102 protein-coding genes, 2 pseudogenes and 1 other annotated feature (2 of these 105 only partly in view) are annotated in these 115,343 nt (G+C 39.4%); of the genes and pseudogenes, 33 read left to right on the forward strand and 71 right to left on the reverse strand.

Features of this window, described 5'->3' with window-relative positions; genetic code table 11:
• The 3 genes from HMPREF1195_RS02600 to HMPREF1195_RS02610 form a co-directional block, all read left to right on the forward strand.
• Positions 1-320, forward strand: the 3' portion of a protein-coding gene (locus HMPREF1195_RS02600) for a lysozyme family protein (protein WP_023918108.1). Its footprint begins 283 nt before the window's first position; the window shows 320 of its 603 coding nt (coding positions 284-603); the start codon falls outside the window, past its left edge; its stop codon occupies positions 318-320.
• Between the two features lie 239 nt (positions 321-559).
• On the forward strand, positions 560-1,570 hold the full coding sequence (locus tag HMPREF1195_RS02605) for a DUF1002 domain-containing protein (RefSeq protein ID WP_023918110.1): 1,011 nt from the start codon (positions 560-562) through the stop codon (positions 1,568-1,570).
• 154 nt (positions 1,571-1,724) lie between these two features.
• Complete coding sequence (locus HMPREF1195_RS02610) at positions 1,725-2,099, forward strand: DUF805 domain-containing protein (RefSeq protein ID WP_023918112.1); 375 nt, start codon at positions 1,725-1,727, stop codon at positions 2,097-2,099.
• A gap of 153 nt (positions 2,100-2,252) precedes the next feature.
• Here HMPREF1195_RS02610 and guaA read toward each other — a convergent pair whose 3' ends face one another.
• Complete coding sequence (guaA, locus tag HMPREF1195_RS02615; protein WP_023918114.1) at positions 2,253-3,818, reverse strand: glutamine-hydrolyzing GMP synthase; 1,566 nt, start codon at positions 3,816-3,818, stop codon at positions 2,253-2,255.
• A gap of 128 nt (positions 3,819-3,946) precedes the next feature.
• Here guaA and HMPREF1195_RS02620 point away from each other — a divergent pair, with 128 nt between their 5' ends.
• The 22 genes from HMPREF1195_RS02620 to msr(D) all read left to right on the forward strand — a co-directional run bounded on the left by HMPREF1195_RS02620 (position 3,947) and on the right by msr(D) (position 28,183).
• Positions 3,947-4,645, forward strand: a complete 699-nt coding sequence (locus HMPREF1195_RS02620; RefSeq protein WP_023918116.1) for a GntR family transcriptional regulator — start codon at positions 3,947-3,949, stop codon at positions 4,643-4,645.
• 228 nt (positions 4,646-4,873) lie between these two features.
• The gene (locus tag HMPREF1195_RS02625; RefSeq protein ID WP_023918118.1) at positions 4,874-6,151 is read left to right on the forward strand and encodes a glycosyltransferase; all 1,278 of its coding nucleotides are present in this window, start codon (positions 4,874-4,876) and stop codon (positions 6,149-6,151) included.
• Positions 6,148-7,125 carry an NAD-dependent epimerase/dehydratase family protein gene (locus HMPREF1195_RS02630; RefSeq protein WP_023918120.1) on the forward strand — a complete coding sequence of 326 codons (978 nt, stop codon included), beginning with the start codon at positions 6,148-6,150 and terminating at the stop codon, positions 7,123-7,125. The genes HMPREF1195_RS02625 and HMPREF1195_RS02630 overlap by 4 nt, the downstream gene beginning before the upstream one ends.
• Positions 7,100-7,927, forward strand: a complete 828-nt coding sequence (locus tag HMPREF1195_RS02635; RefSeq protein WP_023918122.1) for an MBL fold metallo-hydrolase — start codon at positions 7,100-7,102, stop codon at positions 7,925-7,927. The genes HMPREF1195_RS02630 and HMPREF1195_RS02635 overlap by 26 nt, the downstream gene beginning before the upstream one ends.
• On the forward strand, positions 7,893-9,158 hold the full coding sequence (locus tag HMPREF1195_RS02640) for a F390 synthetase-related protein (RefSeq protein ID WP_023918124.1): 1,266 nt from the start codon (positions 7,893-7,895) through the stop codon (positions 9,156-9,158). Before HMPREF1195_RS02635 ends, HMPREF1195_RS02640 begins: the two co-directional genes overlap by 35 nt.
• A 12-nt stretch (positions 9,159-9,170) precedes the next feature.
• Complete coding sequence (locus HMPREF1195_RS02645; protein WP_023918126.1) at positions 9,171-10,115, forward strand: 3-oxoacyl-ACP synthase; 945 nt, start codon at positions 9,171-9,173, stop codon at positions 10,113-10,115.
• 80 nt (positions 10,116-10,195) lie between these two features.
• Positions 10,196-10,528 carry a putative DNA-binding protein gene (locus HMPREF1195_RS02650; RefSeq protein ID WP_003016592.1) on the forward strand — a complete coding sequence of 111 codons (333 nt, stop codon included), beginning with the start codon at positions 10,196-10,198 and terminating at the stop codon, positions 10,526-10,528.
• A gap of 34 nt (positions 10,529-10,562) precedes the next feature.
• Positions 10,563-12,134, forward strand: coding sequence for a signal recognition particle protein (ffh, locus tag HMPREF1195_RS02655; protein WP_023918130.1), 1,572 nt, complete (start codon positions 10,563-10,565; stop codon positions 12,132-12,134).
• 66 nt (positions 12,135-12,200) lie between these two features.
• Positions 12,201-12,968 (forward strand): alpha/beta hydrolase, encoded by a 768-nt coding sequence (locus tag HMPREF1195_RS02660; protein WP_023918132.1) that lies wholly within the window; start codon positions 12,201-12,203, stop codon positions 12,966-12,968.
• Positions 12,969-13,073: 105 nt separating this feature from the next.
• Positions 13,074-14,057, forward strand: coding sequence for an acetylxylan esterase (locus HMPREF1195_RS02665; protein WP_023918134.1), 984 nt, complete (start codon positions 13,074-13,076; stop codon positions 14,055-14,057).
• 408 nt (positions 14,058-14,465) lie between these two features.
• On the forward strand, positions 14,466-15,488 hold the full coding sequence (locus HMPREF1195_RS02670) for a hypothetical protein (protein WP_023918135.1): 1,023 nt from the start codon (positions 14,466-14,468) through the stop codon (positions 15,486-15,488).
• Positions 15,475-16,956, forward strand: a complete 1,482-nt coding sequence (locus tag HMPREF1195_RS02675; RefSeq protein WP_023918136.1) for an LA2681 family HEPN domain-containing protein — start codon at positions 15,475-15,477, stop codon at positions 16,954-16,956. The genes HMPREF1195_RS02670 and HMPREF1195_RS02675 overlap by 14 nt, the downstream gene beginning before the upstream one ends.
• Positions 16,957-17,496: 540 nt before the next feature.
• Entirely contained in the window at positions 17,497-18,096 is a 600-nt protein-coding gene (locus HMPREF1195_RS02680) for a hypothetical protein (RefSeq protein ID WP_023918137.1), read from the forward strand.
• A 286-nt stretch (positions 18,097-18,382) separates the two neighbouring features.
• Positions 18,383-19,084 carry a lantibiotic protection ABC transporter ATP-binding protein PcfF gene (pcfF, locus tag HMPREF1195_RS02685; RefSeq protein ID WP_023918138.1) on the forward strand — a complete coding sequence of 234 codons (702 nt, stop codon included), beginning with the start codon at positions 18,383-18,385 and terminating at the stop codon, positions 19,082-19,084.
• A gap of 4 nt (positions 19,085-19,088) precedes the next feature.
• Positions 19,089-19,829: a lantibiotic immunity ABC transporter MutE/EpiE family permease subunit gene (locus tag HMPREF1195_RS02690; RefSeq protein WP_023918139.1), complete on the forward strand. Its 741-nt coding sequence runs from the start codon at positions 19,089-19,091 to the stop codon at positions 19,827-19,829.
• Complete coding sequence (pcfG, locus tag HMPREF1195_RS02695) at positions 19,829-20,569, forward strand: lantibiotic protection ABC transporter permease PcfG (RefSeq protein WP_023918141.1); 741 nt, start codon at positions 19,829-19,831, stop codon at positions 20,567-20,569. The genes HMPREF1195_RS02690 and pcfG overlap by 1 nt, the downstream gene beginning before the upstream one ends.
• A gap of 72 nt (positions 20,570-20,641) precedes the next feature.
• The gene (locus HMPREF1195_RS02700) at positions 20,642-21,301 is read left to right on the forward strand and encodes a response regulator transcription factor (protein ID WP_004252839.1); all 660 of its coding nucleotides are present in this window, start codon (positions 20,642-20,644) and stop codon (positions 21,299-21,301) included.
• Complete coding sequence (locus HMPREF1195_RS02705) at positions 21,292-22,659, forward strand: sensor histidine kinase (RefSeq protein ID WP_023918143.1); 1,368 nt, start codon at positions 21,292-21,294, stop codon at positions 22,657-22,659. Before HMPREF1195_RS02700 ends, HMPREF1195_RS02705 begins: the two co-directional genes overlap by 10 nt.
• Before the next feature lie 526 nt (positions 22,660-23,185).
• Complete coding sequence (locus tag HMPREF1195_RS02710) at positions 23,186-24,064, forward strand: aminoglycoside phosphotransferase family protein (RefSeq protein WP_004252845.1); 879 nt, start codon at positions 23,186-23,188, stop codon at positions 24,062-24,064.
• Positions 24,065-24,826: 762 nt separating this feature from the next.
• Complete coding sequence (locus HMPREF1195_RS02715; RefSeq protein ID WP_000873143.1) at positions 24,827-24,997, forward strand: hypothetical protein; 171 nt, start codon at positions 24,827-24,829, stop codon at positions 24,995-24,997.
• Between the two features lie 385 nt (positions 24,998-25,382).
• Positions 25,383-26,600, forward strand: a complete 1,218-nt coding sequence (gene mef(A), locus HMPREF1195_RS02720) for a macrolide efflux MFS transporter Mef(A) (protein ID WP_023918145.1) — start codon at positions 25,383-25,385, stop codon at positions 26,598-26,600.
• Positions 26,601-26,719: 119 nt separating this feature from the next.
• Positions 26,720-28,183: an ABC-F type ribosomal protection protein Msr(D) gene (gene msr(D), locus HMPREF1195_RS02725; RefSeq protein WP_000420313.1), complete on the forward strand. Its 1,464-nt coding sequence runs from the start codon at positions 26,720-26,722 to the stop codon at positions 28,181-28,183.
• Positions 28,184-28,300: 117 nt separating this feature from the next.
• Here msr(D) and HMPREF1195_RS02730 read toward each other — a convergent pair whose 3' ends face one another.
• The 4 genes from HMPREF1195_RS02730 to HMPREF1195_RS02745 are packed head-to-tail and all read right to left on the reverse strand — an operon-like array spanning position 28,301 to position 29,545.
• A complete protein-coding gene (locus HMPREF1195_RS02730; RefSeq protein WP_001072467.1) occupies positions 28,301-28,600 on the reverse strand; it encodes a DUF5960 family protein in 300 nt (99 codons plus the stop codon).
• A complete protein-coding gene (locus HMPREF1195_RS02735) occupies positions 28,587-28,955 on the reverse strand; it encodes a hypothetical protein (protein ID WP_000567222.1) in 369 nt (122 codons plus the stop codon). The genes HMPREF1195_RS02730 and HMPREF1195_RS02735 overlap by 14 nt, the downstream gene beginning before the upstream one ends.
• A 12-nt stretch (positions 28,956-28,967) precedes the next feature.
• Positions 28,968-29,303: a DinB/UmuC family translesion DNA polymerase gene (locus HMPREF1195_RS02740; protein ID WP_000806926.1), complete on the reverse strand. Its 336-nt coding sequence runs from the start codon at positions 29,301-29,303 to the stop codon at positions 28,968-28,970.
• Positions 29,300-29,545, reverse strand: a complete 246-nt coding sequence (locus HMPREF1195_RS02745) for a hypothetical protein (protein ID WP_001813542.1) — start codon at positions 29,543-29,545, stop codon at positions 29,300-29,302. The genes HMPREF1195_RS02740 and HMPREF1195_RS02745 overlap by 4 nt, the downstream gene beginning before the upstream one ends.
• A 917-nt stretch (positions 29,546-30,462) precedes the next feature.
• Here HMPREF1195_RS02745 and HMPREF1195_RS02755 point away from each other — a divergent pair.
• From HMPREF1195_RS02755 to xerS, 7 genes are all read left to right on the forward strand, one after another.
• Positions 30,463-31,665, forward strand: coding sequence for an Abi family protein (locus HMPREF1195_RS02755; RefSeq protein ID WP_003007328.1), 1,203 nt, complete (start codon positions 30,463-30,465; stop codon positions 31,663-31,665).
• A 1,111-nt stretch (positions 31,666-32,776) separates the two neighbouring features.
• Complete coding sequence (locus HMPREF1195_RS02760; RefSeq protein WP_003007331.1) at positions 32,777-34,036, forward strand: site-specific integrase; 1,260 nt, start codon at positions 32,777-32,779, stop codon at positions 34,034-34,036.
• A 12-nt stretch (positions 34,037-34,048) separates the two neighbouring features.
• Entirely contained in the window at positions 34,049-35,902 is a 1,854-nt protein-coding gene (locus tag HMPREF1195_RS02765; protein WP_004252851.1) for a hypothetical protein, read from the forward strand.
• A complete protein-coding gene (locus HMPREF1195_RS02770) occupies positions 35,899-37,560 on the forward strand; it encodes a hypothetical protein (RefSeq protein WP_023918147.1) in 1,662 nt (553 codons plus the stop codon). Before HMPREF1195_RS02765 ends, HMPREF1195_RS02770 begins: the two co-directional genes overlap by 4 nt.
• Positions 37,553-38,278, forward strand: coding sequence for an MreC domain-containing protein (locus HMPREF1195_RS02775; RefSeq protein ID WP_023918149.1), 726 nt, complete (start codon positions 37,553-37,555; stop codon positions 38,276-38,278). Before HMPREF1195_RS02770 ends, HMPREF1195_RS02775 begins: the two co-directional genes overlap by 8 nt.
• Positions 38,279-38,287: 9 nt before the next feature.
• Complete coding sequence (locus HMPREF1195_RS02780; RefSeq protein ID WP_023918151.1) at positions 38,288-40,564, forward strand: zinc-ribbon domain-containing protein; 2,277 nt, start codon at positions 38,288-38,290, stop codon at positions 40,562-40,564.
• Positions 40,565-40,883: 319 nt separating this feature from the next.
• Positions 40,884-41,954, forward strand: coding sequence for a tyrosine recombinase XerS (xerS, locus tag HMPREF1195_RS02785; RefSeq protein WP_023918153.1), 1,071 nt, complete (start codon positions 40,884-40,886; stop codon positions 41,952-41,954).
• 83 nt (positions 41,955-42,037) lie between these two features.
• On the opposite strand, the gene HMPREF1195_RS02790 is transcribed toward xerS, so the two are convergent.
• From HMPREF1195_RS02790 to HMPREF1195_RS03115, 66 genes and pseudogenes are all read right to left on the reverse strand, one after another.
• Positions 42,038-42,679 (reverse strand): hypothetical protein, encoded by a 642-nt coding sequence (locus tag HMPREF1195_RS02790; RefSeq protein ID WP_023918155.1) that lies wholly within the window; start codon positions 42,677-42,679, stop codon positions 42,038-42,040.
• Positions 42,680-42,794: 115 nt separating this feature from the next.
• The gene (locus tag HMPREF1195_RS02795) at positions 42,795-43,685 is read right to left on the reverse strand and encodes a C39 family peptidase (RefSeq protein ID WP_023918157.1); all 891 of its coding nucleotides are present in this window, start codon (positions 43,683-43,685) and stop codon (positions 42,795-42,797) included.
• Between the two features lie 170 nt (positions 43,686-43,855).
• Positions 43,856-44,845: a lipoate--protein ligase gene (locus tag HMPREF1195_RS02800; protein WP_003001407.1), complete on the reverse strand. Its 990-nt coding sequence runs from the start codon at positions 44,843-44,845 to the stop codon at positions 43,856-43,858.
• Between the two features lie 68 nt (positions 44,846-44,913).
• Complete coding sequence (gene lpdA, locus HMPREF1195_RS02805; protein WP_023918159.1) at positions 44,914-46,620, reverse strand: dihydrolipoyl dehydrogenase; 1,707 nt, start codon at positions 46,618-46,620, stop codon at positions 44,914-44,916.
• A 41-nt stretch (positions 46,621-46,661) separates the two neighbouring features.
• Entirely contained in the window at positions 46,662-47,705 is a 1,044-nt protein-coding gene (locus HMPREF1195_RS02810; protein WP_023918161.1) for a dihydrolipoamide acetyltransferase, read from the reverse strand.
• Positions 47,706-48,036: 331 nt separating this feature from the next.
• Positions 48,037-49,029 carry an alpha-ketoacid dehydrogenase subunit beta gene (locus tag HMPREF1195_RS02815; RefSeq protein ID WP_003011072.1) on the reverse strand — a complete coding sequence of 331 codons (993 nt, stop codon included), beginning with the start codon at positions 49,027-49,029 and terminating at the stop codon, positions 48,037-48,039.
• A 16-nt stretch (positions 49,030-49,045) separates the two neighbouring features.
• A complete protein-coding gene (locus tag HMPREF1195_RS02820) occupies positions 49,046-50,014 on the reverse strand; it encodes a thiamine pyrophosphate-dependent dehydrogenase E1 component subunit alpha (protein WP_023918163.1) in 969 nt (322 codons plus the stop codon).
• A gap of 219 nt (positions 50,015-50,233) precedes the next feature.
• Positions 50,234-51,400, reverse strand: coding sequence for an ATP-grasp domain-containing protein (locus tag HMPREF1195_RS02825; protein WP_023918164.1), 1,167 nt, complete (start codon positions 51,398-51,400; stop codon positions 50,234-50,236).
• 21 nt (positions 51,401-51,421) lie between these two features.
• Positions 51,422-52,162 carry an esterase family protein gene (locus HMPREF1195_RS02830; protein WP_023918165.1) on the reverse strand — a complete coding sequence of 247 codons (741 nt, stop codon included), beginning with the start codon at positions 52,160-52,162 and terminating at the stop codon, positions 51,422-51,424.
• A gap of 30 nt (positions 52,163-52,192) precedes the next feature.
• Entirely contained in the window at positions 52,193-53,020 is an 828-nt protein-coding gene (locus HMPREF1195_RS02835) for an alpha/beta hydrolase (RefSeq protein ID WP_023918166.1), read from the reverse strand.
• A gap of 93 nt (positions 53,021-53,113) precedes the next feature.
• Positions 53,114-54,448, reverse strand: a complete 1,335-nt coding sequence (trmFO, locus tag HMPREF1195_RS02840) for a methylenetetrahydrofolate--tRNA-(uracil(54)-C(5))-methyltransferase (FADH(2)-oxidizing) TrmFO (RefSeq protein ID WP_023918167.1) — start codon at positions 54,446-54,448, stop codon at positions 53,114-53,116.
• Positions 54,449-54,602: 154 nt separating this feature from the next.
• On the reverse strand, positions 54,603-55,307 hold the full coding sequence (locus HMPREF1195_RS02845; protein WP_023918168.1) for a DUF3307 domain-containing protein: 705 nt from the start codon (positions 55,305-55,307) through the stop codon (positions 54,603-54,605).
• On the reverse strand, positions 55,291-55,968 hold the full coding sequence (locus tag HMPREF1195_RS02850; RefSeq protein WP_023918169.1) for a SatD family protein: 678 nt from the start codon (positions 55,966-55,968) through the stop codon (positions 55,291-55,293). Before HMPREF1195_RS02850 ends, HMPREF1195_RS02845 begins: the two co-directional genes overlap by 17 nt.
• Positions 55,969-56,066: 98 nt before the next feature.
• Entirely contained in the window at positions 56,067-58,148 is a 2,082-nt protein-coding gene (topA, locus tag HMPREF1195_RS02855; protein ID WP_023918171.1) for a type I DNA topoisomerase, read from the reverse strand.
• 86 nt (positions 58,149-58,234) lie between these two features.
• On the reverse strand, positions 58,235-59,083 hold the full coding sequence (dprA, locus tag HMPREF1195_RS02860) for a DNA-processing protein DprA (protein WP_023918173.1): 849 nt from the start codon (positions 59,081-59,083) through the stop codon (positions 58,235-58,237).
• Positions 59,084-59,144: 61 nt separating this feature from the next.
• Complete coding sequence (locus HMPREF1195_RS02865; RefSeq protein WP_023918174.1) at positions 59,145-60,074, reverse strand: ROK family protein; 930 nt, start codon at positions 60,072-60,074, stop codon at positions 59,145-59,147.
• Positions 60,075-60,077: 3 nt separating this feature from the next.
• A complete protein-coding gene (locus HMPREF1195_RS02870; protein ID WP_023918176.1) occupies positions 60,078-60,845 on the reverse strand; it encodes a ribonuclease HII in 768 nt (255 codons plus the stop codon).
• On the reverse strand, positions 60,832-61,683 hold the full coding sequence (gene ylqF, locus HMPREF1195_RS02875; RefSeq protein ID WP_023918177.1) for a ribosome biogenesis GTPase YlqF: 852 nt from the start codon (positions 61,681-61,683) through the stop codon (positions 60,832-60,834). Before ylqF ends, HMPREF1195_RS02870 begins: the two co-directional genes overlap by 14 nt.
• 113 nt (positions 61,684-61,796) lie before the next feature.
• A complete protein-coding gene (locus tag HMPREF1195_RS02880; RefSeq protein ID WP_006597242.1) occupies positions 61,797-62,135 on the reverse strand; it encodes an ATP cone domain-containing protein in 339 nt (112 codons plus the stop codon).
• 71 nt (positions 62,136-62,206) lie between these two features.
• Entirely contained in the window at positions 62,207-63,142 is a 936-nt protein-coding gene (dapA, locus tag HMPREF1195_RS02885; protein WP_023918180.1) for a 4-hydroxy-tetrahydrodipicolinate synthase, read from the reverse strand.
• Positions 63,143-63,281: 139 nt separating this feature from the next.
• Positions 63,282-64,358 (reverse strand): aspartate-semialdehyde dehydrogenase, encoded by a 1,077-nt coding sequence (locus HMPREF1195_RS02890; RefSeq protein ID WP_023918182.1) that lies wholly within the window; start codon positions 64,356-64,358, stop codon positions 63,282-63,284.
• 145 nt (positions 64,359-64,503) lie between these two features.
• Entirely contained in the window at positions 64,504-65,055 is a 552-nt protein-coding gene (locus HMPREF1195_RS02895; protein ID WP_023918183.1) for a LemA family protein, read from the reverse strand.
• Positions 65,052-66,053, reverse strand: a complete 1,002-nt coding sequence (locus HMPREF1195_RS02900) for a DUF3137 domain-containing protein (protein ID WP_023918185.1) — start codon at positions 66,051-66,053, stop codon at positions 65,052-65,054. Before HMPREF1195_RS02900 ends, HMPREF1195_RS02895 begins: the two co-directional genes overlap by 4 nt.
• Positions 66,054-66,338: 285 nt before the next feature.
• Positions 66,339-66,998 (reverse strand): DNA alkylation repair protein, encoded by a 660-nt coding sequence (locus tag HMPREF1195_RS02905; RefSeq protein WP_023918187.1) that lies wholly within the window; start codon positions 66,996-66,998, stop codon positions 66,339-66,341.
• Between the two features lie 15 nt (positions 66,999-67,013).
• Complete coding sequence (gene cls, locus HMPREF1195_RS02910) at positions 67,014-68,588, reverse strand: cardiolipin synthase (protein WP_023918189.1); 1,575 nt, start codon at positions 68,586-68,588, stop codon at positions 67,014-67,016.
• A gap of 129 nt (positions 68,589-68,717) precedes the next feature.
• On the reverse strand, positions 68,718-69,224 hold the full coding sequence (locus HMPREF1195_RS02915) for a GNAT family N-acetyltransferase (RefSeq protein WP_023918191.1): 507 nt from the start codon (positions 69,222-69,224) through the stop codon (positions 68,718-68,720).
• 484 nt (positions 69,225-69,708) lie between these two features.
• Positions 69,709-71,265, reverse strand: a pseudogene (locus HMPREF1195_RS02920) (glycosyl hydrolase family 28-related protein); the annotation flags it as partial.
• Between the two features lie 21 nt (positions 71,266-71,286).
• Positions 71,287-71,367 (reverse strand): annotated as a pseudogene (locus HMPREF1195_RS11410) (YSIRK-type signal peptide-containing protein); the annotation flags it as partial.
• A gap of 189 nt (positions 71,368-71,556) precedes the next feature.
• Positions 71,557-73,335, reverse strand: a complete 1,779-nt coding sequence (locus HMPREF1195_RS02925) for an ABC transporter ATP-binding protein (protein ID WP_023918195.1) — start codon at positions 73,333-73,335, stop codon at positions 71,557-71,559.
• A gap of 13 nt (positions 73,336-73,348) precedes the next feature.
• Positions 73,349-75,085 (reverse strand): ABC transporter ATP-binding protein, encoded by a 1,737-nt coding sequence (locus HMPREF1195_RS02930; protein ID WP_023918197.1) that lies wholly within the window; start codon positions 75,083-75,085, stop codon positions 73,349-73,351.
• A gap of 177 nt (positions 75,086-75,262) precedes the next feature.
• Positions 75,263-75,712: a hypothetical protein gene (locus tag HMPREF1195_RS02935; protein WP_023918199.1), complete on the reverse strand. Its 450-nt coding sequence runs from the start codon at positions 75,710-75,712 to the stop codon at positions 75,263-75,265.
• A 108-nt stretch (positions 75,713-75,820) separates the two neighbouring features.
• A complete protein-coding gene (locus HMPREF1195_RS02940) occupies positions 75,821-76,273 on the reverse strand; it encodes a hypothetical protein (protein WP_003007432.1) in 453 nt (150 codons plus the stop codon).
• Between the two features lie 147 nt (positions 76,274-76,420).
• Positions 76,421-76,864: a hypothetical protein gene (locus HMPREF1195_RS02945; RefSeq protein ID WP_023918201.1), complete on the reverse strand. Its 444-nt coding sequence runs from the start codon at positions 76,862-76,864 to the stop codon at positions 76,421-76,423.
• Between the two features lie 238 nt (positions 76,865-77,102).
• The gene (rplL, locus tag HMPREF1195_RS02950; RefSeq protein WP_003001622.1) at positions 77,103-77,471 is read right to left on the reverse strand and encodes a 50S ribosomal protein L7/L12; all 369 of its coding nucleotides are present in this window, start codon (positions 77,469-77,471) and stop codon (positions 77,103-77,105) included.
• A 74-nt stretch (positions 77,472-77,545) separates the two neighbouring features.
• A complete protein-coding gene (rplJ, locus tag HMPREF1195_RS02955) occupies positions 77,546-78,046 on the reverse strand; it encodes a 50S ribosomal protein L10 (RefSeq protein WP_003001722.1) in 501 nt (166 codons plus the stop codon).
• 38 nt (positions 78,047-78,084) lie between these two features.
• Positions 78,085-78,219 (reverse strand) — a sequence feature (ribosomal protein L10 leader region).
• 61 nt (positions 78,220-78,280) lie between these two features.
• Positions 78,281-79,078: a formate/nitrite transporter family protein gene (locus tag HMPREF1195_RS02960; protein WP_023918203.1), complete on the reverse strand. Its 798-nt coding sequence runs from the start codon at positions 79,076-79,078 to the stop codon at positions 78,281-78,283.
• A gap of 167 nt (positions 79,079-79,245) precedes the next feature.
• Positions 79,246-79,950 carry a glucosaminidase domain-containing protein gene (locus HMPREF1195_RS02965; RefSeq protein ID WP_021153281.1) on the reverse strand — a complete coding sequence of 235 codons (705 nt, stop codon included), beginning with the start codon at positions 79,948-79,950 and terminating at the stop codon, positions 79,246-79,248.
• A gap of 149 nt (positions 79,951-80,099) precedes the next feature.
• Positions 80,100-80,702: a ribosome biogenesis GTP-binding protein YihA/YsxC gene (yihA, locus tag HMPREF1195_RS02970; protein ID WP_003016353.1), complete on the reverse strand. Its 603-nt coding sequence runs from the start codon at positions 80,700-80,702 to the stop codon at positions 80,100-80,102.
• A gap of 11 nt (positions 80,703-80,713) precedes the next feature.
• A complete protein-coding gene (clpX, locus tag HMPREF1195_RS02975; protein ID WP_003001797.1) occupies positions 80,714-81,946 on the reverse strand; it encodes an ATP-dependent Clp protease ATP-binding subunit ClpX in 1,233 nt (410 codons plus the stop codon).
• Positions 81,947-82,154: 208 nt separating this feature from the next.
• The gene (locus HMPREF1195_RS02985; RefSeq protein ID WP_021153282.1) at positions 82,155-82,664 is read right to left on the reverse strand and encodes a dihydrofolate reductase; all 510 of its coding nucleotides are present in this window, start codon (positions 82,662-82,664) and stop codon (positions 82,155-82,157) included.
• 146 nt (positions 82,665-82,810) lie between these two features.
• On the reverse strand, positions 82,811-91,084 hold the full coding sequence (locus HMPREF1195_RS02990; protein WP_023918205.1) for a CshA/CshB family fibrillar adhesin-related protein: 8,274 nt from the start codon (positions 91,082-91,084) through the stop codon (positions 82,811-82,813).
• Positions 91,085-91,289: 205 nt separating this feature from the next.
• A complete protein-coding gene (locus HMPREF1195_RS02995) occupies positions 91,290-92,129 on the reverse strand; it encodes a thymidylate synthase (RefSeq protein WP_023918207.1) in 840 nt (279 codons plus the stop codon).
• A 78-nt stretch (positions 92,130-92,207) separates the two neighbouring features.
• Positions 92,208-93,167, reverse strand: coding sequence for an ROK family glucokinase (locus HMPREF1195_RS03000; RefSeq protein ID WP_003001791.1), 960 nt, complete (start codon positions 93,165-93,167; stop codon positions 92,208-92,210).
• An 86-nt stretch (positions 93,168-93,253) separates the two neighbouring features.
• Positions 93,254-93,772: a hypothetical protein gene (locus HMPREF1195_RS03005; RefSeq protein ID WP_023918208.1), complete on the reverse strand. Its 519-nt coding sequence runs from the start codon at positions 93,770-93,772 to the stop codon at positions 93,254-93,256.
• Between the two features lie 9 nt (positions 93,773-93,781).
• The gene (locus HMPREF1195_RS03010) at positions 93,782-95,650 is read right to left on the reverse strand and encodes an ABC-F family ATP-binding cassette domain-containing protein (RefSeq protein WP_023918210.1); all 1,869 of its coding nucleotides are present in this window, start codon (positions 95,648-95,650) and stop codon (positions 93,782-93,784) included.
• Positions 95,647-96,858 (reverse strand): CCA tRNA nucleotidyltransferase, encoded by a 1,212-nt coding sequence (locus tag HMPREF1195_RS03015; RefSeq protein ID WP_023918212.1) that lies wholly within the window; start codon positions 96,856-96,858, stop codon positions 95,647-95,649. Before HMPREF1195_RS03015 ends, HMPREF1195_RS03010 begins: the two co-directional genes overlap by 4 nt.
• Positions 96,855-97,622 carry a 4-hydroxy-tetrahydrodipicolinate reductase gene (gene dapB / locus HMPREF1195_RS03020; protein WP_023918214.1) on the reverse strand — a complete coding sequence of 256 codons (768 nt, stop codon included), beginning with the start codon at positions 97,620-97,622 and terminating at the stop codon, positions 96,855-96,857. Before dapB ends, HMPREF1195_RS03015 begins: the two co-directional genes overlap by 4 nt.
• A gap of 10 nt (positions 97,623-97,632) precedes the next feature.
• Positions 97,633-98,481 (reverse strand): DegV family protein, encoded by an 849-nt coding sequence (locus HMPREF1195_RS03025; RefSeq protein ID WP_023918216.1) that lies wholly within the window; start codon positions 98,479-98,481, stop codon positions 97,633-97,635.
• A gap of 3 nt (positions 98,482-98,484) precedes the next feature.
• Positions 98,485-98,859, reverse strand: coding sequence for a DUF1149 family protein (locus tag HMPREF1195_RS03030; RefSeq protein WP_003001888.1), 375 nt, complete (start codon positions 98,857-98,859; stop codon positions 98,485-98,487).
• A 131-nt stretch (positions 98,860-98,990) separates the two neighbouring features.
• Entirely contained in the window at positions 98,991-100,958 is a 1,968-nt protein-coding gene (locus tag HMPREF1195_RS03035; RefSeq protein WP_023918218.1) for a PTS fructose transporter subunit IIABC, read from the reverse strand.
• Positions 100,955-101,866 (reverse strand): 1-phosphofructokinase, encoded by a 912-nt coding sequence (pfkB, locus tag HMPREF1195_RS03040; protein WP_014713405.1) that lies wholly within the window; start codon positions 101,864-101,866, stop codon positions 100,955-100,957. The genes HMPREF1195_RS03035 and pfkB overlap by 4 nt, the downstream gene beginning before the upstream one ends.
• Positions 101,863-102,606: a DeoR/GlpR family DNA-binding transcription regulator gene (locus HMPREF1195_RS03045; protein WP_003016359.1), complete on the reverse strand. Its 744-nt coding sequence runs from the start codon at positions 102,604-102,606 to the stop codon at positions 101,863-101,865. Before HMPREF1195_RS03045 ends, pfkB begins: the two co-directional genes overlap by 4 nt.
• A 237-nt stretch (positions 102,607-102,843) precedes the next feature.
• Positions 102,844-105,165: a CAP domain-containing protein gene (locus tag HMPREF1195_RS03050; RefSeq protein ID WP_023918221.1), complete on the reverse strand. Its 2,322-nt coding sequence runs from the start codon at positions 105,163-105,165 to the stop codon at positions 102,844-102,846.
• Positions 105,166-105,473: 308 nt separating this feature from the next.
• Complete coding sequence (trmD, locus tag HMPREF1195_RS03055; RefSeq protein ID WP_013903648.1) at positions 105,474-106,190, reverse strand: tRNA (guanosine(37)-N1)-methyltransferase TrmD; 717 nt, start codon at positions 106,188-106,190, stop codon at positions 105,474-105,476.
• Positions 106,180-106,698 carry a ribosome maturation factor RimM gene (gene rimM / locus HMPREF1195_RS03060; protein WP_023023341.1) on the reverse strand — a complete coding sequence of 173 codons (519 nt, stop codon included), beginning with the start codon at positions 106,696-106,698 and terminating at the stop codon, positions 106,180-106,182. The genes trmD and rimM overlap by 11 nt, the downstream gene beginning before the upstream one ends.
• A 36-nt stretch (positions 106,699-106,734) precedes the next feature.
• A complete protein-coding gene (locus tag HMPREF1195_RS03065; protein ID WP_003016334.1) occupies positions 106,735-107,517 on the reverse strand; it encodes an alpha/beta fold hydrolase in 783 nt (260 codons plus the stop codon).
• A gap of 75 nt (positions 107,518-107,592) precedes the next feature.
• The gene (locus tag HMPREF1195_RS03070; protein ID WP_013903651.1) at positions 107,593-107,925 is read right to left on the reverse strand and encodes a MazG nucleotide pyrophosphohydrolase domain-containing protein; all 333 of its coding nucleotides are present in this window, start codon (positions 107,923-107,925) and stop codon (positions 107,593-107,595) included.
• A 44-nt stretch (positions 107,926-107,969) separates the two neighbouring features.
• On the reverse strand, positions 107,970-108,209 hold the full coding sequence (gene kphA / locus HMPREF1195_RS03075) for an RNA-binding protein KphA (protein WP_003001620.1): 240 nt from the start codon (positions 108,207-108,209) through the stop codon (positions 107,970-107,972).
• A 19-nt stretch (positions 108,210-108,228) separates the two neighbouring features.
• Positions 108,229-108,501: a 30S ribosomal protein S16 gene (gene rpsP / locus HMPREF1195_RS03080; protein ID WP_006596292.1), complete on the reverse strand. Its 273-nt coding sequence runs from the start codon at positions 108,499-108,501 to the stop codon at positions 108,229-108,231.
• A gap of 123 nt (positions 108,502-108,624) precedes the next feature.
• Entirely contained in the window at positions 108,625-109,314 is a 690-nt protein-coding gene (gene pynA, locus HMPREF1195_RS03085; protein WP_023918223.1) for a pyrimidine 5'-nucleotidase PynA, read from the reverse strand.
• 80 nt (positions 109,315-109,394) lie between these two features.
• Positions 109,395-110,381 (reverse strand): hypothetical protein, encoded by a 987-nt coding sequence (locus HMPREF1195_RS03090; protein WP_023918225.1) that lies wholly within the window; start codon positions 110,379-110,381, stop codon positions 109,395-109,397.
• Between the two features lie 161 nt (positions 110,382-110,542).
• On the reverse strand, positions 110,543-111,037 hold the full coding sequence (locus tag HMPREF1195_RS03095) for a YkgJ family cysteine cluster protein (protein WP_003001664.1): 495 nt from the start codon (positions 111,035-111,037) through the stop codon (positions 110,543-110,545).
• A gap of 84 nt (positions 111,038-111,121) precedes the next feature.
• On the reverse strand, positions 111,122-111,766 hold the full coding sequence (locus HMPREF1195_RS03100; RefSeq protein WP_023918227.1) for a hypothetical protein: 645 nt from the start codon (positions 111,764-111,766) through the stop codon (positions 111,122-111,124).
• 113 nt (positions 111,767-111,879) lie between these two features.
• Complete coding sequence (locus HMPREF1195_RS03105; protein ID WP_023918229.1) at positions 111,880-112,524, reverse strand: hypothetical protein; 645 nt, start codon at positions 112,522-112,524, stop codon at positions 111,880-111,882.
• Between the two features lie 156 nt (positions 112,525-112,680).
• Entirely contained in the window at positions 112,681-114,507 is a 1,827-nt protein-coding gene (gene lepA, locus HMPREF1195_RS03110) for a translation elongation factor 4 (protein WP_009731117.1), read from the reverse strand.
• 66 nt (positions 114,508-114,573) lie between these two features.
• Positions 114,574-115,011 carry a GNAT family N-acetyltransferase gene (locus HMPREF1195_RS03115; protein WP_023918232.1) on the reverse strand — a complete coding sequence of 146 codons (438 nt, stop codon included), beginning with the start codon at positions 115,009-115,011 and terminating at the stop codon, positions 114,574-114,576.
• 195 nt (positions 115,012-115,206) lie between these two features.
• On the opposite strand from HMPREF1195_RS03115, the gene HMPREF1195_RS03120 reads away from it, so the two are divergent.
• Positions 115,207-115,343, forward strand: partial view of a LexA family transcriptional regulator gene (locus HMPREF1195_RS03120; RefSeq protein WP_023918234.1) — the start only. 619 nt of this gene lie beyond the right edge of the window; 137 of the gene's 756 nt are visible here — the first part of the coding sequence; it begins with the start codon at positions 115,207-115,209; its stop codon lies beyond the right edge, outside the window.

Below are 115,343 nucleotides of genomic sequence, written 5' to 3' on the forward strand. Positions count from 1 at the left end.
AAACTCTTTCAGATGAGTTAAAAGAAGCCAAGAAAAAAGGCGTTGATAGCTGGACTGCGGTTCAAGCCTATAATTTTGGGAAAGACTACATCGATTACGTCGCAAAACACGGTGGAACAAATTCCCTAGAGTTGGCCCGCGCTTATTCACGGGATGTAGTAGCGCCAAGTCTTGGCAATGTAACCGGTGAAACTTATCTTTACCTCCACCCTATCTCTCTTTTAAACGGGATGGAACTCTACATTAATGGGGGTAACATTTATTATTCTCGTTTAGTAGAAACCAATATGACGATTATGAAGTTATTTTCATGGTTTTAATCATTTTCCAGAGAGCCAATTGGCTCTTTTTTTAAGCTGATCAGTTCTGCCTCCAGTTTTTAGGGAAAATAAAAATGTCATGCATTCTTAAAAAAACTGTAAGCTAGTTTTAAGAAATCAACTGTATAATAAAAATCGAAGTGGGTAAACTCTTTATTTACTTCTTTTTTCATCTCTAGTGAGGTGAGAAAAGTAATAAGAGATGCCCAGAGTTGATTTGAGTTAGAAAGAAGAAAAAGATGAAATTAAAGAAGATTGCATTGTTTGTAACGACGACTTTAGCCTTGTTTACCGCTGTCCCTCGGGTTTCTGCAGATAACAATGTGCAGAAAGTCATCGACGAAACCTATGTCAAACCAGACTATGTTTTGGGCTATTCACTAGACCAAAGTCAAATCGAACAAACTTTGAGTCTCTTGAACTACGATAGTTCGAAAGATAAAGAAGAGTGGAAGACCATGACACCAGAGGTTTATTCTTCGATTATGAACGTTACCAACGATGATAGTTTGGAACTTTATTCCTCTGTTAAAATTCAAAAATTAGGCAAAAATAAGCCACTAGAAGTCAATATCGTGACGCCTCAAAACATCACCAAGGTCACTGCAGATATGTATCGTAATGCAGCCGTTACACTTGGATTGGAGCATGCTCAAATTACAGTAGCTTCACCTATCCAAGTGACTGGAGAAAGTGCTTTAGCTGGGATCTATTACTCGCTTGAGAAAAATGGTGCCAAAGTTTCTCAAGAAAGCAAAGATCTGGCTCAAGAAGAGTTAAAGACTCTATCCGGGATCAATGAAGAAAACGCGGGAAAGAAAAACTTCGATGCGGATAAGTTAAACGTAGCATTGACCGACATAAAAACGGCAGTAGCCAATGCCAAACAGAACAATCAGGATTTAAGCAAGGATGATATTCGAAAGATCGTCGAAGAAACCCTTAAAAATTATAAGCTGGATACAACTGTGACAGGTAATCAGATCAATTTGATCGTAAATTTCGCAGTCAACCTCTCAAAGAGTAGCGTCATCAGCAGCAAAAGCTTTACCAAAACCTTGTCGGATCTGAAAGATAGTATCGTAGACAAGGCAGGCGATACCTTTAACAATATCAATCTCAATTTTGATACCAATGCTATTCTAAAAGACAGTGGAAATTTCTTCACAAATGCGTGGAATGCCATTGCCGGCTTCTTCGGAGCCATCTGGAATGCCATTGTCAAATTCTTTAGTGGTTTAGTTGGCTAAAAATAGCAGGAAAGCACTCTTGACAAGAAGTCAGAGTGCTTTTTGTGTGTTTGCTAACTTGAAATGTATTGAAAATAGTTGCTGCATAGAAGAGAACAGTTGCAAAGAATTGAAAAACATAGTATACTTTGAAAAGCAAATTAAAGGAGGACTTATGTTAAAAGCTTATAAAAAATTTTGGGAAGGCTATGCAGATTTTACTGGTTACTCAACGGTATCTGAATACTGGTGGCCACACTTCATTCATTTGCTTATTACAATGCCATTGTTTTACGCTTTAATACAACTTCAAATCGATCCTAATGATGTGTCTGCTTATCAATTGATTTTTTCGTTACGCCCACTTTATTCTGTATTTGGACTCATTATTTTCCTACCTTCATTAACTCTTTCAGTTCGGCGTCTAAGAGATGCAGGATTGCACTGGTTATATCTTCTTGTTGCCCTTATTCCATACGTAGGTTGGCTTTTCATGCTTCTTTTTATGATCTTACCAACAAATCGAGATGAGGAAGTAGAACCTGATTAAGTTAATAAAAGATCTTGAAATCATAATCATTTCAAGATCTTTTATTGTATAAGTCTTTGCTATTTTTAAGCTCGTGAATCAAGGTCCACTGGACCTTAAAACTCGCTTTTCTATTTCTAAGCTCGTGAAAAAAAGGTCCACTGGACCTTTTTTTTATTCCCACTCTACAGTTGCAGGTGGTTTACTTGTGATATCATAGACGATGCGGTTGACGTGGTCAACTTCGTTTACGATACGGACTGAAATTTTTTGGAGTACTTCCCATGGAATCTTCGCAAAGTCTGCTGTCATTCCATCGATAGAAGTGATAGCGCGGATGGCGATTGTGTAGTCGTAAGTACGGCCATCTCCCATAACCCCTACTGAACGAACGCCAGTGTTGACTGTGAAGTATTGCCAGATATCACGGTCAAGACCAGCTTTGGCGATTTCTTCACGGAGGATAGCGTCTGATTCACGAACGGTTTCGAGTTTTTCTTCAGTGATTTCTCCCATAACACGGATGGCAAGACCTGGGCCTGGGAATGGTTGGCGCCATACGATGTGGTCTGGCATACCAAGCTCAGTACCAAGCGCACGAACTTCATCTTTATAAAGAGTGTTCAGTGGCTCGATCAGTTCAAACTGCATATCTTCTGGAAGTCCACCCACATTGTGGTGAGACTTGATGGTTTGAGCAGTATCCGTACCAGACTCGATCACGTCAGTGTAGAGAGTTCCTTGTGCCAAGAATTTCACATCTTTGAGCTTACTTGCTTCGTCATCAAAGACATAAACAAACTCGTTACCGATGATCTTCCGTTTTTTCTCAGGATCAGATACACCAGCTAACTTATCAAGGAAACGTTTTGCAGCATCTGCTTTAACGATGTTCAAACCAAACTTACCACCAAGCATATCCATCACTTGATCAGCTTCGCCTTTACGAAGAAGACCGTGGTCTACAAAGATACAGATCAATTGATCGCCGATGGCTTTTTGAAGGAGAACCCCAACAACGGAAGAGTCAACACCACCTGAAAGACCAAGAAGGACACGTTTGTCTCCGACGGTTTCACGGATTTTTTTGATCTGCATGTCAATGAAGTTGTCCATGGTCCAGTCACCTTTAGCCCCACAGATGTTCAAGGCAAAGTTACGCAAGATGTCATAACCGTGAACAGAGTGACGAACCTCAGGGTGGAATTGGATTCCGTAGATTTTCTTGTCTGGATTTTCAATCGATGCAAATGGACAGTCAGCAGAAGTACCAGTGCGGATAAAGTCAGCCGGAATTTCTGTAACAGCATCCCCGTGGCTCATCAAGACCAATTGTTTGTCTGGTGTGCCGGCAAAAAGAGCAGAAGATTCTGTCAAATTCAGTTCAGATTGACCATATTCGCGGTTACCAGCATCACCTGCAGGAACGACCTTCCCACCCAATTTATGGGTTAACAATTGCATCCCGTAACAGATTCCAAGGATTGGAATACCGAGTTCAAAAATTTCAGGATCGATATCAAAAGAACCTTCCTCGTATACAGAGTTTGGTCCACCTGAAAGAACGATCCCAACTGGATTGATTGCACGAACTTCATCAGCAGAAATCTTGTGGCTCTTCAACTCTGAGAAGACTCCAATTTCACGAATCCGACGTGAAATAAGCTGATTGTATTGGCTACCGTAGTCAAGCACGATGATTTTTTCAACATCATGCAAATCAGTTGATAGGTTTGTCATCTTATCCCCTTCTTAAAGAAATTTACTTTCCTCTATTCTAACACAAAAGCCTTGTCTTTACCAATCTCTGATTGAAGAATTAGGAATTTTACGCTACAATAGAGATAACACAGAGAAAGAGCAAGGTTATGATTCCAGCTTACATTCAAATTCATGATCAGATTAAGTCTGAGATTGATCAAAAAATACGGAAAATCGGGGAGCGTCTTCCCAGCGAACGCGATCTAGCTGAGAAATTTCAGGTGAGTCGGATGACGCTTAGGCAGGCTATTACCCTTCTGGTTGAAGAAGGAGTGCTTGAAAGACGAGTAGGAAGCGGCACCTTTATCACCAGCACGCGCGTCCAAGAAAAAATGCGGGGGACAACCAGTTTTACAGAAATTATGAAATCGCAAGGCAAGGAACCTTCTAGCCAAGTGATTTCATACCGGAAAACCATTCCTAGCCTCCAAGAAGTGGACAAATTGGGCATTGATAAGACTGAGACCATCATTCGGATGGAGCGGGTCCGGTATGCCGATGGGATCCCTGTTGTTTATGAAGTGGCCTCTATTCCAGAGAAATTTATTAAGAATTTCAATCGTGAAGAGGTTACCAGCCATTTCTTCCAAACCTTGGAGCGTCATGGCTATAAGATTGGAAAGTCGCACCAGACCATCTATGCGCGATTGGCCAAGGATAAGATTGCGGAGTACTTACAGATTTCAAAAGGGCAGGCTATTTTAGGTCTGACACAGGTTTCCTATTTTGAAGATGGGACGGCTTTTGAGTATGTAAAAAGTCAGTATGTCGGCGAGCGGTTCGAATTTTATTTAGAAAATAACTAAGCTCGCAATTCACAGTAATAAAAAACTCTTCAAATGTTTGGGAGACTTTCTCTCTTTGGCATTTGAGGGCTTTTTTTAGGTTGAAGTCATTCTTTCTAAATAGTGATAGTACGGTCAAAAATAAAAGATTTAAATAAATTTTATTTTTTCTTCAATTTTTGATTTTTTTTACGAATTAATAGATAGAAGCTAGTTTTAGATCTAAAAAAAGATATAAGGCAGGAAAAAATGAAAAAAATTAAAATCGATGTGGTAGCTGTTCCCTTGAGTGGGCATCTGTACCCAACTTTAAATCTCGTTAAACCCTTATTAGATGATCCAACTATGGAAATCCGAGTTTTCACGGGTCCTCAGAAAAAAGCCGTCGCAGAAAGTCTCGGCTTCACGGTCGTTCCGATTCTAGAGGACAAAGTAGAAGAATTTGAACGCGCGGCTAATAACGATAAAAAACACAATCTCTTTTCAGCTTATCGGCAATTGTCTAGGAGTCTTGATTTGATTAATCATGTATCGGATCAATTGCTAGAGGAGTGGCGTGTCAACCGTCCAGATATTGTCATTGCTGACTTTATCACTCTATCAGCAGGCTTTGTGGCAGAAGAGTTGGAAATTCCTTGGATTACCACAATGGCAACCCAATTTGCAATCGAAACTCCTTATGGTCCTCCTTGCTTCTTCGGAGGGATGGGAATCGCGCGCACGAAGAAGGAAGAGAAGATCCAAGCACTATGCCGTAAACTCACGCGCATTGGAAAATACTGTGGGGCTTTCCTCTTACGCAAACGCTTAAAACGTTACAATTTCAAGTTGTACAATCAAAATGGAGTGGAGACCATCTACTCTCCTTATGCCATCTTTGGAATTGGGATGATGGAGCTAGAGTTGAAGACACACTTCCCTCATCAATATGCGTGGCTTGGCCCTTTGGGAACTTCTCTTGAAAAAGCTGAAGATTATCCTTTAGATCTCAGTCCTTACGAGGACAAGACGAAGGTACTCGTGACATGTGGAACCCAGTTGCCTTGGGCGAAGGAGAATTTGCTAGAACAAACCAAGCAGTTGGCCAAAGAGCATCCAGAATGTCACTTTTTTGTCACTCTTGGAGATGGGGCAAAAGACTTCTCTGAAGAAGAAGTAGCGCCAAATGCGACGGTCGTCTCTTATCTGCCCTACAAAGAATATATTCCGCAGATGGACTATGTCATTCACCATGGAGGAGCTGGAATCTTTTATCAGTGTATCGAATTTAAAAAACCAGCCTTGATCTTGCCACATGATTATGACCAATTTGACTATGCGATTCGAGGAGTAGAAGCAGGAATTGCCTTTCAAGCTCATCGCAATCGCACCGAAGAGATTCAAGCAGGTTTTAATGCCCTATTAGAAAAAGAATCTTGGGAAAAGTTAGAAAGACTAAACAAACTTTCAAAAAACTACAAGCCGTTGGATACCTTGGAGTTTGAAATTCAACGATTATTAAGACGTGGAACGGATGGGAAACTATGAAAATACTTGTAACAGGTGCGACTGGCTTCCTTGGAAAATACGTGATCGATGAGTTGTTGGCTCACGATTATTCCATTGTAGCCTTTGGCCGAAATGAAAAAATTGGGAAGGCCCTGGAAAATGAGCGCGTCCAATTTGTGAAAGGGGATTTGAGCTCTATTGAGGAATTAAAACAAGCCTTTCAGTCTGTTGATGCTGTGGTTCACGCTGGAGCTTTATCCACTGCCTGGGGACCTTGGAAGGCCTTCTATCAGGCGAATGTAGTTGGTACTCAAAATGTCCTTGACTTGTGCCGTGAATATGCGGTAAAACGCTTGGTTTATGTTTCTTCTCCTAGTATTTACGCAGCTGGAAAAGATCAATTAAACATCAAGGAAAGTGATGCTCCAAAAGAAAATCACCTCAACAATTACATCCGAAGCAAATTGGCATCTGAAAAACTTTTTTCTGATTATCCAGATGTGCCAAGTATCATCTTGCGTCCTAGAGGATTATTTGGTGTGGGGGATACCAGCATTTTGCCTCGTGTCTTACGCCTCAGTCGAAAAATTGGAATTCCTTTGATTCGAGGGGGAGAGCAGCTCATGGATATGACCTGTGTGGAAAATGTCGCCCTAGCCATTCGCTTGGCTCTGGAAGCAAAAGAAGCTCACGGACAAGTATATAATATTACAAATGGGGAACCAAAGACCTTTAAGTATTTGATCGAAACCACACTAAAGGGATTGGGAGAGCCGATTCGCTATCGGAAAATTCCGGCAGGTCTTGTAGCAGGTGCGGCCTATAGCCTTGAAGGAGTGTATCGATTATTCCATCTGAAAACTGAACCTCCATTGACTCGCTATACCTATTATCTCCTTCGATATAGCCAAACCCTCGATATTCAAAAGGCCCAAACCGAACTTGGCTACTATCCAAAAATGACTATTGAAGAAGGGATTGACAACTATGTCCAACATGATCAAGCGCATTGATTATTTTCCAGCAGGCTATTGTAGCAGTCATTCTGGTCTCTTATTTAAAGGGATTCCGAATGAAAAAATGCAATTTCCAGCAGGTGTCTTTTTGATTCATCATCGTGAAAAAGGCTATATTTTGTATGATACCGGCTATCACTTCGAGATTAAGAAAAAAGCACGGTATTTCTGGTACCGTCTAGCCACCCCAATGCAGATGAAAAAAGAAGACCAGATCGATTATTTATTGCAAGAGCGTGGGATTGATCCAGCAGAAATTACTTATGTGATTCTTTCGCATCTGCACCCTGACCATCTCGGCGGAGCAGCACTTTTTCCAAATGCTCATTTCTTTGTTACCCGGGAAGTCTATGAGGTGTACCAAAAACCGAAATTTAAAGATCTGATTTTTAAAGAGTTTTTGCCAGCTGATTTCAAAGATCGGGTGACTTGTCTCAAAGCAGATCAAAGGCATCCTGCTTTCCCCTATCGCCCGACTGCGGATCTTTTTGGTGATGGGAGCATTCTTGTATCGTCTATTGATGGACATGCGAGAGGGCAAGGTTGTCTTTATCTGGATGAGCTCAAACTCTTCATCGGAGCAGATCTTTCTTGGGGAGTAGACCTCTTGCCTTTCACACGGCAAATGCGTCTCATTCCTTCCTTGGTTCAGGATGATAAGAAGGCTTATTTAAAAGGAGCTGATTTGCTGGAAACACTCTTGCAAGATGGCATTCAAGTTGTGGTCAGCCACGACCCGCAAGATCGGATTGAAAGGATTTTAAATGAAAAAAATAGTCTTTCTGAAAACCTTTATTGAAACCAGATGGTGCCATCGATTCCGTTCAAGGGAAGCCTTAGAAAGGTACCAAAAAAAGCAATTGGCACGCTACCATGCATTTATCACTTCTCAATCCCCCTATTTTCAAACCCATTCTCCCGAATCCTTTGGAACCATGGATAAAACCTTCATGATGACACATTTCAATGAACTCAATACCCTGGGAGTGGATCGAGATCAGGCTTTAGAGATGGCGATTCGCGGAGAACAGACGCGAGATTTTACTGAGATGAATAAAGAAGTAGCAGTAGGCTTGTCTTCTGGAACCTCCGGCCACCGAGGAGTTTTTGTCACCACAGAAAAAGAAAGAAGTATGTGGGCTGCAGCGATTCTAGCCAAGATGCTACCGAAAGGAAAACTCTTTGGTCATCGCATTGCCTTTTTCTTACGAGCGGACAATGAACTCTATCAAACCATTAATTCAGGCCTGATTCGCTTGGAATATTTTGATATTTTCAAGGATAGCAAGGAGCATTTAGAGCGTCTCAAAGACTATCAACCAACCATTGTGGTTGCACCAGCTTCAACCTTGATTGAGTTAGCTAACTATGTCAGCAATCAGCAACTTGCGATCCAACCCGTCAAGGTTGTCTCTGTCGCAGAAATCCTAGAAGATCGAGATGCTCAGATCATCGCCAAAGCTTTTCAACTAGACAAGGTTGATCAGGTCTACCAAGCGACAGAGGGTTTTTTAGCTTGTACCTGTTCAGAAGGCAACCTACATCTCAACGAAGATATTTTGTATGTTGAAAAAGAGTATCTAGATGATAGCCGCTTTTATCCGATTATTACGGATTTCAAACGAACCAGTCAACCCATCTATCGCTACCGCCTCAATGATATTTTGGTGGAAGAAAAGTCCCCTTGCCCTTGTGGTTCCGTCTTTACTCAAATTGCAAAGATCGAAGGACGATCGGACGATATTTTCTATTTCAAAAAAGAAGATGGCAGTAGCCAGATGATCTATCCGGATTTTATTCGACGGTGCATTCTCTTTGTCGAAAATATTCAGGACTATCAAGTGACTCAGTTGGCAGATGGATCCATTACCATTGCCTTGAGTCACCGGACAGAGTCTATGGAGCAAGCAATCTTTGCTCAATTTGAACTCTTAGCTCAGCAAAAACAATTCATTCTCCCAAGTATTCAATTTATCAATTACCAATGGGACCCAACACGTAAATTAAAACGTGTTCAACGACTTCAATAAAAGGAGAATCCTATGACTACTGTAAAAAGACATTTGCAAATTAAAGGCTATGGAACAGCGCTTCCAGCTCATACCGTAACTTTCAAAGACCAGACTCGTTACCGCGTGAAAGAAGGAGAAGAAACACAGATTGATCTTGCAGCGCGTGCGATTGAAGCTGCTTTAAACCATGCGGGACTTGAGATGACAGACATCGACTGCCTGGTTTCGGCTAGTGCTGTTGGTGTTCAGCCCATTCCTTGTACAGCTGCTTTGATCCATGAGCGCGTGGCCAAAGGACTGACGATTCCTGCCATGGATATCAATACTACCTGTACCAGTTTTGTATCAGCCTTAAGCACCATTTCTTATCTGATTGAAGGTGGAGAATACCAACGGGTGCTGATTGTATCCAGTGAAGTAGGAAGCCTAGGGCTTAATCCCAAACAAAAAGAAAGCTTTGAACTGTTTAGCGATGGAGCCGCAGCTTTTATTTTTGAAGCAACAAAAGAAGATAAAGGAATCATTGCCAGTATGCAACGTACCTGGTCAGAGGGAGCCCACGATACCGAAATTCGTGGTGGTTTGACAGCTTATCATCCGAAATTGTACTCTGAAGCAACCAAGACGGATTTCATGTTTGACATGAAAGGGAAGAAAATCCTTTTGCTTTCTGCCCGTGTTATTCCAGAAATGTTCCAAGAATTCGAAGAGAAATCAGGCGTTTCTAAAGATGCTGTAGACTATATTATTCCTCACCAAGCAAGTCGTGCCTTACCACTCGTCATGGACAAATTGGGCGTTGGCAAAGACAAGTACCTCAATATTGTCAGTGATTATGGAAATATGGTTTCGGTAGCCGTTCCTTTCGGCCTAGCCTATGCACTGGATCATGGCTATGTGAAGGAAGGAGATACCATCTTCTTGATGGGAACTGCAGCAGGGATGACGGTCAATATGTTGGCACTGAAACTCTGATGATGAATCCTCTCATTTCAAGCTCAAAAAGCTTCAAGTCCCGCTAGTCTTTAGCGGGCTTTTTTGATATAATGAAAGGTATGGAAATTGAGAAAACCAACCGAATGAATGCGCTCTTTGAGTTTTATGCAGCGCTCTTGACGGACAAGCAGATGAACTACATCGAGCTCTACTACGCAGATGACTACAGCTTGGCTGAGATTGCAGAAGAGTTTGGAGTGAGCCGTCAAGCGGTCTATGACAATATTAAACGTACAGAAAAGATTTTGGAAGACTACGAAATGAAACTCCATATGTATTCCGATTACATTGTTCGTAGTCAGATTTTGGATCAGATTTCTGAAAAATACCCTGAAGATCCTTTTTTACAGGAACAAATTTCTGTACTTTCCAGTATCGATAATCGAGACTAATGATTAAATACAAGACAGAACTAGGAGAAAGAGTATGGCATTTGAAAGTTTAACCGAACGTTTACAAAACGTCTTTAAAAATCTTCGTAAGAAAGGGAAAATCTCTGAAGCGGATGTCCAAGAGGCAACCAAAGAGATTCGTCTAGCCCTCTTAGAGGCCGACGTTGCCCTTCCTGTTGTAAAAGACTTCATCAAACGGGTCCGCGAGCGGGCTGTAGGTCATGAAGTCATCGAAACCTTGAACCCTGCCCAACAAATCGTGAAGATTGTCGATGAAGAATTGACTGCGATTTTGGGTTCAGAAACAGCAGAAATTATCAAATCTCCAAAGATTCCAACCATTATCATGATGGTCGGTCTTCAAGGGGCTGGTAAAACAACTTTTGCTGGGAAATTAGCTAATAAATTAGTCAAGGAAGAAAAAGCGCGTCCTTTGATGATTGCGGCCGATATTTATCGTCCAGCGGCCATCGACCAGTTGAAGACCCTTGGTCAACAGATCAATGTCCCTGTCTTCTCACTTGGTACAGAAGTCCCTGCAGTAGAGATCGTTCGTCAAGGTTTGGAGCAAGCAAGAGCCAACCACAATGACTATGTCTTGATCGATACGGCTGGTCGTCTGCAAATCGATGAAAAACTCATGGGCGAGTTGCGGGATGTCAAAGCCCTTGCCGAGCCAAATGAAATCCTCTTGGTTGTCGATGCTATGATTGGTCAAGAAGCAGCCAATGTGGCGCGTGAGTTCAATGAACAACTCGAAGTAACCGGGGTCATTTTGACCAAGATCGATGGGGATACCCGTGGTGGTGCAGCCCTTTCTGTCCGTCAGATTACTGGGAAACCAATCAAGTTCACTGGTACTGGTGAAAAAATCACTGATATCGAAACCTTCCACCCAGACCGTATGTCTGGTCGGATCCTCGGTATGGGGGATATGCTGACGCTGATCGAGAAGGCTTCTCAAGAATACGATGAGAAACGCTCTCTTGAACTCGCTGAGAAGATGCGGGAAAATACCTTTGACTTCAACGATTTCATCGATCAGTTAGACCAAGTTCAAAACATGGGACCAATGGAAGACCTGCTCAAGATGCTTCCAGGCATGGCAAATAACCCTGCCATGAAGAACCTCAAGGTCGATGAACGAGAAATTGCTCGCAAACGTGCAATTGTATCATCCATGACCCCAGCTGAACGCGAAAATCCAGATTTATTAAATCCAAGCCGTCGTCGTCGGATTGCTGCTGGATCAGGGAACACCTTTGTCGAAGTCAACAAATTCATCAAAGACTTTAACCAAGCCAAGCAGATGATGCAAGGCGTCCTCTCTGGCGATATGAACAAGATGATGAAACAAATGGGCCTCAATCCAAATAACATGCCGAAAAACATGCCTGGTGGAATGCCGGATATGTCTGCCCTCGAAGGCATGATGGGACAAGGTGGCATGCCTGACTTGTCCGCTCTTGGCGGAGGCGCTGGAATGCCTGATATGAGCCAAATGTTTGGTGGCGGTCTCAAAGGAAAAGCCGGTGAATTTATGATGAAACGGGCGATGAACAAAATGGCCAAACAAATGCGCAAAAATAAGAAAAAACGGAAATAATCCTTTCTAATAAAGGCCTGGAACACACTGTTCTGGGTTCTTTTAGAAACTACTACTAGAGGAAACATGTTAAAAAAACTATTTCAACAAGTCATTCGTTTCTTTGCAAGATTGTTTTCTTCGCACAGCAAGCCCTTTGAATTCCCAAAAGGGTCGAAGAAACCTCCGATCAGACCGATTATCTTTGTACCTGGGAGTTCAGCCAGTATCCAGCGATTCAATGGAACCATCCGCATGCTCCATCGATTTTCTAGAAAAAAGCAAAGTCTTTTAAAAATAAAAGTCAACAAAGATGAGTCTATAGAGATGGAAGGAAGACTGAATACGAAAGAGCCGAATCCGATGATTGTGATTGGCTTTGAGAACAATCGAGATGGCTACAGCAATATCAAGCAGCAAGTTGAATCCCTTAAGATAGCTCTAACCTACCTTCTTGATCACTATCATTTTTCAGAGTTCAAGGCAGTAGGGCATTCTAATGGTGGACTGGTTTTGACTGGTTTATTGGAAAGTGGCTTTTTAGAGAAAAAGAAGGTAAACGTCAGCAAGTTGGCTATTATTGGCAGTCCTTACCAATTCAATCAAGAAATGTTTGACGATTTTCAAAAATGGAAGCATCGCCTGGGAAAAGAAGTACAAGTCCTTAATTTTGTCGGTAGCTTTGCTGGAAAATCAGATGGCATCGTCCCTCTTTCTAGCGCACAAGCAGCACAATCTATTTTTGACAATCAGGCCTATACAGAAGTGAATTTAAACGGTCGTAAGGCTCATCATTCAGCTTTACCCACTAATCCAGATCTAGTGAAACAATTAAGTCTATTTTTGAATCTATAATTAAATTACATAATTTCGGTTATGTAATTTTTATTTGTCTCTTGCAATCCTTAAGTAAATATGGTACATTTTTGGTAGCGATTACACATACCTAAGGAGGATTTTATGAAGGATCCTAAATTACTAGAGACAATGAAAGTTTACAAGGGACGGGATGATGTTCCTGATGATTTTGATAGCTTTTGGGATCAAGCCCTAGCAAAGATGACTGAACTGCCTGAATACAAGCTCGAAGAACGAGATTTCAGCATTCCAAATGTTCAATGTTATGAATTAACCTTTAAAGGAACACGAGATGGGCTTGTTTATGCGCGGGTTGTTCTCCCCAAAACAGATCAAAAAGTTCCCGTTATTTTCCATTTTCATGGCTATATGGGCCGTTGTTGGGATTGGTCCGACATGCTGGCTTATACAGTAGCTGGCTATGGTGTTGTGTCTATGGACGTAAGAGGGCAGTCAGGCTATTCAACAGACGGAGATCGTTCACCACTTGGAAATACGGTAAAAGGACAGATTATACGCGGAGCCGTGGAAGGTCCGGATCAGCTCTTTTATAAGGATGTCTACTTAGATCTTTACCAGTTAATTGAAATTGTAGCCAGCCTTCCTCAAGTAGATGACAGCAAACTTGCCAGCTACGGAGCATCTCAAGGCGGTGCCCTTGCTCTGGTTGCTGCTGGATTGAATCCCCGAATCCAACGAACGGTAGCCATTTATCCATTCTTATCGGATTTCAGACGTGTATTAGAGATTGGGAACACCAGCGAAGCCTATGATGAGCTTTTCCGTTATTTCAAGTTCCACGATCCATTTCATGAAACGGAAGATCGTTTGATGCAGACATTGGCCTATATTGATGTGAAAAATTTTGCCCATCGCATCAAAGGACAGGTTCACATGATTACAGGGTTGGATGATGATGTCTGTTATCCTGAAACGCAGTTTGCCATTTATAATCGATTAGAATGTCCAAAAGAGCATTTATTCATGCCAGAATATGCCCACGAAGCTATGAATGTTCAAGTCAATGATCGAGTCTATAATTGGCTCTGTGGTAGCAAGATTCCATTTCGATATGTAGAAAAATAAGTTACAGAAGAAAACAATCAGTAAATCCATGAGATTTGCTGATTTTATTGTGTTTAAAAGGGATCTAGGATAGAAAGAAAAACTAAAAGTTTATGTACAATTGACTAAACAAGACTTAAACCATTGATACAACTGAATTAGAAGCATAAAGTACATTCTTTAAAAAGTGTACTTTATTTTTATTTTGTACATTATTCTGGGGTGGTATTTTGTATGTTTTCTAGTACATAACATCCTCAAATCTAAGAAATTGATTTGTACATTTTTTACTCAAGTAACAGTAGAAGGAGTGACGGTTCAATTGTACATTTTATTTAAAATATTTATGGCTATATTAATAGTATTTGAAGCATAGATAAAGTAGATACAGTGGTATAATAGTGTCAAAAGACTTTCAGGAGAAATGAGATGAGATCGCATACAGTTATTCTAGGCGCTGGTGCTACTATTGCAGCAATTCCAGATGGTGATAAAAATGGGAAAAGCTCTTCAGTTATGAATGGATTGCTAAAAAAACTTAATTTAGAAGAAATTCTTGCTGGTGTTGAATTACAGACAAAGAGCGAAAATTTGGAAGATATCTATTCAGAATTATTTGAGAGAGAAGAGTGCTCTGAAATAGTTAGAAAGCTAGAAGAAAGACTCTATGATTATTTTGCTTCGTTGGAGTTACCTGATGAACCAACAATTTATGATCTTTTAATATTAAGTTTAACTAATAAAGATTGCATAGCTACGTTTAATTGGGACCCTTTACTTATACAAGCATATGTTCGCTGTTCAAAAATTACTCGGAACCTGCCACAAATTCTTTGTTTACATGGGAATGTAGCTATCGGTTTTTGTGAAGAACATACTGAGTTTGGAACAGTAGATTACTATTGCCCAACATGTTATAAAAAATTAAATCCAACAAAATTATTGTATCCCGTAAAGAACAAAGACTATTCTTCCGATGGATACATAAATTGGTGTTGGAAAGCATTAGATTACTTTGTCGATCATTCATATATGTTAACTATTTTTGGATACAGTGCTCCTAAGAGCGATGTAGATGCTGTTAATTTAATGAAAAAAGCATGGGGAAATATTGAAGACCGACCACTTGAAGAAGTTTCCGTAATAGATATTGTAGACGAAGAGACTATGCTAAATACATGGAAAGACTTTATTCATAGCCATCATTATAGGTATTCAAATTCATTTTTTGATTCTTACTTAGCAAAATTTCCAAGAAGAACTTGTGAAACTGTATTTGCAACATTTTCATTAAATGTTCCTTCTGATGGTAGTAGAGGTTTTAAAGAGAATTTTAATTGGGAAATGATAAAAGAGTTTTTATCTGATATGTTAGTTGAAGAACAAGAAAATAAAGGAAAATCAAATTTAAAATCGAAATATTTAGTTTGGGATGAAGATGTTAACGAATAATCTAATTAACCATAGTGTACTTAAGTTGTCAATGGATTTCGACAATGCTTTTAAACATAAAGATATAGATGAGATTTATAGACTAATAGAAATTGGTAAAAATATGGAAAATACTATTGATGATATTTCCAAAATTCATTTACTTTATTCTATTGGGACAGCATATGGTGATATATTTGAACTAAGTGATAACCTAGTATTCAACATAGATACCGATTGTACAGTTCAACAAATTTATTACTTTAGAAAAGCTATCGAAATTTCAAATAATATTGATATAAATCCTGAGAACAATAGCTTTATTCACCCATTATTATGTTCACTATACACCAATTACGCAAATCTATTAGATGCTTGTGGTAGAAAACAGTTAGCTATTAAGATGTATTGTAAATGTATACAAATCAATCCAAGATTCACAATGGCTAGTGGTAACTTGGCTATTTGTCTACATCATTATCGTAATTTTTTGAATGATAACGAACATCTTCACTTTATTAAAAAAATTAAAAATTTAATAGAAACAAGTATAACTTTTTCAGATCCAAACAGAGTTAATAACGCAGAAAAGCAATTTATTAAACTTTACGAACAATATCTTGATTATAAAGATTTAGATGAATGCTCTTGTAAAAACATTGATTATAATCCTAATTCACAAAAGTATCGTGAATGGTGTTGGGACAACGGGCTGTATCTTAATCCACTTAATGACTTACAAGCTGACGATATAAATAGATATGATGATAATATTTTACTACCAAGTTTATTGTTTCAATCGGATAAAGATTTAAACAAATACATTTCTATGTTTAATCAAATTAAGCAAGAATATGTTTATGCCCGTTATCTCTGTTTTAATAGCATTGAGATTGATTCGGTTCATTATGCTGATGAGAATGTTGATCTTATTGATTGTCTAGAATACGTACAATATTCTATCCGAGTAGAAGGATTAAAAGCAGCTTTTAAAACACTATATTCATTATTAGATAAAGTAGGAATGTTTATAAATGAATATTATTCTTTAAAAATTAAGACTCGACAAGTAAATTTTCATTCAATTTGGAGAACAGATAGCAATTTAGGTAAGTTGTTGGATAAGAATATTGGTCTATCATCTATATTTTGGATATCGAAAGATTTTGATAATGGTAATAATTCTTTGACAGCAAATCCACACGCAAAGCTATTAAAAACTATTAGAAATTATTTAGAGCATAGGTTTACTAATATTACATTGAATTTTATTGATGGAAGTGAAGAAAATAATGAAACTAGACTGTATCTAACTGAATTTGAACTTCAAGAGTGTACATTAGATTTATTAAATCTTGTAAGAGAAGTTATTTTTTCACTCAAAAATGCCATTCAAATAAGTGAAAATGAAAAACAATCTACTCTAAGCAGTGAAGTTGCTTTAATTCCGATAAATTATGAAGAAGTAGATTTGGAAGATAAATTATAGCATTGAGCATACAATTTATAGTCGTTATAAAAAGCAATAGTCTAAATTCATTTAACTAATCGACTTAACTAGAGCTAAACCATTGATAAAACTGAATTAGAAGGATAAAGTACACTCATTAAGCAGTGTACTTTATTTTTGTTTTGTAGATAATTTGTTGATTGCTTAATCAATACTACATCTTTATCAGGCAATTCAGACTCCATTTAGTCCTCTAAAACCCACGTTGAGGCGGTATCACTGCTTGTAAAAGATTAGAAACCTTTGAACGAAAGGGAGAATGAAAAGCGTGAAGGTAGCTTCTCTAATCGAATAGAGGGTAAGAATCAGAGTAATAGTTCAAGTATGGCTTCTGGATACTATAGTCTGACATGCTATCAATCTATTTCAGAAGCTGGACAAATTGTAATAACTTTCCTTGAAGGAACTGAGGTAGATTTATAAGAGACTGTGACTGGGAAGTTGCAGTCTTTTTAGGGGTTTAATGGTATAATGAAATTATAAATGTGGATATTGTTTAAATTCTCTTGAGGACGCATAATGTTGAATTTAGTAAAAGGACACCAAGTTAGCTTGGTAGAAAACCTGTTTGAATCATTTACAAAGTTAACTGAACATCATTTGATGGCGAATGTACACGCAGAAAAAATATTAGAGGTTTTTCAACATTTTATTGCGATTCATGACGAGCCCTTGTTTTTTATTTTGGAATTGCCTGTCAGTATTGATAGAGAAAAAGTGATAGCAAAGAATATTATCAAGGAATCCCATAAGGATGTTTATTATATTGATGGTTGTTCAAGAGAGGAATGCCTAGCACTGTTGATTAGATACGGTGATTTGCTTATTAATGATGGACTTAGTCAGTTTGGATTTGGTGGTCATAAAAGTCATGATGAGATCATGCTTGATAGCTATAATATTGTGATAATTTATAGTAAAGAACTATCAAAATTTAATGACTTTTTTGAGCTTCATAATATTCAATTTGTTGAAGAACTAGTGACAGCTTGGAAAACTTTTTCTAAAACCTCCCCAGGAATCTCTGAAATCTATGAAAGTAATGGAAAAACTGTTTATGATTTGCCTGAAGAATTAGCTGAATGGGGAATATATTTAGCTAAAACTCGAACAGAATAGGTATAACTATAGATTAGAAAGAGAATATTTCAATTCCTTAAAATTTGATTTAGAGCAAAGGTGGATATTGAAGTTGTAAGATAAATAATGATTATTTATGGCAGAACTCTGGTTCTGCCTTTTTTATTTATGAAGTATATGAGATATGGCATAAAAGACTAAAGAAAAAATGCAAAACGTTTAATAAATTAGAATTTTCTTGCTACTTTTTGAAAAATATTTTTTCCTTACAGAATCCTTAAAAATATTTTTTATACTATTTACAAGATTAAAGGAGGAACAAAATATGAGCAAATATATTTTGGAAACAAATGAGCTAACAAAAGTTTTTGGAAAACAAAAAGCTGTAAATAATGTGTCATTAAAAATTGAGGAAAATTCAGTATATGGATTACTAGGACCTAATGGTGCAGGTAAATCTACGACATTAAAGATGATTACAGGTATGTTACACAAGACGTCAGGTGAAATTATGTTTGAAGGACATGAATGGAGTAGAAATGATTTATCAGATATTGGTGCTTTAATCGAGATGCCACCCTTATACGAAAATTTAAGTGCAAGAGAAAATCTAAAAGTTAGAACATTATTACTTGGATTACCTGATGCAAGAATTGATGAAGTTTTAGAAATTGTAGATTTAAAAAATACCGGAAAAAAGAAAAGCGGTCAATTTTCTTTGGGGATGAAACAAAGATTAGGTATTGCAATTGCTTTATTAAATAATCCTAAACTATTGATACTAGATGAACCGACAAACGGATTAGATCCATTAGGAATTCAAGAATTACGAGATTTAATACGAAGCTTTCCAAAAAAAGGAATAACAGTAATTCTGTCTAGTCATATTTTAGCAGAAGTGGAACAAACTGCTGATCATATAGGAATTATACATGATGGAGAATTAAAATATCAAAACACAATTAATCATAATGAAAATTTAGAAGAACTTTTTATGGATGTTGTAAAGAATGGAAAGAGGGTGTAGCTTAATGAAAAATTATATTTTTGCAGAAAATTTGAAACACAAACACAGTTTTTTGTTGAAGATATTATTTATTGCACCAATTATATCTTTACTTGTTGCGTTTGTATTAATGCCATTATATTTTAGTGTAAATGCATATAATTGGTGGTATGTGATGATTATGCCAGCAACTTTCGCTTTAATACCAGCAATGATGCATAGAAAAGAGGAAAGAAAATTAAACTACCGAGCAGTTTTTTCACTTAATGTTGATTTAAAAAAAATATGGATATCAAAAATACTAACAGCTTCAATTTATCTAAGTATAACTGCTATTTTGCATATGCTAGGAGTATTTGTTTTTCAATTTTTCATTGGAGAACAATTAACAGGAAACTATGCATTCACGACATTATTATTCGCAAGTGTATTATTGGTTATAACTAACATATGGCAAGTTCCGTTTTGTTTTTTCCTAGCTAAAAAGTTTGGGTTTATAGCAAGCATTGTAGTAAATGCTGTATTAGGTCTTGTGGTAGGAATTTTGTTAGCTGACGGTTCTATGTGGATTTATTGCCCTTATTCTTGGGGGATTAGATTGATGGTACCCGTTATGCGTATTTTACCGAACGGTGTGCCAACAGAAGTATCAAATCCAATGATTTTAAACACATCCTTACTTGTTCCTTGTATTTTATCAATATGTTTGTTTACATTATTGACTTTCATTACTGCAAAATGGTTTTCTAAGCAAGAGGTGAAGTAATGATGAATATATTAAAATCAGAGTTTTATAAATTGAAGCATACATGGATTCCCTGGGCTCACTTTATCTTACCTGTTTTATATGCACTAATATTTTATGGGGCAGCAACATTTACAAGTCTAAAAAATTTTTCTGATATGGATATCATACTGAATTATTTTGTGCTTTTAGGTGCTATCTTACCAATAATATTTGGTGCTATCACATCTAAGGTTGTTGACATGGAAGCAAGTGCTGGAAGATTTCAAGTGATTCTATCAACTACAAAATCCAGAAGCAAGGCTTATGGCGGAAAACTTATAATGCTCTTATTGAGTTTTCTATTTTCTATAAGTTTAGCAGTTTTTATATTTGCAATGCTATTTGGTAATCAAGCGACTATGGCTTGGTTAATTGAATTATTATTAGTTTTTATAGGATGTCTATCTACATATATGATTCATTTATGGGTATCACTTATGTTAGGTGGTGGTGCATCTATTGGATTGGGATTTGTGGAAACGTTGATTGCTTTACTTTCAATAACCAATTTAGGTGAAAATATCTGGTATTTTTTACCTTGTACTTGGGCATCGAGATTATCTGCAACATATATTGTTGGAAGTGAATTGGCTGATAGCTCATATTTAATTAAAGAGTTTACCATGTGGGGCTATGTAGCAATACCTATTACAGTAGTCATTTTTACTGGCTCTTTATTATGGTTCAATAGGTGGGGTGGAAAGTCAATCAGTGAATAATAGCTCTAAATGTATTTGTAAATGGAATATGGTATAATAATAAAATATTTATAAATATGGAGGTGGTTTGGTATGGCAAGAATTCTTGCTATAGATGATGAATTAGATATGCTGACTCTAATCAAGAATATTTTAATAAAAGGAGATCATATTGTTGATATTTACCAAACCACGGTAGATATTGATGAAAATAGTTTGGGGAAATATGACTTAATATTACTTGATGTAATGATGCCAGAGGTTGATGGAATCAGCTATTGTAAAAATATACGTAGCAAAGTGGATTGTCCGATTATCTTTTTAACTGCAAAAGCAATGGAAACGGATATAGTAGATGGCTTATTAAGTGGAGGAGATGACTATATTACCAAACCATTTGGTGTTGGTGAATTGTTAGCAAGGGTAGAAGCTCATCTGAGAAGAGAACAAAGAGAAAAACATTCGAGTTTAAACCTAGGGAATATAAGATTTGATTTATCCTCCAATCAAGTATTTGTGAAGGAAGAAGAAATTCATCTGACAAAGTCTGAGTATCAAATTTCTAAACTTTTAGCAAAGAGAAAGGGACAAGTTTTTTCAAGAGAACAAATATATGAAATGATTTTTGGATTTGATGGGATTGGTGATTCTTCTGCCATATCAGAACATGTAAAAAATATTAGAGCAAAGTTCTTAAAATTTGGTGAAAATCCAATTTCTACAGTTTGGGGGATTGGTTATAAATGGAATTAATTAGAAAAGGACAGTCGCTCAAAATAGTATTTCTTAAATACTTAATGACTGTTGGAGTTGGTTTAGGATGTGCCATCGTACTAGCTTTATTAACTTTTACAGCGTTTTATAGTGTTGGTTTGATTGTTCCGGCTAACCATACAGAAAATTTATTACAAAAAGATAAATATAAAATTTTAAATAAAATTGACTTTGATGAAGCATTGATACCTAAAGGAGCTAGCTATATGTTTTTATCGCCAGATGGTGAAGTGATAAAAACTAATATGGATGAAGCTATTCAACTGAAAGCTAAGAATTTTCACAATCATGAGGGATTTTCAACTCCATCTTCTTCATTTATAGAATTTAAAAGGAATGATGGATATGTATTAATCCATTATTCACTAGAGCCACGCTACAATAATGATTGGATGGAAAAATATTTCCCTAGCATAGATTTACTATTAATATTTTTATTAATCATTTTCTTTTTAATGAGTGCATTTGTGGCTACTCTAATCTGGGCAAAACGAATAACAAGGCAATTATCTCCAATGCTAGATGCATCAGATAAAATCGCCAACCATGAATTAGACTTTGAAATAGGAAGTTCAAATATCAAAGAATTTAATGATGTCTTAAATAGCCTTGATATAATGAAAAAAGCCTTAAGTGATTCATTAAGAGAGAATTGGATTAAAGAAGAGAATAAGAGAAGTCAGATATCGGCATTAATGCATGACTTAAAAACTCCGGTTTCTATTGTCCAAGGTAATGCTGAATTGTTAAAGGTAACTGATCTAACTGATGAACAAAAAGATTATGTAGCGTACATTATAAAAAATTCAACACGTATATCAGATTATACAAAAGCTCTGATGGAGATGAATCAGTCAATTAAATTAAACTCGTTGAATTTACAAAAAGTAAAGGTGTCAGAAATAATCGAAAGAGTTAGTGAAATAGCGAGAGAGATTACACTAATACATGACCGTACTATATCTAAATCTATTAATTGTGAAGATTCAGATGTAATGATAGATATACAATTATTTGAAAGAGTCATTCAAAATATATTTAGTAATGCTATTCAATATTCACCAGACAAATCCAACATTGAATTACTAATAATGACTACAGATAAGATACTTTCAATATCTGTGATAGACGAAGGCCCAGGATTTTCTAATGAGGATTTAAAACGAGGAACGGAGCAATTTTACCGTGGAGATAAGAGTAGACATTCAGCTACAAACTATGGTTTAGGTTTATATAATTCTTGGAAAATAATGTTATTACATAATGGACGCATCATATTAGAAAACAACTCGGATAAACATGGTGCAAGTGTAAAGTTAGAATTACCATTACTATAATAGAACAGGAATTGTTTTCAAATGGAATTTATTAAAAATATATCCTTTTTGCTTTTGGTGTAGAATAGAAAATTTACTCCGCTATCAAGCAAGAATCTTACATAGTAGAAAGCTAAATGAACTTTGATAACTGAACAAATTCTAAATGTTAACTTATAAATTTCTAGTAGGAACGGAAGAAAATCTGTGTTTAACTGCAACTAGTAAGTTGCAGTTTTTTATTTTGAATAATGATATAATAGGATAAGAAAATAATGAAAACGCTATATATTTGAAAGTTGATTAGGAAGTAGAAAGTATGAAAACAATTGATATGATTATTAAATCATCAACTGAATTTTATATCGATTTAGTTTATCAGCTTTCAGATACGGTGAGACACATTTTAACTTTATTATTAGGGAAAGCAACTAGATAGCGTATTATTAAGATATTTTTACATATTGGAAACTAAAGTGTAGACGAACTGGATGGGTTACTAGTGAAAACTGCAAGAAGTGTTGGAAAGTGAATCGGAGAGTGCTTGATGAATTTTATTAGTAAGATAGCCATAAATAAAGGCTGGTCAGATGATAAAAAATATTGTGTGACAGATCAAAATCAGCAAAAATATTTCTTGCGTGTTTCTGATAAGGAGAAGTTAGATTCTAAAAAATCTGAATATGATATGATGGAGAAAGTAGCTTCTCTTGGAATTCCGATGTGTAAACCGATTAGTATAGAACTCTGTGATGATGAAGTGCATTCTTTACACGAATGGATAGACGGGAAAGATGCAAGAGAAACCATTTTAACTGTTTCGAAAGAACAACAATACACTTACGGAGTAGAAGCAGGAAGTATACTTCGAAAAATTCATTCACTTCCTGTTACAGAAGTTCGTGAAGATTGGGAACCCTTTTTTAATCGTAAAATTGATGACAAAATCAAAAAATACAAAGAATGCCCCGTTCAATACGAGAATGGTCAGATTTTTATTGATTTTTTAAATGCAAATAGAGAATTATTAAAAGATAGACCTCAGGTTTTCCAACATGGAGATTATCATATCGGGAATTTCATGATTGGTGAAGATCGTAATATTTATGTCATTGACTTTGATCGATTTGACCTTGGAGATCCTTGGGAGGAATTCAATCGTATTGTATGGTCTGCTCAAGTTTCACCTTCTTTTGCCTCTGGTATGATAGATGGATATTTTGATCATAAGGTTCCAGATTTATTTTGGAAACTTCTTGCTATCTATATTCTAAATAACATAGTTGGTGCTCTTCCATGGTCTGTTCCTTACGGAGTTGAAGAAATATCAGTAATGCAAAATCAAGCTAAGGAAATTTTAGAATGGTATGATGATATGAAGCAAATCATTCCTAGTTGGTATTTGATTGAGAAAAAAGCTGAATAATAAAAGAGTTGATTAAAGAAGAATTTGGTAGTTGGGACGTTAAAAGTAAAGAGACTCAACAAGTTTACAAGTTAGCAAGTAAATTTTTTAAGTGACAATTATCAGCTATAAAGTTGAAAAATGGTAACTATAAAATAGTTTCATTCTACATTTTAATTTTAAACAACAACTCAGTTACTTTCGTTCTTTAATATAGGAGTATACTAGCACCACATGTTGAGGCGGTAAGTTTGCTAGTCAAGGAGTAAAACGACGAAGATTAGCATTTACTTCCGCCCATGCGATAGCTGTCCGTGATTGACAAGTGCTAGCACGCAGACAGAACGGAGATAGCGAACCGCTGAGTGTGTCGCTCTGCTCGTAAAAGCTTAGAAACCTTTGAACGAAAGGGATAATGAAAGCCTTGATTGCAAGGCTTTTTGCTTTATGGTGGGTAAGTATCAGAGTGAGAAAATTTTTGGAATGAGTAGAAGTGATAGCTAGAAATTATCAGTTTCTATTTCCATTTACCCTGTGGGTACGTGTTTGTTTCCATTGACAAGGAGTTTGTGGGAATAGAAATGTACCCACCTTGTTTGAATCAAGTGAAGTGTAGTTGAAGGAAATCTGTTGAAAGCAATACTTCATTTTACCGAATAAGTAATAATTTAGGCAACTTCAAATCGATTAAAAAAAACTATTTTAAAGGTTAAGAGTAGACAAAAATTGTCCACTCTTTTTTGCAAACTCAATTTATCAATAAATGAAATGAGGTAATGTAAAATGAAATATTTTGAGGTTGAGTTAGAAAATCCTGATGAATTTTTAAAACTACAAACAGAAGATTTTGTGAAAGCTAATCGCTTGCTACTAAGGAAGATAATCCAGAGCGTTACAGTCTATGAAGAAAACTTCGTCATATCCTTTAAATCTGGCATCGAATTGGAAGTATGAGTCTCATTCCATAACTTTTATATTGAACATATCATCTTGTTGTGTTATACTATAAATTGATATAAACAAAGATGTAGGAGGAACCGAAACTATGACAGCCTCAATACGTTTAAGATAAGCTGGCAATAAAAAAAGCAGAATCTATACCCGATGATAGGCTTTTTTGTTGTGCTTATTTATACGATATTGAGCATTCATTAGTTACGGTGAGGATATTGGTTATTTAACTATACCTTTATTTAACTATGTCTTTAATATGAATGTTTCCAAATTGTATGTATGCAGACCAAAAGCCACATTGTGGGGTTTGGCCTGCATTTTTTATTGCCTAGAATGCTATTCAAAATAGAAATTCAAGCAAAATAATATGCAGGAGATAATATAAATGGAAAAATACAACAATTGGAAACGAAAATTTTATGCAATATGGGCAGGGCAAGCAGTATCATTAATCACTAGTGCCATCCTGCAAATGGCGATTATTTTTTACCTTACAGAAAAAACAGGATCTGCGATGGTCTTGTCTATGGCTTCATTAGTAGGTTTTTTACCCTATGCGATTTTGGGACCTGCCATTGGTGTGCTAGTGGATCGTCATGATAGGAAGAAGATAATGATTGGTGCCGATTTAATTATCGCAGCAGCTGGTGCAGTGCTTGCTATTGTTGCATTCTGTATGGAGCTACCTGTCTGGATGATTATGATAGTATTGTTTATCCGTAGCATTGGAACAGCTTTTCATACCCCAGCACTCAATGCGGTTACACCACTTTTAGTACCAGAAGAACAGCTAACGAAATGCGCAGGCTATAGTCAGTCTTTGCAGTCTATAAGCTATATTGTTAGTCCGGCAGTTACAGCACTCTTATACTCCGTTTGGGATTTAAATGCTATTATTGCCATCGACGTATTGGGTGCTGTGATTGCATCTATTACGGTAGCAATTGTACGTATACCTAAGCTGGGTAATCAAGTGCAAAGTTTAGAACCAAATTTCATAAGGGAGATGAAAGAAGGAGTTGTGGTTCTGAGACAAAACAAAGGATTGTTTGCCTTATTACTCTTAGGAACACTATATACTTTTGTTTATATGCCAATCAATGCACTATTTCCTTTAATAAGCATGGAACACTTTAATGGAACGCCTGTGCATATTTCTATTACGGAAATTTCCTTTGCATTTGGGATGCTAGCAGGAGGCTTATTATTAGGAAGATTAGGGGGCTTCGAAAAGCATGTATTACTAATAACAAGTTCATTTTTTATAATGGGGACCAGTTTAGCCGTTTCGGGAATACTTCCTCCAAATGGATTTGTAATATTCGTAGTTTGCTGTGCAATAATGGGGCTTTCGGTGCCATTTTATAGCGGTGTGCAAACAGCTCTTTTTCAGGAGAAAATTAAGCCTGAATATTTAGGACGTGTATTTTCTTTGATCGGAAGTATCATGTCACTTGCTATGCCAATTGGGTTAATTCTTTCTGGATTCTTTGCTGATAAAATCGGTGTAAATCATTGGTTTTTACTATCAGGTATTTTAATTATTGGCATTGCTATAGTTTGCCAAATGATAACTGAGGTTAGAAAATTAGATTTAAAATAAACAATATTGGAGGAATATTTATGTATCTTATTTTCATGTAACTCTTCCTGCTAAAATCGCAGGGTTTTCCCTGCATACAAGCAAATGAAAGCATGCGATTATAGACAGGAGGAAATGTTATGGAATTAATATTAAAAGCAAAAGACATTCGTGTGGAATTCAAAGGACGCGATGTTTTAGATATAAATGAATTAGAAGTATATGATTATGACCGTATTGGTTTAGTAGGAGCAAATGGTGCTGGAAAAAGCACTTTACTCAGGGTACTTTTAGGAGAATTAACTCCCCCAGGATGTAAAATGAATCGTCTGGGTGAACTTGCCTATATTCCCCAGTTGGACGAAGTAACTCTGCAGGAGGAAAAAGATTTTGCACTTGTAGGCAAGCTAGGTGTTGAGCAATTAAATATACAGACTATGAGCGGTGGTGAAGAAACAAGGCTTAAAATAGCACAGGCCTTATCGGCACAGGTTCATGGTATTTTAGCGGATGAACCTACGAGCCATTTAGACCGTGAAGGAATTGATTTTCTAATAGGACAGCTAAAATATTTTACAGGTGCACTGTTAGTTATTAGCCATGACCGCTATTTTCTTGATGAAATAGTAGATAAAATATGGGAACTGAAAGATGGCAAAATCACTGAGTATTGGGGAAACTATTCTGATTATCTTCGTCAGAAAGAGGAAGAACGTAAGAGCCAAGCTGCAGAATACGAACAATTTATTGCGGAACGTGCCCGATTGGAAAGGGCTGCGGAGGAAAAGCGAAAACAGGCTCGTAAAATAGAACAGAAGGCAAAAGGTTCTTCAAAGAAAAAAAGTACTGAAGACGGAGGGCGTTTAGCTCATCAAAAATCAATAGGAAGTAAGGAAAAAAAGATGTATAATGCTGCTAAAACCCTAGAGCACAGGATTGCGGCCTTAGGAAAAGTAGAAGCTCCGGAAGGCATTCGCAGAATTCGTTTCAGGCAAAGTAAAGCATTGGAGCTCCATAATCCATACCCTATAGTCGGTGCAGAAATTAATAAAGTATTTGGGGATAAGGCTCTGTTTGAAAATGCATCTTTTCAAATTCCGTTAGGAGCAAAAGTGGCGTTAACTGGTGGTAATGGAATCGGAAAAACAACTTTAATCCAAATGATCTTAAACCATGAAGAAGGAATTTCTATTTCGCCTAAGGCAAAAATAGGTTACTTTGCACAGAATGGTTACAAGTACAACAGTAATCAGAATGTTATGGAGTTTATGCAGAAGGATTGTGACTACAATATATCAGAAATTCGTTCAGTGCTAGCATCTATGGGGTTCAAACAGAACGATATTGGAAAAAGTTTATCTGTTTTAAGCGGTGGAGAAATTATAAAATTGTTGCTTGCTAAAATGCTCATGGGTAGATATAACATCCTAATAATGGATGAACCCAGTAACTTCCTTGACATACCAAGTTTAGAGGCTTTGGAAATACTAATGAAGGAGTACACCGGAACTATCGTGTTTATCACCCACGATAAACGATTACTCGAAAATGTAGCAGATGTAGTTTATGAAATTAGAGATAAGAAAATAAATCTGAAACATTAAATTTAAGGTAGTCGCTGGTCAGTATAGTCTGTTCTGGTTGGCGACTCCATTGTTAAAGAGTATAAAGACTTTAGATTTTATGAATATTAAAAATAGGAACAGTCAATTGAACTGCTCCTATTTTTCTGCTAAATATATTGTAGTTTTCTTATATGTATAATGATAGATTAGCGGATTCTCATCTACGGTACTTACTTCAAATATGAAGAAGTGATCGCGGTTATCTCTGGACTTTTCCTTATTGAGGACAAAGTAATTCTTACGTGAAGTCGCCATTGTTTTTAGGATATCATCAGTTAGGAAGGTCAATGGAATATTCATGTTAGAGTAGCGGTAGAAGTCACGTTCAAAATCTTGGTAGCTCTCGCTATAATAGTCCATTTGTAGGTGATTACGCTGAAACTCAAGCTGATTCATAGAGCACCTCCTCGACAAGTTCAATACTAATAATGTCTTTTAATTTCAAATTGATGTGACCTGTTGTAGTTTTTATCAAAATGAAATCTTTGGTCAGACTTGGTATTGTTCCAGTGTAGGAAACACGCTTGTTTTTTTCAATCACTTGAATGCGTGTGCGTAGCTGCCCGGCGTATACTTGACTGAGGAGTAATAATTTCTTCTCTAGTGATAAGTCAGACATGTACGTTACTTTGTTTGTATCATCAGAGAGTGCTGATGCATGTTCAGATAGGAAAAAGCCCATCCATTTTTGCATCTTTGTATCCTGGTACTCTCTTGCTGATTGAAATGGTAAATATGAACGGTCAATCATATCAAATCCTTTCTATGCAGAGGCAAGGGTATTTTTATCAAATTGAATCGTAAAACCTTGAATTCCCCCACCTGTGTAACATTCTTTAAAGCGATTGATTACCTCAGTATAGATTATCACAGATGAGCTTGTTGGCTTAATGCTAAATGTAAATTCCAATGGTAATCGGTTTTCAGATTTAGCATGTACTAGTCGTATCGATATTTCAGTTGTTTTGAGTTTTCTCTGACGAAGTTTTGAAGTTGCTGTTTCAACGATTCCATGTAAAAATCTTTCAAGCATTTCAATATCATTACATCCTTTGCTACGGATTTCTGAAAATTGTACTGTATTTTTTTCTTGTTTCATTTTAATCCCTCCAATCCACCCGCGGAATGACCACCGATAAGTTTACTGCGTTCAATATTTCTGGAACCTTCAGTTAGGACGGTTCCTTTTTGTATGGCTAAAAAACCAAACTGTTCTCTGACAACATCAATAGCTGTCTGAAGTCTATTATCTTTTTCAATTTGTTCTACATCATCAAAGAGTGATAGTAGAGTATAGCTTTCATCTACGAAGCCACTATAAGATACACCAATTTGTCTCACTGCACCAGAGGTGTATTTTTTCGGAATAATACAAGTACATGACTCACCATTGTTTTGGGGAGATTTGCGGGTTCAATTTTATTCTGAGCATTTATAGATTTTTTCATCTCAGTCCTAGAATAGCCAATATGAATAGAAACGACAGTAGTCAATACTAGGGCTACTGTTCCGTTCCACAGTATCATTTAAAAATCATTTTCACACCCTTTCGTCTATTAGTATAGAAGAAAGCTCTCAGCACATGTTGAGTGTGTAAGTTTGTTAGTGAAACGTAGCTAAATCTCTCGCTTTTTTATTTCAAAGCTCCAGTGGAGCTTTGAACTCCCAAACCTTTTGAGTCCCACAGATGCATTATAACGGGGCTGTAGCATTGATGTCAAAACTTTCACCTCCTATATAAACAAATTCTATCCAACGTTTAAAAAGGATCAGTAGCTGATAATATATAGCGGTTTGCATCGTGACGACAAGTAGGTGGATTACGATTATTTGTAATTTATAAAATCTATGATGAGAGGTACGTGATTAGAGGTATCAAGTAATTTTTATTTTGCTAGAGCAAGCAACAAATCTTCTTCATAAGGACTATGCTAAGCAGATGTATCAGATACTAGATTTAGATAAATTTGAATGAGTTATGATGAATCAACTTCTAGACCACATCAGCATTTAAGAGGATAGGAAAATTAGAGTACCCTTCACAGAGGGAACTGAGGTACAGTTATAGAAAAAGAAAGGCTGTAATAACAGCTGGAAAACATTTTCGTTACAGCCTAATTTGCGTTTTTGTGGTATACTGAAATTGTTGAATGACTTTGAAAGTAAACAAGAAAAATAACTATTAAGGCTTTTATATTTGATAGTTATATTTTCGAAAATATAATATAATCAAAGATATTGCAGATGGATAATAAAATATGACTAGAGAAAAAGCGTTTAAAACTATTGAAGAGCAGATTTTGATTCAACGGGGCAGGAATTTGAAGATTACCGATGAGCCAGGGATGGTAAGTTTTATTCAGCAGAAAAATTATTTTAATTCTATAAATGGTTTTGAAACTATTTTTTTGGAGACCTCTAACCCTAAAAAATATATGAAAAGAGTCTCTTTTAAAGATTTTGAGAGAATATACACATTAGATAGAAATATAGCTAAGTACCTATTTCAAGAAATCGAAAAGATTGAGGTTGAACTGAAGTCGAGAATTGCATACGAATTTTCAAAAGTTCATTGCAATAATGGTATTGCTTCTAACTTAAAGTATTTAGATATCAATTGTTATGTGCTACCGATAGCACACAATCGAAATTCTTTTACAGAGTATTTTTATACTCATGGAGATAATAAAAAAACGCATTCTTTTTTTAGAGTGCATACTATTTCTGCCAAGATTAAAGATGTAATGTTTACAGGTAAAATTAGTACCTCTCATACTCGTAACGGAGATGTATATTACAACCTAGAAGGTGATTTTGATGGAATAGTTGATGACCTTAAAATAAATCAATATCGAGGGAGATTTTCAATAAAAGCTTCTAATACTCCTAGTAATATTTCTTCATTAAACGGTTCTATGAATGTGACGATTCAAATTAATAACATAGAGGGAAGATTTTTTGAATTATCTTATTCAGACTTCTGTAAAATTAAATATCCATATATTTCTAGCTATAAAAATCCTCCGCTTTGGGTTATTATTGATACACTAATGTTGAATGACTTGCTGGTTTTATTCCAAGGATTAGACATTGCTATACAAAATAAAATTATGAGTGAGATGGGATTTGATTCCTCTATTAGTGGGAGTCGAGAAAAATTCATTAACGCTTGTGAAATACTGCGTGAGTTGAGAAACCAATTGGCACACTTTGGTCTCATAACCAGATATAGGACGGGAAATAGTATTCTAATCAATAGACTTTTTATCTCTGATTTGTTACTTACTCCTAAAAGGAATAATAGAGTTTTAAAGTTTTATCAAGGTTTAAAAATTTTAAATTCTTTTAATAGATTCTCTCTTAAAAGGATTGATCGAGCTATTCAATCATATTATTTAAAAAATATGTTACTATTGAAGTTTGATATTAATAAAAATTTTTTTAATAGAATTGGCAAGTAAGTGTTGCAAAAAGTTGCTGGTTATGATAGAATAATATAGTTATATTTTAGTGCCACGACGGCGTGAAATCCTTGAAAGAGGTTTTCAAAAAGTCATAAGGGGGAAGGTTAATAAACTTTCCTCCTTATTTTATTTATTTAGATAAGTTGAAAATAGTGTTGAAGATGTTTGATTTCTGAAGTACCTTGAATTGTATAGAGTTTACATGCAGTTTAGAATTTCTGATTTATTATCCAGAGGATAGAACCGCTTATTGAAGATATTTTAGAAAGTTAGTCATTACCAAAGTTAATATTTATTTCTACAGTATAATTCTAAAATCACTTTTTTTCTCTTTCGTCTATTAGTATAGAAAAAAGCTAACACTACATGTGGAGTGTGTGAGTTTGTTAGTGAAACGAAATTAATCCTCAAAAGGTTTCCCAAAACTTTTGAGTCCCACAGACGCATCATGAGGAGAAATCATGAGTGATATTATCAGTTGAATAAGTAAGAGTATAATCTACATCTCCAAAGTAGGAGTGGCTAGTTCCAGCAGAAAGACCTTCATAGGTTTTATAACTGAATAGATCGACTTACTTTGTTGTCGAATTTTTCCTGTTCTTCAAGTAATTCTGAGGAATAGACGACAACTTTAAAATCAAATAAGCTAAAAACGCTCTAAAATCATTAAATTGATATTAAAGTGTTTTTTATTGTCAAAATATACAATTGAAAAAATTTCCAGCTTTTTTAAAATCACTATCTCAGATGACAATTTAATCAAAATATGATATAATACAGAAAAAGTAAAAATAACAAAAGTAACTTACCAAAGTAAAAGAAAAAAAGTATATAGATAGCCACGGCGGATATTCCTTTCATCGTTTAGAAGGAGTTGCTGTGGTTATCGTTGTTGCTGAGCTAGTTAATTGCTCTTATTACTTAGATGAAGTTACTTTTATTATTGAATTAATTTAAATAATAATAACGATCAATGAAAGTACTCATCGATATTTCCTTTTTGCAGTTTAGAGCTCAAAGGAGAACAGTACTGATTTGGTCGTTTTTTTGCGTATTGACATCCTAAAAGCCAGTCAGAACCTTCAGTCATGATAAACAAGGAGAATTAATGAAATTTGTAGTTTATAAACATTCGCTGGTTTTAGGTGATAACAACATCGTGACAAAGCAATTGATTGCACTCAAACATGATGATGGCACATTACAATTCACTGATTTTCATAGATATGTAAAATCTGCCACAAAGATTAAATCTATTTCAGACGATGGAAACAAACGATTTTCATACGTTGTTAAATTTTTGAATTTTATATACGGAACAGTTGGGGTTAACAATCTTGATCAACTAACTTTAGAAATGGTCAAGGAGTTTTTTATGCTTTATGGTTTAGGACAACTTCCAGAAGATAGAAAAAATAGAAAGAAAAGTACAGTCGAAAAATGTGTAAATGCAGTTCTTGATTTTTTAACTCTATACTTGAATGAACGAAAAGGAAAGGTTAAATTGAAGCCAAAAGACCTTTATTCTATCAATACGTTTACCAATAGACGAGGCAGAGTCATCAAAAGAAAAGAGCTGAATTTTGAGATATTTGTTGATGATAGCAACACACAGAAGTCAATTTTTAGAGATATGCCAAACAGCGCCTTTGAAATGCTCTTCGCTCACATTGCTCAATGTCACAAGGATTTACTTATGGCTGTTGCCTTGGGAGCATTTGTTGGTTTAAGACCATCAGAAGCTTGTAATGTAAGACGTGAAGATAGCCCTTTGGGGGCAGGTATCATATTTCACCAAAGTGATAATCAAGTATTTAAAATTGAGGTTGATCTGCGAAAAGAAATGCCCCTTAGAAGCGATTTAAAGTCAACTGGACGAATTAAAAAGGAAAGACTTCAAGCTGTACCTTATATCTTCTTAGAGGTCTTTTTAGACACCTACAATGACTATATGAGCTACCTAGAAGGTAAAAGGTATGAGAAAGATTATGGTCCATTAAGCCTTAACAAGCAAGGGAAAGCATTGTCATACGATGTGTACTATCAACGATTTCGTAAGATTATTCGCGAAGAAATGATTCCAATATTTCTTAAATCTGATGACCCAGAGGTTGTCTTTTTTGGTCAACTCTTGCAAGAAAATAATATTTCACCCCATATCTTTAGGCACTGGTACACCACACAATTGGTTTTGTCAGGTGTTAATGAAGTTAGTGAACTGATGTCTGCTAGAGGAGACAATTCACCAGAAAGTGCTTGGGTTTATTTACAAAATAAAGGAGAAATTGCAAAACAATATGGTCAGGTTAATAATGGTGTTTTTGAATATATGAACTGGCAAGCAGAAAAATTGTTTGGAGAAGATTAAAAGGAGTAGCTATTGGTAGTAGATTTAAAAAATTATCTTGAAAGAATATTAGTCGAGTTAGGTGCTGCTACAATAAAACACCGTGAGAAAGTCAGTGGATTCTTACTAGACAATGAATGGTTTGGTGTGTCTATAAATCTTGATGATTATACTATTTCTGAAAAAGATGCTGAAGTTCTTAAAAATCACATCAAAGACTATCTAACAACACCTCCTGGAATTAAGAGTATGGAAGGAATCTTTTCAAAAAAATTTCCTTCTACAAGTGAATTATTCGTACAATTTGCTGAAGAAGAAAAGCTGAGTGAAACAAATCGTTTCTATCTACTTGATTTTTTAGCATACTACTTAACAAAGGATTTGTTTCTATATAGTGATGCTGAAGTAGAGACCTTAGTAGAAGTAGCAACAGAAGTTCTTACGAAGTCACAAGGCAATATCCTCATTCAATTTATTAAATGGCTACTCAATAAAGGCGTTACTCGTTATCGAGTAAGTTTTGAAATGACAAAGCGTTACACGATTGAGAGTGCAAATGGAGCGTATGAATTAGATGAATACCTTGAATTAATGTACTACCTATTCAACGAAAACTACATCATAAAAAATGATATGTTGTGTAAAGCAGCAAATTCAAAAAACTATGCAGATACATGGTTGTATCTAGGGTTACATTTTATTTGCGCACTAAGATCAACAGACTTAGAAAGATTAGGACATCCTAAATTAACAAGAGAACCATTAGAAGTTTTAGAAGCAGTAGTAGATGGAACTTGGAGTAGTAGTGAAGCTAGAAGGACTTTACTAAGTATTACAACAAGATTGACTTATTTAAACTTAACACCTAATAAAACCAAAAACGCTTCTAATGTTGCTCAGTTAAAGTTTCATGTCCCAGAAAGTTGTCAGGTTCTTATTGGAACGTTATTGGCTATCTGTGAGGCACATTTCCAACTTCAAATACCATACAATGCAGAAAATCCATTGATCAGACAAATTAAAACTTATGAAAAGATTACTAGTTATATGGGAGAGGAAATCGGAAATTTATTTTTAGAGCGTAACTTTAGTAGTCGTTCTGCAAACAAGTCCTACTTACAATCTGTCGCAATGTTAGCAGATGATGTTCTTGAAGAAAAGTCAGAACTGAATATTAAAGGTTATTTTCTAGCAGCATTAGCTCGTAGCCATAAAGGGGATTTTAATGAATTTGCACAAACCACAACAACGTATCTAAAAGATGCCCAACTCGGACAACTAAAACCTGAAATGGTTGCAAAAGAGCTATTTGAACGAGGCGTATTATCCATGATTCCGTCTATGCTCTTGACCATTGTAACTAGAGGAAAGTATAAAAAATTAAGTCCAAGCCAACAAACTCAAATGATTAAAAGTTTAGATTTAACGCCAATTGAAATTGAAAAAACGTTGGAATTGAGTATTAGGGCTGATTCACGTTCGCAACAAGCATTAAAAACTCTAGTTGAAAATAATGTTGATCCTGAACAATTACTGACGATCTGTCATCGAATTGGTAACGGAGAAGCTTTTTCTAAGCAAGGAGAGAGTATGTGTCTTTTATCTGCACTAGGGAAACTATGTCCCTATGATGACCGTCAGCATTGCGTCGGCTGTCAGTATGAATTACAAACAAAATCTACCTTGCTTTTGTTAATTGGTGAGTTTAATCGACTCAATAAACAATATCAAAAATTAAAGAATGAACTTGAACGAGGAAAGGTTCGAGCCATTCTTGAGAAGCAGATTAAACCATGTCTTACAGAAATGTTGCAAGCTTTATCAGAACAGTATGGCGAAGCTGTATTGTCTGATTATGAGGATATTATTAAGGAGTTAGTCAGTTGAATAATCAATCAAAATTATTTCGTAAAGTAAATGAAATTATCCTGTTTGATGACAATATGATTGAGAGCGCAAAAGAATGTTTTCAAGACTATGTTGAAAAAGGGATTATTCTAACCACCAATTTTGAAGAAAATAAATGGGAAACGACTAATGAATATTCTAACGTTAGCTTCATTTTTAACTTGAATAAATTCCAATATAAAAGGTTTTATGAACAAGTATTTCAATTATCTTTTGATGATTTTGTTACCTACTTAAAGAGTTTTATAGTGCTATCTATGGAACATCATGTTTTAATCACTCTCCAAGCCTTTTTAAGAGATATAAAGAAATTAGTCAAAGAACTAAAAGTGAACGAAGTCTTCTCATTAGCAAATATGAAGATTTCCAACCCCTCAGTATGTATAGATTTTCTTTCTACACTACCATGTTTAGAGAGTAACGAATTAACCCAACTGATTGAGCAACTAGACGAACTTTTAAATGTTAGTTATCAACTGAACACTAAAAAACAGCGAAAGTTAGCCCAATTTCAATCCTATTTTTTATTTAATGATATTTTAAACGACTATTGGGTTAAATCATTATTAGATGAGGAAAGATTGTTTTACTACCCTCTTTACTTATGGTGGCAAATAACAGCAGTAGTACCACTTAGACCAAGGGAGTTTTTGCTCACTCAGAGAAATTGTCTCACAGAAAAAGACGGAAAATATTACTTAACTCTCAGACGAAATAACTTAAAAGGAAAAGACAAGGGAGTATCCCATAAAATTTCAGAGGATTATTATTTAACAACTTACGAAGTACCATTTAAGCTTGCGAGTGAGATTTTAAATTATTTAGAACTAACCAAAGATTTATCATCTACTCAGTTGGATACTCTATTTGTGACAGACTCTCATTATCGGAAATGGAAACGTATTTCTGGTACTAAAAACCGTTTCTTGACATACAGTAACTTAAATACAATTTTAAAATATTTCTTTAATGAGATTGTATCTCAACAGTATGGGTATTTTGTCCATCATATCAATTCCCCAAAGCAATTAGACGATCATGAGATTAATTTCATTCATATTGGAGATACTAGACACATTGCAATGATCAATTTGATAGCAGAAGGAGCTAGTCCAGTAACAGCAATGCTCTTAGCTGGACATGATAGTATCACAACATCTTCACATTATTTTTCAAATCTGAGTCAGTTTATTGAATGTAGGAGCTATCAGCTTTATCGTAAATTAACAAACTCTCAAACGTCTTACGCTATAAGTAAAACTCAACATAAATACACCATTAATAAAAACTATGTTCCTCTTGATAATAAGGGCAGATGTTATTCACCTCGATTTGCGGAAGGTGATTATTCAGACTGTCTTAAAGTCATTAGCTCACATGCAGAGCTTGGTGCTTGTACTAGTTGTCCATTTTACAGAAAAGCTGGAAAAGATTATTTCTCTATGGATAAATCCTTTAAGAAATCAATCGACGAGGAAGCTTTAATTGTAGATGAGGCTATAAAAAGAGTTCGACAAGGAAAGGGGAATATAGAAGATATTGGTGAGGCATTATTAAAACTTAAAACAGTTAGTCATTCTTATCAAGAATATCTAACTGAAAAACATTTATCCTTACAGGAGTTCTCAAATGGCTAGAAAGAAGTATATTGATAATCAATTATTGCTATTATTATTTGAACATTATTTACTGGAACATTGTTCGAATAATCCTAGACTATTCAAAATTCCACAGTTTGGAAATTACCTTAGAAGCAACGGATTTTCGCAGGTTGCAGACACAACGATTAGAAGAAACAAAGAATTTAGACAAGCCCTTAATGATAGATTGGAACTATTTGAAGACGACACTTATCAAACAGTTATAACGTATAAAACTCTAGATGTAGAACGTTTCTTAATGACCAATAGAACCCCTAAAGCAATCAAATCAGCATTAATGGAACTTAACAATTATTATAAAAGAGTTGTTGATGCAGCAATAGAATATAAGGAAGAAGCCAGTAAGCTCAAAACAAGAGTTTCAGAGTTGAAAAATGAGGTAGCACAACTTAATAAAAAGAATGCTGAAATAAAGGAGCAGACAGCGTTAAACAAAGAATTATTAGAGGAAAACAAAAAGTTAAGGAATCTTCTTAAAACTAGTTTGTATCCTGATATTGCGAATGAATTGTTAAAAGAAGAGGGCTTGTTAAAATCTGATCAGCAACTAGTAACTAAGAAGTATCTTAGTGAGAATGTTATTACTTCAGACACAAAAATATCTTTTGAAAAACATACTCATACTGAAAAGCAAACAAGCAAAAGTAAGATTTTGGAAATAAAAGACTTACTGGATAACAAGACTAAGTATTAGGAGGAGAAAATGTCAGACTTAATCACTGATTTTCCAGCCTTATTGAACTATTGGGACTTTGACAAGAATATCAAAATAGATGTAGAAAAAATAACAATTACCAGTAAAAAACACATTAACTGGAAATGTCCTACCTGTTCTTATGAATGGAAAGCAAGTACATCAAAATCTTATAAGAATATTCAAAATCATTCAAAAATCTGTCCTGTATGTGAGCTTGGAAAAGTGTTCATAAAAGGGGAAAACTCTATATCTGCAAGGATTCCTAACTTTCTAAGGTACATAAACTTTCATTATGAAAATATAGAAACCATTCAGGAAGAGATTGATAATTTATCTTTTTCTTCAAAGAGGTTATTTCACTTCAAATGTCCTACCTGTCATGTTGGTTGGAAAGATGTAGCAAACACTTCTAAATTAATCAATAAACATAATCAAGAGCTTGTTCATGTCGGATGTAATGAAAGTACACATTTTGTACCTTACACTAAAGCATACCCTAATCTTCGGAAAATTTATCTTCCAGGGGAACAAAACGATGTAGAGTTTAATGATTTGAAGTTAAGTGACAATGTTACAATCCCTAGAAATTGGAAATGCGACAAATGTGACCATATCTTTAAGTTGTCTATTGATCAGCTAATTTCAAGAATCAAAAGATATAGTTTCTATTGTACTAACTGTAAAGCTACATTCGATACCCCAATTAAAGTGAAAGCGAACCCCCTATTACATACAGATAGAAATCTTTTTAAGCAATTTATTCCAACTCATGTAAAAAGTAATATGATTGATAGTTTATCCAACATCTTAGTAAGATGGCAGTGTTTTAAATGTCATGGTCAATATGAATGTAGTGTTGTCAAAAGGCATCTTGAAGGCTGCCCTTATTGTGATAATAAATTGATGTTAAAAGGATATAATACTTTACAAGAAACTCATCCTTATTTAGAGAAATTTTGGGATAAAAGTAATGATAAACCTATTTCTGAATACTGGTATAAGTCTTCTAAATGCATAAATTGGAAATGCCCTTGCTGCAAAGTCAGTTTTTATTGTAGTCCAATTGAAATGATTTTAAGAACCGACTTAGAGAATAGTAATTTTCAAACTTGTCCTAATCGTTGTGATTGGGATACACTTGTTTTTAACAATGATATACTCTATAATTTCCCAAAATTACAGGAAGAATGGAGCGATAAAAATGGATTGCCTGTTCATTTAGCATTGATCCACATCGAAACAAAAAAATATTGGTGGAAGTGTTCTGTTTGTCAAGGTGAATACCTTTGTTCAATTCCAATAAGAAAAGAAGTAATAGATAGCTGTCCATATTGTAATGATGAACAAGCATTAAAAGGTTATAATACAATTGCAGATACTTATCCTGAGTTGTGTGACCTTTGGAGTAGCAAGAATGTAGAAAAACCTGATGAGGTGACGAAATCGTCAGAAACCGAGAACAAAATATTTAATTGGATTTGTGATTGTTGTGATTTAGAATTTCAGGAGAGATTAGGGATTGTTCTAGGTGTGTTTACAAACAATAATTCTAATAGTCTCAATTCTATATGTCCTTACTGTAATAAAAAAATTCCTAAACCAAATGAAACACTAAGCTATGTTAAACCGTACTTAAACAATGAATGGGTAAAAGAACTGAATGGTGATATTGATACCTTCTTTTATAATTCAAATGCTTTAACCAATTGGATTTGTCGAAAATGTCACAGAAGTTTTAAAGCAAAAATTTCTGATCGCCACAAAAACGACCAATGTTGTCCATATTGTTCTTTTAAGAAGACTGCAAAAGGTTATAATGATCTTGAAACAACACATCCTTGGTTAATTAAAGAATGGTCATCATTAAATAAACAAGAAATGTCTTCAGTAAGGGCAAATTCAACATATAATGCATGGTGGAAATGCCCTGTATGTACTGGAGAATATCAGAAAGTTATTAAAGAAAAATTTTACAGAGAAAATTCTTGTCCATACTGTAGAAATCAAAAAGTATTAAAAGGATTTAACGATTTAGCAACAACGCAACAAAGTCTAATGAATGAGTGGGATTATCTAAATAACTCCTTGATAGTAAGTCCAACTGAAATTACAGAGTTGAGTATTCTGCCTGTATGGTGGATATGTCAAGAAAATCTTAATCACCGTTACAAAATTCAAGTAAAAGAAAGAATGGCATACAAAAAACGCAATAAAAGGTCGTGTTCCATTTGCAAAGGCCACAGAAGAAAGCAAGAACACTTTGTACAGTTTGAAAAAATATAGATAAATAAAAACACTCTAAATTTCATTAAATTGATATTAGAGTGTTTTTTTATTGTCAAAATGTACATTTGAAAATTTTTTAGTTTTCACTTAAATAAAGTACATTTTCAACTGAATTGAGAGTAGTAAAAAATTCCAGTGTTCACTTAAATAAAGTACATAATTGAGTATAATTGGCTTAAAAAATTTTTTTGGTTATCCTTTTGATACAAAACAAACCTATATAACCCCTATAACATCTTTCCGAAAAACTATAATTTTCTTGAAAAATATATCTGGCTATGCTATACTACTAGTATAGAAAGATTTGGAGAAAAACATGAAACGCGAGATCTTATTAGAACGGATTGATAAACTCAAACAAGTCATGCCCTGGTACGTTTTGGAATATTACCAATCGAAACTGGCCGTTCCATACAGTTTTACGACCTTGTACGAATACTTAAAGGAATACGATCGATTTTTCACCTGGGTTTTGGAATCTGGTATATCAGATGCTGACACCATGGCCGAGATCCCCTTAGACGTTCTGGAGCACATGACCAAGAAAGACATGGAATCCTTTATTCTTTACTTACGTGAACGCCCTCTGCTCAATGCCAATACAACAAAAAACGGGGTTTCCCAAACAACGATTAACCGCACTTTATCTGCACTTTCTAGCCTTTATAAGTATTTGACCGAGGAAGTTGAAAATGAGCAAGGGGAACCTTATTTCTACCGTAATGTCATGAAGAAGGTTGCTACCAAGAAAAAGAAAGAAACCTTGGCGGCTCGTGCTGAAAATATCAAACAAAAGCTCTTTTTAGGGGATGAAACTGAGGGATTTTTGAATTATATCGATGAGGAATACCCTAAAACACTCTCAAATCGCGCCTTATCTTCCTTTAATAAGAATAAAGAGCGAGATTTAGCCATTATCGCACTCCTTCTTGCATCTGGTGTCCGTTTATCTGAGGCAGTCAACTTGGACCTTCGTGACCTCAATCTTAAGATGATGGTGATTGATGTTACTCGAAAAGGTGGGAAACGTGACTCAGTCAATGTTGCTGCCTTTGCTAAGCCTTATCTGGAGCAATATCTTGCTATTCGAGACAAACGTTACAAGACTGAAAAGACTGATACAGCCCTCTTTCTGACCTTGTATCGAGGTGGTCCAAACCGAATTGATGCTTCTAGCGTTGAAAAGATGGTCGCCAAGTATTCAGAAGACTTCAAAGTCCGCGTGACACCCCATAAACTTCGCCATACATTAGCAACCCGTCTCTATGATGCAACCAAATCACAGGTTTTGGTCAGCCACCAGCTGGGACATGCTAGCACACAAGTTACAGACTTGTATACGCATATCGTTAATGATGAGCAGAAAAATGCCTTGGATAGTTTATAAAATTACATAACGTAAATTATGTAATATATTAGTTTTAAAAAGAGCGATAGATTTTTTGAATGTCTACCGCTCTTTTATACTTTCTATAAAAATTCGATCCAATAATTACGGTGTGGCTCAATAATGACTGGTTTTCCCCAGAATGATTTTAGATAGGCCAAGTTTGCAGGGGTGACAGGTCTTTTTTCACCATTGAACTTCTCTGCACTCTCTTTCGTTAGAAAGCATTTAACAGCTTCATATGGTGTACCATCGCTCGCTATTCGATCAATTCCTAAATAAGCAATTTCATCACCGGCCTTCGGAAAATCTGTAAATAGTTTACCAATAAAATAAACCGTCTTATCTTTCATTAATTCATAAGCTTTACTATTTTCCAATCTATTATTCGCTGCAGCGTACATAATACAAAAGCTATCCACGATATCTTTCAAAGGCATTAATTCTTCTTTGCTAACGATTATTTCCTCAGGAGCAAGACCACCAATGATTAAGTTTTTATAATAAGGTTGCTGGATGATGTTATCTAAAGCCATTCCTAATGGTAGTTGGACAGCTTGATAACCTAATGGTTCTAACTCCTGCTTTTTCTGGTCAAGGTGTTCTTGTGTAATACTGACATTTAAATCGTAAGGACTGGAAGGTTGTTGTTTGCTAAAAAAAGCCACTACTATACGATCTAACTGTTCAAATAGACCAAGATTTTCAACTGGAATTTTCATCATCGAATATGATCCCCTTTTTTGTTCAGATTTCCTCTATATTGTACACTCATGATATTTAATTATCAAGAAAAGAGACTATGTCATAAACGAACTTTCGTTTTATTACGATATCACCTCACCAAGCATAATTTTTCTCACCACAGGTAGCCATTGCTGCTAACAACTCCTCTGGTGTCAGTTTCTTCAAGCCTCCATAGGTTGGATCCTGTACATGTGTATCGGGGTCTAGATAATAGATTGCTGAGATATCCTTACCATCTTCTGTCAATTCATAGCCAACTCCAATCACATTATGTTCCCCACTTTTTCCAGGATAGATTTGAGCTACATTGAAGGTGTAATAGAGAGGATAGCCATCATCAATATCTTTGCGCACGCGTTCTTTAAAGAGTCGGATATCTTCAGAATCTGGACTAGTGTCCGTTACAGTAGTTAGTCGATAACCCGCTTGATTTCCACTTGGTTCTGGATAGCCAAATAGACTCTGATTCAAGACGCGAATGGCATCTCGATTATGAGTCCCATAGGGGTTATAAGTCCCCATTTCCTTAGCTAATTGATGTTGAGAGACGCTAACCCCTCGACTAGCCAGGATCATTTGGACTGTCGCCGGAGCACAGAAATACCATTCTTCTTGAAGTTTTAGAGGAATAGGCAATAATTTTCGGATCCCTTGATTCTCTTTGGACGATGTTTCTTGTTTGACCGATTGAGAAGGTTGCGTATTCTCTTTCAATGAAGCTTGTTCCTCGCTTGAAGATGGCAATGTTTCCTGACCACCGGCTTCCGTATTGCCTTCCTTAATTTTTAATCGCTCTGCTACCTCTGCTGGCATTGGTGGATTAGGTTCTGTACGCTCCTTTGTTTCTACACTGACTCTTGTTGATGAAGCAGATGTGGCCTTACGAGAGCTGGAAGGACTTGTTTTACTTTCTTTTGGTGTCTCTTTACAGCCAGATAAACCAAGAAAAGTCAGAAATACAATGAATAGACAAACTTTTTTCATGATTTTTCTCCTTCAAGAAAACGATCACGAGACTAAATAAAATTAGGATACAGGGATTAGCAAATACACTTTTCCACCTTTACTATACTACAAAATCCTTCGTAAAACAATAATTTCTATGTGAAACTAGTTTCAAAAAAGAGACCCGCTTCTGCGAATCTCTTATGACTTTATTCCACCACTGCTTCAGCAATTTCTTCTGCAGTGATACCTGCAAAGTAACGACCTAGGTTAATAGTTTGAAGGGCTTTGAGGACGTCTTCACGTTCGTATTTAACGCCACGAAGAACCTCTTCTACTGCTGCAACATCTTCAATACCAAAGAAGTCACCGTAGATCTTGATGTCTTGGATTTTTGATTCAATGACATTAGCGAAGATTTCAACCTTACCGCTTGGGAATTTTGTGCCACGACGGACATTGTATTCAGGAGATTTTCCATAGTTCCAATCCCAGGTACCAAACTTGGTTTCCTTGATCCGGTTGATTTCAGCCAATTCTTCATCCGAGAAGACATATTCTGTCATCTCAGGGTATTCTTTCTTCATGTAGTCCAAAAGTAGGTCACGGAACTCTTCCACCGTGATTTTTTCTGGCAACTCATCGATGATATTGGTCACACGAGCACGGACTGATTTAACCCCTTTGGACTCAAACTTGTCTTTAGATACCTTGAGAGCATTAGCAAGGACAGACAAATCCACGTCAAAGAGAAGGCAACCATGGTGCATGATACGTCCGTTGATATAGGCTTGTGCATTCCCACAGAATTTCTTGCCATCAATCTCTAAGTCGTTACGACCAGTAAATTCAGCCTTAACTCCAAGTTGAGCCAAGGTGTTGATCACGGGAGTTGAGAAGCTCTTGAAGTCAAAGGCCTTGTTTTCATCTTCTTTTGAAATGATAGTGTAGTTTAGGTTGTTTAAATCATGGTAAACAGCCCCACCACCACTGATACGACGTACTACTTCAATTCCGTGTTCACGAACGTAATCACGGTTGATTTCTTCGATGGTATTTTGGTGACGACCTACAATGATAGATGGTTTGTTAATCCAAAGCAGGAAAATTTGATCCTCGTCCAAAAGGTGTTTAAAGGCATATTCTTCCAAAGCAATATTAAAAGCAGTATCATTTGAATAATTAATAATGTATTTCATAAGATTCCTTTATATACGATAGAGACTGGTCCAGCATTTGCTGTCCAGCCATTCTATCATTTCAAATATTATTTCTTCTTAGGTGAGTGAACTGCCAAGCCGAGTACATCCGCAAAGGCTTCGTACATCACTTCTGAGAAGGTTGGGTGACCATGAATGGTCTTGAGCATTTCTTCCACAGTGATTTCCATCTCAATGATGGTTGAAGCTTCGTTGATCAATTCAGCTGCTGCTGGACCAATGATATGAACCCCAAGAACTTCACCGTATTTCTTGTCTGCAATAACCTTAACAAAACCTTGAGCTGCATCTGATGCAATCGCACGTCCGTTCGCCGCAAAGTTAAATTTACCGATTTGAACATCGTATTTCTCACGAGCTTGTTCTTCTGTCAAACCAACAGCTGCAACTTCTGGAAGGGTGTAGATGGCTGCAGGAGTCAAGTTCAATTTGGCAACAGCATGATTTCCCTTAAGAGCATTTTCAGCCGCCACTTCACCCATACGGAAGGCAGCGTGAGCCAACATCTTGGTACCGTTAATATCACCTGGCGCATAGATACCTGGAACAGACGTTTCCATGTATTCATTAACCTTGATCCGTCCACGATCCAATTCAAATTCAATATCTCCGATACCTTCAAGATCTGGAACACGCCCGATTGAAAGAAGAGCTTTGTTGGCGATAATATCATCTTTTCCTTCAACTTTGATACGGAGTTTGCCGTCTTCTTCAATGATTTCTTGGAGTTTAGTATCCGTCAAGATGGTCATACCCTTACGTTCAAGGATTAAACGAAGGTTCTTAGATACTTCAGCATCCATAGCTGGAACGATGCGGTCCATCATTTCGATAACCGTAACTTTTGAACCGAAAGTCATGAAGGCTTGACCAAGTTCGATCCCGACAACCCCACCACCGATGATCACGAGGCTTTCTGGTACTTCGTTCATTTCTAGAATATCATCACTGGTCATGACAAGGGATGATTCCATACCTGGAACGTTAATCTTGCTGACTTTTGAACCACCAGCAAGGATGATTTTCTTGGTTTCAAGCAATTCAGAACCATTGACCAAGACATTCTTATCTTTCGTAATGGTACCGATACCCTTATGAACATCAACTCCATAGCTACGAAGAAGTCCTGCAACACCACCAACCAAAGTATTTACGACTTTGTTCTTAGTTTCAAGAACCTTGTCCATATCCACTGTGAAGCTAGGATTGTCAATGATAATCCCACGGTTTGCCGCATGACCGATATTTTCAATGATTTCAGCGTTGTGTAGGTAAGTTTTAGTTGGGATACATCCGCGGTTCAAGCAAGTTCCACCAAGTTCAGATTTTTCAACAAGGGCAACCTTACCACCCAATTGAGCTGCTTTGATAGCAGATACGTAACCAGCAGGACCCCCACCGATCACTACGATATCATAAGCATCATCGCTCTTATTGTCATCATTTGAAGCACTTGCTGCAGCTGGCGCTGGACTCGCTTCTGGTGCTGCTGCTCCAGCTGTTGGGATGTTTTCCCCTTCTTCACCAAGATAACCGATAACTTCCGTAACAGGGACTGTCTCACCGTCCCCTTTTAAGATAGCAATCAAGTAGCCATCTTCTTCAGCTTCCAATTCCATGCTGACTTTATCAGTCATGATTTCAAGGAGCACTTCTCCTTCTTTTACAAATTCGCCGACTTTTTTATTCCACTGAACGATTTGTCCTTCGGTCATATCTACGCCGGCTTTTGGCATAATTACTTCTAAGGCCATTTTATTTCCCTCTTTTTCTTGTTTCTATTCTCTCTCGTTGATTAGACCAACATTGAAATCGGGTCTTCAATCAAGGCTTTCAAGTCTTTCATGAATTTGGCACCAGCCATACCATCGACAACACGGTGGTCAATGGTCAAGCCCAAGCTCATGATTGGACGAATGACGATTTCACCATTAACTACAACTGGTTTTTCAACAGTTGCGCTAACCCCAAGAATGGCAGAGTTTGGTTGGTTGATAATCGGTCCAAAAGATTGAACACCAAACATCCCCAAGTTACTGATGGTAAAAGTTGAATTTTGCAATTCGCTTGGAGCAAGCTTACCATCCAAGGTACGTCCGATAACGTCCTTGAAGGCTACCACCAACTCTGATAAAGTCATCTTTTCTGCATTATAGACAACCGGTGTCATCAGCCCATTGTCCATCCCAACCGCCATAGCCAAGTTGACATAGTTGTGAGTGATGATGGTTTTGCCATCTTCCGTCAATGACGCATTGATGTATGGGTGTTTCATCAAAGTCTTAACAACTGCAAGTGAAAGCAAATCTGTTACAGTGACTTTCTTGCCAGTTGCTTCCATGATTGGATCCAATACCTTCTTACGAAGTGCCAACATTTGAGACATATCGACGTCATAGTTCAACGTAAAGGTTGGTGCTGTCAAGTAAGATTCCACCATCCGTTGAGCAATCACCTTACGCATTGGTGTCATCGGAATTCGCTCGATTTCACCATAAGGTGTTACATTATCAGGAGCCTCTTCCACCTTCTCAATTTGAGCAGGTGACTTAATGGTATCCTTCTCAATATTCTCAGGAAGGAAAGCAAGGACATCCTTCTTCATGATCTTGCCACGATGACCAGTTCCTTGGATTTCTTGCCAAGCAATATTGTGTTCTAAAGCAATTCGTTTTGCAAGTGGTGAAATGCGAACCACATTTGTGTCTTTATATGTTTCCACGTCTTCTTTGTGGACACGACCGTTTGCGCCTGAACCAGAAACATCATAGAGGTTGATCCCTAGATCATCCGCTAATTTTCTAGCCGCAGGAGTCGCTCTTAGCTTATCATCAGCCATGACCTCTCCTATTCTATTATAAGATACTAAGGGCGTCAAAAGTCACAGTGAAAATAGGAAACTTGACGAAGAAACTTTAGTTTCTAGGAGAGTTTATCTTTTTCACACAGACTTTAGCCCGAGTTCAATTTTATGATGCAAAGGGCGTTTAAAAGCGACCGAAAAATAGGAAATCAACGCAGACTTCGATGAAGTCAAGGAGATTTATCTTTTTTCCGAGCTTTTAGCCCGTGCTCTAATCTAAGATATCAAGGACGCAGAGAACTTTGCATCAATAGATACAAAGTTTCTTCGTCTGATTTAATAGATACTACATAATTTAAATTATGTCTTATTCTTTATTATACGTTTTACGAATAGCATCTTTGATGCTTTCAACTGTTGGAATCATTGCATTTTCAAGGTTTTGTGCGTAAGGCATTGGCACATCTTCCCCCGCACAACGGCGGATTGGTGCATCCAAGTAATCAAATGCTTCTGATTCAGAGATAATAGCTGAAATTTCACCAATATAGCCACTTGTCTTGTGGGCATCATTGACAAGAACTACTTTTCCTGTTTTCTTGACAGAATTAATGATGATCTCTTTATCGAGTGGGACCAAGGTACGTGGGTCTACTACTTCTACTGAGATGCCTTCTTCTGCCAATTCTTCAGCAGCTTGCATCACGCGACGAAGCATTTTTCCGTAGGTTACGACAGTGACATCAGTACCTTCGCGTTTGATTTCTCCGACACCAAGTGGAATCGTGTAGTCTGGATCAACTGGCACTTCACCTTTTTGGTTGAATTCTGATTTGTACTCAAGAATGATAACGGGGTTGTTATCACGGATAGATGACTTGAGAAGACCCTTCATATCCGCTGGCGTACCAGGAGCAACAACTTTCAAACCAGGAATATGAGTAAACCATGATTCCAAAGATTGGGAGTGTTGAGCTGCAGATCCAACTCCATTACCAGCAGCACAGCGAATGGTCATCGGCACTTGACCTTTACCACCAAACATGTAGCGAGTTTTAGCAGCTTGGTTGACAATAGCATCCATGGCAATTACTGAGAAATCCATGAAGGTCATATCAACGATTGGGCGAAGTCCGGTCATGGCTGCACCTGCTGCTGCACCTGAAATCGCAGCCTCAGAAATCGGACAGTCACGGACACGTTCTGGACCGAATTCCTCCAGCATCCCTACAGAAGTACCGAAGTCTCCACCGAACACTCCGACATCTTCTCCCATCAACAATACATTTTCGTCGCGACGCATTTCCTCAGACATAGCAAGGATAATGGTATCGCGGAAAGACATTAATTTAGTTTCCATAATTCTCTACTCCCCCTTAGTCTGCGTAAATATCTTCGAAAGCTGATTCGAGTGGAGGGAATGGGCTTTCTTCCGCAAATTTCACTGAAGCTTCAACTGCTTCTTTTACTTCTTCTTGGATCTGATCCAATTCTTCTGCGCTCGCAATCTCATTTTCAAGGAGATACTTGCGAAGGTTTTCGATTGGATCTTTCTTCTTCCACTCTTCGACTTCTTCACGGGTCCGGTATTTACCAGGGTCAGATGAAGAGTGACCAAGCCAACGGTAAGTGACACTTTCAATCAAGACAGGGCCTTTACCAGAGCGGACGTGATCGACTGCCTTCTTAAATCCTTCATAGACATCAATAACGTTGTTCCCATCAGGAATAAACATTCCAGGAATGCCATAAGCAGCGCTACGCTCATGGATATGCTTCACATTGGTCATTTTCTTGATGTCAGCAGAGATTCCATAACCGTTATTGATACAGTAGAAAATTACTGGAAGATTCCAAATAGAAGCCATATTCACCGCTTCGTGGAAAACACCTTCGTTGGTTGCGCCGTCCCCAAAGAAGCAGACGACAATCTTACCAGTCTTTTTCATTTGTTGTGTAAGGGCAGCACCTACTGCAATCCCCATACCACCACCAACGATCCCGTTGGCACCAAGGTTACCGGCATCCAGGTCAGCAATATGCATAGAGCCACCTTTCCCTTTACAAGTACCCGTATACTTACCAAGGATCTCAGCCATCATGCCATTCAAATCGATTCCCTTAGCGATAGCTTGTCCGTGACCACGGTGGTTAGATGTCAGCAAATCATCATCGTTCAAAGCCAACATAGCTCCAACATTGGCTGCTTCTTCCCCAACAGAAAAGTGCGTCATACCTGGCACTTTCCCTTTTTTTACTAACTGTGCAATTTTTAAGTCCATGCGACGGATTTCTTCCATTTTACGGAACATTTCCAATAAGAGACTTTTATCTAATGTTGCCATCTTTTCGCCCTTCTTAACATTTATTCATTCATTTTTATTCTAGCCAAAAATGAAAGCACTGTCAAAAATAATGCTCAAATGATTTCACAAACTATATACCTTGGGGGGAGGTTTTATAAGCATTTTCAACTTCAAATAAAATATTTCACAAACTTTTCTTTCATGGGATCGCATTAAAAAATAAAAAACCGATAGGATCCTATCCTACCGGTCATCATCTTATGATTGGCGTTGACCAAAGTCATGAATCATTTGTTCCAATACTTCACGACTAGGTGTAGTAAGCATATAGAGGTAATCTCCCTGAAGTTCCGCAAAGGCCGCTGGCATGTCTTTCTTGACACGGAATTGATCATTGTATTTAGCCAAAACTTCTTCCTCTGACAGAGTATAAGCTGCATTGGCACGACGAGAAGTTGCCAAGCAATAAAGGGGCTCAAACTCAGAAGCTGGGAAAGGTTCTCCTGCTACGATGGCAGCATAGCCACGGTACAAATCAATTGAGTGAGCATAGTTGTAGACATCAATGGTAAAGCCACCTGCAGGACGATTGTTGTACTCGATCGCAATATAGTCATCCCCATCGCGGAAGAACTCAATGTGGAAGAAACGTTCCTTCATGCCAAAGGCCTTGACAATGGCTTCCCCGTATTGACGCAATTTTGGATCCATCTCTTTAAGGACATAATAAGAGTTGTCCATCTTGTAGAGCATCAAATCGAGTGGCGTATAAGCATAGTCAAAAGTCGTTGAAAAGACAATGTTGCCATCGCGATCGACCAGACCATCAAAGGTACAAATCTCGCTAGAAGTGACGAATTTCTCAAAGAAGTACTCTGTATGGCCATCCCACTCAGCCTTGAAATGGTCCACATCTTCTGGCGTTTCGATCTTGAAGGTTGCTGCTGCTCCCACTCCATTATCAGGCTTAGCAATCAATGGCAACCCAATCTTCTTCACAGCCTTATCAATGTCTTTTTCTGTTTTAACTACTGCACCAGGTACGACTGGGACTCCAGCCTTCTTGAAGAGTTTCTTCATTTCTGATTTGAACTTGGTTTTCTTCAGATCTTTTGGCTTAGCGCCGAATACATTGAATTGCTCCCGAAGCGCCGCATCCAATTCCAACCAGTACTCATTGTGGGATTCGATACGGTCGATTGGACCATGTTTGTAAAAGAGAAAGGCTACCGCACGCTTCACTTCATCCAGATTTTCCAAATTTTCAACACGGAAATATTCTGTTAAGCTGTTGCGCAAAGACTCATCTAACTGTTCATATGGCTCTTGACCAATTCCCAAGACAGTGATCCCTTTATTAGCCAACTCGATTGTAAATTGTTGGAAGTTTTGTGGGTAATATGGTGAAATAACGATATAATTCATTGAGGTCTCCTCCCTTTTTACTTATAGATGCATTTGGTCTAGGAAATAAGGCATTTGTTTGCGCCACCATTCCCAATCGTGGGCGACATCATGTCCCCATTCAGCGAACCATGCAGGAATATTTTTGTGATCAAAGGCTTCTTTCAGTTTGTAGAAAGATGGAAGTCCATCTTGTTCCCAAGCCCCTAAACCAGTACAAACAACGATTTCCGCCTGACGGTAACGATCGATAAACCAGCCATCATTTTGGTTCCAAATATAATCAGATGGCGAGTTTTGGTAAATGGCTTCATCGCCTCCAAAGTCACCAACGAAGAAACGAGCGTCATAGACACCACTCAAAGCAATCACTTTGTTGAAGACATCTGGATGTTGCAAGAAGAAATTGAGCGCGTGGTAGGCTCCCATAGAGCAACCAGTTGTCATCATTGGATCAAACCAGCCTGTTTTGTGTTTGATAAAAGGAATGGCTTCTTCAATCACATAGCGTTCATACGCTCGGTGCATTTCGGCACGATCGTGAGGATTCTTCCAGTTACAAAGCCAGCTATCACTATCCACACTAGAAAGGGTAAAGAATTGAACCCGTCCTTCTTCAAAAAACTGAGCACAAGCATCAATCATACCAAAGTCATAGTACTCGTTATGGCTTCCACCTGATGAAGCGAAGACCACAACAGGAATACCAGCATGTCCATAGCGGTTCAGATACATTTCACGGTTGAGTTGGCCACTCCAGTGGCTTAAATGTTCAATATTCATAAGTTTCCTCTTTCCTTTATTTACAGTCTATTAATCCCAATTTTCAGCCAAAAAGCGAAGGCATTCTGGTAGGTGCTCTGCCCACGCTTCTTCATGGTGAATAGCACCGGATTGAATCCGAATGGCAATATTTTCCAAAGCCACCCCTTGTTGAATGACGTCGTGATAGTAACGAAGGGATGAATCAATATAGGCTTGCTTGATGTTTCCTGCCATTAGGGTTTTATCTGTATCATCCGCCTCTTCAGTCCCCACATAGATGTAGATCCGTTGGTCTGAATATAATTTTTTACGTTCGATATAATCTTTGAAGGCATCTTGGTGCAACCAGTTAGCAGAGGAGAAGACTCCCAGACAACCGATTTGATCTTGGTACTCTAAGCCCAAAAATTGGGTAATATTCCCACCCAAGGAAGAACCAATCATGGCCGTATGTTCTCGATCAGCAAGTGTTCGGTATTCTTGGTCGATAAAAGGTTTCACCACCTCCATGACAAATTCGCCGTACTCAACTCCCTTACCGCCAAATTGCATTCCGGGAATATTAGATTCCTTGTATTTCCAGGCAGAGTATTCATTCATGCGTTGGAAACCATCATTATCGATCGCAACGACAATCATGCGACTAATATCGGGATTCCGCTTAATGGCTGGAATCACCTTCCAGGAATGACCCGCATAAGCTTCCTTGCTATACAAAACGTTTTGCCCATCGTGGAAATAAACAACTGGATAACGTCTGTCTGTATCCGTTTCATAATTCTTAGGTAATAAGACTCGCACACGACGGAGTTTTCCGGTATAAGGCACTTTCAACTCGTGTGTCTTCATATCTAAATAAAAATAGGATTTGTTCATTGTCAGAAAACTCTCTATATTCTAAATTTTATTCATTATACCATTTTTAGAAGAAAAAGTCTGGATTTTCTCCAAACTTTTTCCTTTCTTGAGTTATTTTTCCATAAACTGAGCCAAATCTTGTAAAGAACGTTCGGCAATTTTCTCATACCGTTCCTTTTTATCTCGAATGCGTGGTCCTTCCAGCTCCTTGATAATTCCAAAATTGACATTCATCGGTTGGAAATGCTTGCTGTCGGTATGGGTAATATAGTGAGCCAGGCTTCCGATAGCTGTCGTTTCAGGGAAAATCGCTGCTTCTTCTCCTTTGAAAAGGCGAGCTGCATTGATTCCAGCTACCAAACCTGAGGCTGCTGACTCAACATAGCCTTCTACCCCTGTCATTTGGCCTGCAAAGAAGAGGTTCGGTTGTTTCTTAGAACGGTAGGTTTGTTCAAGCAGATTTGGAGAATCCATGTAGGAATTGCGGTGCATGACTCCGTATCTGACAAACTCCGCATGTTCCAAACCTGGAATCATTTGGAAGACCCGTTTTTGTTCGCCCCATTTAAGGTGAGTTTGGAAGCCAACGATATTGTAGAGGCTGGCAGCCGCATTGTCTTGGCGCAACTGAACGACTGCATAGGGTGTCTTAAACTCCCCATCACGTGGCCCTTTGTAATCATCTGGATACTCGAGTCCAACTGGCTTCATAGGGCCATAGAGCATAGTTTTGATGCCACGTTTGGCCATGACTTCAATGGGCATACAACCTTCAAAATACTTTTCTTTTTCAAAAGAGTTGAGCGGGGCTTCTTCTGCATTGACCAAGGCCTCGTGAAAATCCATAAATTCTTGTTTGGTCATTGGGCAGTTGAGATAGGCCGCTTCTCCCTTGTCATAACGAGACTTGAGGTAAACCTTGTTCATATCGACAGTATTGACATCGATAATAGGAGCTGCTGCATCATAGAAATAGAAACCATCGCCACCATTAAGGGCATGGATCTTTTCCGCCAAGGCATCGCTGGTTAGAGGCCCTGTTGCGACCACTGTGATGGCATCTGTCGGCAATTCCGTAATTTCATCGCGAATGACTTCAATGAGCGGGTGTTGGGACACCTTCTCCGTCACTCGACTAGCAAAACCTTCTCGGTCCACAGCAAGTGCTCCACCAGCTGGTACACGAGTCGCTTCAGCTGCTTCAAGAATGACAGAACCCAGACGGCGCATTTCTTCCTTGAGGAGCCCGACAGCATTGGTGAGAGAATCTCCCCGAAGAGAGTTGGAACACACTAACTCAGCAAAGTTATCTGTTTTGTGTTGCGGAGTTGATTTGACCCCGCGCATTTCGTAAAGCTTGACCGGAATACCCTGTTGGGCAATCTGATAAGCTGCCTCTGAGCCGGCGAGGCCTGCACCGATCACATTGATATAAGATTGAGACATGACACTAATACCTCTTTGGGTATCAAAACACCTCACTGAACTGTTAGACACCCACAAATCTTTCTAATTTTCTACTTGGTCCATTATACCAAAAAGCCAAGTAAAAAGACAGGGAGGCTTTTCCTTCCTGTCTTAGACTTTACTATTTATTTTCTTATAGACACAACCAAGCTGCTAAGAGGGCAGATAGGATACTGAACAAGGACCCGATCAAGTAATACTCCGCAAAGGCTGGATCCTCCGAAATTTTATTGTAGCGAGCGATGGACTTGGCAGTAAAGACTAGGCCGATCGAAGCAAATTGCCCATAGATGAGACAGGCACCAATCACCAAACGCTCTAAAAAGCCAATCATGGAACCAGCCCCAGTGATCGTATCCATTTTCTTCTTGCTGGTGGGTTGATACTTGGCAAACAGAATTTTAAAGGCAATATTGCTTGGTTTCCCAACTAGGAGAACATAAAAAATTAGATTTAAAGTGTCCAGAGGCAGATAGGTCGAACCATTCTTCGCTCCTAAAAGGACTAGATACGTCAAGATGCCGATATGCAAGACTTGATCCAAGACAAAGGTCCAGGCGGTTGGTAATTTCAATCCCTTCTGCACGATCGGTTTTAAGAAATCTATTCCAGCATGAGTCAGTAAAATGACCAAGCAAATCCACCACAAATCTAGATGACAGAGAGAAACCACGATCAGAGGCAGAGCTACATATAGAATGTGAAGCCCGAGCACCTTCTTATCCTGATCCTTGCGATCCGCCATCTTCTGACTTTGAAAATAATAATCCGATAACAAATGACAAATCAACAAAAGGATCAAGTATGGATTCGTTACGATACTAGACAATCCGCTCATGGGCCTCTCCTTTCTCTAAGCTATGAATACAAGCTAGTGTTGCTGCTCGTCCCCGTAAATAAACACGAATACTGCTACTCTTTAAGCGCTTGGACAGAGCACTTGGGTTAAGCCCTAGCGATTGGGCCAAATCTTGCTGACTAAAGGTTTCACTATAGACAGATCTCTTTAGCAGATTGAGCAGGATCTCTTCCTGACTCTCTCTCCAGCCCGAACGTATGGCCTCTCCAGAAGCGATGAGCGCATTCACCACTAAGTCCTGGCTGTCATTACCGCTCAAAAAATAGATCTGGGTATTGCCATAATCATTTTTCTGATGGACCAGATTAATGGCTGCGCGTGCATTCCAATAGGCCGGTCCATCTGCACCGATACTTTGCAGGGGATCGATATCCGTTACAATCTCCCCGAGGCCAATGCCGAAACGAAGTTGAGTCGGCTTTAGTTCTGAACGCAGGGTATCAATGATTTGAAAAACCGGAGCCTCCACTTTTAAAAGCGCCTGAAACTCATCGCCCAAAGTTAAGGTAAAAGCCGATGCTAGGCAGTTTTTAAAAAGCTCATTGATCTTTTGAAGAGTTTTTTCCAATTGTTTTTGCAGGTCAAAACGTTCTTGTACGGTTTTGGAATCAATGACATCTGCAATCAAAGCAAGATACATATGCTCACCTCCTTGTGTCTATTATAACGAAAAAAACGAAAAATGTCTATTATAACAGACATTTATAAAAATTGCTGTTATAATAGACATTTAATAACTTATTTCACTTTTTCTTCTTCGTAGTCGCCATTGCTACATACGACTTGTTTGCCGCCACCACGAACTTTTTTCTCAACTAAGTAGTGGCCACATTTTGGACAATCCCGACCGATCGGCTTATCCCAAGAGGTAAATTCACACTCTGGATAGCGATTGCATCCATAGAAGATACGGTTGCGCTTGGTTTTGCGTTCGATGATTTGTCCCTGATGACAGTCAGGACACTCCACACCGATTTCTTTGACAATGGCCTGGGTATGACGACAATCTGGGAAATTGCTACAAGCATAGAACTTACCAAAACGTCCTAATTTAATCACCATCGGGCTGCCACAGACTTCACAATCAAAACCAGCTGGTTCGTCTTTGATTTGGATTTTTTCCATCTCTTCTTCAGCCTTGGCGACTTCTTTAGAGAATGGTTTGTAGAAGGCATCAATGACTTTTTGCCACTCTTCTTTTCCGAGTTCGACATCATCGAGTTTCCCTTCCATCTCCGCTGTGAAGGTCACATTGACAATATCTGGGAAAAACTCAACAATCAGTTTATTAACGATCTCCCCTAATTCCGTTGGTTCAAAGCGTTTAGCTACCAGCTTCACATAATAGCGTTTTTGAATGGTCTCAATCGTCGGAGCATAGGTTGAAGGGCGACCTACTCCATTTTCCTCCAACGTCTTAATCAAAGTAGCTTCAGAATAACGGGCCGGTGGTTGGGTAAAGTGTTGCTCCGGCTTGCTATTGACCTGCTTGACGATATCGCCTTCTACCATGTCCGGCAACATCTTGTTTTTGTCTGAATCATTATAAATCGCCAAATAACCGTCAAACTTTACCTGGCTCCCATTTGCCGTATACTGAACCCCATTTTGACCTAAACGGACATTCATGGTATCAAAGACAGCTGCTGTCATTTGACTAGCGACAAAACGGTTCCAAATCAAGGTGTAGAGTTTCAATTGGTCTTTGTCCAAGTATTTAGCAATGCTCTCAGGAGTATTGAAGACGCTAGATGGACGAATCGCTTCGTGGGCATCTTGGGCACCAGAAGCATTCTTCACACGGCTTCCATGCTTAGAATATTTCTCACCGAAGCGATCCACGATAAAGTTAGCTGCCTCATTTTGCGCAACCGGACTGATCCGTGTGGAGTCGGTACGCATATAGGTAATCAAACCTTGAACACCAGAGCCAATATTGATTCCTTCGTACAATTGCTGAGCGACCATCATGGTCTTGCGTGTACGGAAGTTAATCTTATTAGCTGCATCCATCTGCATAGAAGAGGTGGTGTAAGGAAGAGGAGCATTGCGACGACGCTCTTTCTTTTCAACTTTTTCAACGGTAAAATCTTTGCCATCTAAGCGTTCAAGAACTGCTTTCACCTCTTCATTGGTGTTGAGCTTCATCTTCTTGCCATCAATCCCATAGAAGCTAGCTTGGAATTGTTTGGTCCCTTTTTTGAAGACACCATCAATAGTCCAGTATTCTTCCGGCTTGAAATCATTGATTTCGTTTTCGCGATCAATGATTAATTTGAGGGCAACAGATTGCACGCGCCCTGCAGAAAGTCCTTTTTTGACCTTTTTCCAAAGAATAGGCGAAATTGAATACCCTACAATCCGGTCCAAGACCCGACGTGCTTGTTGGGCATCAACCAAATCCATATCGATTTGACGCGGTTCTTTAAAGGCATTTTTAACGGCATCCTTAGTGATTTCATTAAAAACCACGCGATTCTTTTCTTTGGCATCCAAGTTCAAAATATGAGCCAAATGCCAAGAAATAGCTTCTCCTTCTCGGTCCGGGTCACTTGCAAGAAAGACTTGTTTAGCTTTTTTAGCTTCTTTTTTCAAATCATTGATCAAGGGACCTTTTCCGCGAATATTGATATACTCTGGTTCATAGTTATTGTCGAAATCAATTGACATAGTTGATTTTTTCAGGTCTCGAATATGACCGACACTGGCCATGACTTTATAGTTACGACCAAGATATTTTTCGATTGTTTTCGCCTTAGCAGGAGACTCCACAATCACCAAATTTTTCTTGGTTGTACTGCTTTTCTTTTTTGTTACCACGTTTTATCCCTCTGTATTGTATAAATCTCATTGAGTTTAATACATTTTAAGAAAGATGTCAACTAGGAACTTCTCCTATAGGAAAATCACAATTCGTATTTCAATTCATCAAGAATGTCCTGGCCTGAGGTGACAAGCTTTGCACCTTCTTGAATCAGATGATGGCAGCCTGCAGATTTTCCATCTAAAATATTTCCTGGAATAGCAAAAACGTCTCGGCCTTCTTCCATAGCACGCTCACAAGTAATCAAACTACCTGAACGGAGTCGAGCCTCTGCCACAATCACAGCCTGACAGAGGCCAGCAATGATGCGATTTCTCTCAGGAAAATGAAACTTCAGTGGTGCCTGCCCTGGACCATACTCGCTCAAGATCAGATGGTTTTCCCCCATATGTGCCTGCAGTCTTTGATTGCTTTTAGGATAAAAGACATCCAGTCCCGTTCCTATCACTCCGATGGTCTTGCCACCATTTCGTATACTGGCATAATGAGCTGTCGCATCAATTCCCTTAGCAAGTCCACTAACGATGACCAGTTCATTTCCAAGTTCTTTAATAATCTTCTCTACAGATCGCACCCCTTCTCGCGTCGTTTCCCGAGCTCCTACGACTGCAATCTTCGGTTTGGTTAACAGCTCCAAATCCCCTTGGTAAAAAAGGAGTACAGGAGGATTGTAGATCTGTAGCAATTCCTCCGGGTATTCAGGATCAAAAATGGATAGAGATGGGAACCGTTCAAACTCCTTGTGTAAATGCTCTTCATCCAGCTGCCGGTATTTGTCTACAAAATGAATAATACTGCGACAGCGAGCGATCCTTGCTATCTCTTCTAAGCTTGGTAAGGCTTGGTCTTTCCTACAGTAGTCCAAAACTCTCAAGACTTGCTCATTTGATAAACCAGCTTCTTTTAATTTAAAGATTTCAAATTTCTCCATGGTCACCTTCTACTTCCTCTCACTTATTTATTCGAAAAAGAATGGAAAAAAAGCTCTATTTCTAGAACTTTTTTTGATATGTAGAAGAATAAAAGTAAGATGCGGCACCAATCAAGTTGCTTTCATTATGGAAGCGAGCCGCTTGGATCGGCAAGGCCTCAAATTGTTTATGCCCTTTTTGAGAGAGTAGGTTATGGTATTGTCGACTGATCTCATCGATCAGTAGCGGTTGGCTACTAATGCCCCCTCCAATTGTCACCTTCTCAAGCAGGAGCAATGATTGAAGATTAAAAATCAGAATAGCAATATCATGACAATACTCCCGAAACAAGGATTTCAGCTCCTCATGGCCTCCTTGATCAAGAGCCTTGAAAACGGCTATACCATCTGCCTTTTCTAGGTTTAAGATGTGACTAGCCTTCTCAACAAATTGAACAGCTGAACCGGTGTTTTCCAAAAGATTGGAAATACCTTGCAAAAAGAGTCCGCGATGAAAGCGGCGATTTTCTGGTGTTCTTTCTGCCTTATCAATAGTCCGAATGTATTCTGTCAGTTGCCATCCTCTCAATAGATCACCGTTAGAAAGAAGAGCGAGACCTACTCCTGTCCCCAAGACCAAGGTCGCACCACATGGACAATCTTTTAGATTACCAAGCCTTGCTTCCGCTAGACCAGCGGCTTCTCCATCATTAAGAACGGTGACGGGTACTTGAAATGTTTGTTGCAATCTACTAGCTAGAGGAATGCCTCGCAAATATGGAATGAGACCACCTCGAAAGACAAAGCCAAGGCTCTTTTGGATCTCACCAGGGCATGAAATGGCGATTCCCTCGATTTCTTCCCGTACAGGAGCAACGATTCCTTCTAATCCTTGCCAAAAGTCCTCAATCGTAGATGGTGTTGGGATCTTGTCTGTACGGATCAATTGATAGTCTGCATCCATCAGACCGTACTTTATAAAGGTCCCTCCGATATCGATGGTAAATAGCATAGCCTAATCCTCACACATTGATTTGACGGGTTCAAATGAACGCCGATGGATAGGGGTCACTCCCAGCTTGTCGAGGCCAGCCAGATGGTTAGCCGTCCCATAGCCAGCGTTCTGCGTAAAATCATAACCCGGATATTCGCAATCAAACTCTTCCATCATCTGATCCCGAGTCACCTTGGCTACGATGGATGCTGCAGCAATGGATAAGGAGTTGGCATCCCCTTTGATGATACTAGTTTGGGGAATAGGAAGATCCAACTTCATGGCATCAATCAAAAGATGCTGGGGTTGAGGCTCTAACTGACCAATGGCCTCCATCATGGCTAGCTTCGTAGCTTCATAGATATTAACCTGATCAATCACTTGATTGTCCTTGATGCCGATTCCGATCGCAATGGCGTTTTGGAGCACAGCCTCATAGATTTCTTTGTGTTTGGATTTTGGAATCTTTTTACTATCGTTGAGTCCCAGAATTTTACAAGCTTTCGGCAAGATCACGGCAGCTGCAACAACTGGACCCGCTAATGGGCCGCGTCCCACTTCATCCACACCTGCAATAAGATCAATCCCTTGAGCATAAAGTTCTTTCTCATAGGCTAGCATTTTTTCCAAACGCAAGTCTTCATCCACTTGTTTTTGGAGTTCGCGTTTTCGTTTGCTGATAGCCGCTTGAACCCCCGCTCGACCATCAAGGATCAATTCTTCAAATAAGGGATGATCTAGATCGTCAATCGTTGCCAAACGCTCTTTGATTTCTTTAATCGTTGGCATCTATTTCACCTACACGATCAAGGGAATAGCGTCCCAAACGACCATCACGTACATCCTTGACAAACAAACTGTAAAAACGGTCGTAATCCTCTCGAAATCCTAATTTCTGGGTCATTTCCATAATGATTTCAGGAGCTTCTTGTTCCAGATCCATTTGTTTAAAACGTTCCTGCAAAACAGCTGGATAGTGCTTTTTGAAATAGTTAAGACCAAAGATGGTCACTTCATCCATTGGAAGCAACTGGTCTTTGATGGCACCTGTTAAAGCGAGCTTTAAGGCCACTTCTTCATCTTCAAACTTGGGCCAGAGAATCCCAGGAGTATCCAAGATTTCAAGGTCTTTGTTGGTTTTCAACCACTGTTGCCCCTTGGTCACCCCTGGTTTATTCCCAACAACAGCAATCTTTTTCCCTGCTAAGCGGTTCATCAAAGTTGATTTCCCGGCATTAGGAATTCCGATGATCATGGTCCGAAGGGTTTCAATCTGAATTCCCCGTTCCTTTTGACGGGCAATTTTATCGGCCATCAAGCTCTTAGCAGCATCTGTGACCTTCTTAACCGTAGATTGCTCTTTGGAGTTGATAGCCAAGGTTTTGATGCCTTGAGACTCAAAATAGTCCTGCCATTCTTTTGTTGCCACAGGATCTGCCAAGTCTACCTTGTTCAAAATCATTAATTTAGGCTTATCACCAACAATTTTCGTTAACATAGGATTTTGGCTTGATAGGGGTAAACGAGCATCTACCAGAACCGTCACAAAATCCACAAATTTTAAATTTTCTTGTACTTGTCTTCTAGCTTTGGACATGTGTCCAGGAAACCATTGTATAGTTGCCATGTTCTCCATTCCTTTCCAGTTCAATCTCTTCTATTATACCATGTTTTCTGAAATCACTGTGATTAAGAAAAATACTAAAAAAGAAGCTACCTAAGTAACTTCTATTTTATATTCTAGCGAATTTGCTCAAAATGCAAATGCACGGCGATATGATCACCATAGCCGCTCCGTTCCAAATCACGTTGCAAGCGATAAGAAATATAGTGTTCAGCAATGGTAATATAACCAGCACCAAGTAAACGGTGCTCAACCATTGACTGGATCATGCTGATCGTCGCACGTTCCACTTTAGCTTCTTCCAAATCCATCACAACTTTCTTGGTCACTTGCGCCAAGTTTTGGCGAAGATCATCCGTCAAGACATAAACTGTTTGTGCTGCCTTCAAAACAGCTTGATAGATTTTATCTGGGTCAAATTCTACAACTTCACCACTACGTTTAATGACTTCCATCTTATTCTCCTTGATCATCAATATACTTCTATTATCTTAATAAATAGGGGATTTGTCAAGAATCTAAGACATCAATAATCCGGACGAAGAACTCCCGTAATGATCTCTTTAGTAGCATGGTAATCCCCATCTACTACAACCTTGATGATACGTTTCGCTTCTTCTGCCGGTGCTGGCACCAATGGCAAACGAGTTGGCCCTGCGTCAAAGCCCATATAGTTCAAGACAGCTTTGACAGGAGCTGGACTCGGATATGAGAAGAGAGCATTGACTTTAGGGATAAATTGACGTTGGATAGCCGCAGCCTTTTTAATATCGTTGTGTTCAATCGCTTGGAACATCTCATGCATTTCATCTCCATTTGTATGAGAAGCCACTGAGATCACTCCATCAGCCCCAAGGTTCATCGCATGGAAAGCATCTCCATCTTCCCCTGTATAGACGAGAAATTCTTCTGGCTTGTGTTCAATCAAATAGGCCATATTAGCAAGAGTTGTACACTCTTTGACCCCAATGATATTTGGGTGTTCTGCCAAACGAAGCATGGTTTCAGGCGTCATTTCCACAACCACACGCCCAGGAATATTGTAGATAATAATCGGAAGATTAGATGCATCCGCAATCGCTTTAAAGTGTTGATACATGCCTTCTTGAGATGGTTTGTTGTAGTAAGGAACGATAGCCAATCCTGCCGCAAAGCCACCAAAAGCATCCACTTCTTTAACAAACTCAATCGAGTCGCGGGTTTCATTGGTTCCGACACCAGCGATCAAAGGCACTCGACCATTGACAATCTTTTGAACGGCCGCAAAGAGTTGCAATTCCTCATCGTGGGTCAGAGTTGGACTTTCTGCAGTCGTTCCAGCTAAGAGAATCCCGTCTGTATGATGTGCCAAAAGGTGCTCAATCAAGTCAGGAAGAGCGTCAAAATTAATGCTTCCATCTTCATGGAAGGGGGTGATAAATGCAGTAATAATTTTACAATCTTTTAAATCTTGATAAGACATAGAAAAACCTTTCTCTATATAAGAAAGAGGCTGGGGCTTGCTTGCCTTTGCCTCATGATCTGTTCATAAAACAAGTTGATTTGTTAGTTAGCTAAGGAAGAAATCAAACTCTTCGAGTTACTGATTTCTGTTTTTCTTCCTATTTCAATTCAAACTTCAACTCAGCTGTTGGACGTACGAGTCCACGTTCGTGAAGAGTTTCTGCGATTTGGACTGAGTTCCAAGCGGCACCTTTAAGAAGGTTATCTGAAACAACCCACATGTGGATCCCTTTTTCAGCATCCAAGTCTTTACGAATCCGTCCAACGAAGGTATCGCGTGAACCGACCGCATTAACCGCTTGAGGGTAGACTTGATGAGCAACATCGTCTTCAAGGACTGCACCTGGGAATCCTGCAATAGCAGCTTTCACTTCGTCAATTGGTGCCACTTCTTTTGTTTCAATGTAGACTGACTCTGAGTGAGCTGACAAGACTGGAATCCGCACACATGTTGCTGAAACGGCAATGCTATCATCTTCCATGATTTTCTTAGTTTCGTTTGTCATCTTCATTTCTTCGTAAGTATAGTCATTTTCTGTGAAGACGTCGATTTGTGGAAGAGCATTGAAAGCGATTGGGTAATGTTTTTTATCGCCACCACATGGCAAGATTTCTGCTTTGACATCGCGTGGGTTGACCCCATCATTCAAGACTTCCTTCAACTCACGTTGGGTTTCAAGAATTGCTCCCATACCAGCACCTGATACAGCTTGGTAAGTAGACACGATGATACGGTCCAAGCCCCATTTTTGACGAACGGGCTCAAGGGCCACCATCATTTGAATGGTTGAACAGTTTGGACAAGAGATGATTCCGTTGTGAGCATCAAGCGCATGTGCATTCACTTCAGGAACAACCAATGGGACATCCGGATTTTGACGGAAATAAGAAGTGTTATCAACCACTACTGCGCCTGCTTTCACCGCATAAGGTGCATATTTGGCAGATGTTGAACCACCAGCTGAGAAGAGAGCAATATCAACGCCTTCAAAAGCATCTTCAGTCGTTTCTTCGATGGTCACGTCTTGCCCTTTAAATTGCAAGACTTTTCCTGCAGAACGTGCAGACGCAAGGTAGCGAATTTTATCGATTGGAAGTGTTGATTCTTCCAACATTTTGATCATTTGAGCACCAACGGCACCTGTAGCACCGACAACAGCAACTGTGTATCCCATAGTAAATCCTCTTTCAAAATTTTCTAAAAATTGAGTATTTGTACTATTATACAATTTTTTGGCATAAATGAAAAGTACCAACAGTAGGAAAAAATCCTGATTCTAAGACCAGGATTTTTGATGGTTATTAATAATAAATAGCTTTTTAGTTAAGGTCATAGTTCAAATCACTTAAATCTTTCTTACCTTGTGTTTCTTCAGTAAGAAATGGAACTTGATGGATCCCCTTTACACCTGCTACGATAGACGCCGGAAATGAAACAATTTCTTGATTGATGTGGCTAATATTACTGTTGACAATTCGCTTCGCTGCAGCAAGATCTTCATTTTCATCAGCAATTTCCTTTTGCAAGGCCAAGAATTGGTTAGAAGACAAGAGCTCTGGATAATTTTCACCAACTGCACGAATTTGTGCCAAGACATCGTTTTGATTGGTAATGACTTGGTTGGATTCTTGAATGCTCGCTCCTTGGCGTAAAGCAACTAAATCGGTAAAGAGCCCCTGTTCATGTTTTGCATAAGCTTTCGCTACTTTTAGCATTTCCGAAATGGTATCATAGCGTTTTACGAGGACGATATCGACCGTTCTCTTTGATTCTTCAATGGTCACAAGGTAACGATTGAGGCGATTTCCTACACTAATAAACCAAATAGCCAATAGGCCAACAAATATGATTAAACCGATAATGAGATTCATGATGTTTCTCCTTCAAAAATTGCTGTTATTTCTTTAATTAAATCCAGTTCTTTGCATAATTTATGATATTCAGACACCAAAGATAGTTGATCAATATCTTCCGGTTTTTGGGGAGTCGGAAAGATATAACGATCGGTATACAAAGAAATATAGAGTTTCTTGTCTTTCAAAAATACACACATGGCATTTTGAGAAATTTGTCGATCAAACCATTCTAACATCTTAGGGGTGAGAAATTTACGGGCAGACAGTTCATCTGTACAGTAGATATTGTAATTCTCGTTATTGCGAATATCCTCGGTTTCAATCTGCACTTCATCCCCTCTGGCTCCAGGATAAACCCCATTCACCTCCCTCTTAAAAAGAAAGGATTTCTTGGTCGGAACCACCCGAAGATGACCCGAGAAATTGATCGGTAGACATAAAGAGAACACTTGTCCAAGGAAATCTGTAACTTCCACATGTTCCGTCCTCGTATGACCATTAGATGTCCGGTAACGAGTCTCTGTATGATGGGCATAGAGATTTGACACCGTCAGCTCTTTGTCATCATGAAATGATAGCTCTTTGAAACACAGAAAATCAGTCGACCGAGGACATAAATGCGAGAGAGCTTCAGAAGGGATGGAACCGTCCTCTTTGATCGAAGCTTTAGGAAAAACTTCCTTTAATACAGGCGACAAGATATCATCAAGATAGATTTCATCGTTCGAACGAATTCGATCCCCAAACAAGGCTTTTCTTTTTTTATATTGTGGCCAATAATACAAACCAACCACTAAAAGGATCAAAGGAATAGCTGCAAAACGCAATAAAATGAGAGACAGTATGGCGCAAATAATACCAAAAGATCGCAAAACATTCCACTGAAGATTGTTCTTCATCTGTTCTCGGATCAATCCGATGGCATCCTGAAATTGTTTGGAGTTTTCAAGCTCTTCAATTTTCTGCGAATAGTCTGTAGATGCTGAATCATTAGAATGATAGAAATCTCCCAATCAACTCCACTCCTTTCTGACACAAGGCACTTCACTATATTATAACACCAACATAACTTTGTAGCAACTGTATTATAATAGTTTTCAGTTCTTTGAAGACACAAAAAAATCCTGATCCGAAGACCAGGATTTGAGGCACCTTTCGGTGAGAACAGCCGGTTCACACAACTGTTCAAGGTCCGCTCCTGCGTTACAATTGAATGTAGACCTCCTCAGCGCAAAAGGCTCCTAAGAGCCAATCGACTCATCGCATAATTCTAGTTTACCATGAACATCCACAAACTGTCAAGAAGGTAGGTACTTGCTTCCTTCTCGAATACTCAAAGGAGATAACTGCTCTCGATAGCGGTCGATAAAGGCCCCTACCCAATCCGGATTAACCTTGGAATAATTGCGTAAACTCCAGCCGATTGCCTTATTTATAAAGAACTCGCTTTGACCTAGATTATTGAGGATCACTTTTTCTAACAAATCCGTATCTGTTTTTTCTTTCCTCATAAGCTGGTGATCAATGGCAATCCGCCTCAACCAAAAGTCCTGATCCTTACTCCAATCCAGCATAACCTGCTTGGTTTCTGGATAGTGAAAAGTAATCTCTCCGATGATAAGGTCCAATTGATCTATACTGTCCCACCATGATTTGGTTTGAGCCAATTCCTTTAGCTTTGGAAAATCTTCAGGTATAAGCTCCTTCTTCTTTTTATCCAGATAATCCATAGCAATATATTGGAACTCACGGTAGGGTTGCTGCCAACACTCTTCCACAAAAGCCCAATCAATTGGATCCTTTATGAAAAGCTTAAAAAAATCTCTTTCAATCTTTTTGAGAATTGATTTTTGAACCCCAAGAAAGCTGAATTTATTTTTCATATAAGCTTCCATTGCTGGGAGTTTCGCTGGATCAGCTTGGTCTTCTAACAATTTCAAAAGAATTTTTGTATCCATATGATTCCTCCTTTTTTACATCAAAGGTCCAATCAAAGAAAAGAGATAGCCAGCTAGACGATGAGCCATAGGCATTTTAGATAAACTTTCTAGAGTGACTTCCTCTGATAGAGCCTGGGTTTTCTCAAAATCTTCTTCAATCTTTAGCACTTCCAGAGTTTTGTAGAGATAGACCCCATCTTCAAAATTTTGATAGAGACTTCGGTAGTCTGTATTAATGGTTCCTACAACAGCTTGTTGGCTATCAGAAACATAAACTTTAGCATGGACAAAGCCTGGGGTATAACGGAAAATACGGACGCCAGCATCCAAGAGCACTTTAAAATAGGTCGTCGCAATATCAAAGGCATACTGTTTATCTGGAATCCCTGGCATAATAATCCGAACATCTACTCCTCGTTTGGCCGCGAAAGTCATAGCTCTAACCAATTCGTCATCCAAGATCAGATACGGCGTCATGATGTGAACATAATCGGTCGATGTATTCAGTAAATGAAGATAAACATCCTCAGCCACCTTATGATAAGTCAATGGTGAATTGCCATAAGGAAGAACCAAGCCCTGGCTCTTTCTTTGTTGAGGTTTTTCTTGTAGATAGCGCTCCATATCCGCTTTGTCTTCTATTCCGGTCACTGTCCACATGGTCAAAAAGAGAGCTTTTAGCGTTTGAACTGCTGAACCATCTAATCGAAGGGCCGTATCCTTCCAATGACCAAAGCGTTCTCGTTTATTGACATACTCATCAGCGATATTAACGCCACCAGTGTAAGCAACTTGACCATCAATCACTGTAATCTTTCGATGGTCTCGGTAATTGTAATAGGTTGATAGAATAGGCTTGACTGGTGAGAAGGCCTGAGCTTTAATGCCAACCTTGTGCAATCGCTCGATATAATCGTAGGACAAGGTAGTCATCTCATTCATCCCATCAAACATGACACGAACATCCAGACCTGCCTTGGCCTTCTCCTCCAAAATGGCTAAAATCTCGCCCCACATGATCCCTTCGTCAATAATGAAATATTCCATAAAGATATAACGTTCCGCCTTTTTCAAATCCTCCAACAAGGCTGGTAGCATGTCATCTCCAAGTGGAAAATAGGTGACCTCTGTGTCTCTGTAGATAGGAAACTGGGCTGGACTATGCTCCAGAAAATAAGCTAATTTCTGTAATTGGCTATCACTTTGGGATAAATAATCAGCAACTTCTGGATCGGTGCTTAGATAGTCAGATGCCTGCACTGTAGCATCCTCAAGCCGCTTCTTCAAGCGTCTCACACCCAAATCAGCTAACGAAAAGTAAAGCAGAGCCGTCCCAAAAATTGGAAAGAGGGCAATGATAATCACCCAGGACAGTTTGGAACGAGAATCCATGGAACGATTGAGCAAGTAAAAGAAGGTAAAGACACTCAACAAGTGTTCCCATAAGATAATGGATGGGAAATGCTCTTGTAGACTGAGATATGAAAAAACAAGAAAGGCCAATTCCAGTAAGAAGAACAGAAGAATGGGAACCTTTCGGTTAAGTAGAATTTTGACCCATCTGGAGGGCTTTTGAGGTAACAGCCTAGCACTTTGTTCTTCAGTCATAAAGGCTCCTTTCATGTAGGGGAGACCATCACAACTTTCCGGTCTCTTTCAGTAATTTTATTAGTATCATTTTAGCCTATGAAAAAGTCAGGGATAATTAACTATTGCGATTTACAAATGTCGTGATTTCTACTGTATTTTTCTCACCGGCCCTTCGATCGTCTTTTGCATCCAGACGATATCATGCCATTTGTTAAACTTATAGCCAATCTTTGGGAAATGAGCCACTTGGACATACCCTCGCTTTTCATGCATGGAAATGCTCGCTTCGTTCGGAACTGCGATACAAGCCAGAAAGCGTAAGTAGCCTCGTGCTTGCAACTCCTCTTCTAAGGCAGTATAAAGGGCCGATCCGATCCCTTGTCCACGCGCTTCTTTTGCTACATAAATAGACAATTCAGTGGTCCAATCATAGGCAGCGCGTGCATAATAGGTCGAGGCATAGGCATACCCCACAACTTTCCCATCCACTTCTGCGACCAAATAAGGAAATTGGGTCAGCGTTTTTGTGATGCGACTTTCAAATTCCTGGACAGTCGGCACATCAACCTCAAAGGTAATGGCTGTCTCTGTCACATAAGGTTGGTAAATCGCTCGGATAGCTGCTGCATCGCTGAGCTGAACGGGTCGAATCATTATGGTGGCCTCCTCATTAGATTATACCTAGTATACCGATATGCCTCCTCACTGTCAATGAAAGTCTAGCAGCAAGCAAAAAATCCTGGAAATGTATCCAGGATTTCCATCCTTCTTAAACCGTTTGACTTAACCCCATCATCCGGTAAAGGAACAAAGCACTCGGAGCTTTCAAAAAGCTCTTTTGCTTGGAATATGTTGCTTTTAAGACATAGTTAGGTTTGACTGTTTTAGTGACTGTCTTTGCTTGTTTAAGATTCAGACCGGTTTGTTTCTTAGACAGTTGAACTTTCGAAGGTTGATGGGGGACTTTCACTGCACTTACTTGAAGGGTTTTTTCTTTCACTCTCAAGGCTTGTCCAACTGGTTTTGAAACGGAGGCAGACACTCCTCCTTGAGCTGGATGAGAGAGTTGACCCATGGTTTGATTGTTTCTGACTTCGACATGATTTAGGATACCTCCATTTGGATTGAGGTGATCGGTCACACCTGTATCAAATGGCGCTAAAAATACATTGTCCTCAATGGTGACATTTTTAATATCTCCATAGCGCGTTTCAACATCAATCGATCCACGATGCTTGTTGTAGATATCGCTCTTCGTTCCTGTACGCTCCAAGAGATTGTGGTGAACCCGAATTCCTTCTTCATTCAGATCAAAGTTATGGCCCTTAAAGACAGTCGTCAAGCGAATTCCGGCATCACCGATATTGTCTTTAATCCGATTGTAGGCGATCTCATGGCCTTTTCCACCAAAGATTCCAACACCACCAGCGCGCCAACCGAGTTCAATTGTATTGTGCAGGAATTTATTGTTTTCTGCTACTGCCGATTCTGTTCCATCCGCAATACTTGACCAGCTGGCTAGTCCGTCATCTCCATTCCCACGGATACTAGAATTACGGACAATCGAATTCTTAGTCCCTTGGGCAAAGTTGACTCCGTCAGCCAGGTTATTGCGCAAACGGACATTTTCTACTACTAGACCATCTGTGTACTTCATATAATTTTTTCCAGCATAATCGCCAATCCACATGCCGACTTCAAAATGTTCGGCCCAAATATCGTGAATATGAGAGTTCTTCCCTGGTGTTCCAGAAATGGCCTTGTACTGAGCGTTTTCACCATAGCGTGAACGAAGGTTGGAGGACAGATAGACATCGCTAAATTCAACATGGTTGTCTTGGTGAAGGAAGTCAAAACCACCGCCACCAGCTTGGTCGCTAGTGAAATGCAGTTGGGTATGCCAGATACCAGCCCCTGAAATCTTCATATCAGAAGCATCGATACCGACTTTTCGATTGAGATTAAATCGCCCAGCTGGGATATAGACATTCTTTCCGGTTTGTTTAGCCTCATAAATCGCATCATAGAGCGCTTGGCTATCATCGGTATCATCGTTTGGCGTAGCTCCTTTAGAAACGATATTGATAGCATTGTCCCCTTGAGCAATCGGGTCTGGAGCTTGCTCGAATTCCACAAAGTCAAGGCCGTAATGGACGTCGTCTGACCTGTTTTTCACCAGTGAAACCACATCTCCTTTTTGAAGCTGAAGGCCTGGAAGGAGGCTGTGTACTTCATCAAATTGGAACCGAGCGCGTGTATCAGCCTGGGCACTATCATGAACACCTTTGTCATTCAAGTACTGCCAGTTAGACGTGGATGAAAGATCCAATTGTTGAACACTATGACCATTCACCTGTACATCGAGTTGTCCACTGGCTCCATCTGGCACTGTATAGCGTACAGTTAAGGCATTGGCTGGTTCATTTACCTTAAAGGAGACACCATCTCCTTTTTCTTTTAAAGCGACATAAGTCTGATCAGAAGCTTCAATAGCTGTTGAGTGACTGTCTTGAGACTGCTCTACCTCTGCCTTTCCAAGGAGGTTCCCTTTGTCTGCTTCATAACGGGTGTAAGGCATAGATGCTCCATATTGGCTGGTATCTACTTGAGAGCTAGCGGGATCAGAGGTTGTCGCTTCTTGCCCTTGTGTTTGGATTTGTGTCTGCTCTCCAGCTTGATCAGCTGCCACAGATTGTCCAGTCAAAAAACAAGCCCCCATGATCGCAATCACGACAGAAAAGACTCCAAGCTTAGACTTGCGAATGCCAAAAACGATATCTTTGTTTAAATGATTCATCACACATTTCTCCTTTTATTTTTTACAACGATTCTATCCTAATAAAAAATATCATGACAAACAAGGTGAATTGTGTGAATATTCTGTATCAATTTGTTGCAGATATGTTAACCTTTTTATGTAGTAATAAAAGTGAGCAAGAAAAAGAGGCTGAGAATTCTATCTCAAACCTCTTTTGATGACACGCGCTTATTCCGCTTTTTTATTTGAAAATTGGCTATTGTAGAGCTCATAGTAGAACCCTTTGTCTGCTAACAAGGATTGGTGATTTCCTTGCTCGATGATTTGACCATCTTTGAGGACAAGGATTTTATCTGCTTCTTGAATGGTAGACAAGCGGTGAGCAATAACAAAGCTAGTCCGCCCTTTCATCAAATTCTTCATCGCTTTTTGAATCAAGAGCTCTAAACGCGTATCGACAGAAGACGTCGCTTCATCCAAAATCAAAATCTTGGGATCAGCAAGGAGCGCACGCGCAATAGTTAGAAGTTGCTTTTGCCCTAGAGAAATATTGCTAGACTCCTGGTTCATTTCCATATTGTAACCACCAGGAAGCGTCCGGATAAAGTGATCGACATTGGCTGCCTTTGCAGCTTCCACAATTTCTTCATCCGTTGCCTCGAGATTACCAAAGCGAAGGTTTTCTTTGATGGTTCCTTCATATAACCAAGCATCCTGAAGCACCATTCCGAATTGTTTGCGGTAATCTTGGCGTGACAGATGGCGAATATCATGACCATCCACTGTAATCGATCCCGCAGTCACATCGTAAAAGCGCATGAGCAGATTAATCAGAGTTGTTTTCCCTGCTCCGGTTGGTCCGACAATGGCCACCATTTCACCTGGTTTGACTTCTAGGTTGAAATCACGAATCAAGGGTTTGTCCGCTACATATTGGAAATCAACGTTTTTAAAGCTGACTTGCCCTGTCAAATCTCCAGAGAGGGTTTCTGTCACATCTGCTACTTCATCTGGTTCATCCATGACTTGGAAAATCCGATCTAGAGACGACTTAGCACTTTGTAGCTGACCTGCCAATTGGGTCAAGTTTTGAATTGGTTGGTTGATCTGCCAAACATATTGAACGAAAGCCTGCATATTCCCGACAGTCAAACGGCCTGCTATCACTTGCAAGCCACCAAACAAAGCGATAATGAGATAAGTCAAATCTGAAATCCCATTTAAAATCGGCATCATTAAGCCGGAAATGAAATTAGCCTTGAATCCTACCTTTTGAAGGTGATGGGTAATATCATGAAACTCTTCCTGGGAAGATTTTTCCCGGACGTAGAGCTTAAGGACATTAAAGCCTGTTAAATTTTCTTGTACAAATCCGTTCATTGCCCCCAAAACATCTGCCTGCTCTTTAAAGTAAGGCTGCGATTTTTTCATGATAAATCGAGCACTGAAATAAGTGATCGGAATGGACAAGATGACCACTAGCCCCAGCTGGATGTTTAAGTATAAGACCATGCTGATGACAAAGAGCAAGGTAAAGATAGCGTTGACGATTTGTAAGAAGGACTGTTGCAAGGCATTCGAGACGGTTTCGACATCACTAGTAAAACGTCCCAGCAAATCTCCGAACTGATGCCGGTCAAAATAAGAAACGGGAATGTGATTGATTTTATGGGACAAATCATTTCGCATGTCCTGAACGGTCTTTTGAACAGCATTAGTCATGAAATAGTTGGAATAATAAGATCCCAACTCATAGAGGACCCCACGGAATAGATAGAGCGTCATAATGATCGCGATATAGGAGGTGTTAAGACCAGCTCCCGCAAGGCCTTTTGCTATATCCATGAGATTTTTTGTCAACTCAGTAATGGCAAGCCCCAAAACAAAGGGTTCGACAACACTCATGACGACACTCAGGATTTTTAAGAAAATGGACAAGCAAACTTCCAAGCGATAGGCTCTCAAATAAGTCCATAGTCTACTAAAACTGTTTTGTTCTTGTTTCATCTGCTTCTCCTTTCTATTCCTCTGTTAATGATGGACTATCGAGCTGCGAATTGGCAATTTCGCGATAGATCTCATTGCTTTCCATCAATTCATCGTGGGTTCCTCGACCAACGATTTCCCCTTGGTCCAAGACAATAATTTGATCCGCATCCATAATGGTTCCCACACGTTGCGCTACGATCAAGACGGTCGCATCTCCTGTAACTTCTTTGAGACGCTTCCGCAAAGTGGCATCCGTCTTGTAGTCTAGGGCAGAGAAGGAATCATCAAAAATAAAGACATCTGGATCTTTGACAACAGCACGAGCGATGGATAAGCGTTGTTTTTGACCACCCGAAAGGTTGCTACCACCTTCTGCTAAATGCGTGTCGAAGCGTTCCTCACGGCTGTCGATAAATTCCTTGGCTTGGGAAATATCAGCCGCTTGTTCTAATTCTTCGACAGATGCATCTTCTTTCCCATAACGAAGGTTTTCAGCAATGGTTCCTGTAAAGAGCAAGGCCTTTTGTGGAATAAAACCAATCTTTTGGCGAAGGGCTTTCAGATTGTAGTCACGGACATCCACACCATCCACCAAAATCTTCCCAAGTGTTACATCATAGAATCGAGGAATCAGCTGCACAAGCGATGATTTCCCAGAACCGGTCGAGCCGATAAAGGCGATCGTTTCGCCGGGTTTGGCCTGAAAGGAAATGTTGTGAAGAACTGGACTCTCCGTCTCACCTGGATAAGCAAAGGTGACATTGTCAAATTCCAAATAGCCACGAGATGCTGTTTCTGTTACACCATTCTCATTTGGATCGATCGAAATGGGCATATCCATGATTTCCTTGAGACGACGGCTAGAAACCGCAGTCCGAGGATACATGGTAAAGAGATTGGCTAAAAAGAGGAAAGATAAGAGCGCGTGGAAGCTATACTCAATAAAAGCAACCAGATCCCCAATTTTCAAACTACCGTCATGAAGAGGATCCAAAGCAAACCAGACAATCGCCACAATCATAGCAATGATGATCTGCACAAATAAGGGCTCTGTCAAACCAGTAAGTTTGAACAATTTATTCGAGTTTTCTGCGTAGACTGCATTTTCAGCCGCAAATTTCTCTTCCTGGAATTCTTCACGGGCAAAGGCACGAATCACACGAAGTCCAGTCAAATTTTCACGTGCAAATTGATTAAGATGGTCCAGGGTCTTTTGTTGCTTCTCGGAAAGTGGACGTGTCTTAACTGCTACATACCAGACGACGACAGCAAGAAATGGTACAGAAACCGCTACAATCCACGCTAAAGAAGGACTGGTCGTGAGAATCAAGAGAACACTGGAAACCATCATCAAGGGTGTAATGACCCCCATCTTCAACATAGAATCCGCAAACTGCATCAAAACAAAGGCATCCGAAGTCAAGCGAGTGACCAATGACGATACCCCAATTTGCTCATACTCGCGATGCGAGTACTCCTGTAACTTAGCATAGAGGTCATTGCGCATATCGCGGACCATGGTGGTCGTTAGTTGACCAACCGCGTAAGACAAGATAATCCGTCCCACAATCCCAAGCAAAATGATCGCAAACATGACCCAGCCCCAGAAATATAGCCGATCCACATCACGCGGGTTAATCCCCTCATCAATCATGCGAGCTAGAATCGTTGGCAAGCCCAAATTGACAATAACAAACAGGACCGCTGAAAATAGATTCAGGGCTAGCCACTTGGGATACTTTTTCAAGTAAGACCAAATATAAAGCATAGATGATTCTCCTTTTCCATAAATAATAACCTTGATCACACAGAAAAGAGGGAGCGAGACGAAATCATTTTCAAAGAAAATCATTCCTGCCCCAGTCCCATCTGTAGTCTCATTCATTATACCAAACTAGTCATAAAAGTAAAGCAAAAGAGCAGGTTTCCCCACTCTTCATATGCATTATTTCGTGCGTTTGAATTTAGCGTTTTTAAGAATCATAAGATCCCCTTGGTTGCTATTACTTAACTTAGAAAGATCAAATGTCAAATAATCACCATCGACCTTGTATGTAATCTTTTCTCCTTTACCATCATTTGACGAGATTGTTTTCTCTTTTTGATTGATTTTGACATCATAAGATCGCTCATTCTTTTGACCAGCGACTTCACCCGCGATGCTGAGGGTTCCTTTAGAATCTTTGATCTTAATAGAAACTTCAAAATTAATAACGTTTCCAATAGACTCTAATTGACTACCTGATAAGCCTTGCTCCTCAAGAATTTTCTTGAGTTCAGTTTTTGATGGTTTGTAGACATAAGTCCCATTATCACTTTTTGCACCACATGCCACCAAGAGGACTGCTGCAAAAACTGCAACGAAAGCTAAAAGAATACGTTTAATATTTTTCATAATCAATCTCCTAATGTATTTTATAATCAGATTTTACCACTATTTTAATACCGATTCAAGATGTTTTAAAGAAGAAAAAGAGCAGATACTCTCTGCCCTTCTCTTGTATTATTTTGTACGTTTGAATTTAGCGTTTTTGAACATTTCCAAAGCAGCTTCATGACCTGAACTCTTCTCACCAGATAAATCAAAAGTGAACACATCGCCTGAAACTTTGTATTTAACCTTCTCACCTTCACCTGTTTTAGATTGAAGAGTTTTCTTTTGTTGGTCAACTTTCATATCAAATGATTGGTCAGTCTTTTGTCCCATCATTTCACCTTTAATTTTAAGGCTACCTGTTTTATCTTTAATGGTCACTGAAACTTCCAATTTAACATTGTCGATCAATGCATCTACACTTGAACTTGGAGCACCTTGTTCTTCAAGGATTTCCTTCACTTCAGTTTTTGATGGTTTGTAGACATAAGTCCCGTTATCACTTTTGGCACCACATGCCACCAAGAGGACTGCTGCAAAAACAGCTACTACAGCCAAAAGAATACGTTTAAAGTTTTTCATAACTTCTCCTTTTTAGTTAGATTAACACTATTATATCAACAATTCAGGTACACGGCAATGAAAGTTTATAAATGTCATATTCTTGTAATATTTCTTGTATCAACAAAGAAATAGAATAAGGCGGAATTTAAATCCCGCCATGATTGCTTATTTAACTTTTTTGAACTTAGCAATTTTCATGTAGTTATTAAACATGTCTGTGTCACCCATCAAAGAATTCTTCACATCCTTAATCGTTAACACATTTCCTGAAACTTGATAAGTAATTTCCGCTTTCCCATACTCATTTTCTGAGACAAGAGTTTTAGCTTTTTGGTCTACTTCCAAATCAATCACTTGATTTACATTTTGACCACCTGCATTGGTGTCTACTTTCATCTCACCTTTCTTATCATTGATTGTAATCGAAATAGTGAATGAGTAATTATCACCTATCAAAGATTGAAATTCACTTGGCATAATATCTTTGATCTCATCCTTAGTAGGCTCAAACACGTAAGTCCCATTATCGCTTTTAGCGCCACAAGCTACCAAAAGGACGGCTGCAAAGACAGCTACAACAGCTAACAAAAGACGTTTAAAATTTTTCATCATCTTCTCCTTTATGATATGATTTATAGCCATTATAGCAACAAATTAGCAACATCTCAAGGGAATATAGCAAATGTAACATCATTAAAACTGCACTATTTAGTAGGTTTAGAGAAAATAAAGAGAGCTACACATGTTAGCTTTATAAAAGTCCTCTATTCACATTCTATCATCATTTTTTTCAACGACAAAAAAACCGAGGCCTAAACCTCGGTTTTCATTTTGATTGGAAACTCTATTATTTAAGAGTAACTGAAGCTCCAGCTTCTTCCAATTTACCTTTGATTTCTTCAGCTTCAGCAGCTGCAACACCTTCTTTGATGACACCAGGTGCACCATCAACAAGTTCTTTAGCTTCTTTAAGACCAAGACCAGTGATTTCACGCACAACTTTGATAACGCCGACTTTCTTGTCGCCTGCAGATGTCAATTCGATATCGAATGAATCTTTAGCAGCACCTGCGTCAGCAGCACCAGCTGCAGCAACAGCTACAGGAGCAGCTGCAGTTACACCAAATTCTTCTTCGATAGCTTTTACAAGGTCGTTCAATTCAAGGATTGAAGCTTCTTTAATTTCAGCAATAATGTTTTCAATGTTCAATGCCATTGTTATTTCCTCCAAACAAGTTTTAATTTTATGTTTTTATTTTTTGTAGCTAGGCTACGCTGCGTAGCTTAAGATTAAGCTGCGTCTTCTTTGTTGTCTGCAACCGCTTTGACTGCAAGAGCAACGTTGCGCACTGGCGCTTGAAGTACAGAAAGGAGCATAGAAAGAAGTCCTTCGCGGTTTGGAAGAGTTGCAAGTGCAAGAATCTCTTCTTTAGATGCGACAGCGCCTTCGATTGCACCACCTTTGATTTCAAGTGCTTCAGCGTCTTTTGCAAAATCGTTCAAGATTTTCGCAGGTGCGATAACATCTTCGTTAGAAAATGCTACTGCAGAAGGTCCAACGAATACAGATGCAAGATCTTCAAGACCAGCTTTTTCAGCTGCACGACGCAAGATTGAGTTTTTGATAACTTTAAACTCAACTTCGCTTCCGCGAAGGTTGCGACGGAGAACTGTATCTTGCTCAACTGTCAAACCGCGAGAATCTACAACGACGATTGATGCAGCAGCTTTCATTTTTTCAGCTACCACGTCAACAAGTTCCGCTTTTTTAGCAATAATTGCTTCACTCATTAGTGTGTTCACCTCCGTAATTATTTTGCTTGGGGAATTTTTCCAAAAGAAAAACGCGCCCAAACCTAGACACGAAAGTACAATACGCTTCTTTTAATTGATACGTTTTGTCCTCGGTAGGATCTTTATGAGTCGAGCTCCCCTACTGTCTTAGGCAGTTTTTTCAAACCGTAGATTAGTTTATCATATATAAAAAAAGAATGCAAGTACTTTTGCAAACTTTTTTTATATTTTTTAATCGTTATAAAGACTCTTGATATTATTCAACCAAGCATAGGCTAGTCCCATTAGAACTCCTCCTCCTACCCAGTTGGCAAAGAAAGTCACGCAATAATGTCGTAAAATATTTAAAAACTCAAAATGCGGTAATTGGCTAGATACTGAATTAAAGCTTAATAATGAGAAGGAAGCAAAGTTTGCTGCCAAGTGTTCATTGGTCATAAAGACAAACATATAGATAGCTGAGAGGGCTAAGAGAACCTTGGCTGTTTCATCTTTGAAATATAGATAAGAAAGAATAGCAATATTTACGAAGATATTGGCAATAACTCCTTCAAAGAAAACCACTTGATTGCCTCGTTGGAGTTTATTTTCTGCTACCGTGGCTAGGAAACCTTTTGGATCGATATGTGTAAAGGCAGTTGTTTGATTGAACAGAAAAGCGACGATTAAAGCACCAATTAAATTAAAGAAGGTGCAATAAAGAAGAATCTCCAACGCTTTCTTCCAGTTAATTTTCTTTAGATAGGTACCCGCCGTCAGATACATCATATTTGAGGTGGTTAATTCCGCATTTAAGAATAGGAGGTAAACCAAGCCCCAGGCAAAGATGAATGGAAATAGAAAACGACCAGATCCAGGTACAAAGGTATTTAATAAGTCAGCTGCAACTGCTCCAACCGCCGTACTTAAAGTAAGAAATCCACCCGCAAAAATAGAACGGACTGCATAGCGCGTTTTAGATTTCTGATAGAGATCTTCCTTCTTATTACACGCCGCTCCAACTTTTTGAATAAAATTAGATTCAGACATAATATTCTCCTTATATAATGTTTGTGAACAAAATCATTATATCATAGAGAGAAAAGTTTGAAAAGGTTTTCAGGAAGAATTCTTAACTTTTCATCATATACGTTTTATATCGAATATCACTGTGTGCTAAAAACAAATAAAAAAACAGGCATCTGCCTGTTTTAGTTTTAATAATTCAAACGGTTTGCCCAAGCGATATCCAAATTCAAGATTTCTTGTGAAGTGAACTGTTGACGATATGGATTGTATACCGAACCTGTAATACCACCTTGAACATTTGGTGAATCGTATTGAGTTAAATTATAAGTTTCAATGATGTTATTAAGTTTTGCATAGTAGCTTGTGTCTGTCGCATAAACCCCTGTCAACGCTGCTGTTGCATCTTGATAACTAGAGGTGTTGCTCTTCCAAGCACCTGCAAAATGTCCTTGTTTCAAAACAGCTACGTAGTCCTGCAATGATTCGTAGTAGGATGGGTAAGAACGAAAAGCATCATTAATGGTATAGGCATTTCCAGCACCATCATCTTCCCAAGTTTGCATTACTGCAGATTGACCAGCATAACTTCCTTTAATACCGAAAAGGTTGTAATGCGGATAAGAAGACAAGCCAGACTGACCTGATCCACTTTCAAGGATGGCTTGTGCGATCATAACGGAAGCATAAAGGTCATTCTCTTGACCGAGCTGACGAGCTGACTCACCAATTTGTGAGATGAAAGCTTCAGTAGGGTCTGAATAAGCTTGGTAAGTTCCATCATTAGCACCAACTGATGTGACGTGCTCGCTCATAGCAGCAGCAAATGTCCCCACTGCTAATACAGAAACGAACAAACCAAATAATTTCGTTTTATTCCGTATTTTCTTTTTCATAATACAATTTATCTCCAATTAATTTTTTATCATCTTTTATCTTTATAGAGATTATACCATATAAATAGAAGAAAACAAAGGCACTTATATTACACTTGTATTACAATTGCGAGATAAATCCAAAACAAAAATGACATTTTCATGTCATTTCAATTTATTTCGTAAAACGCATTTTCTAAAATAGCATCCCAGGACTTCTCTAGTCCTTCCCTGGTTACAGAAGAAAAGACGATAAAGGTGTCAGCTGGATCAAAATCTAGTTTTTTCTTGATGATCGATTCATGTTTGTTCCATTTTCCACGTGGAATTTTATCTGCCTTAGTCGCTACCAAGATTACTGGAATTTCGTAGTACTTTAAGAATTCATACATTTGGACATCATCTGCAGAAGGTTCATGACGAAAATCGACTAGGCTAACGACTGCTTTTAAGTTCTCCCGGCTAGTGAGGTATTCTTCAATCATCCTTCCCCACTTCTCGCGCTCTTTTTTTGAGACACGTGCGTAACCATAACCAGGTACGTCTACCAAACGGAGTTTATCATCGATATTGAAGAAATTGAGCAATTGGGTTTTTCCTGGTTTCCCAGATGTTCTGGCCAGGTTTTTTCGATTTAAGAGAGTATTAATAAAAGAAGACTTGCCGACATTGGATCGACCGGCAAGTGCAACTTCTGGAATCTCATCTTGAGGATAATGGCTCTTATTTGCAGCGCTTAAGAGGATATCCGCATTATGTGTGTTAATTTCCATATTTTATCTTTCTAGGCTGTTTCGAGAATTGGTTTTTCAGTTCCGTCTACAGCTTCTTTTGTAATTCGAACAAGTTTGACATCTTCTTGACTTGGAATTTCAAACATGACATCCATCATGGTTTCTTCGATAATTGAACGAAGTCCACGAGCTCCTGTTTTTCTTTCGATGGCTTTATTAGCAATCTCTTGAAGGGCTTCATCATCGAATTCCAATTCAACATTATCATAAGAAAGCAAGGTTTGGTATTGTTTTACCAAGGCATTGCGTGGCTCTTTCAAGATACGGACAAGGTCGTCAACTGTCAATTGCTCAAGAGCAGCAAAGACTGGAAGACGTCCGATCAATTCTGGGATAATCCCGAATTTTTGAATATCTTCTGCCACGATTTCTTGCATGTAAGAGCTTGATTCATCAATAGCTTTATTGTTTTTACCGAAACCGATGACTTTTTCACCGAGACGTTGTTTGACAATTTCTTCGATCCCGTCAAAAGCCCCACCTACGATGAAGAGGATGTTCTTGGTATCCACTTGGATCATCTCTTGTTGAGGGTGTTTACGTCCCCCTTGAGGTGGGACACTAGCGACGGTTCCTTCGATGATCTTCAAGAGGGCTTGTTGTACCCCTTCACCAGAAACGTCACGTGTGATAGAGACATTTTCACTTTTCTTAGCGATCTTATCGATTTCATCGACATAGATAATGCCTCGTTCAGCACGCTCGATGTTGAAATCAGCTGCCTGAAGAAGTTTCAAGAGAATGTTTTCAACGTCTTCTCCCACATAACCAGCTTCTGTCAAGGCTGTTGCATCTGCAATGGCAAATGGGACATTCAAGCTACGTGCTAAGGTTTGGGCCAAGAAAGTCTTACCTGAACCAGTAGGACCAATCATGAGGATGTTTGATTTTTGCAATTCAACATCTGTCTCGTCTTCGCGCGTATCATGGAAGTTGATGCGTTTGTAGTGGTTGTATACCGCTACAGCAAGGGCACGCTTGGCGCGATCTTGACCGATGACATAGTGGTTCAAGATATTGAGCAATTCGATTGGTTTTGGAACTTCACTAAGGTCTGCAAGAACTTCTTCTGCTAGCTCCTCGCGAATAATTTCTTGTGCTAACTCTACACATTCATTACAGATAAACGCGTTGTTTCCTGCAATGATTTTTTGGACTTCATCTTGACTCTTTCCGCAAAATGAACAATAAACCATCATATCATTATTTTGATTCGTTGGCATGTATTTCCTCTTTCTGTCATTTTCTGTTTCTATTTAGTTTAAAATAAGGTCATGTAAAAGGCGTGAATGGAATTCACAAGATTGGTAAAAGCATTTAGTAAGAATAAAATAGCGAGGCCGAACCGTTTTTTACGAAAGGTTTGTAAGGCGCAAATCAAACAGATGACACATAGGACAGCTGTAAAAAAACCAAAGACACTTCGCTCCATTAGTCTAAATCCTTTCTCTTATAATAGTTGACCGTAAAATCATAGGGGTTCTTCTCATCTTTTGGATGATGGACTTGACGGACTCTTTCATAGCGATTCTCTTCAAATCTCGGTGCCAATGTATCGCCATCAATATCCGCATGAATCATGGTCTGGATCAACTCTTCTAACTGGTCAGAAAAGAGCCTTAAAATCTGACTGCCTCCAATAATATAAAGATTCTTCTCTTGCTTCTGATACCACTCCAAGACTTCTTCCTTACTGTGCATGACGAGTACAGCATCGTTTTCAGGATCATAAGCTTGATCTTGCGTTAAGATAATACTAGTTCGACCTGGTAGAACCCGTTTTTTCATACCATCAAAGGTCACTCTTCCCATGAGAATGGCTTGTCCCATGGTTGTTTCTTTGAAATGCTGAAGCTCAGCAGGCAGATGCCAAGGCATCACTTGGTCTTTTCCAATAATGCCATTTTCAGTCTGAGCCCAGATACCAATTATCTTTTTCATTCTCTCATCCTTTACACTGATACTTCTATTTTATCAAATTTTCTTATAAAAGACTGATTTCAACTATCTAGTTTGGAGGATATTTTTTTAAATACAAACAGAAAAAACCGCGAGATTTTCGCGGTTTTTCTTAGCCACAAGTTAGCTTAGTCTTCTTTTTTGCGTTTTGCAAATCCGAATAATGAGAGACCTGCTAAAGCGCTAAAGATTGCAAGACCAGCAGTAGAAGATTCTTTTGTTCCTGTGTTTGGAAGTTGTGCAGTAGGATTTTGTGGATCGATATACTTCACTTCTTCTTTCGTTTCTGGAACGACAGGAATAGTTGGTTCTTCTGGTTTTAGTTGTGGAGTAGGTTGTGGTTGTGGTGTTGGTTGCGGTTGTGGTTGTGGAGTAGGCTGTGGCTGTGGCTCTGGTGTCGGAGTTGGATCCGGAATTGGAGTTGGTGTCACAGTCTTCTTGTAGATATGTTGAATGTTTCCATCTTTATCTACAACAGTCTTCACGAAGTCATAACCTGGGATATCTTTCTTCGGTTGTTCCCCATCTTCTGTTGGGTTACCTGGGATTGGATCTCCATTTTCGTCTACATATGAAGTCGTAACTTTTTCATAGACGTGTTCGGTATCACCATTAGGCAATTTCTTCGTTTCCACAAAGCGGTAACCTGGAATTTCAACTTTTGGTTCTTCTCCATCAACTGTAGGATATCCTGGGATTTCCTTACCTTCTTTATCAACAAACTTAGTGATTGGAAGGACAGTTGGTGTGTAAGTTGCAGAAGCTTTGGTTCCATTCACATCTTCGCGAACCACTGTTACAGCTGGTGCAGTTCCAGTAAATTCAGGTTCTGGTGTGAAGGTTACGGTTCCGTCTGCTGCTACAGTGTATGTACCAACACCTGGAATTGTCTTCGTAGTTGAACCATCTTCAAAGGTTGCTGGAACTTTGTCATTCATTGGAACACGGCTATCGCCTTCCTTGAATGTTGGTTTACCAGATTGTTCTTTACCTTTTGGTCCAATAGTTGTAGCTGGTTCTGCTGTTGGTGTTACTGGAGTTACAGTTGGTGTGTACTTAGCTGTAACTGGTGTACCATTCTTATCAACACGTTTAACAGTCACGCCTGTTCCTGTTCCTGTGAATGATTTTTCTGGTACAAATGTAACTGTTCCATCTGGAGCTACTGTGTAGGTTCCTTCGCCTGGAATTACCTTAGTTGTTGAACCATCTTCAAAGGTTGCAGGTGTATCATCATCCATTGGTACATCTGGGTTACCAGGTGTGAATGTTGGTTTGCCTGTTTGTGTTTGCCCTTGAATATCTGTTGATGTTGCTGGTTCTGCTGTTGGTGTTACCGGAGTTACAGTTGGTGTGTACTTAGCTGTAACTGGTGTACCATTCTTATCAACACGTTTAACAGTCACGCCTGTTCCTGTTCCTGTGAATGATTTTTCTGGTACAAAGGTAACTGTTCCATCTGGAGCTACTGTGTATGTTCCTTCGCCTGGAATTACCTTAGTTGTTGAACCATCGTCAAATGTTGCTGGAACATCGTCGTTCATTGGAACACGGCTGTCACCTTCAGTAAATACAGGTTTACCTGTTTGAGTTGCACCTTGCACATCAGTAGATACTGCTGGGCTTGCAGTTGGTGTAACTGGTGTTACAGTTGGTGTGTAAGTTGCAGTAACTGGAGTACCGTTCTTATCAACACGTTTCACTGTTACGCCTGTACCTGTTCCTGTGAATGATTTTTCTGGTACGAAGGTTACGGTTCCGTCTGGAGCAACTGTGTAAGTTCCTTCACCTGGAATTGTCTTCGTAGTTGAACCATCTTCAAAGGTTGCTGGCACATCATCATCCATTGGGATTGCAGGGTTACCAGGTGTGAAGCTTGGTGTACCTGTTTGAGTTTTACCTTGGATATCTGTAGATGTTGCAGGGTCAGCAGTTGGTACAACCGGAGTAATCTTAGGTGTGTAGGTTGTTTCAGCAACTGTTCCGTTTGTATCTTTACCTTGAACCTTAACTGGAACAACATCACCTGAGTAAGATTTATCCGTTGGTGTGAAGGTCACAACACCTGTTTCTTTATCGACCGTGAAAGTACCAATTTCTTTACCTTCTGGTGACTTAGCAACTACAGATTCTGCTGGTTGGCCATTTTCGTCAAGAAGAGTAATGGTATCCTTGTCGATTGGTGCAACTGGGTCACCTTCAGTGAAGGTTACAGTTCCAGTTTGAACCACACCTTGAGGTGCTTCTGATTCAGCTGGACTTGCTGTTGGGGTTACTGGTGTCACAGTTGGTGTGTACTTAGCAGTAACTGGAGTACCGTTCTTATCAACACGTTTCACGGTTACGCCTGTACCGGTTCCTGTGAATGATTTTTCCGGTACGAAAGTAACAGTTCCATCTGGAGCTACTGTATAAGTACCTTCACCTGGAATAGTCTTGGTTGTTGATCCATCTTCAAATGTTGCAGGTGTATCATCATCCATTGGAACATTTGGATTACCTGGTGTGAAGGTTGGTGTACCTGTTTGCGTTTGACCTTGTTTGTCAGTAGATGTTGTATCTTCTGCAGTTGGTGTAACTGGTGTTACGGTTGGTGTATAAGTCGCAGAAGCTTTTGTTCCGTTCTTATCTTCACGAACCACTGTTACGGCTGGTGCAGTTCCAACGAATGATTTTTCTGGTACAAAGGTTACTGTACCGTCTGCTGCTACTGTGTATGTACCAACACCATCTACAGTCTTCGTAGTTGATCCATCATCGAAGGTTGCTGGAACATCATCGTTCATAGGTACACGGCTGTCACCTTCGGTGAATTTAGGTTTACCAGTTTGAGTTGCACCTTGGATATCTGTTGATTCAGCTGGTGTTGCTGTTGGTGTTACTGGTGTCACAGTTGGTGTGTACTTAGCTGTGATTTCAGTACCGTTCTTGTCCACGCGTTTCACTGTTACGCCTGTAGCAGTTCCAGTGAATGATTTTTCTGGTACGAAGGTTACGGTTCCATCTGGAGCAACAGTATATGTTCCTTCACCATCTACTGTCTTAGTGGTTGAGCCATCTTCGAAGGTAGCTGGAGTATCTTCATCGATTGGAACATTTGGATTTCCTTCGGTGAAGGTTGGTTTACCAGATTGTGTTTGACCTTGAATATCTGTCGATGTAGCATCTTCAGAAGTTGGAACAACCGGAGTAATCTTCGGTGTATAAGTTGTTTCAACTGTAGTTCCATTTGCATCAGCTGCTTGAACCTTAACTGGGACAACATCCCCTGAATAAGATTTATCTGTTGGTGTGAAAGTAACTACACCTGTATCTTTATCAACTGTGTATGTACCGATCACATCACCTGCTGGTGATTTCGCTTCTACTGATGCTGCTGGTTGACCATTTTCATCAAGAAGAGTAATCGAATCCTTGTTAATTGGAGCTACTTCATCACCTTCAGTGAAGGTTACAGTGCCAGTTTGAACAAGACCTTGAGGTCCAGTAGATTCAGCTGGTGTTGCAGTTGGAGTTACTGGAGTTACAGTTGGTGTGTAAGTTGCAGAAGCTTTAGTTCCGTTCTTATCTTCACGAACAACTGTTACGGCTGGTGCTTTACCTGTGAATGATTTTTCAGGAACAAAGGTTACAGTTCCGTCTGCTGCTACTGTGTAAGTACCAACGCCATCAACTGTCTTAGTAGTTGATCCATCATCGAAGGTTGCTGGAACATCATCGTTCATTGGCACACGGCTGTTGCCTTCAGTAAATTCAGGCTTACCTGTTTGAGTTTGACCTTGTTTACCAGTTGAAGTAGCATCTTCAGCTGTTGGTGTTACAGGCGTTACAGTTGGTGTGTAAGTCGCAGAAGCTTTGGTTCCGTTCATGTCTTCACGCACAACTGTTACCGCTGGTGCAGTACCAACAAATGATTTTTCTGGTACAAATGTAACTGTTCCGTCTGCTGCTACTGTGTAAGTACCAACACCGTCTACAGTCTTAGTCGTTGAGCCATCGTCAAATGTTGCTGGAACATCATCGTTCATTGGCACACGGCTATCGCCTTCAGTAAATACAGGTTTTCCAGTTTGTGTAGCACCTTGAATATCTGTAGTTTCAACTGGTGTTGCAGTTGGAGTTACTGGTGTCACAGTTGGTGTATAAGTTGCAGAAGCTTTGGTTCCGTTCTTATCTTCACGAACAACCGTTACGGCTGGTGCTTTACCTGTGAATGATTTTTCAGGGACAAAGGTTACAGTTCCGTCTGCTGCTACTGTGTAAGTACCAACACCGTCTACAGTCTTAGTCGTTGAACCATCGTCAAATGTTGCTGGAACATCTTCATTGATTTCAACAGTCTTCTCAACGCCATCAACCGTTACAGTTCCACCCTTGAATTCAGGTTTACCTGTTTGTGTCGCACCTTGAATATCAGTTGTTTCTGCTGGTGTAGCTGTTGGGGTTACTGGTAATACTGTTGGTGTGTAAGTCGCAGATGCTTTGGTTCCGTTCTTATCTTCGCGGACAACGGTCACGGCTGGTGCAGTTCCGACAAATGATTTTTCTGGTACAAATGTAACAGTACCGTCTGCTGCTACTGTGTAAGTACCAACACCTTCAACGGTCTTAGTTGTTGAGCCGTCGTCGAATTTTGCTGGAACGTCTTCATTGATTTCAACAGTCTTTTCAACGCCATCAACCGTTACAGTTCCACCTTTGAATTCAGGTTTACCTGTTTGAGTGGCACCTTGGATATCTTCTGTTTCAGCTGGTGTTGCTGTTGGTGTTACTGGAACGATTTCAGGCGTGTAAGTTGTGTCCACCTTGATACCGTTTGAGCTTTCAGCTTGAACCTTGGCTGGTGTGACTGCACCAGTGTATGATTTATCAGTCGGTGTGAAAGTTACTTGACCATTTGCTGGATCAATAGAGAAAGTACCAATTTCAGTTGAACCATCTTCAGCAAAGGCTGGTGTGCTTAAAACTTCGTTACCATCTTTATCTAGCAATGTGTAACTATTGTCTTTAATGGTAATAGCTTTATCTTCACCATTTACTTGAACAGTCGTTCCTGCAAAGGTTGGTGTCCCTGTTTGTGTTGCACCTTGGATATCTTTAGAAGTTGCTGGGTTTGCAGTTGGAACTGCTGGCACAACAGTTGGTGTGTAGGTCGCATCTGAAGTAATGGTTGCAGTCTTACCATTGGCATTTGTAATGGTAGCAGTTGCCTGAACAGTTACTCCTTTTGCAGTACCAACAAAGTCTTTTTCAGGTGTGAAGGTCACCGCTCCTGTAGTAGGATCGATTGTATAGCTACCTTCTCCTGCTACTGTTACAGTTGTTTCATCAGTCGGTTGACCAGTTGCGGGATCCACCAATTTCTTACTAGTGATTTCAGCAGTCTTATCATTACTCAAATCAAAGGTTGGTGTTTGTGTTTGAGGAACATTTTGAACATCCTCAGAAACCTTGTCTGTAGGAGTCACTGTGATTGGTGTGACAGTTGGAGTGTACTTAGCTGTAGCTGTCTTAACGTACTCCTCTTGAACCTTACCATTTTTATTGCGTCCAACTGGCGCTGACAATGTAACATCCACACCTTTGGCTGTACCAGTAAAGCTTGGTTCTGGAGTGAAGGTTACTTCACCTGTTGTAGGATTAATTGTGTATGTTCCTTCCCCTTCAACTGTTACAGATGGCTCATCAGTCGTGCGACCTGTAGCTGGGTCTACCAACTTAGCTGGGTATTCTGCACTTGGAGTGATCGAAATCTTATCACCATTTAAGTTAGTAGCAGTTGTATTAAAGGTAGGTGTTTCTTTTTGAGTTGCCCCTTGAACATCAGTCGAAGTTTTGTCAACCCCTTCAATTTCAATTGGAGTGACTGTTGGAACGTATTGACCATCCATAGTATTCAACTGACCATTAATGTTTGGTTCTTGGTCTGGGAATTTGGTTGACCAACCAGTATCGTAACCGTTGTTATCTGAACGACGGATAGAAATACCATCAGCTGTTCCAAGGAAGTTATCTTCAGGGATAAATTCAACGTCTACATCTTTACCGTTGGCAGTAATCTTGTATTTCCCTTGACCTGGTACGACATAGTAACCATCTGCATCAAGAGTTGCGCGGTTGCCATCTTTATCAACGATGTATGGTTCTACTGTCTCGTCGATGACTGCATGAGAGTTAGGTTCATACTTGTGCTCTCCACGTGCTGTAAAGGTTACAGTTGCTGTTTGTTTAGTAGCTTGAGGACCAGAAGTTTCCTTGAATTCCCCTTTTGGTGGGTGGGTGATTTGAGTCTTGAAGTCTTCTACTTCCCCTGAGAAGGCCATACCAGTTGGGCTTTCAATCTCAGTAGCTTTCTTAGCAATACGGACACGAGCACCAAGCTCGTTGACGCTAGGATCGATGTAAGTCTTGCTGTTTGCAAAGGTCAACTCAACAGTGCCATCTTGTGTGATTGTAGCGAGATTTGAGCGTTCATCCTCATCGAATTTACCATTTTGGTTAAAGTCTACCCAACCATAGATATGTGCTTCTGAAGCTCCATCCAAATGGGCTTGAACTGACATCTTGTAGTTTCCTGGGCGTGTACGATCCATCTTGATCATCTCATTGGTTGTCCCTTTGAGTTCATCCGGAAGCAATTGGTTAATTCCTTCATCGGCCGTAGTTGCCTTATCATCACCGAACCAGTCCAGAGTTGTGTTCTCATCCATATCTGGACTCACGTTACCAAGATACGGTTGATTTACTTTAGCTCCAGTTACACCGTCTACAGTTGCAATGGTATGAACTGCCTTACCATATGACTCAGGAGCATCCCCTTCATCAAGTGGGAAGAATCCTAGCATAGCAGACTGTTTACCAGCTGAAGCGATATAAAGTCCCACTTCAGATGCTCCACGCGTCATTACGAGTGGAACTGCTCTATTTCCTTCAGAAATGTTTGGTCCAAAGATACCGGTTCCTAGACCACCCGTAACTTTGTCAGGATTTCCGAAATATTTCCAAGCTACTGGTTTCTTATCTGGTCCAGCTTGAGTAGAATTATCACGGAGTTGTCTTAGGTTAATGTTATTATATTTAGGTTTAGAACCAAAAAGGTTATCAGTATCTTGTGGTTCATAAGGAACAGAGGTGGCTGGTCTAGTAGTTTTCTTCCATTCTCCAAGGTGCTGCCAACCTTGTCCGTTGGTAGTGAACATAACAAATTCACCAGGGTTAGCAGACTCACCATCAGCCATAACAATAGCTGGCTTAACTTTCTTGCCACGGAAGGTTGCAGAGATTTCGAACTGAACTCCAATATTCCCACCATTATATGCAGAACCCATGGTAGTCTTTTTGGCTTTCGTATCAACGTTTTCATGTTTAACTTCAGTCCAACGGTTTTGGGCATCAGCGATAACGTCGGCTTCTTTACCATCAGTAAAATATTGCTTAGCAATTGGTGAAGTAACACCCTTTACATATCCATTTTTTGCATTTGGATCATAGGTCGCTTTTTCAGCTTCTGTAGCCCCTTGTTCTTCCAGCCGTTTTTTATAGATTTCAGTCGCTTGGAATGGTTTCAAAGACTTAACTTTTACAGTGACTACATAACCAGGCATGATTTCCTTGGTATAAGTAGCCCCAACTTGAAGTGCTAAGGCCTCTTCTAGCTCATTTGGCTTCAATTCATTTTTAGCGACCTGGATTGTTTTTGCTCCTGTCCAGTTAGCTAAATCTCCAAAGTCCAACCAAGAGATTTGGCTAGTCATAGATTTGGCATCAAGATCTGTTGTAAAGCCAGGTTTTTCAACTTTTGGAGTTGAAGTTGCATCTTCTACATCGTCCCCAATCAAGCTTGGATCATTGGCATCACCCAATGCACGACGATTACGGCGTTTAGGACCAGAAGTTTCTGCTGTCACAGCAGGAGTTTCAGTAGCTGGTGCTTCGGCACCTGCAGCCACTTCTTCTTTCTTATCTGTTGCAGCTGCTTCTGTTGCCTTGTTTTCTGGCGTAGTTACTTCTAGGCTTGGTGCAGTTGATGTTGCTGCTGCAGTCGAGGCTACAGACGCTGCTGTGCTTGTGCTACTTGCTTCACTAGTTGAAGCAGGTGCTGTTGATGTTGCTGCAGCAGTTGAAGTCTCTGGTGCAGTGATTGCTGCGTTTGCATCATAAGTAGATGTCGTTGCAGCTGTTGATGTTGCTGAAGTTGCTGTAGCCGTTGATGTAGCTGGCTCTTCTGACGCTGTTGCAACTGCTGCTACACTTTCACTTGTTGTATCTGTATTTTCTTCTGCAGCTGCACTTGCTGCTGTACCAACCATGACAAGTGTTCCCAAAAGTACTGAGCAAACACCCACATTCAGTTTACGAATTGAGAATCTGCTAATACGATCATTAAATAAGTCTTTCCCCATCTAATGGACCTCCATTTTTATCTATAAATTAACATTCTTTTTAAAATTGTTTAGTTTTTTCCAAACCTTATCTATTTTAACAAAACCCGAACGATTTTCAAAACATTTTGACTCAAAAATGAGTATAAATTTTTAGCTTTGTTCGTTTTAAATTTAAAACCATTTTCCTATTAAATAAAAGGATTGAAAAACCTTGATTTTATCACTAAATCGCAAGATCGAACTTCAATTGTGGCTTCACTGGATCGTAATCGACCAGTTCAAAATCTTCTGGTTTGATGTCAAAGAAATTGGTTCCATCTGGCACATTCAAGACCAGGTGTGGCTGACAATCTGAAGGCTCGCGACGGAGTAACTCTTCAACCTGTTCAAATTGATTATCATAAATATGAAGGTTATTAATGAAGTAAAAGAACTTTCCAACCTTCCAGCCAAAGTGCTTGGCAATCATCATCTGAAGAGCTACATATTGCATGGCATTGATATGGTGGGCTACCAACATATCATTTGAACGCTGAGTCAGGGTCGCATCTAGATAAATCTCTCCATCAACCCGCCTCACGTCAAACATGGTTTGAAATGCACATGGCAGAAGACCTTCTGTCTCTTCAAAGGCATCATAATCCCAGAGCGAGATAATGTTGCGGCGATTCCAAGGATTGGCTTCTAATTGTTTGAGGATTTTATTGGTAATGTCATGCTTTTTGACCACAGCACCATAGCGTTGACCAATAGTACGACTATCCCCTACTTCCCAGTCATTCCAGTAGTGGACATTGTATTTATCTTCTAACAGGTCTAAGCTATTCGACTGATCCTGGTAGATCCAGAGCATCTCTTTGATGGCTGATTTAATCGCGATGGGACGAAGGGTCGTGATAGGAAACTCGCCTTTTGAGAGATCAAACTCCATAAAGGCTCCCGTGATGTACTTGGAGTTGGCCGTTCTACCATCCTTGTATTTAGGTCGGGCCTGTTCAGACCAAACACCTTCTTCCATGATTTTCCGAATATACTCTTTAAAAATGGTATCTGCTTTTGTCATATCTCCTCCTTTAATCTACTATTGCTTTCATTATATCACAGGATAAAGAAAAAAGGAGAGGCAAATCTCCTTTTAATCTTATTGTAATACTAGAGATGCGGCACCAATGACACCAGCATCATTTCCCAATGTAGCAAGCGCCAATTGAGTTGATTCACGCACTTGTGGGAATGAGTTTTCTTCAAAGACCTTGCGCACGCCATCCAAGAGGAAGTCTCCAGCAGCAGATACCCCACCACCGATAACGATCTTAGACGGGTTCAAGGTTGAACCGATATTGGCTGCAGCAAGTCCAAGGTAACGTGAGAAGTTCTTATAAACGATCAAAGCAAGAGCGTCACCCTCTTTTGCTAGATCAAAGACCGTTTTAGCTGTCACTTCTTCACCATTATCGATCAAGACTTTCAATTGAGAGTCCCCTTCGTACTCATCTGCATAACGACGAGTCAAGTTGACGATCCCTGTTGCTGATGCAACCGTTTCAAGACAGCCTTTTTTACCACAGGTACATTGGATTGGATCATCAAAGTCAACCGTGATGTGACCAAGTTCCCCAGCAGCTCCACGCACACCGTGCAAGAGACGACCTTCAGCGACGATACCACCGCCAACACCTGTACCAAGTGTCATGAAGACAACATCTGGTTGGTTTTCACCAGCCCCTTTCCAACGTTCACCCAAAGCAGCAACGTTGGCATCGTTATCAATGAAGAATGGAATATGAAGGGCACTTTCGATCTTTTCTTTAACTGGTTGAAGAGTCTTCCAGTTCAAATTGTAGGCCCCAATAACTGTACCTTTTTCACGGTCAACAACACCAGGCGATCCCATTCCGATTCCTTGGAATTCAGAAGCATCAAGCCCAAGCATTTTCAAACGATGAGCGATCGATTCGATCATATCCTCTACAATATGACTTCCTTCATCCAAAATATTTGTTTTAATAGACCATTTTTCTTGAACTTCACCATCTAAAGTGAGGATAGCAAACTTGATGGAAGTTCCTCCAAGGTCAATACCGATAATTTTTTTAGACATCTGTAACTCCTTTCAAACTTGTAAACACTTACAGTTCTATTATATCAGACTTTTAGATAAATGCAAAGGTTTGCACGTAACTTTTCTTAACTTTTTAGCAAGAGGCTAAAGGATTGAAGTCCTAGAAGCAGGAAAATCAAACCAATAATATTCAGGAGAATGACACTGATTGATAATGGACTGACAATTAAGAACAAGCCAATAAAGAGCTGCACCAAGGCAAAGAAAATATAGCGCTTGGAAAGCTCTTCAATCTTCTTGGAATAGAAGTTAGCTTTTCGGAAATTTAAAACGGAGCGATAGATCAGCCAAATCCCTAAGGTAACTGGAAAGACAATCGGTAAGGTCTTGTAGCCATATAGTAGCAAGTAAACCGCGAACACCAAGGCAACCATACTGTGAAAGAGCTGTTGCTGCTTGATAATACCTGACTGACGCAATCGGTAATAACGTGAAAAACGTGAAAAAGAGATTAAAAAGAAGCCACAGGAGATCAACCAGCTAAAAGAGCCGATGTGCTCAATGGGATTGATAAACAAGACGATACCAATAATGGTAAACATAGTAGCTGAAATTCCAAGAGATATGCGATTCAATTGATTCATAGGGCCTCCTTATTCATCTAATTCACTTAGGTAATCATAACGATCATACTTTTCAAGTAGACGCTCGTTTTCCTGATCTAGTTCTTTTTGAAGGGCTGACAACTTGCCAAAGTCAGAGCCGTTTTCATTCATCTCCACTTCAATCTCTGAAATTCGATTTTCAATCGCTTCGATATCTGCCTCAATACTTGCCCATTCTTGCTTCTCCATGTAGCTCATGCGCTTCTTCTCTTCTTTTGGCTTGACAGGCTTCTCTTTTTCAATCTTTTGACTAGCCGTTACCTGGGCTGCTTCAAAGGCTTTTTCATCTAAATAATCCGTATAATTGCCATAGAACTCACGAATGCCTCCATTTTCAAAAGCAAGGATCTTGCTTGCGACCTTATCTAGGAAATAACGGTCGTGACTAACGGTAATAACTGGACCACCAAAGTTTTGAAGGAAGTTTTCCAAAACCGTCAAGGTTGCGATATCTAAGTCATTGGTCGGCTCATCGAGGAGAAGCACATTGGGTTTTTCAATCAAGAGTTTTAAGAGAAAGAGGCGCTTCTTCTCCCCACCGGAGAGTTTTTCGATCAAGGTTCCATGCATAGAGCGCGGAAAGAGAAATTGCTCCAAGAGATCTGCGATCGAAATTGTTCCGACAGTCGTCTTGACTTCCTCCGCAACCTCTTGTAAGAAATTGATCACGCGCTTGCTCTCATCCAAGCCATTGATCTGTTGAGAGAAATAAGCCACCCGCACAGTTTCCCCAATAATCACTTGCCCTGACTGAGGCTGGAGTCGCTCAGCGATCAAATTGAGTAGGGTCGATTTACCGACTCCGTTATCCCCGACAATGCCGATACGATCCTTATTTTGGACTAAGAGGTTAAAGTCTTGTAAAATCGGCTTATTTTCAAAAGCAAAACTCACATTCTTAAACTCGATGACTTTCTTTCCGATCCGGCTGGTCTCAAAGTTCATCTCCAAATCTGTCTGGTTGCTTTGACCAGACAAGTCTTGCTTGAGATCATGGAATCGATTAATCCGCGCCTGTTGCTTGGTCGCACGCGCCTGGGGTTGACGCCGCATCCAGGTCAACTCCTGCTTATAGAGTTGCTGCTTCTTATGAAGAAGGGCTGCATCACGCTCGTCTTGCTCAGCCTTTAAGCGGACATAATCCTGGTAGTTACCCTGAAACTCGATCAAGTTTGCCCGATCCAGCTCAAAGATCCGCGTCGAGATATTATCCAAGAAATAGCGATCGTGGGTAATAAAAAGCACGGTTTTCTTAGAGTTCTTCAAGAAATTGGTCAACCATTCGATGGTATCAATGTCTAGGTGGTTGGTCGGCTCATCTAGTAAGAGCAGGTCGTGGTGAGACAGCAAAACTTGTGCCAGCTGTACCCGTCGACGCAAACCTCCAGATAGATCCCCAACTTTTGCATTCAAGTCTTCAATCCCAAGTTTCGAAAGGACTGTCTTGACCTGACTCTCGATTTCCCAAGCATTGAGCGAATCCATCTCCGCCATGACCTTTTCCAGACGTGCTTGGTTCTCTTCTCTGTAATCCGCCATCAAGAATTCATAATCTCGAATCAGTTGCATTTCGCGCAAATCACTGGACAATACTGTATCAAGAACTGTCTTTTGATCATCAAAGTCTGGCTCTTGCGTCAAGTAACCAATCGTATAATCACTCTTGGCAGAAAAAGGACTCACATCTCCATCAAAGCCAGAGCGACCAGACAACACATCTAACAGCGTGGTTTTTCCAGTCCCATTGACCCCGATCAATCCGATCCGATCCAAGTCGTGAATAATAAAGGAAATCTCACGAAAGACGGTCTTATCTCCGACAGATTTGGTTAATTTATCGACAATAAAATCGCTCATTTTTTCTCCTCTTTTACTTGCTGGATATAGGCAATGATGGCTTCTTTTTCATTGGCCAGCTCCCCATCGACGATGGCATATTCAATTTTTGTCAAAATCTCTCCTAAGGCTGGACCTGGTTGAAAGCCGTATTCTTTGATCAGCATGCCACCATTGACCACCACTTCGTGCTTATCATGAATGGTCAAGCTATCATAAACGCGCTCGATGGCCAAATAATCCACACTCAAGGCATACGCTTCACGGAGCTCTTCCGCCAGTAGCAACAAGCGCTTCTCATACTTGTAACATGCACGCTTGTCTAGACTTCCTTTTTCTCTAAGCTTAAGAATCTCCACGATCTGCTCCACCGTCTTGGCAAAGTCTCTTGAGGTCTTCCATTTTTTAAAGAATTTTGGAATGTCTTGGATGTCTAGTGCTAAAACCAGAGCAGCCCAAGCCTGCTCAGAAGTTGAAAAGGTAAATTCTAACTCTATGTCAAACAAACGCTCAAGTGCCTCCTTGCGATCCTTCATCTCTGGCAGATAGTGATAGGCTTTGCTTGCAAGCATGGCCTCCAAGCCTTGTCTCCAATATGGAGAAAGTAAGAGCTTATCAAACTCGATGAAGGTGCGCTCAACAGAGATCTTCTCTAGCAAAGGAGCACACTCCTTCATAGCATCAAAGGTTGCTGCTTCTAATTCAAAGCCAAGACTGGCTTGAAAACGAAAGCCTCGCATGATGCGGAGCGCATCTTCGTTAAACCGTTCATGAGGAAGCCCAACCGCCCGAAGGACCTTGTTTTCTAAATCTGCTAACCCCTGAAAGAGATCGACAATTTCTCCCTTTTCATTTAAGGCAAAGGCATTGACGGTGAAATCGCGGCGCTTGAGGTCTTCTTCTAGTGAGCGGACAAAAGACACGGAGCTTGGACGGCGATAATCGACATAGACATCCTCCGTCCGGAAGGTCGTAATTTCATATTCTTGACCATTTTCAAGAACCAAGACGGTCCCGTGTTCGATACCGATATCTACTGTTCGATCAAAAATCGCCTTGGTTTCCTCTGGATAAGAGGAGGAAGCGATATCGACATCGTGAATTGGACGATCCAAGAGAGCATCTCGGACAGATCCTCCCACAAAATAGGCCTCAAAACCAGCTGCTTTAATCTTCTCTAATATTGGTAAAGCCTCCTGAAACTCAGAAGGCATCTTTTTTAATCTCATAGTAAGTGTTCCAAACCATAGACAAGCTCATGACGCTTGACAACTTCTTTAATCCCTAGATTTACTCCTGTCATGAAGGAAACACGATCATAGGAATCATGACGGAGAGTCAAGCCTTCACCTTGGCTACCAAAAATCACCTCTTGGTGAGCCACTAGGCCAGGCAATCGAACCGAATGGATGCGCATCCCTTCAAAATCTGCCCCTCTTGCTCCAGGCATCAACTCTTCTTCATCTGCTGCACCTTGCTGGAATTTCTCGCGCTTTTCAGAGATCAGCTCAGCTGTCTTAATCGCTGTTCCACTCGGTGCATCTTTCTTCTTATCATGGTGCAATTCGATGATTTCCACATTTGGGAAATACTTGGCCGCTTGCGCTGCAAATTGCATCAAGAGCACAGCTCCAATAGCAAAGTTCGGAGCAATCAAGCCCCCAAAATCCTTTTCACGAGAAAGCTCTGTCAATTCCTGAATCTGCTCAGGCGTAAAGCCAGTTGTCCCTACAACAGGCGCAAAGCCATTTTCAATTGCAAAGCGAGTATTCTCGTAAGCAACCTTTGGCATGGTAAAGTCCACCCAAACATCTGCTTCAAGACCTACGACATCTTCTTTGCGGTTAAAGACGGGGACCCCTGCAACCTCTGTCTCATCAGTAAATGGATCGATCAAGCCAGCTAGTTCTAGCTCAGGATCTTCAGAAACCATCTGGTAGGCTGCCTGCCCCATTTTCCCCTTGAAACCTGCAATAATGACTTTAATTGACATAGAATTCTCCTTAAACGATAGGGATATACCCAACTGCTAAGCTATGGTCGCCTAAGTGCGTCCCAATCACGCCTCCAAAAGTGGCAAAAGGAATTTCTCCTTCCACTCCTTCAGCCACCAACATCTGACGAAGCGCTTCGGCTTTTTCAGGTACATTAGCATGGATGATAAAGACTTGGTAATGCCCTCCGGTGAGTCCTTCATCAACGATTTCCACCAAGCGTTTCATGGCTTTCTTTTCCGTACGGACTTTTTCAAAAACTTCGATGACACCTTGGGCATTAAAGTGAAGGATCGGCTTGATACTCAAGAGATTGCCAATGATGGCAGCGCCATTTGACAGGCGTCCTCCCTTGACCAAGTGATTCAAATCATCGACCATAATATAGGCAGTGGTCCCATCAATCTGGTGTTGGACATTGGCCACAATCTCATCAAACAAACGACCTTCACCAGCCCATTTCAAGCAATCTTCTACCATCATTCCTAATGGAGCGCTAGTGATTTTTGAGTCAGGAAATTCGACGGTCAAGCCTTCAAATTCATCCTTCAAATATTGGATATTTTGGTAAAATCCAGAAATGCCTGATGACAAGAAGAGACCAAGAGCATGCGTATAACCTTTAGCTGTCAAACCAGATAAGAGTTCTTCTAACGCTGCCACACTCGGTTGGCTGGTCTTTGGTAATTCCTTAGACGCAGCCATCTTTTGGTAGAACTCGTCGTGTGTCAGATTCTTCCCTTCCACATAGGATTCTCCATCGATATAGATCGGAATGTCTAAAATAAATAAGTCGTCGTGATGGAGAAGGTGCTGCGGTAAATAGGCAGACGAATCCGTAATCACTGCTAATTTCATTGATTAAAACTCCAAATTAATACCCGGTAAATCGAGGGCAATTTCTGTGACTTCATAAGTCAAACGGTTGAGCATATTCAAGCAAGGGCGAGCCAATTCTTCCACTTCGTCTTTGCTGAATTCACTTGGTTCATTGACATAACGACCAAACAAGTGGTTGATTTGAGTGATAGTTCCACTGATCACAAAACCGTCAAAAACGATCATGTAGCTCAAGATGACAATCAAAGAAGTCGTGTTTTGTTCTTGATCACGATTGATCAATTGAAAGTTTACATCTACTTTTGTTTCAGGGATCCCATTTTCTTTTTCCCACTCAAAATTACGAGCGTCATAGTGGTATTGGCTGACAAATTCTTTTTCACGTTGAATATCCATTTTTATTCTCCTAAAAATATGCGATAGGCTTATTATATCATAATTCAGCTCAAGATACCAACGCCGAATGAGGTGATTTTTTCGCTAGTACAAGAAGAAAAGGTTGGGCATTCCCAACCTTTTAATCATATTTAGTTTTTAGGTTTGCGAAGCAATCCGAATAAGATACCACTTACGACTGCACCGATCAATACGAACAAGATGTATAGAAGTGGATTTGATGTAAGAGCGATAACGAAGATTCCTCCGTGAGGAGCCATGAGTTTCAAGCCTGCAAGACCAACAAGAGCACCTGTCAATGCTGAACCTGCAATGAAGCTAGGGATGGCACGAGCTGGGTCAGCTGCACCAAATGGAATGGCACCTTCTGTGATGAAGGAAAGACCCATAACGATGTTTGTCAAACCTGAATCGCGTTCTTCTTGTGTGAATTTATCTTTAAACAATACAGTTGCTACGAATACTGCCAATGGAGGAACCATACCAGCTGCCATAACAGCTGCCATAACAATAGAACCACCTGAAGCAACAGATTCAGCAAGTGTACCTGTAGCGAAGACATAAGCGGCTTTGTTAACTGGTCCACCCATATCGACAGCCATCATACCACCGACAAGAAGACCAAGAAGGACTGCTGAGCTACCTGACAAGCTTGAAAGGAAGTTGTTAAGACCAGTATTGATAGCAGCCATTGGAATATTGATGAGGAACATCAAGAATCCTGTCAAACCAACACCAAGCAATGGCAAGAGAAGGATTGAACGGATACCATCAAGAGAACGTGGAAGACCTGCAAGAGCTTTACGAAGAACTAGAATCACTCCACCTGCTAGGAAACCACCAACTAAGGCACCAAGGAAACCAGATGATACGGCTGCTGGTAATTCACCTTTAGCAGCACCGTAGGCGATATTTCCAAATGCTGACCCTGAGCTAGCAATAGATCCAGCGATAAACCCTGCTACAAAACCAGGTTTTTCAGCGATTGAGAATCCAATGTAACCTGCAAGTACAGGAAGCATGAAGCCAAAGGCTACTCCACCAATTGTTTTAAATTGTGCTGCTAATACATGATAAGAACCAAGACTAGACAATTGATCTTGAGGTACACCAAGAACTTGGTCAATCAAGAAGGCAAGGGCGATCAAGATACCACCACCGATAACGAATGGAAGCATTTGAGAAACCCCACTCATCAAGTGTTTGTAGAAGGCTCCACCTAGGCTCATTTTTTCTTGGCTAGCGCTAGCTTGTGCAGCATTTTCAGCGTGGAAGACATCTGCTTTGCCATCCAAGATGGTTTGGATCAAGTCTTCTGTCTGACGGATACCGGCTGCGACTGGTTTAGAGATCAATTTTTTGCCATCGAAACGAGCGGTTTCAACTGCTTTATCAGCTGCAATGATGACCCCTTCAGCTTTTGCGATTTCTTCAGCTGTCAAGCGGTTGCCGACACCAGATGCACCGTTGGTTTCAACGCGGACTGTAACACCCATTTCTTCCCCTTTTTTGATGAGGGCTTCTTCTGCCATATAAGTGTGGGCGATACCTGTTGTACATGCTGTAACGGCAACGATGAGAGGTTTGTCAGACGAAGCTGCTTCTCTGACTGCTTCTGCTTTTTTCGCTTCTTCAGCGGCAGCTTCTTGCTCTTCTGCATCAAAGGCTGCGATCACTTGATCAGGAGTGCTTGCTTGGCGAAGTTTGTCCGCAAATCCTGGTTTCATCAAGTACTTAGACAATTCAGCAAGGGCGGCCAAGTGAGTGTCATTTGCCCCTTCTGGAGCTGCGATCATGAAGAACAAGTCTGTTGGTTGACCATCAAGCGAAGCATAGTCCACACCCTTGTTTGATTTTGCAAACAAGACTGTTGCTTCTTTGACTGCTTCGTTTTTGCTGTGGGGCATAGCAATTCCGTCACCCAAACCAGTTGAAGTTTGTGCTTCACGGTTCATGATTCCAGCCTTGAAGGTGTCAAAATCTGTCACCACACCATTATCAACGAGCGATTGAATCATCTCATTGATCACGCCCTCTTTATCTGTCGCTTGAAGGTCAAACAACATCACGTTTTTATTTAAAACGTCTTGAATTTTCATAGTTTTTCTACCTCTACTTTTTCATAAGTTTCTTTTATATAATCAGCTGTTGCCAAATCATCTGAGAAAGTGGTCGCTGTTCCACAAGCCACTCCCCATTTGAAGGCTTCGATGACATCTCCCGTCGTTGCGAGCTTCCCAGTGAAGCCTGCTACCATGGAATCTCCAGCCCCAACAGAATTCTTCACTTCCCCTTTGATTGGTTTTGCGAAGTAAGTACCGTTTGGACTGACAAGAAGAGCTCCATCACCCGCCATGGAAATAATGACGTTTTGTGCTCCTTTGGCCAAGATTTCTTTGGCGTAACGTTCAATTTCTGGCAATTCCGTCAAGGTAACTCCAAAGATATCTCCCAATTCATGGTTATTTGGTTTGACCAATTGAGGGTTGAACTCCAAGGAATCAATCAAGGTTTGCCCTTCAAAGTCGCAAACGACTTGCGCTCCTGTCGCACGAGTTGCTGCGATCAATTGTTTGTATACGGCATTTCCAAGCGAAGATGGAGCAGATCCTGCAAAGACTACCACATCATCTGATGATAAACTCGATAAGATATTGAGCAATTCTTGCAACTGAGCTTCTGTTACTTCTGGGCCATTCCCATTGATCTCTGTTTCCTCATCAGCTTTGATCTTGACATTGATCCGTGTATCTTGGTCCACTGTCACAAAGTTGGTTGAAATGGCTTCGCTGGTCAGTACGTCTTCAATGAAGCGCCCTGTGAAACCACCGATAAATCCAGTCGCTGTGTTCTCGATATCGAGACGCTTCAACACACGACTGACATTGATCCCTTTACCACCGGCGAATTTATCTTCCGAAGCCATCCGATTGACCGCTCCCGTCTCTACATGATCGAGTCGAACAATATAGTCAATGGCTGGATTCAGTGTTACTGTATAAATCAAACCTCTATAACCTCCGTTTTTTCTTTTAAAACCTTTAATCGTTGCGGTTCACATTGATTGGTGATAATCATGGCTCGCTTGATAGGAGCCACTTTGACAAAGGATGTCACGCCAATTTTCGAATCATCCGCTAGGATATAGGTTTTTTTTGCATTTTCGATAATCGCACGCTTGACAGATCCTTCTTCCAGGTCTGGAGTGCTGTAAAACTCATCATCGATTCCATTCATTCCAAGAAAGGCCTTGTCAAAATTTAACTGACCGATTTGATTGAGCGCGATTCCTCCGATACTAGCATCTGTAGAAGATTTAACCATTCCACCTATAATAACTGTTGGAACATTTCGCTCAACCAACTTGGTTGCATGGTGAATCGAGTTGGTCACTACTGTCACCGTTGGATTTACAATTTCTTGTACTAGAAGTTCATTGGTCGTCCCGGCATCGATAAAGACCACATCGTGATCTTTGATCAATTCCGCTGCCTTTACCGCAATTTTTGACTTAACTTGAATGTTTTTGATAGATTTTTCTTTATTACTTTCTTCCTCTTGGAGAAAGTGAAGACTTTCCGCCCCACCGTGGACCCGGCGAAGTTTACTTTCATCTTCCAACTCATCCAAATCCCGACGAACAGTCGATTCAGATGTTCCTAAATCTTGTACAAGAGTCTCCAAAGAGACAAATTTTTCCTTCAAAACCTTTTCGAGGATAAACTGTTTTCGTTCAGATTTAAGCATTTCCCCTCCTTTTGCAATCGATTACAAAAACTATTATACTCTATCTTTCAAAATTGTCAACATTTTTTATCATTTTCTGTCATTTTCTTTCAAAAGATACAAAAGTGTACAAAAAAGAGTGGGAATGAACTCATTTTGTTAAAAGAGTTCTTTTCCCACCCTCATAAGGTTTCTTCAGTTTTCTTTGAAGATTTTAAGCAATAAAGTTTCAAAGCATCCACTCTATCTCAGCTTGTCTTAATCATTTCTTGAAGATTGTTTCTTTTTCTTGAAACCAAACAATCCAGCAAGTAGCCCAACGACAACACCTGTTGTTGCTGCTACATTTTTGGAGGAATCTCTCCCTGCCACAGCTTGGCTGTTTTCTTTTTTCGGTTTGATTTCTTCTACTTTCGCTTCTTGTTTTGAAGCTGGAGTAGCTTTTGGTGCTTGCACTTGCGGACTATTGGTACTTGTTGGAAGAATTGTCGGCGTATCCGAGAAAGTTGTTGGATTGCTTGAACGAATATCCATTGGCATATCTGCTGCTTTTAAGATAGCTGGATCCATACGTGAGGCAAGATCTTCATATTGAGAATTCAACAGTTCCACGACATTTTGATAGGATTGTAATGTTGTAAATTCTTCTTCTAATTTTTCTTTTTTATTTTCTAAATTAGCGACCGCAGCTGCTAAAACAGATTGGGCTTTGACCAATAATTCTGGAGCATTTTTAAAGTCAGAAAGACGTTTTTCTGCAGCAGTTAGACGCTCTCGCGCTACTTTTAAAGCTTCATGTGCTTCTTGAACAACCTGCGCTTTTTCTGCTTCTTCCGCTCTTAAGAGAACTAATTTCTCATGTGCAGCTGCTAACAAGTCTTTTGCTTTTTGAAGCGATACTTCTTTCGGCTGAATTGCCGCTTCAATCCTTCCACGCGATACCGCAAGAGTAGCCTTAGCCTTTTCAACCGCATGGTCCTTTCGAACAAGAAGGATTTTGTAGTTTTGGATGGTCTTTTGCACATTGGCTATCTCTATTTCGACATTCGAGTTGGAATGGCGAGCATCTGCTAACTTGCCTTGCAAGATGATCATTTGAGACTCTTGATTAGCCTTGTCTAACTTAAGATTGGCCACTTCATCAGACTTGGCTTTTACATCTGCTCTTGTCGTGGTAGCCCCTGCCCCCTGACGCAATTGTTGAGCCAATTCGCTGGTAGTCACAGCCGAGGTGACCGGACTGTGCAGGAAGGCTGCTTCAGACATCGCATTAGTTGGGTCATAAGCAACAGATAGAGCAGTGGCTTTGTTATCTAGCATTTGCAGGTAATGACCAACTTTGGCAAAGGCTTCTGCTCCAATCTTCATATAGATATCGTTGGCATCAATCTGTGTTTCATCTGTTGACAGACCATATTGAGCAGCCATTTTTTGGTAGGTTGCTTTTTCATTGAACCAAAAATCCACCGCGCCAGCAGGAGAGAATCCATATGCAACATTTTCGTTTGGCAAATACTTAAACATATGCCAATTAGCTTTTTTGAAATATTCTAACTGTACTTGGCTAGCAGGAAAAGAATAAGGATCAAGTTTCAATTCTGGCAGCCCTGCATTCCGACGATAAGCATTGATAGCATCCGCAATTTCAAGAGCCCGTAGATTAGCTTGCAAGGATGCAGACTCTCCAACTGTCAAGCCGTCTTCTTCACGACTACGCTTGTATAAGGCTAAGGCACTCGCTGCAGCTTCATTGCCATTGTTAGCTAAGTGTTGCAAATAGCCTTCATAAGTTGCTTGACTCAACTGAGCCGGGCTACTAGCAGCCGCTTGTTCTAAGGCAGCTAGCTCAGCTTCTTTAGTTGCAATGACAGCTTTCAAATCAGTGAGACGTGTTTGGGCTAATTGAATGTCGCTCTCAATTTGAGCCACTGTATCTGAACCATTTTGCTGGCTAGCTTGCAAGGTTGCAAGGTAATTTTGAGATTCTCGGATACTTTGCTCGACTTGACTTTGCTCCAACAAGGCCTGATTTAGCACATTCTCATCATTCGATATTGGTGCTTTTGCCTGATTTAATTCATTTTGAGCTACATCGACCAAAGATTGCTGAGCCGTGACCTGATTTTCCTGCTGACGAACAGCCTCTACAATTTGATCATGTGCATCTTCCGCTTCTCTAACCTTATTTTCTTCGATGGTGACATAGGCTTGAGCTACTTTTACATCATTTTCTGCTTTCTCAATTTTCGCATCCGAAGTTGTCGCAATGAGGTCTTCGGCATCCGTAACTGCATGTTTCTTCTCTTCTAATTCCTGTCCAGCTACTTTGACTGCTGTTTGAGCCTCCATTACTTTTTGCTCTTGGTAATGTACATCTTTTACCGCTTGTCCTTTTTGAGCCGTAATTTGTTTCAATTCATCAACTGTAATTGGTTTTTCGACTACTTCCGTGCTATTGGTTTCTGCATTTTCATTTTGCTTGACTTCTTCCGCACTGGCCTTGTGCTGAAACATACCAGACAGTACCGTTGTTGCAGCAATTCCCGTCGTAAAAACCGATTTTCCTAATTTCTTTCCCATTAAATCACCTCCAAAACTAAATCTTTTCAAAAAGTTTTTCTACCTTTTAGGATACCACATTTTGTTACCAATAACTAGTAGTAGGAAAAAGTTTTTTTGTATCATTTTAGTGTAAAAGAAAAACAGCTAACGCTGTTGTAGAATGGTAACAAACCCTACCAGCAATGGAAAATTTGTTTGGGTACCTTATAGTTAAACCACTTAGGAAATCTGATGTAGTGCCATTCTTAAGAGTTTTTAACTTTCCCCAGTAAAAGAAAAAGATTAAAGAAAATTACTTTTTCTTCAATCTAAAAATGCCGACACTATTAGTCTTCCTGTTTAATTTGCTCCAACATTTTCTCTTCTTCTGCTGTCAACTCATAGTTTTCTAGCAAGTCTGGCCGACGCTCCAAGGTCTTTTTCAAACTCTGATAGAGGCGCCACTGACGAATATTTTCATGGTGACCGCTCATGAGAACATCTGGAACCGTCATCCCTCTGTAATCATAAGGTCGTGTGTATTGAGGATATTCTAGAAGACCAGAGGAGAAACTGTCATCCTGGTGACTGGACTCTTTTCCGATCACTTCTGGAATCAAACGAACTGTCGCATCAATCATGGTCATGGCCGCTAACTCGCCACCTGTCAAAACATAATCTCCAAGAGAAATTTCATCCGTCACCAAGGTTTTGATCCTCTCGTCGTATCCCTCGTAGTGACCACAGATAAAGATCAATTCTTCTTCCTGAGCCAACTCTTCTGCGTAGGCTTGATCAAAGGTCCGACCAGCAGGATCCAGTAAAATCACGCGCGGATTCTTTTTCTCAATCGCATCAAAGGTATCAAAAATCGGTTGAGCTCGTAAGAGCATGCCTTGCCCGCCACCATAGGGTTCATCGTCCACATGGCGCGCTTTCTCCGCGTTTTCACGGAAATTATGGTAGTTGATCTCGAGAAGTCCCTTTTCACGCGCCTTTCCGACGATGGAATGCTCAAGAGGAGAAAACATCTCTGGAAAGAGGGTTAAAATATCAATCTTCATCGTCTAACCCTTCTAAGATATCTACATCAACCCGGTTTCCTGGGATATCGATATTTAAGACTACAGGTGGGATATATGGCAAAAGAAGATCGCGTTTTCCTTTGCGTTTAACGACCCAGACATCATTGGCACCTGGTTGCAGGATTTCCTTGATCTGACCGATTAGCTGGTCGTTTTCGTAAACATCAAGGCCGATGATCTCATGGTAATAAAATTCGCCCTCATCCAAATCCGTCAAGTCTTCTTCTGCAACCTTGAGGCTAAAACCCTTGAACTTTTCGATGGCATTGATATGGTACATATCCTTAAACTTGATGATATCAAAGTTCTTGTGCTTACGGTGACTGGCAATGGTCACTGTTTGGACAAACTGATCCTTCTCATCGAAGAGAGCCAACTCCGCTCCTTTTTTAAAGCGCTCTTCCGCAAAGTCTGTCACAGACAAGACCCGCATCTCCCCTTGTAAGCCTTGGGTATTGACAATTTTCCCAACGTTAAAATAATTCATTTTATTCTTTACATTCCTCTTTTAATTAATTTATCTCTACAGTTCTCTAATAAGAGCTGCAATTTTTTCCGATTCTGACCACTGTAGATAGTGGTGGTTTCCACCTAGAATGAGTTTTGTATTAGAATTACAATATTCTGAATCTCTGTACTCTTTTTCTCTATACGCCTGACAAAATACGAAAACAGGAATATTATCTGCTAAGGACAAACTATCAAAATCTTCAGCGGTAATATTTACAGATATCTGAAATCCAGGAACTTGCTTTTCCAATTCCAAGCCCTTTTCTTCCATCAATTCCCAAATCAGTCTGTCATTTTCAGGTTCAAATGTCGCTTGTGTTAGTCCCTTAAAATAATTTTCCGGACCACATTCTTCGATCATTCTCATTTGCTCTTCCATTTCTGGATAAGGATTTTTTGAAAAATCAGCAAACATTATATTTTTTGTTGTTGGTTCAATTGCTATCAAAGCTTGACACTTAATTGGTTTACTCATTAACTTTAAAGCCAAAACACCACTTAAACTATGAACACAAAGTATATAATTGGAAATTTCCAATCCCTTCAGGATTTCGTATACCGCTTCAACAAGATTATCCAAATTAAATCCTGTTTGACTATGAATCGGACTCCTACCTGTATTCGGAAAATCAATCGTTAAGTAACCTATTGAGGAAGGAAGTTTTTCAAGTATTGGTAGGAAATTTTCATAACTTGGTATCAAACCAGCACCATTTAAACAAACTAGTACTTTATTTCTCTTTTTATAAGTAACAGAGAGACAACCAATCTTTGTAGTTACTTCAAATCGGTTCATATCAAAATAACTCTTTCTAAACAACAATTCACTTAACATTCTTAGGTTTTATTTTATCACGTTCAAGGGATTTTCTCAAATGCTCTTTTTTGCTAAAAAGCCTTCCAAATCTTGTTCATGCTGATACTTGATGGCTGCCTTCTTGTCTTTTTCAAAAATGGTCTTCGTTAGGTCGATATGGTTGATAGCTGCAATTGCCACTGTGTAGTGAATGATATCTGCCAACTCCTTTGCCAATTCCTCGTTTGAATCTTGGACACCTTCTTTTCTACCTGAACGCCCATTTAAAACCTCAGCGACTTCTCCAACTTCTTCTACTAGTTTGATAAAAAGTCCTTCTTCTGTTCTAGATTGTTGGTAATGATCAAGTAAGTATTCCTCTAGTTGTCTAACTGTTAAATCTCTCATTCCTTCTCCTTGCAAAAAAAAAGCGAGACCTTGTCCCGCTTTTCTTATTTTTCGTCAATAACGATTCTTACTTTTTTATCTTCAGTTGGGACAGAGTAGACAATCGTTCTTATCGCAGAAATGGTGCGACCTTTCCGACCGATCACTCGACCAACATCGCTAGGATCAAGGTCAAGGTGGTACTCCAAGAATTCAGGAGTATCTTCGATCTTGATGGTTAAGGCATCCGGTTGTGAAATCAAGGGTTTCACAATTGCAATAATAAGATTTTCAATCGTATCCATACGTCAACCTACTTTATGATTATTTTGAGAATTTAGAATCGTGGAATTTCTTCAAGACACCTTCTTTTGAAAGGATGTTGCGAACTGTATCTGAAGGTTGAGCTCCATCAGCCAACCATGCAAGAACGCGGTCTTCTTTCAAAGTAACTTGGTTTTCTTCAACAAGTGGATTGTATGTTCCAACTGTTTCGATGAAACGTCCATCACGTGGTGAACGTGAATCTGCTACGTTGATACGGTAGTAAGGTTTTTTCTTAGAACCCATACGAGTCAAACGAATTTTAACTGCCATTTTTATAAGTCTCTTTTCTATATTTTAATTTTCGGTGAAATAGACAAGCTATTTAGCACATGATCTATTATAACACATTTTATAGACCTGTCAAGAAAAAAACTTGACACTATTAAAAATTTTTTATTTTCTCAGTAAATCGGCGATTTCTTGATAGTTGCTAACGGAATAAGTCGGCACTACCTGGCTGGTATTTTCCTTATGATTTGGATTATACCAGACGGTATCGATCCCCGCTGCATTTCCTCCTGCGATATCTGCCGTCAAAGAATCTCCGATCATGAGGGTCTCTTCCTTGCTGAAACCTGGAATCAGTTGGCCAACTTTGTCAAAAAATGCAGGTTCTGGTTTCTGAGTATGAAGCTGTTCAGAGATAAAGACCTCTTTGAAATAAGAAGCAATTGTAGAATGAGCCAAGCGACCTTCTTGAATGGCAGTCACTCCATTCGTTGCGCCATAGAGCTGGTAACCCGCTTTTTCAAGTCGAGCCAGTAAGTCCTCCGCACCGGGGAAAGACTGCCCCTGAAGACTAATGTAATCTTGGTAGCGAAGAGCCATCTCAGCCCCATCAACCGTGATCCCAAAGTGGGCAAACCCAATCGCAAACCGACTATCCACTAGCTCTTGCTTGATCAACTTCTTTTGCTCCAAATCCTTCCAGAGCCCTTGGTTCATGGGTTTGTAGTAATCCTTAAAGGCCTGTACATCTGGAAAATTCATGTCTTCTAACATCTGCGTCAAGGCTGTTTCTTCAGCAGAATCAAAGTCCAACAAGGTATGGTCCAAATCAAAAAGTAAAAATGTATATGCCATTACAGTTCCCCATTATATTCTTTAAAATATTTGGAATACAGATAAATAATTAAGTTGGTTACATAATTTAATAAAAATTATTAATTATCTCTTGGAATTCCCCATAAATCTTCAAAAAATTCTTCATTTGAATTAATTTCTATTCTCAATTTCTCATCATAAAAAGGTTTAATATTTCCCCTAGATAAATATTTTGAAGCAGAACTTCTTTTAGTTAGAACATCTATGTGATCATTGTATTTTAAACCCAATAATTCAAAGTAATTATTCAAAAATTCTTCCCTAAAATGTCTATTGTTTTTCCTTAAAAAAATTCTTAATTTAGTTGAATTTCTTATAACATAGGTTAACAAACAAACCATCCAAATTTGACTCGGTAATATCTTTTTTAGTTGAAAATAATCCTTCAATGCTTTGGTCATTTTATATCCTTTTTGCCACTCAGTCTCGTTTTCAGAGGCATAAGGGAAAAATTCCCAAAGAGCAACTGGTGTAACCTCATCCTTATTAAAAATCATATTATAATGAGAATTTCTTAAATCATTATGATCCTTCATATTTGCATAGAACAACCCTTGACTGCCAAAATAGTAATCATTTTTTAGAATACTCCTTGTGTTGTCAAATGGTCTCTTATATACTGATGCATCTAATCCATAAGGGGGATGTTTAACAGACATTTTAGGATTAATTCCAAGAATTATAACCTTAGGATTAATAAAATTACCATCAAACGCCTGTTCATAATCTTTAAATCTAGATTGTATTATTTCTTTAGAATTAGAATCTTTTTCTAACAATTCTTCTATATTCTCTATCAATAATTCACCTAAGATATTACAATCTGATTGTGCTAAAGAATTAAAATAATATTTATCCTTTGTATAGCCAGCCGTCTTCCAAGGATTTGAACATTCTATTTCAAACCTTAAATTTTCGTTAAAGGATTTATTATCTTTAAGAATTTCATCAAAAATTTTTAGATATGTATCATAATAATATTTCGCTTTATTGTAATCAGGATCACTAATTTTAAATATATGATTATACTTGTCTTTCAGATTCATTTAACTTCCTTTTCCATTATTGAACATTTTTTAAAAATCTATATCTAATAAAATTCTAATTAGTTATATTATTGATCATATTGAATTATAAAAATTAATTCTACAAAATAGAAATTAATTATCTCTCAAACATTTTTTTAAAAACAAATACAAACATACAATTACAAACGATCCTTTAATTTTTCTACAAATAAATAAGCCGCTGGGCAAGTGAGGGTATTCTTGATGGTCAGATGGTTGATCTGATAAATCTTCTTTCGATCTGTGTGAGGGAATTCCCGACAAGCTTTTGGGCGAACATCATAGATGGAACAGAGATTGTCCCCACCAAGAAAGGGGCAAGGCATGGATTTAAAAACCTTGTCCCCATCTTCGTCAACTTGAAGAAATTCTGCTTCAAAGGCAGGAAGCTTCATCTTGAAATACTTGGCAATCCGCGTGATATCGGCTTCCTTAAAATCGGGCCCTAAGGTCTTGCAGCAATTAGCACAAGCCGTACAGTCGATTTCTTGGAAAACTTCATCGTGAATTTCTTGCGCAATTTTATCTAAATTCTTAGGTGGCTTCTTCTTGAGATTTGCCAATACCTTGCGATGCTCCTTTTGCTTTTGGAGAGCTAACTGATGGTATTTTTCAATATCAATTTCCTGTGTCATCCTCTATTTCCTCTTCTAAACAATAGAAAGATTATACCACAAAGACTCTAAAAAAAGATAGATCCTGCGATCTATCTCACTTGATTAATCGGTCACAGCACCTGTTCCATCTAGGCTCCAAGTGTTTTCGACATAAGGAGTAAATTGAGTTATTGTTTTCTCAAATCCTTCAACAACAATCAAATAAACCTTATCATCTTTTTGGAATACCCAACCAGCAACCTGCAGGCCTGACTTGAGAAAAATATGTATTTTAAGCGACTCATTTCCTCCAACAGTCGTCGTAGATTTTGTCATTTTCTCAACAATTTTATAATCATTCCACTTACTCTCCAATCTTTGAGCTATTAGCTCTGCATTAAATTCCACTCCTTCAGGGACATTTGCTTTTTCTCTAGTGGCAGCATTTAAAACAATAATATTGAAGGCGTTTTTATCTGTATACTGAATATTATCTCCGACTTGGATACTATCATTCTTTTTCCAGTCACTTGGAATATTGACATAGCCATAATCTGCTGATCCAATTCGTTTCGTTTTCACATTCCCCTTATCACTATCTGGAATTTTTTTCTCTACATTACTACTTGAATTTGTTGTCTCTCTCACCACATTAGAGGAACTAGATGCTGCCGATGATTTACTAGACTCTTTCTTTGGACTGGTACAAGCAGAAAGGCTTACAACAGACAAAAACGTAACAGACGCGAGTAGGAACTTATTTTTCATATTCTCTCCTCAATGATGTATTTTCTTTCCACTAGTCTACCATGATTTTCTAGGATTTGAAAGTGCGATTTCTATAGCATAAAGAGACTAGAAATGATTCTAGCCTCTCTTCATCAATCCGTTACAGCGCCTGTTCCATCTAGGCTCCAAGTATTTTCAATGTATGGGATAAAGGTTTTCAAGGTTTCTGCATCCCCTTCAAAAGAAATGGTATAAACTTTTTCACCCTTCTGGAAGATCCAAGTAATCAGGTATTGACCAGATTTCATGACAATTTGAAGCTGGTAGGCATCCAGACCTGAGACTTTAGTCCGCGCTCCCGTCATCTTCCCAACATCTTGGTTATCTTGCCACATTACGGCCAGTTTCTTGGCTAGAAATTCTGCATTAAACTCGATATCCGCAGGAACTTTGGCCTTTTCCCGCGTAAAGCTGTTCAAGGTGACAATATTATAGCCACTGCCATCTGTATATTGGACAGCTTCTGTCCCATCGATATCCGTGAACTTGAACCATTTACTTGGAATATCGATGTATCCATAATCTGCATTTCCAATTCGCTTGGTTTCTTGACTGGAAGTGTTTTTCTTTGTAGAAGAAGTATCCTTTGACGAAGAACTGCTTGTTTGCTTTTCGACTTTACTGCTACTCTCTTTTGTAGAAGAAGCTGCTGTGTCCTTTTTTGTGGTGTGATTACAAGCCATTAATGTACAGGCAGAAAGAATCGTCAGTGATGTGACCCATAATTTGTGTTTCATGCTCAACCTCCTTGAGAACGTTTTCTTTCTTTTAGTCTACCATGAAAGTGGGTATTTTAAAATAGGATAAGTGTCACATCTGATCCAACCTTTCTAATTCAGTTTATTTCTTTCAAACCTAAAATAAAAGCGCCCTTTTTTGGGGGCACTTTAATGTTATTCTTCATCCATTGACAAGACAGATAAGAAGGCTTCCTGTGGTACTTCTACAGATCCAATCGCTTTCATCCGTTTCTTACCGGCTTTTTGTTTTTCAAGAAGCTTGCGTTTCCGTGAGACGTCCCCACCATAACACTTAGCCAAGACATTCTTACGAAGGGCCTTGATATCTGTACGGGCCACGATCTTATGACCGATGGCTGCTTGGATGGGCACCTCAAACTGTTGACGAGGGATAATCTTCTTAAGCTTCTCAACGATCAACTTACCACGTTCATAAGCAAAATCCTTGTGAACGATGAAGCTGAGGGCATCGACGGTATCTCCATTGAGGAGGATATCCATTTTGACCAATTTAGAAGGACGGTATTCAGACAACTCATAGTCAAAGCTCGCATAGCCACGAGTGGAAGACTTCAATTTATCAAAGAAATCAAAGACAATTTCGGCTAGTGGGATTTGATAAATGACATTCACCCGATTTTCATCGATGTAATCCATGGTCACAAAATCCCCACGTTTTCGTTGGGCCAATTCCATAACCGCCCCGACAAACTCTTGTGGCACCATGATTTGGGCTTTAACATACGGTTCTTCGATCGAAGCGATCTTGGTTGGATCTGGAAACTCAGAAGGGTTGGAAACATCCAGTGCTTCTCCATCTGTCAAATTGACCTTGTAGATAACAGACGGCGCTGTCATGATCAAGTCAATATTGAACTCACGTTCCAAGCGCTCTTGGATAACGTCCATATGAAGGAGCCCCAAGAAACCACAACGGAAACCAAACCCGAGGGCTTGAGATGTTTCAGGCTCAAATTGAAGACTGGCGTCATTCAATTGCAATTTTTCCAAAGCTTCCCGAAGATCATTGTATTTGTTAGATTCGATTGGGTAAAGACCGGCAAAAACCATTGGATTCATCTGCTTGTATCCATGTAGTGGCTCACTTGCTGGATTGGTCGCTAGGGTTACCGTATCCCCGACACGGGTATCCGCAACGGTCTTGATAGAGGCCGCAATATAGCCAACGTCTCCAGTTGCAAGGAAATCACGTCCAACTGCTTTAGGAGTAAAAATCCCAACTTCAGTGACATCAAAGGTCTTACCATTGCTCATGAGCTGGATCTTATCGCCTGGTTTGACCATTCCGTTGACCACTCGGACTTGAAGGATCACCCCACGATAGGCATCATATACAGAGTCAAAGATCAAGGCTTGAAGAGGGGCTTCAACATCCCCAGTCGGTGCTGGAACTTTCTCAACGATCTGCTCCAAAATTTCTTCAATCCCAATACCAGCCTTGGCAGAAGCTAGGACAGCTTCACTAGCATCCAAGCCGATGACATCTTCTACTTCTGTGCGCACGCGTTCTGGATCTGCAGCTGGCAAGTCAATCTTATTAATGACTGGAAGAATTTCCAAATCATTGTCCAGCGCTAAGTAAACGTTGGCTAGAGTCTGAGCTTCAATCCCTTGAGCGGCATCCACTACGAGAATGGCTCCCTCACAGGCAGCAAGCGACCGCGAAACCTCATAGGTAAAGTCCACGTGTCCTGGTGTGTCAATCAAGTGGAAGATATAGGTTTCCCCATCTTTAGCCGTGTAGTTCAACTCGATGGCGTTGAGTTTAATGGTAATCCCACGTTCCCGTTCCAGGTCCATGCTGTCCAAAAGTTGGGCTTGCATCTCCCGACTAGACACGGTTTCGGTTTTTTCTAAAATTCGATCGGCCAAGGTTGACTTTCCATGGTCAATATGGGCGATGATCGAGAAGTTCCGAATCTTCTCTTGTCGTTTTTTTAATTCTTCAAAATTTGGCATAATCATCTTCCTAGTAAATTTAATCGTACTCTTCATTATAACAAAAAAGATAGGCCTTTGCCTATCTTAATTCATTATTTTCAAAAATCGCTTCTGCGTTTTATTCCCCTCATAGCCTATTCGTTCGTAAAAGAGATGAGCTTCTTTTCGATGAGAGGCAGAATTTAAACGGATAAAAGCATAATGCTTGCTTTTGGCAAGTTCTTCAACTCGCTCCATCAATTGGCGACCGATCCCACGTCTTTGTGCAGATGGAAAAACCGCAAGACCCAAAATATTTAAACCAGCATCACTATAGAGGCTTTCATAGACTTCCGCTTCCACATAACCAAGAATATTTCCTGTTTGGCCCTCTTCATAAACAAAGCAAAAATGATCCGAATCTGGCGAATTAAATTTATCAATCTGAGCTGCCACTTTTTCAAGGGTCGAATCATACCCCAATGCTTGGTGACATAAATCTCTAATTTGACCTGCATCTTTGACTTGAACAGTACGAATCATACCTTCACCTCCTTGAACTCTTTGCTCTTATCTTAGACCTTTTTCCTCAAAAAGTAAAGGAATAGCAGATGAAATTTATAAATAAAATCCGATTTAGATCAAATTCATCTTTTTTCGCATTTCTCAGGGATTTCTATTTACTTTTTCGATTTAATTCATTATAATAGTAAGGGTAAATACAAGGAGGTGAGTACGTTGGCCAGAGGTCGTGGAAAAGCAAGCCCTCAAGACAAAGAGGCATTACGGATTATATCGGAAAAGATTAGAGAATTACTGAAAGAACAAGGAAAAAAACAGATCGAATTATCTCGTATTACTGGAATCCCTGCAAG

Origin of the sequence: Streptococcus parasanguinis CC87K (assembly GCF_000507765.1) — a bacterium.
Classification (GTDB): Bacteria; Bacillota; Bacilli; order Lactobacillales; family Streptococcaceae; genus Streptococcus; species Streptococcus parasanguinis_J.

Bases quoted from the DNA above. Each gene is read 5' to 3' on its own strand.
- HMPREF1195_RS03070 (WP_013903651.1), bottom strand. From the start codon at position 107,925: ATGAGAGATTTAACAGTTAGACAACTAGAGGAATACTTACTTGATCAT.
- HMPREF1195_RS03010 (WP_023918210.1), bottom strand. From the start codon at position 95,650: ATGAGCGATTTTATTGTCGATAAATTAACCAAATCTGTCGGAGATAAG.
- HMPREF1195_RS02930 (WP_023918197.1), bottom strand. From the start codon at position 75,085: ATGCTTTATATTTGGTCTTACTTGAAAAAGTATCCCAAGTGGCTAGCC.
- HMPREF1195_RS02925 (WP_023918195.1), bottom strand. From the start codon at position 73,335: ATGAAACAAGAACAAAACAGTTTTAGTAGACTATGGACTTATTTGAGA.
- HMPREF1195_RS03065 (WP_003016334.1), bottom strand. From the start codon at position 107,517: ATGAACCGATTTGAAGTAACTACAAAGATTGGTTGTCTCTCTGTTACT.
- HMPREF1195_RS02790 (WP_023918155.1), bottom strand. From the start codon at position 42,679: ATGATGAAAATTCCAGTTGAAAATCTTGGTCTATTTGAACAGTTAGAT.
- HMPREF1195_RS02640 (WP_023918124.1), top strand. From the start codon at position 7,893: ATGAAAAAAATAGTCTTTCTGAAAACCTTTATTGAAACCAGATGGTGC.
- HMPREF1195_RS03090 (WP_023918225.1), bottom strand. From the start codon at position 110,381: ATGAATCTGAAAGACAAGTATAATCATATATTTAAAATTAGTGATCCT.
- HMPREF1195_RS02710 (WP_004252845.1), top strand. From the start codon at position 23,186: ATGAATTTTATTAGTAAGATAGCCATAAATAAAGGCTGGTCAGATGAT.
- xerS (WP_023918153.1), top strand. From the start codon at position 40,884: ATGAAACGCGAGATCTTATTAGAACGGATTGATAAACTCAAACAAGTC.
- lpdA (WP_023918159.1), bottom strand. From the start codon at position 46,620: ATGGCCTTAGAAGTAATTATGCCAAAAGCCGGCGTAGATATGACCGAA.
- HMPREF1195_RS02800 (WP_003001407.1), bottom strand. From the start codon at position 44,845: ATGAAATACATTATTAATTATTCAAATGATACTGCTTTTAATATTGCT.
- HMPREF1195_RS03000 (WP_003001791.1), bottom strand. From the start codon at position 93,167: ATGTCTAAAAAAATTATCGGTATTGACCTTGGAGGAACTTCCATCAAG.
- HMPREF1195_RS02650 (WP_003016592.1), top strand. From the start codon at position 10,196: ATGGAAATTGAGAAAACCAACCGAATGAATGCGCTCTTTGAGTTTTAT.
- guaA (WP_023918114.1), bottom strand. From the start codon at position 3,818: ATGACAAACCTATCAACTGATTTGCATGATGTTGAAAAAATCATCGTG.
- HMPREF1195_RS03045 (WP_003016359.1), bottom strand. From the start codon at position 102,606: ATGCTTAAATCTGAACGAAAACAGTTTATCCTCGAAAAGGTTTTGAAG.
- HMPREF1195_RS02830 (WP_023918165.1), bottom strand. From the start codon at position 52,162: ATGAATATTGAACATTTAAGCCACTGGAGTGGCCAACTCAACCGTGAA.
- HMPREF1195_RS02795 (WP_023918157.1), bottom strand. From the start codon at position 43,685: ATGAAAAAAGTTTGTCTATTCATTGTATTTCTGACTTTTCTTGGTTTA.
- HMPREF1195_RS02740 (WP_000806926.1), bottom strand. From the start codon at position 29,303: ATGAAACAAGAAAAAAATACAGTACAATTTTCAGAAATCCGTAGCAAA.
- dapB (WP_023918214.1), bottom strand. From the start codon at position 97,622: ATGTCAATTAAAGTCATTATTGCAGGTTTCAAGGGGAAAATGGGGCAG.
- HMPREF1195_RS03005 (WP_023918208.1), bottom strand. From the start codon at position 93,772: ATGAATCAATTGAATCGCATATCTCTTGGAATTTCAGCTACTATGTTT.
- HMPREF1195_RS02815 (WP_003011072.1), bottom strand. From the start codon at position 49,029: ATGGAAACTAAATTAATGTCTTTCCGCGATACCATTATCCTTGCTATG.
- HMPREF1195_RS02735 (WP_000567222.1), bottom strand. From the start codon at position 28,955: ATGATTGACCGTTCATATTTACCATTTCAATCAGCAAGAGAGTACCAG.
- rplJ (WP_003001722.1), bottom strand. From the start codon at position 78,046: ATGAGTGAAGCAATTATTGCTAAAAAAGCGGAACTTGTTGACGTGGTA.
- HMPREF1195_RS02630 (WP_023918120.1), top strand. From the start codon at position 6,148: ATGAAAATACTTGTAACAGGTGCGACTGGCTTCCTTGGAAAATACGTG.
- HMPREF1195_RS02895 (WP_023918183.1), bottom strand. From the start codon at position 65,055: ATGAATCTCATTATCGGTTTAATCATATTTGTTGGCCTATTGGCTATT.
- lepA (WP_009731117.1), bottom strand. From the start codon at position 114,507: ATGCCAAATTTTGAAGAATTAAAAAAACGACAAGAGAAGATTCGGAAC.
- HMPREF1195_RS02810 (WP_023918161.1), bottom strand. From the start codon at position 47,705: ATGGCTGATGATAAGCTAAGAGCGACTCCTGCGGCTAGAAAATTAGCG.
- HMPREF1195_RS02940 (WP_003007432.1), bottom strand. From the start codon at position 76,273: ATGAAAAACTTTAAACGTATTCTTTTGGCTGTAGTAGCTGTTTTTGCA.
- HMPREF1195_RS02890 (WP_023918182.1), bottom strand. From the start codon at position 64,358: ATGGGATACACAGTTGCTGTTGTCGGTGCTACAGGTGCCGTTGGTGCT.
- HMPREF1195_RS02645 (WP_023918126.1), top strand. From the start codon at position 9,171: ATGACTACTGTAAAAAGACATTTGCAAATTAAAGGCTATGGAACAGCG.
- trmFO (WP_023918167.1), bottom strand. From the start codon at position 54,448: ATGTCTCAATCTTATATCAATGTGATCGGTGCAGGCCTCGCCGGCTCA.
- HMPREF1195_RS03105 (WP_023918229.1), bottom strand. From the start codon at position 112,524: ATGAAACACAAATTATGGGTCACATCACTGACGATTCTTTCTGCCTGT.
- HMPREF1195_RS02605 (WP_023918110.1), top strand. From the start codon at position 560: ATGAAATTAAAGAAGATTGCATTGTTTGTAACGACGACTTTAGCCTTG.
- cls (WP_023918189.1), bottom strand. From the start codon at position 68,588: ATGACTGAAGAACAAAGTGCTAGGCTGTTACCTCAAAAGCCCTCCAGA.
- ffh (WP_023918130.1), top strand. From the start codon at position 10,563: ATGGCATTTGAAAGTTTAACCGAACGTTTACAAAACGTCTTTAAAAAT.
- HMPREF1195_RS03015 (WP_023918212.1), bottom strand. From the start codon at position 96,858: ATGAGATTAAAAAAGATGCCTTCTGAGTTTCAGGAGGCTTTACCAATA.
- HMPREF1195_RS02730 (WP_001072467.1), bottom strand. From the start codon at position 28,600: ATGAATCAGCTTGAGTTTCAGCGTAATCACCTACAAATGGACTATTAT.
- HMPREF1195_RS02715 (WP_000873143.1), top strand. From the start codon at position 24,827: ATGAAATATTTTGAGGTTGAGTTAGAAAATCCTGATGAATTTTTAAAA.
- HMPREF1195_RS02700 (WP_004252839.1), top strand. From the start codon at position 20,642: ATGGCAAGAATTCTTGCTATAGATGATGAATTAGATATGCTGACTCTA.
- HMPREF1195_RS02850 (WP_023918169.1), bottom strand. From the start codon at position 55,968: ATGTATCTTGCTTTGATTGCAGATGTCATTGATTCCAAAACCGTACAA.
- HMPREF1195_RS02690 (WP_023918139.1), top strand. From the start codon at position 19,089: ATGAAAAATTATATTTTTGCAGAAAATTTGAAACACAAACACAGTTTT.
- HMPREF1195_RS02845 (WP_023918168.1), bottom strand. From the start codon at position 55,307: ATGAGCGGATTGTCTAGTATCGTAACGAATCCATACTTGATCCTTTTG.
- HMPREF1195_RS02755 (WP_003007328.1), top strand. From the start codon at position 30,463: ATGACTAGAGAAAAAGCGTTTAAAACTATTGAAGAGCAGATTTTGATT.
- HMPREF1195_RS02665 (WP_023918134.1), top strand. From the start codon at position 13,074: ATGAAGGATCCTAAATTACTAGAGACAATGAAAGTTTACAAGGGACGG.
- HMPREF1195_RS02610 (WP_023918112.1), top strand. From the start codon at position 1,725: ATGTTAAAAGCTTATAAAAAATTTTGGGAAGGCTATGCAGATTTTACT.
- HMPREF1195_RS03035 (WP_023918218.1), bottom strand. From the start codon at position 100,958: ATGAAAATTCAAGACGTTTTAAATAAAAACGTGATGTTGTTTGACCTT.
- HMPREF1195_RS02995 (WP_023918207.1), bottom strand. From the start codon at position 92,129: ATGACAAAAGCAGATACCATTTTTAAAGAGTATATTCGGAAAATCATG.
- pynA (WP_023918223.1), bottom strand. From the start codon at position 109,314: ATGGCATATACATTTTTACTTTTTGATTTGGACCATACCTTGTTGGAC.
- HMPREF1195_RS02965 (WP_021153281.1), bottom strand. From the start codon at position 79,950: ATGAAAAAGAAAATACGGAATAAAACGAAATTATTTGGTTTGTTCGTT.
- HMPREF1195_RS02985 (WP_021153282.1), bottom strand. From the start codon at position 82,664: ATGAAAAAGATAATTGGTATCTGGGCTCAGACTGAAAATGGCATTATT.
- trmD (WP_013903648.1), bottom strand. From the start codon at position 106,190: ATGAAGATTGATATTTTAACCCTCTTTCCAGAGATGTTTTCTCCTCTT.
- HMPREF1195_RS02825 (WP_023918164.1), bottom strand. From the start codon at position 51,400: ATGAATTATATCGTTATTTCACCATATTACCCACAAAACTTCCAACAA.
- pcfG (WP_023918141.1), top strand. From the start codon at position 19,829: ATGATGAATATATTAAAATCAGAGTTTTATAAATTGAAGCATACATGG.
- pcfF (WP_023918138.1), top strand. From the start codon at position 18,383: ATGAGCAAATATATTTTGGAAACAAATGAGCTAACAAAAGTTTTTGGA.
- rplL (WP_003001622.1), bottom strand. From the start codon at position 77,471: ATGGCATTGAACATTGAAAACATTATTGCTGAAATTAAAGAAGCTTCA.
- HMPREF1195_RS03030 (WP_003001888.1), bottom strand. From the start codon at position 98,859: ATGGATATTCAACGTGAAAAAGAATTTGTCAGCCAATACCACTATGAC.
- HMPREF1195_RS02905 (WP_023918187.1), bottom strand. From the start codon at position 66,998: ATGGATACAAAAATTCTTTTGAAATTGTTAGAAGACCAAGCTGATCCA.
- HMPREF1195_RS02865 (WP_023918174.1), bottom strand. From the start codon at position 60,074: ATGCTATTTACCATCGATATCGGAGGGACCTTTATAAAGTACGGTCTG.
- HMPREF1195_RS02820 (WP_023918163.1), bottom strand. From the start codon at position 50,014: ATGGCAACATTAGATAAAAGTCTCTTATTGGAAATGTTCCGTAAAATG.
- HMPREF1195_RS02880 (WP_006597242.1), bottom strand. From the start codon at position 62,135: ATGGAAGTCATTAAACGTAGTGGTGAAGTTGTAGAATTTGACCCAGAT.
- HMPREF1195_RS02835 (WP_023918166.1), bottom strand. From the start codon at position 53,020: ATGAACAAATCCTATTTTTATTTAGATATGAAGACACACGAGTTGAAA.
- kphA (WP_003001620.1), bottom strand. From the start codon at position 108,209: ATGGATACGATTGAAAATCTTATTATTGCAATTGTGAAACCCTTGATT.
- HMPREF1195_RS02870 (WP_023918176.1), bottom strand. From the start codon at position 60,845: ATGCCAACGATTAAAGAAATCAAAGAGCGTTTGGCAACGATTGACGAT.
- HMPREF1195_RS02760 (WP_003007331.1), top strand. From the start codon at position 32,777: ATGAAATTTGTAGTTTATAAACATTCGCTGGTTTTAGGTGATAACAAC.
- HMPREF1195_RS02945 (WP_023918201.1), bottom strand. From the start codon at position 76,864: ATGAAAAATTTTAAACGTCTTTTGTTAGCTGTTGTAGCTGTCTTTGCA.
- HMPREF1195_RS02660 (WP_023918132.1), top strand. From the start codon at position 12,201: ATGTTAAAAAAACTATTTCAACAAGTCATTCGTTTCTTTGCAAGATTG.
- yihA (WP_003016353.1), bottom strand. From the start codon at position 80,702: ATGGAAATTAACACACATAATGCGGATATCCTCTTAAGCGCTGCAAAT.
- rpsP (WP_006596292.1), bottom strand. From the start codon at position 108,501: ATGGCAGTTAAAATTCGTTTGACTCGTATGGGTTCTAAGAAAAAACCT.
- HMPREF1195_RS02625 (WP_023918118.1), top strand. From the start codon at position 4,874: ATGAAAAAAATTAAAATCGATGTGGTAGCTGTTCCCTTGAGTGGGCAT.
- dprA (WP_023918173.1), bottom strand. From the start codon at position 59,083: ATGGAGAAATTTGAAATCTTTAAATTAAAAGAAGCTGGTTTATCAAAT.
- HMPREF1195_RS03095 (WP_003001664.1), bottom strand. From the start codon at position 111,037: ATGACACAGGAAATTGATATTGAAAAATACCATCAGTTAGCTCTCCAA.
- HMPREF1195_RS02705 (WP_023918143.1), top strand. From the start codon at position 21,292: ATGGAATTAATTAGAAAAGGACAGTCGCTCAAAATAGTATTTCTTAAA.
- clpX (WP_003001797.1), bottom strand. From the start codon at position 81,946: ATGCCAACGAATCAAAATAATGATATGATGGTTTATTGTTCATTTTGC.
- HMPREF1195_RS02675 (WP_023918136.1), top strand. From the start codon at position 15,475: ATGTTAACGAATAATCTAATTAACCATAGTGTACTTAAGTTGTCAATG.
- HMPREF1195_RS02635 (WP_023918122.1), top strand. From the start codon at position 7,100: ATGTCCAACATGATCAAGCGCATTGATTATTTTCCAGCAGGCTATTGT.
- dapA (WP_023918180.1), bottom strand. From the start codon at position 63,142: ATGTCTTATCAAGATTTAAAAGATTGTAAAATTATTACTGCATTTATC.
- HMPREF1195_RS03025 (WP_023918216.1), bottom strand. From the start codon at position 98,481: ATGAAATTAGCAGTGATTACGGATTCGTCTGCCTATTTACCGCAGCAC.
- HMPREF1195_RS02935 (WP_023918199.1), bottom strand. From the start codon at position 75,712: ATGAAAAATATTAAACGTATTCTTTTAGCTTTCGTTGCAGTTTTTGCA.
- HMPREF1195_RS02990 (WP_023918205.1), bottom strand. From the start codon at position 91,084: ATGGGGAAAGACTTATTTAATGATCGTATTAGCAGATTCTCAATTCGT.
- rimM (WP_023023341.1), bottom strand. From the start codon at position 106,698: ATGAATTATTTTAACGTTGGGAAAATTGTCAATACCCAAGGCTTACAA.
- HMPREF1195_RS03050 (WP_023918221.1), bottom strand. From the start codon at position 105,165: ATGGGAAAGAAATTAGGAAAATCGGTTTTTACGACGGGAATTGCTGCA.
- HMPREF1195_RS02775 (WP_023918149.1), top strand. From the start codon at position 37,553: ATGGCTAGAAAGAAGTATATTGATAATCAATTATTGCTATTATTATTT.
- HMPREF1195_RS02670 (WP_023918135.1), top strand. From the start codon at position 14,466: ATGAGATCGCATACAGTTATTCTAGGCGCTGGTGCTACTATTGCAGCA.
- HMPREF1195_RS03115 (WP_023918232.1), bottom strand. From the start codon at position 115,011: ATGATTCGTACTGTTCAAGTCAAAGATGCAGGTCAAATTAGAGATTTA.
- HMPREF1195_RS02780 (WP_023918151.1), top strand. From the start codon at position 38,288: ATGTCAGACTTAATCACTGATTTTCCAGCCTTATTGAACTATTGGGAC.
- HMPREF1195_RS02960 (WP_023918203.1), bottom strand. From the start codon at position 79,078: ATGTCTGAATCTAATTTTATTCAAAAAGTTGGAGCGGCGTGTAATAAG.
- HMPREF1195_RS03100 (WP_023918227.1), bottom strand. From the start codon at position 111,766: ATGAAAAATAAGTTCCTACTCGCGTCTGTTACGTTTTTGTCTGTTGTA.
- HMPREF1195_RS02915 (WP_023918191.1), bottom strand. From the start codon at position 69,224: ATGATTCGACCCGTTCAGCTCAGCGATGCAGCAGCTATCCGAGCGATT.
- ylqF (WP_023918177.1), bottom strand. From the start codon at position 61,683: ATGGCAACTATACAATGGTTTCCTGGACACATGTCCAAAGCTAGAAGA.
- HMPREF1195_RS02680 (WP_023918137.1), top strand. From the start codon at position 17,497: ATGTTGAATTTAGTAAAAGGACACCAAGTTAGCTTGGTAGAAAACCTG.
- HMPREF1195_RS02620 (WP_023918116.1), top strand. From the start codon at position 3,947: ATGATTCCAGCTTACATTCAAATTCATGATCAGATTAAGTCTGAGATT.